111 protein-coding genes (1 of these 111 running past the window's edge) are annotated in these 111,949 nt (G+C 56.6%); 68 read left to right on the top strand and 43 right to left on the bottom strand.

Annotated elements, in window-relative coordinates; all coding sequences use genetic code 11:
• The 8 genes from mreB to tldD form a co-directional block, all read left to right on the top strand.
• Positions 1-1,035, top strand: a 1,035-nt coding sequence (gene mreB, locus ACIQYF_RS08825; RefSeq protein WP_402859630.1) for a rod shape-determining protein MreB, incomplete at its 5' end; no start/stop codon positions are given.
• Positions 1,036-1,226: 191 nt separating this feature from the next.
• Positions 1,227-2,249 (top strand): rod shape-determining protein MreC, encoded by a 1,023-nt coding sequence (gene mreC / locus ACIQYF_RS08830; RefSeq protein WP_402860129.1) that lies wholly within the window; start codon positions 1,227-1,229, stop codon positions 2,247-2,249.
• Positions 2,249-2,737 (top strand): rod shape-determining protein MreD, encoded by a 489-nt coding sequence (mreD, locus tag ACIQYF_RS08835; RefSeq protein WP_402859633.1) that lies wholly within the window; start codon positions 2,249-2,251, stop codon positions 2,735-2,737. Before mreC ends, mreD begins: the two co-directional genes overlap by 1 nt.
• A 52-nt stretch (positions 2,738-2,789) precedes the next feature.
• Complete coding sequence (locus ACIQYF_RS08840) at positions 2,790-3,395, top strand: Maf family protein (RefSeq protein WP_402859636.1); 606 nt, start codon at positions 2,790-2,792, stop codon at positions 3,393-3,395.
• Between the two features lie 57 nt (positions 3,396-3,452).
• Entirely contained in the window at positions 3,453-4,910 is a 1,458-nt protein-coding gene (gene rng, locus ACIQYF_RS08845) for a ribonuclease G (RefSeq protein WP_402859639.1), read from the top strand.
• A gap of 78 nt (positions 4,911-4,988) precedes the next feature.
• On the top strand, positions 4,989-8,801 hold the full coding sequence (locus tag ACIQYF_RS08850) for a YhdP family protein (protein ID WP_402859642.1): 3,813 nt from the start codon (positions 4,989-4,991) through the stop codon (positions 8,799-8,801).
• A 125-nt stretch (positions 8,802-8,926) separates the two neighbouring features.
• Positions 8,927-9,766: a carbon-nitrogen hydrolase family protein gene (locus ACIQYF_RS08855; protein WP_402859645.1), complete on the top strand. Its 840-nt coding sequence runs from the start codon at positions 8,927-8,929 to the stop codon at positions 9,764-9,766.
• A 180-nt stretch (positions 9,767-9,946) separates the two neighbouring features.
• Positions 9,947-11,389 carry a metalloprotease TldD gene (tldD, locus tag ACIQYF_RS08860; protein ID WP_402859648.1) on the top strand — a complete coding sequence of 481 codons (1,443 nt, stop codon included), beginning with the start codon at positions 9,947-9,949 and terminating at the stop codon, positions 11,387-11,389.
• Positions 11,390-11,434: 45 nt separating this feature from the next.
• On the opposite strand, the gene yjgA is transcribed toward tldD, so the two are convergent.
• Positions 11,435-11,956 carry a ribosome biogenesis factor YjgA gene (gene yjgA / locus ACIQYF_RS08865; RefSeq protein WP_019408849.1) on the bottom strand — a complete coding sequence of 174 codons (522 nt, stop codon included), beginning with the start codon at positions 11,954-11,956 and terminating at the stop codon, positions 11,435-11,437.
• Positions 11,957-12,063: 107 nt separating this feature from the next.
• Between yjgA and pmbA the strand changes: the two genes are divergently transcribed.
• The 6 genes from pmbA to ACIQYF_RS08895 all read left to right on the top strand — a co-directional run bounded on the left by pmbA (position 12,064) and on the right by ACIQYF_RS08895 (position 17,443).
• The gene (pmbA, locus tag ACIQYF_RS08870; protein WP_402859652.1) at positions 12,064-13,410 is read left to right on the top strand and encodes a metalloprotease PmbA; all 1,347 of its coding nucleotides are present in this window, start codon (positions 12,064-12,066) and stop codon (positions 13,408-13,410) included.
• 251 nt (positions 13,411-13,661) lie between these two features.
• The gene (locus ACIQYF_RS08875) at positions 13,662-14,057 is read left to right on the top strand and encodes a FagA protein (protein WP_402859655.1); all 396 of its coding nucleotides are present in this window, start codon (positions 13,662-13,664) and stop codon (positions 14,055-14,057) included.
• Positions 14,050-15,426 carry a class II fumarate hydratase gene (locus tag ACIQYF_RS08880; RefSeq protein ID WP_402859658.1) on the top strand — a complete coding sequence of 459 codons (1,377 nt, stop codon included), beginning with the start codon at positions 14,050-14,052 and terminating at the stop codon, positions 15,424-15,426. The genes ACIQYF_RS08875 and ACIQYF_RS08880 overlap by 8 nt, the downstream gene beginning before the upstream one ends.
• 33 nt (positions 15,427-15,459) lie before the next feature.
• Complete coding sequence (locus ACIQYF_RS08885; RefSeq protein WP_402859661.1) at positions 15,460-15,909, top strand: hypothetical protein; 450 nt, start codon at positions 15,460-15,462, stop codon at positions 15,907-15,909.
• A 1-nt stretch (position 15,910) separates the two neighbouring features.
• On the top strand, positions 15,911-16,522 hold the full coding sequence (locus ACIQYF_RS08890) for a superoxide dismutase (RefSeq protein ID WP_402859664.1): 612 nt from the start codon (positions 15,911-15,913) through the stop codon (positions 16,520-16,522).
• A 27-nt stretch (positions 16,523-16,549) separates the two neighbouring features.
• A complete protein-coding gene (locus ACIQYF_RS08895) occupies positions 16,550-17,443 on the top strand; it encodes a ZIP family metal transporter (protein WP_402859667.1) in 894 nt (297 codons plus the stop codon).
• Between the two features lie 122 nt (positions 17,444-17,565).
• Here ACIQYF_RS08895 and ACIQYF_RS08900 read toward each other — a convergent pair whose 3' ends face one another.
• The 10 genes from ACIQYF_RS08900 to ACIQYF_RS08945 form a co-directional block, all read right to left on the bottom strand.
• A complete protein-coding gene (locus ACIQYF_RS08900) occupies positions 17,566-17,838 on the bottom strand; it encodes an HPr family phosphocarrier protein (RefSeq protein ID WP_073509554.1) in 273 nt (90 codons plus the stop codon).
• Positions 17,839-17,854: 16 nt separating this feature from the next.
• Positions 17,855-18,712: an RNase adapter RapZ gene (rapZ, locus tag ACIQYF_RS08905; protein ID WP_402859672.1), complete on the bottom strand. Its 858-nt coding sequence runs from the start codon at positions 18,710-18,712 to the stop codon at positions 17,855-17,857.
• A 2-nt stretch (positions 18,713-18,714) separates the two neighbouring features.
• Positions 18,715-19,179, bottom strand: a complete 465-nt coding sequence (ptsN, locus tag ACIQYF_RS08910; protein WP_402859675.1) for a PTS IIA-like nitrogen regulatory protein PtsN — start codon at positions 19,177-19,179, stop codon at positions 18,715-18,717.
• A 12-nt stretch (positions 19,180-19,191) separates the two neighbouring features.
• Positions 19,192-19,500 (bottom strand): ribosome hibernation-promoting factor, HPF/YfiA family, encoded by a 309-nt coding sequence (gene hpf, locus ACIQYF_RS08915; protein WP_402859678.1) that lies wholly within the window; start codon positions 19,498-19,500, stop codon positions 19,192-19,194.
• 76 nt (positions 19,501-19,576) lie between these two features.
• Complete coding sequence (locus ACIQYF_RS08920; RefSeq protein WP_402859681.1) at positions 19,577-21,070, bottom strand: RNA polymerase factor sigma-54; 1,494 nt, start codon at positions 21,068-21,070, stop codon at positions 19,577-19,579.
• Positions 21,071-21,294: 224 nt separating this feature from the next.
• Entirely contained in the window at positions 21,295-22,020 is a 726-nt protein-coding gene (lptB, locus tag ACIQYF_RS08925; protein ID WP_402859684.1) for an LPS export ABC transporter ATP-binding protein, read from the bottom strand.
• Positions 22,020-22,565: a lipopolysaccharide transport periplasmic protein LptA gene (lptA, locus tag ACIQYF_RS08930; RefSeq protein WP_402859687.1), complete on the bottom strand. Its 546-nt coding sequence runs from the start codon at positions 22,563-22,565 to the stop codon at positions 22,020-22,022. The genes lptB and lptA overlap by 1 nt, the downstream gene beginning before the upstream one ends.
• Positions 22,552-23,124 carry an LPS export ABC transporter periplasmic protein LptC gene (gene lptC / locus ACIQYF_RS08935; protein ID WP_402859690.1) on the bottom strand — a complete coding sequence of 191 codons (573 nt, stop codon included), beginning with the start codon at positions 23,122-23,124 and terminating at the stop codon, positions 22,552-22,554. The genes lptA and lptC overlap by 14 nt, the downstream gene beginning before the upstream one ends.
• Before the next feature lie 8 nt (positions 23,125-23,132).
• On the bottom strand, positions 23,133-23,657 hold the full coding sequence (locus tag ACIQYF_RS08940; RefSeq protein WP_402859693.1) for a KdsC family phosphatase: 525 nt from the start codon (positions 23,655-23,657) through the stop codon (positions 23,133-23,135).
• Positions 23,657-24,631 (bottom strand): KpsF/GutQ family sugar-phosphate isomerase, encoded by a 975-nt coding sequence (locus tag ACIQYF_RS08945; RefSeq protein WP_402859696.1) that lies wholly within the window; start codon positions 24,629-24,631, stop codon positions 23,657-23,659. The genes ACIQYF_RS08940 and ACIQYF_RS08945 overlap by 1 nt, the downstream gene beginning before the upstream one ends.
• A gap of 293 nt (positions 24,632-24,924) precedes the next feature.
• Between ACIQYF_RS08945 and ACIQYF_RS08950 the strand changes: the two genes are divergently transcribed.
• The 10 genes from ACIQYF_RS08950 to hisC all read left to right on the top strand — a co-directional run bounded on the left by ACIQYF_RS08950 (position 24,925) and on the right by hisC (position 32,977).
• Positions 24,925-25,734, top strand: coding sequence for an ATP-binding cassette domain-containing protein (locus ACIQYF_RS08950; protein WP_402859699.1), 810 nt, complete (start codon positions 24,925-24,927; stop codon positions 25,732-25,734).
• Positions 25,734-26,531 carry a lipid asymmetry maintenance ABC transporter permease subunit MlaE gene (gene mlaE, locus ACIQYF_RS08955; RefSeq protein WP_402859702.1) on the top strand — a complete coding sequence of 266 codons (798 nt, stop codon included), beginning with the start codon at positions 25,734-25,736 and terminating at the stop codon, positions 26,529-26,531. The genes ACIQYF_RS08950 and mlaE overlap by 1 nt, the downstream gene beginning before the upstream one ends.
• The gene (gene mlaD / locus ACIQYF_RS08960; RefSeq protein WP_402859705.1) at positions 26,531-26,998 is read left to right on the top strand and encodes an outer membrane lipid asymmetry maintenance protein MlaD; all 468 of its coding nucleotides are present in this window, start codon (positions 26,531-26,533) and stop codon (positions 26,996-26,998) included. Before mlaE ends, mlaD begins: the two co-directional genes overlap by 1 nt.
• An 11-nt stretch (positions 26,999-27,009) precedes the next feature.
• The gene (locus ACIQYF_RS08965; RefSeq protein ID WP_402859708.1) at positions 27,010-27,660 is read left to right on the top strand and encodes a phospholipid-binding protein MlaC; all 651 of its coding nucleotides are present in this window, start codon (positions 27,010-27,012) and stop codon (positions 27,658-27,660) included.
• A complete protein-coding gene (locus ACIQYF_RS08970) occupies positions 27,657-27,962 on the top strand; it encodes a lipid asymmetry maintenance protein MlaB (protein WP_019408828.1) in 306 nt (101 codons plus the stop codon). Before ACIQYF_RS08965 ends, ACIQYF_RS08970 begins: the two co-directional genes overlap by 4 nt.
• 114 nt (positions 27,963-28,076) lie before the next feature.
• Positions 28,077-28,316 (top strand): BolA family protein, encoded by a 240-nt coding sequence (locus ACIQYF_RS08975; protein ID WP_402859711.1) that lies wholly within the window; start codon positions 28,077-28,079, stop codon positions 28,314-28,316.
• A 31-nt stretch (positions 28,317-28,347) separates the two neighbouring features.
• Complete coding sequence (gene murA / locus ACIQYF_RS08980) at positions 28,348-29,613, top strand: UDP-N-acetylglucosamine 1-carboxyvinyltransferase (RefSeq protein ID WP_402859714.1); 1,266 nt, start codon at positions 28,348-28,350, stop codon at positions 29,611-29,613.
• A 182-nt stretch (positions 29,614-29,795) separates the two neighbouring features.
• Positions 29,796-30,431, top strand: coding sequence for an ATP phosphoribosyltransferase (hisG, locus tag ACIQYF_RS08985; RefSeq protein WP_019408825.1), 636 nt, complete (start codon positions 29,796-29,798; stop codon positions 30,429-30,431).
• A 162-nt stretch (positions 30,432-30,593) separates the two neighbouring features.
• Positions 30,594-31,922, top strand: a complete 1,329-nt coding sequence (gene hisD / locus ACIQYF_RS08990) for a histidinol dehydrogenase (RefSeq protein ID WP_402859717.1) — start codon at positions 30,594-30,596, stop codon at positions 31,920-31,922.
• A 2-nt stretch (positions 31,923-31,924) separates the two neighbouring features.
• The gene (gene hisC, locus ACIQYF_RS08995; protein WP_402859720.1) at positions 31,925-32,977 is read left to right on the top strand and encodes a histidinol-phosphate transaminase; all 1,053 of its coding nucleotides are present in this window, start codon (positions 31,925-31,927) and stop codon (positions 32,975-32,977) included.
• A gap of 122 nt (positions 32,978-33,099) precedes the next feature.
• Here the strand turns inward: hisC and algW are convergent, their stop codons facing one another.
• Positions 33,100-34,257, bottom strand: coding sequence for a Do family serine endopeptidase AlgW (algW, locus tag ACIQYF_RS09000; RefSeq protein WP_402859723.1), 1,158 nt, complete (start codon positions 34,255-34,257; stop codon positions 33,100-33,102).
• A 102-nt stretch (positions 34,258-34,359) separates the two neighbouring features.
• Between algW and ACIQYF_RS09005 the strand changes: the two genes are divergently transcribed.
• The 3 genes from ACIQYF_RS09005 (at position 34,360) to cysN (ending at position 38,206) form a co-directional block, all read left to right on the top strand.
• Complete coding sequence (locus ACIQYF_RS09005; protein ID WP_402859726.1) at positions 34,360-35,118, top strand: Nif3-like dinuclear metal center hexameric protein; 759 nt, start codon at positions 34,360-34,362, stop codon at positions 35,116-35,118.
• Positions 35,119-35,380: 262 nt separating this feature from the next.
• Positions 35,381-36,298: a sulfate adenylyltransferase subunit CysD gene (gene cysD, locus ACIQYF_RS09010; protein WP_019408820.1), complete on the top strand. Its 918-nt coding sequence runs from the start codon at positions 35,381-35,383 to the stop codon at positions 36,296-36,298.
• Between the two features lie 9 nt (positions 36,299-36,307).
• On the top strand, positions 36,308-38,206 hold the full coding sequence (gene cysN, locus ACIQYF_RS09015) for a sulfate adenylyltransferase subunit CysN (RefSeq protein ID WP_402859731.1): 1,899 nt from the start codon (positions 36,308-36,310) through the stop codon (positions 38,204-38,206).
• A 92-nt stretch (positions 38,207-38,298) separates the two neighbouring features.
• On the opposite strand, the gene ACIQYF_RS09020 is transcribed toward cysN, so the two are convergent.
• Genes ACIQYF_RS09020 through ACIQYF_RS09030 form a run of 3 tightly spaced genes read right to left on the bottom strand, consistent with a single transcriptional unit; the run spans position 38,299 to position 41,700 of the window.
• Positions 38,299-39,201 carry an acyltransferase gene (locus ACIQYF_RS09020; RefSeq protein ID WP_402859734.1) on the bottom strand — a complete coding sequence of 301 codons (903 nt, stop codon included), beginning with the start codon at positions 39,199-39,201 and terminating at the stop codon, positions 38,299-38,301.
• A complete protein-coding gene (gene pta / locus ACIQYF_RS09025) occupies positions 39,202-41,301 on the bottom strand; it encodes a phosphate acetyltransferase (RefSeq protein ID WP_402859737.1) in 2,100 nt (699 codons plus the stop codon).
• Positions 41,302-41,361: 60 nt separating this feature from the next.
• Positions 41,362-41,700 carry a DUF3565 domain-containing protein gene (locus ACIQYF_RS09030; protein ID WP_402859740.1) on the bottom strand — a complete coding sequence of 113 codons (339 nt, stop codon included), beginning with the start codon at positions 41,698-41,700 and terminating at the stop codon, positions 41,362-41,364.
• On the opposite strand from ACIQYF_RS09030, the gene ACIQYF_RS09035 reads away from it, so the two are divergent.
• Together ACIQYF_RS09035 and ACIQYF_RS09040 are read left to right on the top strand one after the other, a co-directional pair.
• Positions 41,669-42,154, top strand: coding sequence for a peptidylprolyl isomerase (locus ACIQYF_RS09035; protein ID WP_402859743.1), 486 nt, complete (start codon positions 41,669-41,671; stop codon positions 42,152-42,154). The two genes, ACIQYF_RS09030 and ACIQYF_RS09035, sit on opposite strands and share 32 nt — an antisense overlap.
• A gap of 134 nt (positions 42,155-42,288) precedes the next feature.
• A complete protein-coding gene (locus ACIQYF_RS09040; RefSeq protein WP_402859746.1) occupies positions 42,289-42,771 on the top strand; it encodes a glutathione peroxidase in 483 nt (160 codons plus the stop codon).
• 91 nt (positions 42,772-42,862) lie between these two features.
• Here ACIQYF_RS09040 and ACIQYF_RS09045 read toward each other — a convergent pair whose 3' ends face one another.
• The 3 genes from ACIQYF_RS09045 to cysZ form a co-directional block, all read right to left on the bottom strand.
• Positions 42,863-44,044 carry a glycosyltransferase family 4 protein gene (locus tag ACIQYF_RS09045; RefSeq protein WP_402859749.1) on the bottom strand — a complete coding sequence of 394 codons (1,182 nt, stop codon included), beginning with the start codon at positions 44,042-44,044 and terminating at the stop codon, positions 42,863-42,865.
• A gap of 141 nt (positions 44,045-44,185) precedes the next feature.
• Entirely contained in the window at positions 44,186-44,518 is a 333-nt protein-coding gene (locus tag ACIQYF_RS09050) for a hypothetical protein (RefSeq protein ID WP_402859752.1), read from the bottom strand.
• Positions 44,519-44,680: 162 nt separating this feature from the next.
• On the bottom strand, positions 44,681-45,436 hold the full coding sequence (gene cysZ, locus ACIQYF_RS09055) for a sulfate transporter CysZ (RefSeq protein ID WP_402859755.1): 756 nt from the start codon (positions 45,434-45,436) through the stop codon (positions 44,681-44,683).
• A gap of 310 nt (positions 45,437-45,746) precedes the next feature.
• Between cysZ and trxB the strand changes: the two genes are divergently transcribed.
• Positions 45,747-46,712, top strand: a complete 966-nt coding sequence (gene trxB, locus ACIQYF_RS09060) for a thioredoxin-disulfide reductase (RefSeq protein WP_402859758.1) — start codon at positions 45,747-45,749, stop codon at positions 46,710-46,712.
• A 76-nt stretch (positions 46,713-46,788) separates the two neighbouring features.
• On the opposite strand, the gene ACIQYF_RS09065 is transcribed toward trxB, so the two are convergent.
• The 6 genes from ACIQYF_RS09065 to ACIQYF_RS09090 form a co-directional block, all read right to left on the bottom strand.
• Positions 46,789-47,130 carry a HopJ type III effector protein gene (locus ACIQYF_RS09065; protein ID WP_402859761.1) on the bottom strand — a complete coding sequence of 114 codons (342 nt, stop codon included), beginning with the start codon at positions 47,128-47,130 and terminating at the stop codon, positions 46,789-46,791.
• The gene (locus ACIQYF_RS09070; protein ID WP_402859764.1) at positions 47,123-47,419 is read right to left on the bottom strand and encodes a DUF1244 domain-containing protein; all 297 of its coding nucleotides are present in this window, start codon (positions 47,417-47,419) and stop codon (positions 47,123-47,125) included. Before ACIQYF_RS09070 ends, ACIQYF_RS09065 begins: the two co-directional genes overlap by 8 nt.
• A 113-nt stretch (positions 47,420-47,532) precedes the next feature.
• Entirely contained in the window at positions 47,533-47,904 is a 372-nt protein-coding gene (folX, locus tag ACIQYF_RS09075) for a dihydroneopterin triphosphate 2'-epimerase (RefSeq protein WP_402859767.1), read from the bottom strand.
• Positions 47,904-48,467, bottom strand: a complete 564-nt coding sequence (gene folE / locus ACIQYF_RS09080; RefSeq protein WP_402859770.1) for a GTP cyclohydrolase I FolE — start codon at positions 48,465-48,467, stop codon at positions 47,904-47,906. The genes folX and folE overlap by 1 nt, the downstream gene beginning before the upstream one ends.
• A gap of 23 nt (positions 48,468-48,490) precedes the next feature.
• A complete protein-coding gene (folM, locus tag ACIQYF_RS09085) occupies positions 48,491-49,201 on the bottom strand; it encodes a dihydromonapterin reductase (RefSeq protein WP_402859773.1) in 711 nt (236 codons plus the stop codon).
• Between the two features lie 95 nt (positions 49,202-49,296).
• Positions 49,297-49,866: an antibiotic biosynthesis monooxygenase gene (locus tag ACIQYF_RS09090; RefSeq protein WP_402859776.1), complete on the bottom strand. Its 570-nt coding sequence runs from the start codon at positions 49,864-49,866 to the stop codon at positions 49,297-49,299.
• Between the two features lie 277 nt (positions 49,867-50,143).
• On the opposite strand from ACIQYF_RS09090, the gene ACIQYF_RS09095 reads away from it, so the two are divergent.
• The gene (locus tag ACIQYF_RS09095) at positions 50,144-51,091 is read left to right on the top strand and encodes a MerR family transcriptional regulator (protein ID WP_402860132.1); all 948 of its coding nucleotides are present in this window, start codon (positions 50,144-50,146) and stop codon (positions 51,089-51,091) included.
• 6 nt (positions 51,092-51,097) lie between these two features.
• On the opposite strand, the gene ACIQYF_RS09100 is transcribed toward ACIQYF_RS09095, so the two are convergent.
• A complete protein-coding gene (locus tag ACIQYF_RS09100) occupies positions 51,098-51,703 on the bottom strand; it encodes a hypothetical protein (protein ID WP_402859779.1) in 606 nt (201 codons plus the stop codon).
• 163 nt (positions 51,704-51,866) lie between these two features.
• On the bottom strand, positions 51,867-52,340 hold the full coding sequence (locus ACIQYF_RS09105) for a PAS domain-containing protein (protein WP_402859782.1): 474 nt from the start codon (positions 52,338-52,340) through the stop codon (positions 51,867-51,869).
• 134 nt (positions 52,341-52,474) lie between these two features.
• On the opposite strand from ACIQYF_RS09105, the gene ACIQYF_RS09110 reads away from it, so the two are divergent.
• Entirely contained in the window at positions 52,475-52,936 is a 462-nt protein-coding gene (locus ACIQYF_RS09110) for a flavodoxin (protein ID WP_402859785.1), read from the top strand.
• Here the strand turns inward: ACIQYF_RS09110 and ACIQYF_RS09115 are convergent.
• On the bottom strand, positions 52,917-53,813 hold the full coding sequence (locus ACIQYF_RS09115; RefSeq protein WP_402859788.1) for a LysR family transcriptional regulator: 897 nt from the start codon (positions 53,811-53,813) through the stop codon (positions 52,917-52,919). The genes ACIQYF_RS09110 and ACIQYF_RS09115 overlap by 20 nt on opposite strands.
• A 99-nt stretch (positions 53,814-53,912) precedes the next feature.
• On the opposite strand from ACIQYF_RS09115, the gene ACIQYF_RS09120 reads away from it, so the two are divergent.
• Complete coding sequence (locus tag ACIQYF_RS09120; RefSeq protein WP_402859791.1) at positions 53,913-54,299, top strand: CidA/LrgA family protein; 387 nt, start codon at positions 53,913-53,915, stop codon at positions 54,297-54,299.
• Positions 54,289-54,975, top strand: coding sequence for an LrgB family protein (locus ACIQYF_RS09125; RefSeq protein WP_402859794.1), 687 nt, complete (start codon positions 54,289-54,291; stop codon positions 54,973-54,975). The genes ACIQYF_RS09120 and ACIQYF_RS09125 overlap by 11 nt, the downstream gene beginning before the upstream one ends.
• Positions 54,976-55,419: 444 nt before the next feature.
• Here ACIQYF_RS09125 and ACIQYF_RS09130 read toward each other — a convergent pair whose 3' ends face one another.
• Positions 55,420-56,214, bottom strand: coding sequence for an IclR family transcriptional regulator (locus tag ACIQYF_RS09130; protein WP_402859797.1), 795 nt, complete (start codon positions 56,212-56,214; stop codon positions 55,420-55,422).
• Positions 56,215-56,376: 162 nt separating this feature from the next.
• On the opposite strand from ACIQYF_RS09130, the gene hmgA reads away from it, so the two are divergent.
• The 4 genes from hmgA (at position 56,377) to ACIQYF_RS09150 (ending at position 60,866) form a co-directional block, all read left to right on the top strand.
• A complete protein-coding gene (gene hmgA, locus ACIQYF_RS09135) occupies positions 56,377-57,681 on the top strand; it encodes a homogentisate 1,2-dioxygenase (RefSeq protein WP_402859800.1) in 1,305 nt (434 codons plus the stop codon).
• Positions 57,682-57,684: 3 nt separating this feature from the next.
• Positions 57,685-58,989, top strand: coding sequence for a fumarylacetoacetase (gene fahA, locus ACIQYF_RS09140; protein WP_402859803.1), 1,305 nt, complete (start codon positions 57,685-57,687; stop codon positions 58,987-58,989).
• A gap of 12 nt (positions 58,990-59,001) precedes the next feature.
• Positions 59,002-59,631, top strand: coding sequence for a maleylacetoacetate isomerase (gene maiA / locus ACIQYF_RS09145; protein WP_402859806.1), 630 nt, complete (start codon positions 59,002-59,004; stop codon positions 59,629-59,631).
• Between the two features lie 209 nt (positions 59,632-59,840).
• Entirely contained in the window at positions 59,841-60,866 is a 1,026-nt protein-coding gene (locus ACIQYF_RS09150; RefSeq protein WP_402859809.1) for a Leu/Phe/Val dehydrogenase, read from the top strand.
• Between the two features lie 80 nt (positions 60,867-60,946).
• Here the strand turns inward: ACIQYF_RS09150 and ACIQYF_RS09155 are convergent, their stop codons facing one another.
• Positions 60,947-61,207 (bottom strand): YebG family protein, encoded by a 261-nt coding sequence (locus tag ACIQYF_RS09155; RefSeq protein WP_402859812.1) that lies wholly within the window; start codon positions 61,205-61,207, stop codon positions 60,947-60,949.
• A gap of 319 nt (positions 61,208-61,526) precedes the next feature.
• Here ACIQYF_RS09155 and ACIQYF_RS09160 point away from each other — a divergent pair, with 319 nt between their 5' ends.
• A complete protein-coding gene (locus tag ACIQYF_RS09160) occupies positions 61,527-62,027 on the top strand; it encodes a phosphate-starvation-inducible protein PsiE (RefSeq protein ID WP_019410844.1) in 501 nt (166 codons plus the stop codon).
• 80 nt (positions 62,028-62,107) lie between these two features.
• On the opposite strand, the gene ACIQYF_RS09165 is transcribed toward ACIQYF_RS09160, so the two are convergent.
• The gene (locus ACIQYF_RS09165) at positions 62,108-62,536 is read right to left on the bottom strand and encodes an HPF/RaiA family ribosome-associated protein (protein WP_402859817.1); all 429 of its coding nucleotides are present in this window, start codon (positions 62,534-62,536) and stop codon (positions 62,108-62,110) included.
• 371 nt (positions 62,537-62,907) lie between these two features.
• Between ACIQYF_RS09165 and ACIQYF_RS09170 the strand changes: the two genes are divergently transcribed.
• The 3 genes from ACIQYF_RS09170 to ACIQYF_RS09180 all read left to right on the top strand — a co-directional run bounded on the left by ACIQYF_RS09170 (position 62,908) and on the right by ACIQYF_RS09180 (position 67,023).
• Complete coding sequence (locus ACIQYF_RS09170) at positions 62,908-63,459, top strand: RNA polymerase sigma factor (protein WP_402859820.1); 552 nt, start codon at positions 62,908-62,910, stop codon at positions 63,457-63,459.
• Positions 63,460-63,500: 41 nt separating this feature from the next.
• Positions 63,501-64,445, top strand: coding sequence for a FecR family protein (locus tag ACIQYF_RS09175; protein ID WP_402860135.1), 945 nt, complete (start codon positions 63,501-63,503; stop codon positions 64,443-64,445).
• Positions 64,446-64,590: 145 nt separating this feature from the next.
• Positions 64,591-67,023, top strand: a complete 2,433-nt coding sequence (locus ACIQYF_RS09180; RefSeq protein WP_402859823.1) for a TonB-dependent siderophore receptor — start codon at positions 64,591-64,593, stop codon at positions 67,021-67,023.
• Positions 67,024-67,094: 71 nt separating this feature from the next.
• Here the strand turns inward: ACIQYF_RS09180 and ACIQYF_RS09185 are convergent, their stop codons facing one another.
• On the bottom strand, positions 67,095-67,973 hold the full coding sequence (locus ACIQYF_RS09185) for a helix-turn-helix transcriptional regulator (RefSeq protein WP_402859826.1): 879 nt from the start codon (positions 67,971-67,973) through the stop codon (positions 67,095-67,097).
• 134 nt (positions 67,974-68,107) lie between these two features.
• Here ACIQYF_RS09185 and ACIQYF_RS09190 point away from each other — a divergent pair, with 134 nt between their 5' ends.
• Together ACIQYF_RS09190 and ACIQYF_RS09195 are read left to right on the top strand one after the other, a co-directional pair.
• Positions 68,108-69,013 (top strand): DMT family transporter, encoded by a 906-nt coding sequence (locus ACIQYF_RS09190; RefSeq protein ID WP_402859829.1) that lies wholly within the window; start codon positions 68,108-68,110, stop codon positions 69,011-69,013.
• A 99-nt stretch (positions 69,014-69,112) separates the two neighbouring features.
• Positions 69,113-75,532: an NEL-type E3 ubiquitin ligase domain-containing protein gene (locus ACIQYF_RS09195; RefSeq protein ID WP_402859832.1), complete on the top strand. Its 6,420-nt coding sequence runs from the start codon at positions 69,113-69,115 to the stop codon at positions 75,530-75,532.
• Positions 75,533-75,570: 38 nt separating this feature from the next.
• Here ACIQYF_RS09195 and ACIQYF_RS09200 read toward each other — a convergent pair whose 3' ends face one another.
• Positions 75,571-76,560, bottom strand: coding sequence for a 2-hydroxyacid dehydrogenase (locus ACIQYF_RS09200; RefSeq protein WP_402859835.1), 990 nt, complete (start codon positions 76,558-76,560; stop codon positions 75,571-75,573).
• Between the two features lie 175 nt (positions 76,561-76,735).
• Positions 76,736-77,668 (bottom strand): LysR family transcriptional regulator, encoded by a 933-nt coding sequence (locus tag ACIQYF_RS09205; RefSeq protein ID WP_402859838.1) that lies wholly within the window; start codon positions 77,666-77,668, stop codon positions 76,736-76,738.
• 223 nt (positions 77,669-77,891) lie between these two features.
• On the opposite strand from ACIQYF_RS09205, the gene ACIQYF_RS09210 reads away from it, so the two are divergent.
• The 4 genes from ACIQYF_RS09210 to ACIQYF_RS09225 all read left to right on the top strand — a co-directional run bounded on the left by ACIQYF_RS09210 (position 77,892) and on the right by ACIQYF_RS09225 (position 82,741).
• A complete protein-coding gene (locus tag ACIQYF_RS09210) occupies positions 77,892-79,403 on the top strand; it encodes an efflux transporter outer membrane subunit (RefSeq protein ID WP_402859841.1) in 1,512 nt (503 codons plus the stop codon).
• A gap of 90 nt (positions 79,404-79,493) precedes the next feature.
• Positions 79,494-81,680 (top strand): FUSC family protein, encoded by a 2,187-nt coding sequence (locus ACIQYF_RS09215; protein WP_402859844.1) that lies wholly within the window; start codon positions 79,494-79,496, stop codon positions 81,678-81,680.
• Complete coding sequence (locus tag ACIQYF_RS09220; protein WP_016781859.1) at positions 81,670-81,870, top strand: DUF1656 domain-containing protein; 201 nt, start codon at positions 81,670-81,672, stop codon at positions 81,868-81,870. Before ACIQYF_RS09215 ends, ACIQYF_RS09220 begins: the two co-directional genes overlap by 11 nt.
• Before the next feature lie 10 nt (positions 81,871-81,880).
• Positions 81,881-82,741 (top strand): efflux RND transporter periplasmic adaptor subunit, encoded by an 861-nt coding sequence (locus ACIQYF_RS09225; RefSeq protein WP_402859849.1) that lies wholly within the window; start codon positions 81,881-81,883, stop codon positions 82,739-82,741.
• A gap of 364 nt (positions 82,742-83,105) precedes the next feature.
• Here the strand turns inward: ACIQYF_RS09225 and ACIQYF_RS09230 are convergent, their stop codons facing one another.
• Positions 83,106-83,495: a DUF4440 domain-containing protein gene (locus ACIQYF_RS09230; RefSeq protein ID WP_402859852.1), complete on the bottom strand. Its 390-nt coding sequence runs from the start codon at positions 83,493-83,495 to the stop codon at positions 83,106-83,108.
• A 13-nt stretch (positions 83,496-83,508) separates the two neighbouring features.
• Positions 83,509-83,844, bottom strand: a complete 336-nt coding sequence (locus ACIQYF_RS09235; RefSeq protein ID WP_402859855.1) for a hypothetical protein — start codon at positions 83,842-83,844, stop codon at positions 83,509-83,511.
• 65 nt (positions 83,845-83,909) lie between these two features.
• Between ACIQYF_RS09235 and ACIQYF_RS09240 the strand changes: the two genes are divergently transcribed.
• Complete coding sequence (locus ACIQYF_RS09240; protein ID WP_402859858.1) at positions 83,910-84,116, top strand: LysR substrate-binding domain-containing protein; 207 nt, start codon at positions 83,910-83,912, stop codon at positions 84,114-84,116.
• A gap of 71 nt (positions 84,117-84,187) precedes the next feature.
• Here the strand turns inward: ACIQYF_RS09240 and ACIQYF_RS09245 are convergent, their stop codons facing one another.
• Genes ACIQYF_RS09245 through yaaA form a run of 3 tightly spaced genes read right to left on the bottom strand, consistent with a single transcriptional unit; the run spans position 84,188 to position 86,277 of the window.
• A complete protein-coding gene (locus ACIQYF_RS09245) occupies positions 84,188-85,012 on the bottom strand; it encodes an SDR family oxidoreductase (RefSeq protein ID WP_402859861.1) in 825 nt (274 codons plus the stop codon).
• Positions 85,013-85,022: 10 nt separating this feature from the next.
• Positions 85,023-85,487 carry a multidrug transporter gene (locus tag ACIQYF_RS09250; protein WP_402859864.1) on the bottom strand — a complete coding sequence of 155 codons (465 nt, stop codon included), beginning with the start codon at positions 85,485-85,487 and terminating at the stop codon, positions 85,023-85,025.
• 10 nt (positions 85,488-85,497) lie between these two features.
• Positions 85,498-86,277, bottom strand: a complete 780-nt coding sequence (gene yaaA, locus ACIQYF_RS09255; protein ID WP_402859867.1) for a peroxide stress protein YaaA — start codon at positions 86,275-86,277, stop codon at positions 85,498-85,500.
• 197 nt (positions 86,278-86,474) lie between these two features.
• On the opposite strand from yaaA, the gene ACIQYF_RS09260 reads away from it, so the two are divergent.
• Complete coding sequence (locus tag ACIQYF_RS09260; protein WP_402859870.1) at positions 86,475-87,602, top strand: polysaccharide deacetylase family protein; 1,128 nt, start codon at positions 86,475-86,477, stop codon at positions 87,600-87,602.
• Positions 87,603-87,646: 44 nt separating this feature from the next.
• On the opposite strand, the gene ACIQYF_RS09265 is transcribed toward ACIQYF_RS09260, so the two are convergent.
• Complete coding sequence (locus ACIQYF_RS09265; protein WP_402859873.1) at positions 87,647-87,967, bottom strand: hypothetical protein; 321 nt, start codon at positions 87,965-87,967, stop codon at positions 87,647-87,649.
• 480 nt (positions 87,968-88,447) lie between these two features.
• On the opposite strand from ACIQYF_RS09265, the gene ACIQYF_RS09270 reads away from it, so the two are divergent.
• Entirely contained in the window at positions 88,448-89,842 is a 1,395-nt protein-coding gene (locus ACIQYF_RS09270) for a PhoH family protein (RefSeq protein ID WP_402859876.1), read from the top strand.
• A gap of 273 nt (positions 89,843-90,115) precedes the next feature.
• Positions 90,116-91,027 (top strand): LysR family transcriptional regulator, encoded by a 912-nt coding sequence (locus ACIQYF_RS09275; protein WP_402859879.1) that lies wholly within the window; start codon positions 90,116-90,118, stop codon positions 91,025-91,027.
• Positions 91,028-91,045: 18 nt separating this feature from the next.
• On the opposite strand, the gene ACIQYF_RS09280 is transcribed toward ACIQYF_RS09275, so the two are convergent.
• Positions 91,046-91,492 carry a DMT family transporter gene (locus ACIQYF_RS09280; protein WP_402859882.1) on the bottom strand — a complete coding sequence of 149 codons (447 nt, stop codon included), beginning with the start codon at positions 91,490-91,492 and terminating at the stop codon, positions 91,046-91,048.
• A 160-nt stretch (positions 91,493-91,652) separates the two neighbouring features.
• Between ACIQYF_RS09280 and moaC the strand changes: the two genes are divergently transcribed.
• From moaC to ACIQYF_RS09330, 10 genes are all read left to right on the top strand, one after another.
• Positions 91,653-92,126 carry a cyclic pyranopterin monophosphate synthase MoaC gene (gene moaC, locus ACIQYF_RS09285; RefSeq protein ID WP_402859885.1) on the top strand — a complete coding sequence of 158 codons (474 nt, stop codon included), beginning with the start codon at positions 91,653-91,655 and terminating at the stop codon, positions 92,124-92,126.
• Positions 92,123-92,368, top strand: a complete 246-nt coding sequence (locus ACIQYF_RS09290) for a MoaD/ThiS family protein (RefSeq protein ID WP_402859888.1) — start codon at positions 92,123-92,125, stop codon at positions 92,366-92,368. Before moaC ends, ACIQYF_RS09290 begins: the two co-directional genes overlap by 4 nt.
• Positions 92,369-92,371: 3 nt before the next feature.
• Complete coding sequence (moaE, locus tag ACIQYF_RS09295; protein WP_402859891.1) at positions 92,372-92,821, top strand: molybdopterin synthase catalytic subunit MoaE; 450 nt, start codon at positions 92,372-92,374, stop codon at positions 92,819-92,821.
• A 194-nt stretch (positions 92,822-93,015) separates the two neighbouring features.
• Complete coding sequence (locus ACIQYF_RS09300; protein WP_402859894.1) at positions 93,016-95,064, top strand: type VI secretion system tip protein VgrG; 2,049 nt, start codon at positions 93,016-93,018, stop codon at positions 95,062-95,064.
• On the top strand, positions 95,051-95,938 hold the full coding sequence (locus ACIQYF_RS09305; protein WP_402859897.1) for a DUF4123 domain-containing protein: 888 nt from the start codon (positions 95,051-95,053) through the stop codon (positions 95,936-95,938). The genes ACIQYF_RS09300 and ACIQYF_RS09305 overlap by 14 nt, the downstream gene beginning before the upstream one ends.
• Positions 95,935-99,339: a toxin VasX gene (locus ACIQYF_RS09310; protein WP_402859900.1), complete on the top strand. Its 3,405-nt coding sequence runs from the start codon at positions 95,935-95,937 to the stop codon at positions 99,337-99,339. The genes ACIQYF_RS09305 and ACIQYF_RS09310 overlap by 4 nt, the downstream gene beginning before the upstream one ends.
• Positions 99,332-100,405 (top strand): DUF6708 domain-containing protein, encoded by a 1,074-nt coding sequence (locus ACIQYF_RS09315; protein WP_402859903.1) that lies wholly within the window; start codon positions 99,332-99,334, stop codon positions 100,403-100,405. The genes ACIQYF_RS09310 and ACIQYF_RS09315 overlap by 8 nt, the downstream gene beginning before the upstream one ends.
• Positions 100,398-101,477: a DUF6708 domain-containing protein gene (locus ACIQYF_RS09320; RefSeq protein ID WP_402859906.1), complete on the top strand. Its 1,080-nt coding sequence runs from the start codon at positions 100,398-100,400 to the stop codon at positions 101,475-101,477. The genes ACIQYF_RS09315 and ACIQYF_RS09320 overlap by 8 nt, the downstream gene beginning before the upstream one ends.
• Positions 101,470-102,531: a DUF6708 domain-containing protein gene (locus ACIQYF_RS09325; RefSeq protein WP_402859909.1), complete on the top strand. Its 1,062-nt coding sequence runs from the start codon at positions 101,470-101,472 to the stop codon at positions 102,529-102,531. Before ACIQYF_RS09320 ends, ACIQYF_RS09325 begins: the two co-directional genes overlap by 8 nt.
• 589 nt (positions 102,532-103,120) lie before the next feature.
• Positions 103,121-103,699 (top strand): hypothetical protein, encoded by a 579-nt coding sequence (locus ACIQYF_RS09330; RefSeq protein ID WP_402859912.1) that lies wholly within the window; start codon positions 103,121-103,123, stop codon positions 103,697-103,699.
• 183 nt (positions 103,700-103,882) lie between these two features.
• On the opposite strand, the gene rhlB is transcribed toward ACIQYF_RS09330, so the two are convergent.
• Positions 103,883-105,373 carry an ATP-dependent RNA helicase RhlB gene (rhlB, locus tag ACIQYF_RS09335; protein WP_402859915.1) on the bottom strand — a complete coding sequence of 497 codons (1,491 nt, stop codon included), beginning with the start codon at positions 105,371-105,373 and terminating at the stop codon, positions 103,883-103,885.
• Positions 105,374-105,457: 84 nt separating this feature from the next.
• Positions 105,458-106,114, bottom strand: a complete 657-nt coding sequence (locus ACIQYF_RS09340; protein ID WP_402859918.1) for an alpha/beta hydrolase — start codon at positions 106,112-106,114, stop codon at positions 105,458-105,460.
• Between the two features lie 418 nt (positions 106,115-106,532).
• Between ACIQYF_RS09340 and ACIQYF_RS09345 the strand changes: the two genes are divergently transcribed.
• From ACIQYF_RS09345 to ACIQYF_RS09360, 4 genes are all read left to right on the top strand, one after another.
• Positions 106,533-107,561, top strand: coding sequence for an amino acid ABC transporter substrate-binding protein (locus tag ACIQYF_RS09345; protein ID WP_402859921.1), 1,029 nt, complete (start codon positions 106,533-106,535; stop codon positions 107,559-107,561).
• A gap of 65 nt (positions 107,562-107,626) precedes the next feature.
• On the top strand, positions 107,627-108,808 hold the full coding sequence (locus ACIQYF_RS09350; protein WP_402859924.1) for an amino acid ABC transporter permease: 1,182 nt from the start codon (positions 107,627-107,629) through the stop codon (positions 108,806-108,808).
• Positions 108,809-108,818: 10 nt separating this feature from the next.
• Positions 108,819-109,916 (top strand): amino acid ABC transporter permease, encoded by a 1,098-nt coding sequence (locus tag ACIQYF_RS09355; RefSeq protein WP_402859927.1) that lies wholly within the window; start codon positions 108,819-108,821, stop codon positions 109,914-109,916.
• Between the two features lie 12 nt (positions 109,917-109,928).
• Positions 109,929-110,693, top strand: coding sequence for an amino acid ABC transporter ATP-binding protein (locus tag ACIQYF_RS09360; protein WP_019412133.1), 765 nt, complete (start codon positions 109,929-109,931; stop codon positions 110,691-110,693).
• Between the two features lie 54 nt (positions 110,694-110,747).
• Here the strand turns inward: ACIQYF_RS09360 and ACIQYF_RS09365 are convergent, their stop codons facing one another.
• A complete protein-coding gene (locus tag ACIQYF_RS09365) occupies positions 110,748-110,918 on the bottom strand; it encodes a hypothetical protein (protein WP_402859930.1) in 171 nt (56 codons plus the stop codon).
• A gap of 304 nt (positions 110,919-111,222) precedes the next feature.
• Here ACIQYF_RS09365 and ACIQYF_RS09370 point away from each other — a divergent pair, with 304 nt between their 5' ends.
• Together ACIQYF_RS09370 and ACIQYF_RS09375 are read left to right on the top strand one after the other, a co-directional pair.
• A complete protein-coding gene (locus ACIQYF_RS09370) occupies positions 111,223-111,882 on the top strand; it encodes a FadR/GntR family transcriptional regulator (RefSeq protein ID WP_402859933.1) in 660 nt (219 codons plus the stop codon).
• Positions 111,872-111,949, top strand: the 5' portion of a protein-coding gene (locus ACIQYF_RS09375) for a CynX/NimT family MFS transporter (RefSeq protein ID WP_402859936.1). Its footprint extends 1,233 nt past the window's final position; 78 of the gene's 1,311 nt are visible here — the first part of the coding sequence; the start codon lies at positions 111,872-111,874; its stop codon lies beyond the right edge, outside the window. Before ACIQYF_RS09370 ends, ACIQYF_RS09375 begins: the two co-directional genes overlap by 11 nt.

The following is a 111,949-nucleotide window of genomic DNA, read 5'->3' on the forward strand; positions in this document are numbered from 1 at the left end:
TTCAAGAAACTGCGTGGCATGTTTTCCAGCGATCTTTCCATCGACCTGGGCACTGCCAACACCCTTATTTACGTGCGTGAGCGCGGTATCGTCCTGAATGAGCCATCAGTTGTGGCTATTCGGACGCACGGTAACCAGAAAAGTGTCGTTGCCGTCGGCACCGAGGCCAAGCGCATGCTCGGCCGTACACCGGGCAACATTGCAGCCATTCGTCCGATGAAGGATGGCGTGATTGCCGACTTCAGTGTCTGCGAAAAGATGTTGCAGTACTTCATCAATAAAGTGCACGAAAACAGCTTTCTGCAGCCAAGCCCTCGGGTTTTGATTTGCGTACCGTGCAAATCGACTCAGGTCGAGCGTCGCGCCATTCGTGAATCGGCACTCGGTGCCGGTGCCCGCGAAGTGTTCCTGATCGAAGAACCCATGGCTGCGGCCATCGGTGCAGGCCTGCCGGTTGAAGAAGCGCGCGGTTCGATGGTGGTCGATATCGGTGGTGGCACCACTGAAATCGCTCTGATCTCCCTGAACGGCGTGGTTTACGCTGAGTCCGTGCGGGTCGGCGGCGATCGTTTCGACGAAGCGATCATCACCTATGTGCGTCGTAACTACGGCAGCCTGATCGGTGAATCCACCGCTGAGCGCATCAAGCAGGAAATCGGCACCGCCTACCCAGGTGGTGAGGTGCGTGAAGTCGACGTACGTGGCCGTAACCTGGCTGAAGGTGTTCCACGTGCTTTCACCCTGAACTCCAATGAAGTGCTTGAGGCTCTGCAAGAGTCGCTGGCAACCATCGTTCAGGCCGTGAAAAGCGCACTGGAGCAGTCTCCACCTGAGCTGGCTTCGGACATCGCCGAGCGCGGTCTGGTACTGACAGGGGGGGGCGCCTTGCTGCGTGACCTCGACAAGTTGCTGTCCCAGGAAACTGGCCTGCCGGTGATTGTTGCCGAAGACCCGCTGACGTGCGTTGCTCGTGGTGGTGGCCGTGCGCTGGAAATGATGGATAAACACACGATGGACCTGCTTTCCAGCGAATAAGATCGTTGGTGCAGTCCTATGGTTATCACCAGAAGGTAGCACTTTGCAGTGCTGCCTTTTGGCGTTTATCTTCTGTCAATCTTCATCCAGGCCGCTTTGACGCCGTATGAATACATTGAACACTTGCCCCGGAGGAGCGGCCTATTAAACCGCTCTTCTCCAAAGGCCCCTCATTGGGCGTGCGCTTTCTAGTGCTGGTCGTGCTATCGGTCGCGCTGATGGTGGTTGATGCCCGCTTTACGTTGCTCAAGCCAGTGCGCAGTCAAATGTCGCTGGTGCTGATGCAGACTTATTGGATTACCGATTTGCCGCAACGCCTGTTTCAGGGGGTTGCCAGCCAATTCGGCAGTCGCACTGAGCTGGTGGCTGAGAACGAGAAACTCAAAACTGAAAACCTTCTGCTTCAAGGCCGTATGCAAAAGCTGGCCGCCTTGACCGAGCAGAACGTTCGCCTGCGCGAGTTGCTGAACTCCTCTGCCTTGGTCAACGAAAAGGTAGAAGTGGCCGAGTTGATCGGTATGGACCCCAATCCCTTTACCCACCGCATCATCATCAACAAGGGTGAGCGCGACGGTGTTGTGCTGGGGCAGCCGGTACTCGATGCCCGCGGGTTGATGGGGCAGGTGGTTGAGCTGATGCCGTACACCTCGCGTGTACTGTTGCTCACCGACACCACCCACAGCATCCCGGTGCAGGTGAACCGCAACGGTCTGCGCGCGATTGCCAGTGGCACGGGTAACCCCGAGCGCCTCGAACTGCGTCACGTGGCCGATACAGCCGACATCAAAGAAGGCGACCTGCTGGTCAGCTCTGGTTTGGGCCAGCGATTCCCGGCCGGTTACCCGGTAGCGACCGTTAAAGAAGTCATTCATGACTCTGGCCAGCCATTTGCCATCGTGCGCGCCGTTCCGACCGCCGCCTTGAACCGCAGCCGCTATCTGTTGCTGGTGTTCAGTGACAGTCGAACCCCGGAAGAGCGCGCCAATGACGCGGCTCAAGCCCAAGAGGCTGAGCAAAAGGGCGAAGCGCCACCGATTGTGCCTGCAACCGTGCCTAAACCAGTCACGCCAGTGCCTGCACCGGCAACTCCGGCTGCCGCCCCGGCGGCGGTGCCTGCCCCGGCTGCGGTTGATCACAAGGTGGTGAAAAAACCAGGTTCTGGCGCAGCCAAGCCGCCAGCCACTGCGCCGGCCACTACTCGGGAGGGGCAATAATGGCGGGTAATCATTCGCACAATGGCTGGATTGTCTGGCTGACATTTGCCATTGGCCTGTTGCTCAGCGTTTCTCCATTGCCGCAGTTCATGGAAGTCCTGCGTCCGTTGTGGCTGGCCTTGTTGCTGGCGTTCTGGGCGTTGGCCTTGCCGCACAAGGTAGGCATGGTCACCGCGTGGTGCCTGGGCCTGACAGAAGACGTGTTATATGGCACTTTGCTTGGTCAGAACGCCTTGATTTTGGCCCTCATCACCTTTTTGGTGTTGTCGCTTCAGCAGCGTTTGCGTACGTTCCCGATGTGGCAGCAAAGCTTGGTCATTCTGGTGATTTTTGGTTTGGCTCAATTGGCGCAGCTATGGCTCAGCGCCTTGACCGGTAATCGTCAGCCAACTCTGGCGCTGGTATTGCCTGCGTTGGTCAGTGCCTTGCTTTGGCCGTGGGTCAGTTACGGGCTGCGTGGGTTGCGCCGACGCTTCAAAATCAATTAATGCAATCGCGAGCCATTTCCTGGTTTGTGCACCTCGACAGGGAGATGTCTTGATGACTCCGCTTTTTCTGGCCTCTGGCTCACCGCGCCGACGCGAGTTACTGACTCAAATCGGCGTGCCGTTCAGTGTGGTCAGTGCCTCGATTGACGAAACCCCTCTCCCTGACGAATCCCCTGTGGCCTATGTTGAGCGCCTGGCGCAAGAAAAGGCCCGGGCCGGGCGTGAGCACCTGCTGACAACGAACCCTGACACCGCATTTTGCGTCTTGGGCGCCGACACGGCCGTGGTGCTGGACGAACAGATTCTCGGCAAGCCGGTCGACGAGGCAGATGCCTTGGCTATGCTCATGGCGTTATCTGGCCGGGAGCACGAAGTATGGACGGCCATTGCCATTATTGAGGCCGAGCGCTGCGAAACCCGAGTGGTGCGCAGCCGGGTCAGTTTTAGAAGCATCAGTCAGCAAGAAGCCGCCCTCTATTGGGCCAGCGGAGAACCGCAGGATAAAGCCGGTGGATACGCCATTCAGGGTTTGGCCGCGGTGTTTGTCGCCGGCCTCAATGGCAGCTATTCCGGCGTTGTGGGGTTGCCCGTCTGCGAAACTGCAGAGCTGCTCGGGCAATTTGGCATACCTTGCTGGCAAAACCTTACCGTGCGCTGAACACCGCGCCCTACGTGACTTGGCACTAATGTGATGACGCCTGAACGAGACCCAGCCATGAGTGAAGAGATCCTGATCAACATCACGCCGATGGAATCGCGCGTGGCGGTGGTAGAGAACGGTGTTCTGCAAGAGGTGCATGTCGAGCGTACCCAGCGCCGTGGCATTGTTGGCAACATTTACAAAGGCAAGGTGGTCAGGGTTTTGCCCGGCATGCAGGCCGCTTTTATCGATATTGGGCTGGACCGTGCAGCCTTTATTCACGCCTCCGAGATTTCCCTGCGTGAAGGTCAGGCCGTTGAGAGCATCAGTGCACTGGTGCACGAAGGTCAGAGTCTGGTGGTGCAAGTCACCAAAGACCCGATTGCCTCAAAGGGCGCGCGCCTGACGACCCAACTGTCGATTCCTTCGCGTTATCTGGTGTACATGCCGCGTACGGCGCATGTCGGCATTTCGCTGAAAATCGAAGACGAGGCCGAACGTGAGCGCCTGAAACAGGTGGTCAGTGACTGCGTGGCGCAAGAAGGCATCAAGGAAGCGGGCGGGTTTATCCTGCGCACGGCAGCCGAAGGGGCCGGGGCGGATGAGATCCTCATGGACATTCGCTACTTGCGCCGCCTGTGGGATCAGATCGGTTTGCAGATCAAAACCGCTGGCGCCCCGAGTGTGATCTACGAAGATTTGGGCCTCGCGCTGCGCACCTTGCGGGATCTGGTCAGCCCCAAGATTGAAAAAATTCGTATCGATTCACGCGAAACCTTCCAGAAGACCACTCAGTTTGTGGCTGAACTGATGCCGGAAATTGCAGACCGTCTCGAGCATTACCCGGGTGAGCGGCCTATTTTCGACCTGTACGGCGTGGAAGGTGAAATCCAGAAAGCGCTGGACCGCAAGGTTCCGCTCAAGTCGGGCGGCTATCTGGTGGTCGATCCGGCAGAAGCCATGACCACCATCGACGTCAATACTGGCGCGTTTGTCGGCCATCGCAACCTTGAAGAAACCATCTTCAAGACCAACCTCGAAGCAGCCACCGCCATTGCCCGGCAACTGCGCCTGCGCAATCTGGGCGGCATCATCATCATCGACTTCATCGACATGGAAGATGAAGAGCACCAGCGTCAGGTGCTTCGCACCCTCGAAAAACAGCTCGAACGCGATCATGCCAAGACCAACATCATCGGGATAACCGAGTTGGGTCTGGTGCAGATGACCCGCAAACGTACCCGTGAAAGCCTGGAGCAAGTGCTGTGCGAACCCTGCGTGTGCTGCCAGGGCCGTGGCAAATTGAAAACCCCTGAAACCATTTGCTACGAAATCTTCCGTGAAATTCTCCGAGAGGCCCGCGCCTATCAAGCCGTTGGCTATCGTGTATTAGCCAGCCAGAGAGTTGTTGATCGTTTGCTGGACGAAGAATCAGGCAACGTTGCAGAACTGGAAGGGTTTATTGGCCGTACGATTCGTTTTCAGGTCGAAACCATGTACTCGCAGGAACAATACGACGTGGTACTGCTCTGAAGTATCTGAAGTCATGCCTGTATGACCGGGGGCTGGATGTATCAGCCCCTCTGACCATCACTATAGGGGCCACCTGACATGGAGCGTCTACCGCGCTTTTTTGCCGCGCTGACCCGCTGGGGATTCGGTCTAGTTGCCTTGGTTCTGGTACTCATGGCGCTGTACGTCAGCCTGGGCCGCGAGCTGACGCCACTGATTGCTGAATACCGCGTAGAAATCCAGACCAAAGCCCGTGATGCCTTGGGCATGCCGTTGACCATCGGCAGCCTCGAAGGCCGATGGAAAGGCATGGCCCCAGTGCTGCTGGCGCATGACGTGATGGTTGGCGAGGGCAACAGTGCCCTGCGTCTGGATGAAGTGCAGGTGGTGCCTGATGTCTGGGCCAGCCTGCTGAATCGCGATATTCGTCTTGCCCATGTGCAACTGGATGGCCTGAACCTGAGCGTGCATCAGGGCCAGGACGGTCACTGGGCGCTTGAAGGCTTGCCCGTACAGGACGACCAGCCGCTTGACCCCGAACAACTGCTGAATCAATTGCAGCGGGTGGCGCGGGTTTCCGTGCTCGACAGTCAAGTCACCCTCGAACCTTACAAACAAGCGCCATTGACCCTGACTTATGTCGGGCTGACGCTGGACGTCGGCGCGTCGGATCAGCGCCTCGATGCACGTTTGACCTTGCCCGATGGGCAGCCTGTTGCGGTCAGCCTCAAGACCCAGGTACAAGCCAGCCGCTGGCGTGATGGCGCGGCCCAGGCTTATGTCAGCCTGCCGCAAAGTGATTGGGCGAAATGGCTGCCCGCCAGTCTGATTCAGCCCTGGAAAGTGTCTGAATTCAAAGCCGGTGGTGAATTTTGGTTCAACTGGGGCAAGGGCACCGTACAAAGCGCGGTTGCGCGCTTGAATGCGCCTAAGTTCAAGGGGGCCTTCGCAGATCGCAACCCCGAGGCGATTGAAAACCTGGCGCTGCATGCCTGGGTGCAGCGCGGCCAGCAGGGTTTCACTGTAGTGCTTGATTCATTGGCGATGAGCCTCGGCGATAAACGTTGGGAAACCCGGATGCAGTTGCAGCAGTTCGCCGCAACGGACGCCGAGCAGGAACGCTGGCACTTGCAGGCCGATCATCTGGACCTCACGCCGATCACGCCTTTGATGGACTCCCTGGCGCCGGTGCCGGAAGCGGTGGCCAAGGTTATTGATCAACTGAGTGTCACCGGCACGTTGCGCAATGTACTGGCTGACTATCGCCCCAATGCCACAGACGATCAAAAAATCAGCTTTGCCGCTAATTTGCAACAAGTCGGTTTCAATGCCACCCACGGTGCACCGGCTGCACGCAACGTCAGTGGTTTGATCAGCGGCGACTTGGGCAAGGGCGAACTGCGACTGGATAGCAAAGACTTTTCACTGCACCTGGACCCGATCTTCGCCAAGCCCTGGCAGTATCAGCAAGCCAACGCCTTGCTCAAATGGACGCTGGACCAGAACCGCTTCACCCTGATCGCGCCCTACATCAAAGTGCTGGGCGAAGAGGGCAAGATTGCCGCCGACTTCTTGATCCGTATCCATATGGATCATTCCGAAGAAGACTACATGGATCTGCGTGTCGGCCTGACCGATGGCGATGGCCGATTCACCCCCAAATACCTGCCCGAAGTGTTGAGCCCGGCGCTTACCCAATGGCTGAGCACTGCGATTATCAAGGGGGCTGTTGAAGAAGGCTTTTTTCAGTATCAGGGCTCGCTCAACCACGATGCCGTCGCCGCGGCGCGCAATATCAGCCTGTTCTTCAAGGTTCACGGCGCCGAACTGGCCTTTCAACCGGGTTGGCCGCATGTGCGCAATGTGTCCGGTGACGTATTTATCGAAGACAGCGGCGTTCGGATCATGGCCAGCAAAGGCCAGTTGCTCGATACCCAGGTGCGCAATGTCGCCGTCAATATTCCCCATGTCCTGAGCGGAAAAGTCAGCCATCTGTTTTTGGATGGGGATTTCGACGGCAGGCTGGGTGATGGTCTGAAAATTTTGCAGGAAGCGCCGATTGGGACCGAGTCGACGTTCGCCGGGTGGCAAGGCGAAGGTTCGCTAAAAGGTCGGGTTGACCTCGACATCCCGCTGGAGAAAAGCGTGGAGCCGAAAATCGTGGTGGACTTCGCCACGGACAAAGCCCGCTTGAAAATCAGCGAGCCCGAGCTGGAGTTGACGCAACTCAAGGGTGATTTTCGCTTTGACAGCGCCAAAGGGTTGAGCGGCAAAGGTATCAGCGCGCGGGCCTTCGATCAGCCGATCACGGCGCAGATTTTTGCTGACGGCAAGCCGGGCAAGATCAGTACCCGACTGGTGGCGAGCGGTCAGGTCGGGGTTAAAAAGCTGACTGACTGGCTCAAGTTCAACCAGCCGATTCCGGTGTCTGGCAATCTGCCTTATCAGTTGCAGCTCACACTGGACGGCGCAGACAGTCAGATGCGTGTCAGTTCCAACCTCAAGGGGGCGGTCATCGACTTGCCCGCACCGTTTGGCCTTGCCGCCAATGAGAGCCGCAACACCGTGTTCCGCATGACGTTGCAAGGGGCTGAGCGCCGTTACTGGTTTGATTACGGTGATCTGGCCAACCTGACCTTTGCTGCACCCAGCGGCAAGTTTGACGAGGGGCGTGGTGAGTTGTTTCTGGGCGATGGCGACCCTGTGCTGCCGACGACCAAAGGTTTGCGTATTCGCGGCGTGCTGTCTGAGCTGGATGTTGCCCCGTGGCAGGCGCTGGTCGAGCGCTATGCCGGCAAAGACCCGGGTGGCAGCGCCAAGCAACTGCTTAGCAGTGCTGATTTCAAGGTGGGCAAGCTCATCGCTTTTGGCACTCAGCTCGACCAGGTGCAACTGCAGATGAGGCGCAGTGCGGCATCTTGGGGGCTACAGATCGACAGCAAACAGGCCACAGGCTCCGTTACGCTGCCCGATGCGAAGAATGCGCCGATAAGAGTGACGATGCAGACCATTCGCCTGCCGGCGCCTGATCCCAAAACAGTCACGGATGTGAACGCTCCGGACCCTCTGGCCTCGGTCGATCCGCGTAAAATCCCGGCGCTGGACATCATCATTCGTCAGCTTTATCAGGGGGCTGATTTGTTGGGTGCCTGGTCGTTGAACATACGGCCGACCAGCCGCGGGATCAATCTCAATAACCTGAGCCTGGGCCTCAAGGGCTTATTGCTGGAAGGCTCGGGCGGTTGGGAAGGCAGCGCGGGTAACAGCAACAGTTGGTACAAAGGCCGTCTGGGCGGTGGCAATCTGGCTAATGTGCTAAAGGGCTGGGGCTTTGCGCCAAGCGTGACCAGTGAGAACTTCCATGTGGACGTCGACGGCAAATGGCCGGGCTCACCGGCCTGGATCGGCCTCAATCGGTTCTCCGGCACACTGGATGCAACGCTGAATAAAGGTCAGTTTGTCGAGGTAGATGGCAGCACCCAAGTCGTGCGTATTTTTGGTCTGCTGAACTTCAACGCCATCGGCCGGCGCCTGCGTCTGGACTTCTCGGATCTATTTGGCAAAGGCTTGAGCTACGACCGGGTCAAGGGATTCCTGAGTGCCAGCAAGGGTGTATACCGCACCACCACGCCGATCCTTATGACGGGGCCGTCGACTAACCTTGAACTCAAGGGCACGTTGAACATGGTCACCGACCAAGTTGACGCCAAGCTGCTGGTGACGCTACCGGTGACCAACAACCTGCCTCTGGCGGCACTGCTGGTGGGTGGGCCGGCGGCCGGTGGGGCCATGTTCTTGCTCAACAAGCTGATCGGTGACCAGGTGTCGCGCTTTGCCAGCGTGCAATACAGCATTCAAGGCCCGTGGAACGAGCCCAAAATCACCTTCGACAAGCCTTTCGAGAAGAACTAGGAGTAGCATGACGCTGGCATCAACCTCTGTAGGGGGGGGCGAAGGGGGCGATCTTTGAAGATCAACAGATTGCAGCCTTCGCCAGCTCCTACGGGGCATCGGTCTAATGTCTATTGGGAGTTCGCATGTCGCTTGCAGTGATTCAAATGGTTAGCCAGAGCGATGTGCTGGCCAATCTGGCTCAGGCCCGGCGCCTGCTGGAAGAGGCCGCCGAACGAGGCGCGCAGCTCGCCGTGTTGCCTGAAAACTTTGCCGCCATGGGGCGACGTGATATTGCCGATATTGGTCGTGCTGAGGCAGTGGGTGAAGGCCCGATTCTGCCATGGTTGAAACAGACCGCTCGCGACCTCAGGTTATGGATAGTGGCGGGCACATTGGCGCTGCCGCCTGCTGGGCAACCGGACGCCAAGGTTAATGCCTGTTCATTGTTGATCAATGCTGACGGCGAGCAGGCCGCCCGATACGACAAGCTGCACCTGTTTGATGTGGATGTCTCTGACAGCCGTGGCCGTTACCGTGAATCCGATGACTATGCGCCAGGATCGCGCGTGGTGGTGGCCGACACGCCGGTTGGCAAGTTGGGCCTGAGCGTTTGCTATGACCTGCGCTTCCCTGAGTTGTACAGCGAGTTGCGGGCAGCCGGGGCTGAGTTGATTACCGCACCGTCGGCCTTTACTGCCGTTACCGGGGCTGCACACTGGGACATTCTGATTCGCGCTCGGGCCATTGAAACTCAGTGTTATGTGCTGGCGGCCGCGCAGGGTGGCGTTCATCCTGGCCCGCGCGAAACTTACGGGCATGCTGCGATTGTCGATCCGTGGGGCCGAGTTTTGGCACAGCAGGCGCAAGGGGAGGGTGTAGTGTTGGCCGAGCGAGACAGTGTCGAACAAGCGGCCATCAGGGCACGCATGCCGGTGGTTGATCATCGGCGATTTTTTTCGCAGGGTGCACAGAAGCACGTTTAAAACCCTTGTTTAGGTTAGATGCATTTTTTGTGGGAGCTGGCATGCCAGCGATCGCTTCACTGCGGTGAAACAATCAGATCGAGTGGTCTGCATCGCCAGCAAGCCGGCTCCCACAGTAATTTTCAGGCCCGTGGGTTCAGCACTCAAAGATGCTGAGGCAGGGGTCAAGACGGAGTGAATATGAGCGAGTTGTTGACCTCAGTCAGCGAACACCTGTTGGCACCGGGCGGTGTCACCATCGAAAGCCTGCAAAGCGTGTTGGGCGACCTGGCCGGACCTGGGATTGATGCGGCAGATTTGTATTTTCAGGGCCAGATTTCCGAATCCTGGGCACTGGAAGATGGCATCGTCAAAGAAGGCAGCTTTAACCTCGACCAAGGGGTTGGCGTACGCGCCCAGTCGGGCGAGAAAACCGGTTTTGCCTACAGCAACGCCATCACGCTGGACGCCTTGGGGCTGGCGGCGCGGGCTGCCCGTTCCATTTCTCGCGCCGGGCAAAACGGCACCGTGCAAGCTTTTACCACGCAAGACGTGGCTCAGTTGTATGCCCCGGACAACCCGCTGGAAGTCATCAGCCGTGCCGAGAAGGTCGAGCTGCTCAAACGCGTCGATGCGGCCACCCGTGCCCTTGATCCGCGTATTCAGCAAGTGACTGTGAGCATGGCCGGGGTTTGGGAGCGCATTCTGGTGGCCTCCACCGACGGCGGCCTGGCTGCTGATGTACGGCCGCTGGTACGTTTCAACGTGAGTGTGATCGTTGAGCAGAATGGCCGTCGCGAGCGCGGCGGTCATGGCGGCGGCGGGCGTACCGACTACCGCTACTTCCTGGCGGACGATCGTGCCATGGGGTATGCCCGTGAGGCGTTGCGCCAGGCGCTGGTCAACCTCGAAGCCGTACCGGCACCTGCGGGCACCATGCCGGTGGTCTTGGGTTCGGGCTGGTCCGGCGTATTGCTGCATGAAGCGGTCGGGCATGGTCTGGAAGGCGACTTCAACCGCAAGGGCAGCTCAGCCTACAGCGGTCGCATGGGCGAAATGGTTGCGTCCAAGCTATGCACTATTGTCGATGACGGTACGTTGGCCGGTCGTCGTGGCTCGTTGAGCGTCGATGACGAAGGCACCCCGACTGAATGCACCACGCTGATTGAAAACGGCGTGCTCAAAGGCTACATGCAAGACAAGCTCAACGCGCGCTTGATGGGCGTTGCGCGTACCGGTAATGGCCGTCGCGAATCGTACGCGCACCTGCCGATGCCACGCATGACCAACACCTACATGCTGGGCGGCGAAAGCGATCCAGCCGAAATCATCGCTTCGGTGAAGAAAGGCATCTATTGCGCGAATCTGGGCGGTGGTCAGGTCGACATTACCAGCGGCAAGTTTGTGTTCTCCACCAGCGAGGCTTACTTGATCGAAGACGGCAAAATCACCCGCCCAGTCAAAGGCGCGACCCTGATTGGCAATGGGCCGGAAGCGATGAGCAAAGTGTCGATGGTCGGTAACGATCTGTCGCTGGACAGTGGCGTAGGCACGTGTGGCAAGGATGGGCAGTCGGTGCCGGTCGGCGTTGGTCAGCCAACCTTGAAGATTGACGCGATTACAGTAGGCGGTACGGGCGGTTGATGGGGGAGTGGGTGGGTTGCAGGGCAACCCACCCGCGTACGAGATTTAACGCAGACCGCGTTGTGTCTCGTCCAACCCACGAATGTACTTGAACAATTTGCGGCTTGAAGCCGGTGCCTTGTTATGAGCCAGTTCGTGTTTGGCCTGACGTATGATCGAGCGCATTTGCTGGCGATCAGCCTCAGGAAACTCGGCAACAAACTTTTCCAGTACCGCGTCGTCGCCTTCGATCAGGCGATCACGCCAGCGTTCGAGGTTGTGGAAACGTTCGTTGTATTGGCGAGAAGAGGCATCGACTTGATCGATCAACGCAAGAATTTCGTCAAGCGGTTGATCGCGCATCAGTTTGCCGATGAACATCATATGGCGCTTGCGCGCAATGTGAGCCGTGTGTTTTGGAGCATCTGCCAGAGCCTTGCGCATTGCGTCAGTCAAAGGCATTTTGTTCAGCAAATCAGGCTTGAGAGTCGTGAGACGCTCGCCCAGATCAACCAGAGCATGCAGCTCTTTTTTGACCTGTGTTTTGCTTTTTTCGCCGTCGAAGGCGTCGTCGTAAGAATCAACCATGGTGGCAGTCCGCAAAGAAACGCCGCCATGATAACCAGTCGGGGGCCGCTTGTCCGGCCCGGTCGCTCGGCGGCCCTACCGAAAACAGAATTTGAGTGGAGAAAACCATGAGTGCAGTACAAAGCGTCGGCCCGCAGGCCTTGCCAGCACTGCAGCAGCAGGTCGAGCAAATCATCGCCGAAGCCAAGCGCCAGGGGGCCAGCGCCTGTGAAGTTGCCGTGTCGCTGGAGCAGGGCCTGTCGACCTCTGTACGTCAGCGCGAAGTTGAAACCGTTGAGTTCAATCGTGACCAGGGTTTTGGCATCACGCTGTATGTGGGTCAGCGCAAAGGCTCGGCCAGCACCTCGGCCACCGGCCCAGACGCGATTCGCGAAACGGTTGCCGCAGCCTTGGCGATTGCCAGGCACACTTCCGAAGACGAAAGCTCGGGCCTGGCCGATGCCAGCCTGATGGCGCGCGATCTCAAGGATTTTGATGTGTTCCACACGTGGGACATCACCCCGGAACAGGCCATCGAAAAAGCACTGGCGTGTGAAGCAGCCGCTTTTGACGCTGACAGCCGAATCAAAAACGCAGATGGCACCACGCTTAGCACGCATCAAGGTTGCCGCGTGTACGGCAACAGCAACGGCTTTATCGGCGGTTCGGCGTCGACCCGCCACAGCCTGAGCTGCGTGATGATCGCTGAAGGCGACGGCCAAATGCAACGTGACTACTGGTATGACGTTAATTGCCAGGGTGAATTGCTGATGGACGCGGCCAGCATTGGCCAGCGTGCGGCTGAGCGTGCGGCTCGTCGTCTGGGCTCACGCCCGGTGCCAACCTGCGAAGTTCCGGTGTTGTTTTCTGCGGAACTGGCGGGTGGGTTGTTCGGCGGCCTTTTGGGCGCGATTTCGGGTGGCAACCTGTACCGCAAATCGTCCTTCTTGCTGGATGCATTGGGGCAACAGATTTTCCCTGAGTGGCTGACACTGGATGAGCGTCCGCACCTGATGCGCGCCATGGGCAGTTCGTCATTCGACAACGATGGTCTGGCCACCTATGCCAAACCGTTCATCAAAGACGGCGAACTGGTGTCCTACATTCTCAGTACTTACTCGGGTCGCAAACTGGGCCTGCCCAGCACCGCCAACGCGGGCGGCGTGCACAACCTGTTCGTGACCCATGGCGATGAAGACCAGGCCGCATTGATCCGTCGCATGGGGCGAGGCTTGTTCGTGACCGAGTTGATGGGGAGCGGCCTGAATATGGTGACGGGCGATTACTCCCGGGGGGCGGCGGGTTTCTGGGTCGAAAATGGCGAGATCCAGTTCCCGGTTCAAGAAGTCACCATCGCGGGCAACATGCGCGACATGTTCAAACAGATCGTTGCCGTGGGTAATGACCTGGAACTGCGCAGCAACATTCGCACCGGCTCCGTGCTGATCGAACGCATGATGGTGGCGGGCAGCTAAGCCTCTTCAGCGCGACACCAAGGCGTATCCCTGTTGAGGGATACGCCTTTTTTGTGCGCGGTCCAATTGCCGCGGGGACTTTGGTCCTGCACCTGTTTTAGCGTGCACTGACACTGAAACGGTAGGAGCAAGCTCGCGCCTGCAAGATCTTTGCTCGCTAATGGGCAAAACGGGCTCTGCACCTTAAGTAGGCTTGTTTTGATAATCAATATCGCTTAATAATGAATCTCATTATCGAGCGAGCCTAGATCATGAGTTCAGCCTTGCATGAAGGCCCCTATCTGGAAAGCTGGCGCTGGATGAGCCGTCAGATCCGTTGTGGGCTTGCGCCAGACGAGCCTCGTCTGATTGAGCATTACCTTACCGAAGGCCGCTATCTTGCCGGTTGCACGGCGACCTCCTCGTGGAAGATTGCTGTCACCTCGTTCCGCCTGTTGCTGGATACGGCGTCCGATACGGCCTTGCCCTGGCAGTGGCGCACCCTGTGCCTGGACCATGCGTGGCGGCCGCTGCGCGACATGGAAAATCAAGCCCTGTGCAAGTGCCGCCTCAAGCGCTGGCAAAGCTGTGCCTGGCAATTGGCGACCTGCGAACTTGAACCATCAATTTCTTTAACAGAACTGCTGCAAGGATTTCCTGATGAGTAATACGCGTATCGAACGTGACAGCATGGGTGAATTGCACGTCCCTGAGGCGGCGCTGTATGGCGCACAAACTCAACGTGCAGTCGATAACTTCCCGATCAGTCATCAACGTATGCCTGCGCAATTCATTCGCGCACTGATTCTGGCCAAGGCTGCTGCCGCCAAGGCCAACGTTGAGCTCAAACAAATCAGCGAAGCGCAGGGCAGTGCCATCGTCGAGGCCACGCAGATCCTGCTGGCGGGCGATTTCATGGAGCACTTTCCGGTGGATATTTTCCAGACGGGTTCGGGCACCAGTTCCAACATGAACGCCAACGAAGTGATCGCCACCCTGGCGACGCGGGTGCTGGGTGAAGTGGTCAACCCTAACGATCACGTCAACTGCGGGCAAAGCAGTAACGACATCATTCCCACCACGATCCATGTCAGCGCCGCCTTGGGGCTGCATGAGGAACTGCTGCCAGCGCTTACGCATCTGGTGCAGGTGATCGAACACAAGGCCGAGCAGGTTCACGTCTACGTTAAAACAGGCCGTACGCACTTGATGGACGCCATGCCGGTACGCATGAGCCAAGTGCTCAATGGCTGGGCGCAGCAACTCAAAGCCAATATCGAACACCTGCACAACCTGCAACCGGCACTGCAATCTCTGGCCCAGGGCGGTACCGCTGTCGGTACGGGGATCAACGCGCACCCACAGTTCGCCGGGCTGTTCAATCAACAGCTCAGTGCGATGACCCATGTCAAATTCACACCCGGCAAAGATCTGTTTGCCTTGATCGGCTCGCAGGACACGGCGGTTTCTGTGTCGGGCCAACTTAAAGCGACGGCCGTGTCGTTGATGAAAATCGCCAATGACCTGCGCTGGATGAACTCCGGCCCGCTTGCAGGCCTGGGCGAAATTGAACTGCAAGCCTTGCAGCCGGGCTCTTCGATCATGCCGGGCAAAGTCAATCCGGTGATCCCGGAAGCCACGGCGATGGTGGCCGCTCAGGTGATCGGCAATGACACGGTGATCACCATCGCTGGCCAGTCGGGCAACTTTGAGTTGAACGTGATGCTGCCGGTCATTGCGCAAAACCTGCTAAGCAGCATTGAACTGCTGGCCAATTCCAGCCGCCTGCTGGCCGACAAGGCCATTGCCAGCTTTAAGGTCAACGAGGCCAAACTCAAGGAAGCACTGTCGCGTAATCCGATTCTGGTGACGGCCCTGAACCCGATCATCGGCTACCAGAAAGCCGCCGAGATCGCTAAGACCGCCTACCGACAGGGGCGTCCGGTGATTGATGTCGCCCTTGAATACACCGACTTGCCGCGCAGCCAGCTTGAGGTCTTGCTCGACCCCGAGAAACTGACCGCTGGCGGCGTTTAACTTACCGACCTAAACACTGCTTTGGAGGTTCACATGGAGCACTGGAAACGCACGATCGAAAGAGCCAATCGCTGTTTCGCTGAGGGCGAGCTGGTCGATGCCCGAGAACACTACTTGCAGGCGCTGGCGCTCGCGCAAGTGCTGTTCGAGCGCTGGAGTGATGCCGACGAAGCAGTGGCGGCCTGCGTCATTTCACACCACAACCTGGCGGATCTGCATTTGTGCCTTAACCAGCCGGAGGAGAGCGTTGAGTACCTCTATGCGATTCACCAGCGTTTGCTGCAAACCATACACAACACTCGCCTGACGCCCGCACTGCGGGAAGCGGCATTGCGTCAGAGCAGTAAAACCTATGTGGAGCTTTTGAACTTCATCAGCGAGCACGGCGAATACCCGCGCTCCAACCTGTTGCTCAAAAGCACCGTGGCTCAATCGAGCCGCGAGTTCTCAACGGTCAGCGGCCATCACTCAGGAGTACATTGATATGACTTACACCTTGCCTGCTTTGCCTTATGCCTACGACGCGCTTGAGCCGCATATTGATGCGCAGACCATGGAAATTCACTACACCAAGCACCATCAGACCTACATCAATAACCTCAATGCCGCAGTCGATGGTACCGAGTGGGCGCAATGGCCGGTCGATAAACTGGTCGCCAGCGTCCATCAGTTACCTGAGCAACTGCGTGCCGCTGTGATCAACCAGGGCGGCGGGCATGCCAACCATTCGCTGTTTTGGGAAGTCATGAGCCCCCAAGGGGGTGGTCAGCCTGAAGGTGCATTGGCCAAGGCGATTGATGAGCAACTGGGTGGCCTGGATACCTTCAAGGAAAACTTCACCAAGGCAGCTTTAACCCGTTTTGGCAGCGGTTGGGCCTGGCTCAGTGTGACGCCGGACAAACAGTTGGTGGTTCAAAGCAGTGGTAACCAGGACAGCCCGCTGATGAGCGGCAATACTCCGATTTTGGGGTTGGACGTGTGGGAGCACGCCTATTACCTGCGTTATCAGAATCGCCGCCCGGAATACATTAATGCATTTTATAACGTGATTAATTGGCCGGAAGTAGCAAAACGCTATCATTCTGCGATTGCCTAAGCCTACCCACAAGGATTCAGGCAGATTATGGGCTCGCAAATTTTAGCGGTCGGTGGCGTGCGAATGTTTCGCTATGCGCTGGGCACGCTCTTGCTATTGGCAGGCACCGCCCTGCTAGTGGCTAAGGGCCTGGTCTGGCTGGACCTTGAGCCGAGACTGTTGCGGGCATTGCAAGGCGGTGCGCTATGCGCGTTGGGTACCGCCTTGGGTGCTGTGCCGGTGTTGGTTATCCGAAAAATGCCAATAGCGCTCAGCGACAGCTTGCTGGGTTTTGGGGCAGGCGTCATGTTGGCAGCCACGGCGTTCTCGCTGATTGTGCCGGGTATTGCGGCGGCTCAACATCTCGGTCTGTCGCCCTGGGCTTCAAGCTGTCTGGTCAGTACGGGCATTCTGCTGGGGGCTTTGAGCCTGTTTCTGGTCGATCGAAAGGTCTCTGGAGTCGGGCCGGAAATCTTTGTCAGCCGCCCTGGCGAGCCGGTGATTGCGCCTCGTATTTGGCTGTTTGTGTTCGCCATTGTGGCGCACAACATCCCGGAAGGGATGGCGGTCGGGGTTTCGGCGGGTGGTGGCATGCCAGACGCCGATAGCCTGGCGATGGGCATTGCATTGCAGGATGTGCCCGAAGGACTGGTGATTGCTTTGGTGCTGGCGGGTGCTGGCATGTCGCGGGTCAAGGCGTTCTTGATTGGCGCCGCATCGGGCTTGGTCGAACCAGTATTTGCGTTGCTCTGTGCCTGGCTGGTCAATTTGGCAGAAGTGCTATTGCCGTTGGGGCTGGCTTTGGCGGCAGGGGCGATGTTGCTGGTGGTGACACAAGAAGTCATTCCCGAGTCGCGGCGCAATGGCCACGAAAAGCTGGCTAGCCTGGGGTTGTGTCTCGGCTTCTGCTTGATGATGGTGATGGACACTGCATTGGGCTGAGCTGATCCCTTTAGTCGCTGGCGCAGGCTGTGATCGGACGCTAAGCGCTCGTGATCTTCGGAGCAGTGAAGGTGCTTCGGCCCTTATCGCAGCCTGCGGCAGCGACTACAGAGTTTGTTGGCTTACTCACCCTCATCGAAGTAGTTGTTGATGAGCTTGACCAGTGCATCCAGTGCTTCCTGCTCTTGCTCACCCTCGGTCTTCAAATGAATTTTAGTGCCCTTGCCAGCGGCGAGCATCATCATGGCCATGATGCTCTTGCCGTCGACCATTGACTCGGGTGTACGGCCTGCCCTTATCTGACAAGGAAATTGGCCTGCGATACCGACGAACTTTGCAGATGCCCGGGCGTGCAAACCCAGTTTGTTGATGATTTCGATTTCCAGAGCAGGCATCGCGGGGGTGATCCTTTCAAGTAAGGTCGCGGTGGCGAACCTGGACGTTCTTCAGAGTTTCTTGCAGGCATTTGCCGAGGCGTTCGGTCAGGTACACCGAACGGTGATGGCCGCCCGTGCACCCAATGCCGATGGTGACGTACGCGCGGTTGCTGGCAGCAAAGCGGGGTAGCCATTTAAGCAGGTAGCTGGAGATGTCCTGAAACATCTCTTCGACATCTGGCTGTGCGGCCAGATAGTCGGCGACCGGTTGATCCAGCCCGGATTGCTCACGCAACTCAGGCTTCCAATATGGATTGGGTAGGCAGCGCACATCAAACACCAGGTCGGCGTCCACCGGCATGCCGCGCTTGAAGCCAAACGACTCAACCAGAAAGGCAGTGCCAGGCTCAGGCTTGTTCAGCAGGCGCAATTTAATGGTGTCGCGCAACTGATACAGGTTCAGGTTGGTGGTGTTGATGGTCAGGTCGGCCAGGTCGGCAATCGATCCGAGCAACTGTGTTTCGTCGCGTATGGCTTCGGCCAATGATCGACTGGCACTGCTCAATGGGTGACGCCGACGGGTTTCCGAGAAGCGCTTGAGCAGGGTTTCTTCGTCTGCATCCAGATACAGGACATCGCACTGGATGTGGCGATTGCGCACTTCTTCAAGCAATTGCGGAAAGCGTGACAAATGACTGGGCAGGTTACGTGCATCGATCGAGACAGCCACCAGCGGTTGCGCCAATTCGGTATGAATCAGCGCGCGTTCTGCCAGTTCTGGCAGCAATCCGGCAGGCAGGTTATCGATGCAGTAAAAACCGTTGTCTTCGAGGACGGCCAGGGCAGTGCTTTTACCGGAGCCGGAGCGTCCGCTGACAATGACTAAGCGCATGATTAATGACCGTTCTGTACGTCCAGAACAACCTGATACAACGCTTGGTTGCTAGATGCTTCGCGCAGTCTTTCGCGCACTTCTTTACGATCGAGCATGCTGGCAATCTGCCGGAGCAGTTCCAGGTGTGCGTCGGTTGCCGCTTCTGGCACCAGCAAAACGAAGAGCAGGTCGACCGGCGCGCCATCGATGGCGTCGAAATCTATGGGAGCATCCAGGTGCAGCAAGGCGCTAACGGGCGACTTGCAACCCTTGAGGCGGCAATGAGGGATGGCGATGCCGTTACCAAAACCGGTGGAACCCAGTTTTTCACGGGCGATCAGGGCTTCAAAAACATCTTGCTGTTCCAGATCAGGTACTTCGCGGCTGATCAGGTTGGCAATTTGCTCGAGCGCTTTCTTTTTACTGCCGCCCGGCGCGTTCACCAGGGAACGGCCGGGGGTCAGGATATTTTCAAGTTGAATCATGGGTAGGGAGTATTAACGACCCGTAGCGCCCTGAAGCAGGCTTTGGGTCTTTTCCTTATGCTTTTTCAGTTGGCGATCAAGCTTCTCGTAGAGGTTGTCGATGGCGGTGTACATGTTTTCATGAACAGCATTACCGACAACCTCTCCACCGTGAATATTGAGAGTAGCCTCGATTTTCTGCTGAAGTTTTTCAACAGAAAGAATCACCTGCACGTTGGTGATTTTGTCGAAGTGGCGCTCCAGTCGTGCGAATTTGTCATTGATCGAGTCGCGCAGCGCTTGGGTGACTTCCAGATGTTGTCCACTGATGTTGACTTGCATACAGTTTCTCCTTCTGTTGCCATTGCATAAAGTGACAGGCTGAGCAGCCTGCCACTGAAACGCTGTGGCCCGTGGCTTACATCAAACGCTTCCGCTCGCTTGAAGGCGCGATCCCGAGGGATTCGCGGTACTTGGCTACGGTGCGACGGGCCACCTGAATACCTTGTGCCTCCAGTAAACCAGCGATCTTGCTGTCACTCAACGGCTTTTTCTGATTTTCAGCCGCGACCAGTTTTTTGATGATGGCGCGGATCGCTGTGGACGAGCATTCCCCCCCTTCAGAGGTGCTGACGTGACTCGAAAAAAAGTACTTCAATTCATAAATACCGCGCGGGGTATGCATGAACTTCTGGGTGGTCACCCGTGAAATGGTCGATTCGTGCATGCCGACGGCTTCTGCAATGTCATGCAGGACCAGCGGTTTCATCGCCTCGTCACCATATTCCAGAAAACCACGCTGATGCTCGACGATTTGGGTCGCCACTTTCATCAGTGTCTCATTGCGGCTCTGCAGGCTTTTGATGAACCAGCGAGCTTCTTGCAACTGGTTGCGCATGAAGGTGTTGTCGGCGCTGGTATCAGCTCGGCGTACGAAACCTGCGTATTGCGGGTTGACCCGCAGGCGCGGCACCGACTCCTGGTTCAATTCCACCAGCCAGCGCTCGTTGTCCTTGCGCACGATGACGTCAGGAACGACGTACTCGGCTTCGCTGGACTCGATTTGCGAGCCAGGACGCGGGTTCAGGCTTTGTACCAGCTCGATGACCTGGCGCAGCTCGTCTTCCTTGAGCTTCATGCGGCGCATCAACTGGCTGTAGTCGCGGGCGCCCAGCAGATCGATGTAATCGGTCACCAAGCGCTTAGCTTCGTTAAGCCAAGGTGTTTTCGCGGGCAGTTGGCGCAATTGCAGCAGCAGGCACTCGCCCAGATTGCGCGCACCAATGCCGGCCGGTTCGAATTGCTGAATGCGGTGCAGAACGGCTTCGATCTCGTCGAGTTCGATGTCCAGTTCTGGATCAAAGGCTTCCAGGATCTCTTCGAGCGTTTCGTCGAGGTAGCCCTGATTGTTGATGCAGTCGATGAGTGTTACGCCGATCAGTCGATCGGTGTCTGACATTGGCGCGAGGTTCAATTGCCACAGCAGATGGCTTTGCAGGCTTTCACCAGCAGAGGTGCGGGTAGTGAAGTCCCACTCGTCATCATCGCTGCTTGGCAAGCTGCTGGCGCTGGTCTGGTAGATGTCTTCCCAGGCAGTGTCGACAGGTAGATCGTTAGGGATGCGCTCGTTCCAATCGCCTTCTTCCAGGTTATCCACAGTCGGCGCGGATTCTTGGTAAGAAGGTTCCGGAATGTCGTTACTGGGTTTTTGCTCAATGTTGTCTGCCAGGGGATCAGCATTATCGAAGTCGTCGCCATCTTCCTGGCGTTCGAGCATCGGATTGGATTCCAGGGCCTCCTGGATTTCCTGTTGCAGGTCCAGGGTCGACAATTGGAGCAGACGGATGGCTTGTTGCAGCTGAGGTGTCATTGTCAGCTGCTGGCCCATTCTCAGGACTAGCGATGGTTTCATGGCAGGGGCTTAACACCTTATTCGCCGGCGCACATGGCGCCATCCACTACAAGGGCGCGTGAGCGCCAAACATAAGCAAATTATATGCCTGTAACCGGTGCGTTTGCCTAGGGGGCATTTTTAATAAGTTTGTGTTATGGCCGATAACGGCGTGAGTGCGGACCCTGAAAGACGCGGCAATGCATGCGATTGCTCAATGCTTCAGGGCCCGCTCTCCCGTGGGTTTAGAGGCGGAACTCGTGACCCAGGTACACTTCTCTCACCAACTCGTTGGCAAGAATCGTTTCAGCATCGCCTTCAGCGATCAGTTGACCGTCGTTGACGATATAAGCCGTTTCGCAGATGTCGAGGGTTTCACGGACGTTGTGATCTGTGATCAGCACGCCAATGCCCTTGGCTTTGAGGTGATGAATAATTTGCTTGATGTCGCCCACGGAGATGGGGTCAACGCCTGCAAACGGTTCATCGAGCAAGATGAACTTGGGGTTGGTGGCCAATGCGCGGGCAATTTCTACCCGGCGACGCTCACCACCGGACAAGCTCATGCCGAGGCTGTCGCGGATGTGGTTGATATGGAACTCCTGCAGCAGGCTTTCCAGTTCTTTGCGACGACCGGCCTTGTCGAGTTCGTGGCGCGTTTCGAGAATCGCCATGATGTTATCGGCCACCGACAGCTTGCGAAAAATCGAGGCTTCTTGTGGCAGGTAGCCGATGCCGGCTCGCGCGCGGCCATGCATAGGTTGGTGGCTGACGTCCAGATCGTCGATCAGCACTCGACCTTGATCAGCCTGAACCAGGCCCACGATCATGTAGAAACAGGTGGTTTTACCCGCACCGTTTGGGCCGAGCAAGCCAACGATTTGCCCGCTGTCGATCGACAGGCTCACGTCACGTACCACTTGGCGACTCTTGTAGCTTTTAGCTAAATGCTGGGCTTTAAGAGTTGCCATTACTGGGCCTTCTGCTGGTCGGTTTTCTTCTTCGGCTGAATCACCATGTCAATGCGTGGACGAGGTGCGGTGACACTTGTGCCATTGGCTCGGCCGGCATTGGCAACTTGTTTGACGGTGTCGTAGACGATCTTCTCGCCCTCGGTCGTGTTGCCGTCATTGATGACTTTGGCCTTGTCGATCAGCACGATGCGGTTTTGCGGCGCATGGTATTGAATCGTCACGGCATACGCCTGAACCGGTTTAGGGTCAGTCGCTTTTTGCAGTTGCTCGAAGTAAGCCAGATTACCTACCGATGTCACCACGTCGATTTCGCCCGCAGCATTGCGGGTAATGGTGACGGTGTTGCCGGTAATTTTCATTGACCCCTGGGTGATGATGACATCGCCCTTGTAGGTGGCGACGCCTTGTTTGTCATCCAGTTGGGCTTCGTTGGCCTGAATACGGATAGGCTGTTCATTATCATTTGGCAGAGCCCAGGCGCTCACGCTTCCCAGTGCTGCGCTCAAGCTGAGCAATAAAGGGAGGGTTTTAACGAGACTCATACTGTCCTCTTACGTTGGACAGCAGGTCCATCCTGCCGTCTTTCAAATATGCTTTCATGCCCTTGCCAGTCGTCACACCACCAGCGCCGTCGATTCTAACGTCTCGATCAGTCTGCGCATATTGCTTCTGCGGGAATACAGTCATACGGGTACTGGTAATAATCGTAGTGCGGTTTTTTTCGTCTGTACGGGCAACGCGCACAGAGTCGATCAATTCGACCTGGCTGCCGTCTGGATTGACTTCGCCGCGTTCGCTCTGCACGTGCCAAGGGTAGGTCGTGCCGCGATACATTTGCAGGTCAGGCTTGGTCAGCAATGTGACTTCAGATGCCTTCAAATGTTCGACCTTGTCTGATGTCATTTCATATTGCAGCTTGCCGTCCGGCAAATACTGCAGGCTATGCGCATTGATTGCGTAATAGTCGATAGCGGTTTCGTCGACGGCCGTTGCGGGCTGGTCGAGAAAACGTTCCGGGCTGATATTCCAGTAGCCAACTGCCGCAAAAAGCGCGGCAATGACTGTGAATAACAGAATTTTACGAATTTTTTTACTCAGCATGGAAAGCTCTATAGGTAGGCGGCGTGGGCTGCATCCAGGTGGCCTTGGGCGCGCAGGATAAGCTCGCAAAACTCGCGGGCAGCACCTTCGCCGCCGCGTGCCTGGGTAACTCCATGGGCGTGTTCACGAACAAAGCTGGCAGCATTGGCTACCGCCATGCCCAGACCGACACGGCGAATAACCGGCAAGTCGGGCAGGTCATCGCCCAAATAGGCGACCTGCTCATAGCTTAGGCCGAGTTGGCCGAGAAGCTCGTCCAATACCACCAATTTATCTTCACGGCCCTGATAAAGATGCGGGATGCCCAGATTTTGCGCGCGGCGTTCGACCACAGGGGTCTTGCGACCGCTGATGATTGCTGTTTGCACGCCAGCGGCCATCAGCATCTTGATACCTTGGCCGTCTAGGGTATTAAAGGTCTTGAATTCGCTGCCGTCTTCGAGGAAGTACAGGCGGCCGTCGGTCAGAACACCGTCGACGTCGAAAATCGCCAGTTTAATGTCTTTGCCGCGTTTAAGCAGTTCATGGGTCATTACATGACTCCTGCGCGCAATAAGTCGTGCATGTTCAAGGCGCCAACCGGGCGGTCTTCCTCGTCGACAACGACCAGCGCGCTGATTTTGTGGTCTTCCATGATTTTCAAGGCCTGGGCCGCAAGCATCTCGGCCCTGGCCGTTTTGCCATGCGGTGTCATGACTGAATCAATGGTTGCATTGCGGATGTCAATTTCACGATCCAGGGTGCGGCGCAGGTCGCCGTCGGTAAAGATCCCGGCCAGTCGACCGTCTTCTTCTACGATGACCGTCATGCCCAGACTTTTGTGGGTCATTTCCATCAAGGCTTCTTTAAGCGAGGTGCCGCGTACCACTTTCGGCAATTCATCGCCCGAATGCATGACGTTCTCGACCTTCAGCAACAGGCGGCGGCCCAGGGCGCCACCTGGGTGCGAGAAGGCAAAGTCTTCAGCGGTAAAGCCGCGAGCGTTAAGCAGTGCCACGGCCAGGGCATCGCCCATGACCAGAGCTGCGGTGGTGGAGGAGGTCGGCGCCAGGTTTAGCGGACAGGCCTCGTGGTCGACATGAACATTGAGGTTCACTTCGGCGGCTTTTGCCAGTGTCGAGTTCGGGTTGCCGGTCACGCTGATCAGTTTAATACCCAGGCGCTTGATCAATGGCAAAAGGGTTACGATTTCAGCCGTTGTTCCGGAGTTGGACAGGGCAAGGATGATGTCATCGCGAGTGATCATGCCCATGTCACCATGGCTGGCTTCAGCAGGATGAACAAAAAAGGCCGTTGTGCCGGTGCTGGCCAGGGTGGCGGCAATTTTGTTGCCTACATGGCCCGATTTGCCCATGCCGACCACGACTACTCGGCCCTTGCTTGCCAGAATCATCTCGCAAGCGCGCACAAAATCAGCGTCGATACGAGTCAGCAAACCTTCTACGGCTTCCAGTTCGAGGCGGATGGTGCGTTGACCAGATTGAATCAAGTCGCTGGATTGGCTCATGTTTAAGGTCGGGTAGCCTGAGAAAAGGCAGAGATTATAGCGGTTATGCGCAATTCCCTCACGCTTGATCGTCGTCCTTTGTTGCCTCAAGTAACAAGGTGCTATTGGGCTTGTGGATAAATCGACTTTATTTAACTGTCAGTAACCTGCGAGGGCACTCCTTCGGCCTTGGGCGGTCTGTATCAGCAGTGGTATAGTTCGCCGCCAGTTCGGCCCGCTCAGGAAACGCGTGCTTCCCAATCAGAAGCTTGGTGTCCGGGTGAGAGGCAGAAGCTGCATCGCAAGGAGTTTAGATGAGCGCCGATAACGCCTACGCGGTCGAGCTGAAGGGGGTTTCCTTCAAGCGCGGTACGCGCAGCATCTTCAATAATGTCGATATTCGAATTCCGCGTGGCAAAGTCACGGGAATCATGGGCCCGTCCGGCTGCGGCAAGACTACCCTTTTACGTTTGATGGGAATGCAACTGCGTCCCAGCAACGGCGAAGTGTGGGTCAACGGCCAGAATCTGCCGACCTTGTCGCGCAGTGATCTGTTCGATGCTCGCAAGCACATGGGGGTGTTGTTTCAGAGCGGAGCCTTGTTCACCGACCTGGATGTGTTCGAAAACGTAGCGTTCCCGCTGCGCGTTCACACTCAACTGCCCGAAGAGATGATTCGTGACATCGTTCTGCTTAAGTTGCAGGCGGTGGGGTTGCGTGGGGCAATCAACCTGATGCCTGACGAGCTGTCGGGGGGCATGAAGCGTCGTGTGGCGTTGGCGCGAGCGATTGCCCTTGACCCGCAAATCCTGATGTATGACGAGCCCTTTGTGGGACAAGACCCCATTGCCATGGGAGTGCTGGTGCGGCTGATCCGCCTGCTCAACGACGCGTTGGGCATCACCAGTATCGTGGTTTCCCACGATTTGGCTGAAACAGCGAGTATTTCCGACTATTTATATGTCGTCGGTGATGGTCAGGTGTTGGGGCAGGGCACGCCAGAAGAGCTGATGAATGCCGATAACCCGCGCATACGCCAGTTCATGACCGGCGATCCGGATGGCCCGGTTCCGTTCCATTTCCCGGCGTCAGACTACCGAACCGATCTTCTGGGGAAGCGTTGATGCCCAAAAAATCAATTATTGATCGTGTCGGATTGTTCGGCCGAGCCGGGATCGACATGGTCTCGGTGCTGGGGCGTTCGACGATCTTCCTGTTTCACGCATTGCTGGGGCGTGGTGGCATTGGCGGTGGGTTTGGGCTGCTGATCAAGCAACTGCACTCTGTCGGTGTCATGTCGCTGGTGATTATTGTGGTGTCCGGGGTGTTCATCGGCATGGTGCTGGCGCTGCAAGGCTTCAGTATCTTGTCCAGTTATGGCTCCGAACAGGCCGTTGGACAAATGGTTGCCCTGACCCTGTTGCGGGAACTGGGGCCGGTTGTGACGGCTCTATTGTTCGCGGGGCGCGCCGGGTCTGCATTGACCGCTGAAATCGGCAACATGAAATCGACCGAACAATTGTCCAGCCTGGAAATGATCGGCGTCGATCCGCTCAAGTACATCATTGCGCCGCGCTTATGGGCCGGATTCATTTCCCTTCCGCTGCTGGCGATGATTTTCAGTGTGGTCGGGATCTGGGGCGGTTCGTGGGTGGCGGTAGATTGGCTGGGCGTCTACGACGGTTCTTATTGGGCCAATATGCAAAACAGCGTGACCTTCAGTGGTGACGTCATTAACGGGATCATCAAAAGCATCGTCTTTGCCTTTGTGGTGACCTGGATTGCTGTGTTTCAAGGCTATGACTGCGAGCCCACATCAGAGGGGATCAGCCGTGCCACTACCAAGACCGTGGTGTATGCCTCACTGGCAGTCCTCGGGCTGGACTTTATTTTGACCGCCTTGATGTTTGGAGATTTCTGATGCAAAACCGCACCATGGAAATCGGTGTCGGCCTGTTCCTGCTGGCTGGCATCCTGGCTTTACTGTTACTTGCCCTGCGAGTCAGTGGACTGTCGCCGACGGCCAGTACAGACACCTACAAACTGTATGCCTACTTTGACAATATTGCCGGTCTGACCGTGCGCGCCAAAGTCACAATGGCGGGCGTAACCATCGGCAAGGTCACGGCAATTGATCTGGACCGTGACAACTTCACGGCCCGTGTCACCCTGCAGTTGGAAAAGAAAGTGGATAACCTGCCGACCGATTCGACAGCGTCTATCCTCACAGCTGGCCTGTTGGGCGAGAAGTACATCGGTATAAGCGTGGGCGGGGAAGACACTGTGCTCAAGGATGGCGGCACCATTCACGACACTCAGTCGTCGCTGGTCCTTGAAGACCTGATCGGAAAATTCCTGATGAATACCGTTAGCAAAGAAGCCAAATAAGGAGCTTTTAGATGATTTCTCTCTTGCGCCGTGGCCTGCTGATAATGTTGGCGGCAGCTATGCCCCTGATGGCGAGCGCTGCACCGGGGCCGTCTCCCCATGACATCGTGACTGACACTACCACGCGACTGCTGGCGGATCTGGACGCCAACAAAGAAAAGTACAAAGCAAGCCCGACCGAGTTTTACGACGCCCTGAACAACATTGTCGGGCCGGTGGTGGACGTTGATGGTGTGTCGCGCAGCATCATGACCGTCAAGTATTCGCGCAAGGCCACGCCTGCGCAGATGCAGCGCTTCCAAGACAACTTCAAGCGCAGCCTGATCCAGTTTTACGGCAACGCCTTGCTTGAGTTCAAGAACGAGGGCATTACCGTCGGTGACGCCAAGCAGCAGTCAAATGGCGACAACGTCTCTGTGCCTATGACTGTGCGGGGCGCCAATGGCGCGATTTACCCAGTGTCCTACACACTGACCAACGTCAATGGCGAATGGAAAGTGCGTAACGTCATCATCAACGGTATCAACATCGGCAAGTTGTTCCGTGACCAGTTCGCCGATGCCATGCAGCGCAATGGCAACGATCTGGACAAGACCATTGATGGCTGGGCAGGCGAAGTCGCCAAGGCCAAGCAAAAAACCGACGAGAAATTGAGCAAATGACTGACGCCGCCGTAACCCTGGCTGGCGAAAGCGAGTTGCGCCTCAGCGGCGTGCTCGATTATCAGACTGGCCCTCGCTTGCGCAAGGAAGGCCAGGCCCTGATCAAAAAGGCCTTGGCCAAAGCCTTGGTGGTGGATTGCTCGGCAGTCACCAAATCCAGCAGCGTCGGTTTGTCATTGTTGCTGTGTTACATCCGTGACGCACAAGCCCTGAACAAGCCAATGAGCATTACCGGTTTGCCCGACGACATGCGCGAAATCGCTCAGGTTTCGGGTCTGACCGAGTTGCTGGCACATCATTAATAGCCACTTATAGAGAGGCCCCCCGTCAGAGTCCTGTTATGCGGGGTTCGCAGGCGCGGGGCTTTTTTGTATGATGGCCGACCAGCGCGCGTTAGGCGCCGATTGAGGTTGAGCATGCAGGCCGTAGAAGTGAAGAGCTTTCTTGAAGAAAAGCTGCCTGGAACCCAGGTGGAAGTTGAAGGCGAAGGCTGCAACTTTCAACTGAACGTGATTAGCGACGAACTGGCGGCCCTGAGCCCGGTTAAGCGTCAGCAACAGATCTATGCCCATTTGAACCCGTGGATCACAGATGGCAGCATCCATGCGGTCACTATGAAATTCTTCAGCAGCGCGGCCTGGGCCGAGCGCGCCTGAGCACCCTGAGCCAATAGGCGTCGAGATTGTTATGGATAAATTGATTATTACCGGCGGCGTTCGTCTTGATGGCGAAATCCGTATTTCCGGGGCGAAGAACTCCGCGCTGCCGATTCTGGCAGCTACCTTGCTGTGCGATGGCGCGGTGACTGTGGCTAACCTGCCACACCTGCATGACATCACCACCATGATCGAGCTGTTCGGTCGCATGGGCATTGAGCCGGTGATTGATGAAAAGCTCAGCGTTGAAATCGATCCGCGCACCATCAAAACCCTGATCGCTCCGTACGAATTGGTTAAAACCATGCGTGCCTCGATCCTGGTGTTGGGCCCGATGGTTGCTCGTTTTGGTTACGCCGAAGTGGCGTTGCCAGGCGGTTGCGCCATTGGTTCGCGTCCAGTCGACCTGCACATCCGTGGTCTTGAAGCCATGGGCGCAGTGATTGACGTTGAAGGTGGTTACATCAAGGCCAAGGCGCCAGAAGGCGGCTTGCGCGGTGCGAACTTCTTCTTTGACACCGTCAGCGTAACGGGCACTGAAAACATCATGATGGCCGCTGCACTGGCCAAAGGCCGCAGCGTGCTGCAAAACGCCGCCCGCGAGCCTGAAGTCGTCGACCTGGCCAACTTCCTGAACGCCATGGGTGCCAAAGTCAGCGGCGCGGGCAGCGATACCATCACCATCGATGGTGTAGAACGCCTGCATCCTGCGGTCTACCGAGTGATGCCGGACCGTATCGAAACTGGCACCTACCTGGTTGCCGCCGCAGTGACTGGCGGCCGTGTGAAGGTCAAGGACACCGATCCGACCATTCTTGAAGCTGTGCTTGAGAAGCTCAAGGAAGCTGGCGCCGAGATCACCACCGGTGAAGACTGGATCGAGCTGAACATGCACGGCAAGCGTCCTAAAGCGGTGAACGTGCGTACGGCTCCGTACCCGGCGTTCCCGACGGACATGCAAGCCCAGTTCATTTCGCTCAATGCCATTGCTGAAGGCACGGGTGCGGTCATCGAGACCATCTTCGAAAACCGCTTCATGCACGTGTATGAACTGCACCGCATGGGCGCCAAGATCCAGGTCGAAGGCAACACTGCCATCGTCACCGGTACCGAAACGCTGAAAGGCGCGCCAGTCATGGCTACCGACCTGCGTGCTTCGGCCAGCCTGGTTATCTCGGCACTGGTTGCTGAAGGCGACACCCTGATCGACCGCATCTACCACATCGACCGTGGTTACGAGTGCATCGAAGAAAAACTGCAAATGCTGGGTGCCAAAATCCGCCGCGTTCCGGGCTAGTTTTTGCTGTCTGGCATCATGGGCACACGGATAGTGTCCAGCCGCCAGGTGACGTAAGCGCTCGCAAGCGTTACCTTACCTGGCCTCGAATCGTTCAAGTCGAGCCTGACTATCAGGCTCGATGCATGTCCGGCGCCGATTGTGTCCGGGCATAAGTACCCTGATAAGGACTTACGTTTCCCATGTTGACCATTGCACTGTCCAAGGGCCGTATCCTTGACGACACCCTGCCGCTTCTGGCTGAAGCGGGCATTGTGCCGACCGAGAATCCGGACAAAAGCCGCAAGCTGATCATCCCGACCTCACAACCCGACGTGCGTCTGTTGATCGTACGCGCCACCGACGTGCCGACTTATGTTGAGCATGGCGCGGCCGACCTCGGTGTTGCGGGTAAAGACGTGCTGATGGAATACGGCGGCCAGGGCCTTTATGAGCCTCTGGATCTTCAGATTGCCCAGTGCAAGCTGATGACTGCCGGTGCCATTGGTGCCGTTGAACCCAAAGGCCGCCTGCGTGTTGCCACCAAATTTGTCAATATCGCCAAGCGTTACTACGCCGAGCAGGGCCGCCAGGTCGACATCATCAAGCTGTACGGCTCGATGGAGCTGGCTCCGCTGATTGGCCTGGCCGACAAGATCATCGACGTGGTCGATACGGGCAACACCTTGCGTGCCAATGGCCTGGAACCTCAGGACTTCATTGCCGCCGTCAGCTCCCGTCTGGTGGTTAACAAAGCTTCGATGAAAATGCAGCACGCCCGCATTCAAGCCCTGATCGACACCCTGCGCAAAGCAGTGGAATCTCGACACCGCGGCTGACACACCTGCGCGATAAGGGGTTGATCCCTGACGTCGCGCCCATCCATCCGTGTAATCGCCAGAAATCTCAGGTACCCACGCGGATGGCTTGGTAGTCTTGTGGTGCCTGAGATCTGCAACCTCATAAATTCCAAGCATTCGCCCATTACCGAGGCCCTCGCTATGACCGCTCCCACCGCAATTCGCCGACTCAACGCTGCTGATCCGGACTTCGCGCAGCATCTGGATCATTTGCTGAGCTGGGAAAGTGTGTCTGATGACTCGGTTAACCAGCGCGTGCTCGACATCATCAAGGCAGTGCGCGAGCGCGGCGATGCGGCACTGGTTGAGTTCACTCAGCGCTTTGACGGGCTGAGCGTTAACTCGATGGCGGATCTGATCCTGCCACGCGAGCGTCTGGAACTGGCCTTGACCCGTATCACCGCGCCGCAACGTGAAGCGCTGGAAAAAGCCGCCCAACGAGTGCGCAGCTACCACGAAAAACAGAAACAGGAATCCTGGAGCTACACCGAAGCTGATGGCACGGTGCTGGGCCAAAAGGTGACGCCGCTGGATCGCGCGGGCTTGTACGTGCCAGGCGGTAAAGCTTCTTACCCGTCTTCGGTACTCATGAACGCGATTCCGGCCAAAGTGGCAGGCGTGGCCGAAGTGGTCATGGTCGTGCCAACCCCGCGTGGCGAGATCAATGAGTTGGTGCTGGCTGCGGCCTGTATCGCCGGTGTTGACCGCGTGTTCACCATCGGTGGTGCACAAGCCGTTGCCGCGTTGGCCTACGGCACCGAAAGCGTGCCGAAAGTCGACAAAGTGGTGGGGCCTGGCAACATTTACGTGGCAACCGCCAAGCGTCACGTATTCGGCCAAGTCGGGATCGACATGATCGCCGGACCTTCGGAAATCCTCGTGGTGTGCGATGGCCAGACCGATCCGGACTGGATCGCCATGGACCTGTTCTCTCAGGCCGAGCACGACGAAGACGCGCAAGCCATTCTGGTCAGCCCAGACGCCGAGTTCCTCGACAGCGTTGCCGCCAGCATCGCTAAGTTGCTGCCGACCATGGAACGCGCTGACATCATCAACACTTCGATCAATGGTCGCGGTGCGTTGATTCTGGTGAATGACATGCAGCAGGCCATCGATGTGGCCAACCGCATTGCCCCGGAACACTTGGAACTGTCGGTGGCCGACCCACAGGCCTGGTTGCCGCAGATCCGTCACGCGGGTGCGATCTTCATGGGGCGTCATACATCCGAAGCCTTGGGTGATTACTGCGCAGGCCCTAACCACGTATTGCCGACGTCTGGCACGGCGCGTTTCTCCTCGCCTCTGGGCGTATATGACTTCCAGAAGCGTTCATCGATCATCTTTTGCTCGGAGCAGGGCGCGTCTGACCTGGGCAAAACTGCCTCGATTCTGGCCCGCGGTGAATCACTGACCGGCCACGCTCGCAGTGCTGAATACCGGATCATCGCCGACACCGAACAGGGGCAATAAGCATGAGTAAATTCTGGAGTTCGTTCGTTAAAGAGCTGGTGCCTTACGTGCCGGGCGAGCAGCCAAAACTGACCAGACTGGTCAAGCTCAACACCAACGAAAACCCGTACGGTCCCTCGCCAAAGGCGCTGGACGCGATGCGGGCAGAGATTAACGACAACCTGCGTTTATACCCGGACCCCAACAGCGACCTGCTCAAGCAGGCGGTGGCCGAGTATTACGGTGTCCAGACGCGTCAGGTGTTCCTCGGCAACGGCTCTGACGAAGTGCTGGCCCACATCTTTAACGGCTTGTTGCAGCACGACAAACCGCTGCTGTTCCCTGACATCAGCTACAGCTTTTATCCTGTGTATTGCGGGTTGTACGGCATCGAGTTTGACGCCGTGCCGCTGGATGAGCAGTTTCAGATCCAGCCAGCGGATTATGCCAAGCCCAACGGCGGCATCATTTTCCCGAACCCCAATGCGCCGACCGGCTGTTTGTTGGCGCTGGAAGCGGTTGAGCAGATCCTCAAAGCCAGTCCGGATTCGGTGGTTGTGGTGGATGAAGCCTACATCGACTTTGGCGGCGAGACGGCCATCAGCCTGGTGGATCGCTATCCCAACTTGCTGGTGACTCAGACCCTTTCCAAATCGCGCTCGCTGGCCGGTTTGCGCGTGGGCCTGGCGGTGGGTCATCCTGATCTGATCGAAGCGCTGGAGCGGATCAAAAACAGCTTCAACTCCTACCCGCTGGACCGTGTGGCGATTGCAGGGGCTGCAGCAGCGTTTGCAGACCGCGAGCACTTCGAGCACACCCGTAAGGCCGTGATCGACAGTCGCGAGCAAGTGGTGGGTCAATTGCACGCGTTGGGTTTTGAAGTGTTGCCGTCGGCAGCGAACTTTATCTTCGCGCGTCACCCAGAACACGATGCGGCGGCACTGGCGGCCAAGTTGCGCGAGCAGGGCGTGATCGTGCGTCACTTCAAGCAACTGCGGATTGCGCAGTTCCTGCGGATCAGCATCGGTACGCCAGCGCAGAACGCGGCGCTGATTGAAGGGTTGGCGGATATTTAATCAACATCTGTAGCCGCCGCAGGCTGGGATCGAGCGCGCAGCGCTCGCTCTCCTTAGGCCACAGGAAGGTCCTGCGGCCCTTGTCGCAGCCTGCGGCAGCGGCTACCGCTAGCGGCTTGTGTTTATTTCTCTGGGTGCGCGGGCTGTTCCTGCTGTGGACGCAGGCCCACTTCGGCGGTGAGCTTAAGCTCTTTGCCGTTGCGCAATACTTGAATCTCTACCTTGTCCGAAGGCTTGATCCGGGCCACTTGGTTCATGGAGCGACGGCCATCGTTGGCGGGTTCGCCATCAATGCTCAGGATCACATCACCTAACTGCAGGCCGGCTTTTTGCGCAGGGCCGTCACGGAAAATTCCCGCGACCACGATCCCCGGGCGTCCATTCATGCCAAAAGACTCCGCCAAATCAGGTGTCAGCGACTGAACCTCAATCCCCAGCCAGCCACGAATAACCTGGCCATGCTCGATAATCGACTTCATGACTTCCATCGCCAGATTGATCGGGATGGCAAAGCCGATCCCTTGCGAGCCACCCGACTCGGAAAAGATCGCGGTATTGATACCGGTCAGGTTGCCATTGGCATCCACCAGCGCGCCGCCCGAGTTGCCAGGGTTGATCGCGGCATCGGTCTGAATAAAGTCTTCGTAGTTGTTCAAGCCCAACTGGTTGCGCCCAGTGGCACTGATGATGCCCATGGTCGTTGTTTGACCGACGCCAAACGGGTTGCCAATGGCCAGGGCAATATCGCCGATGCGCAATGTGTCAGAGCGCCCAATGGTGATGGCGGGCAAGTTTTTCAGGTCAATCTTGAGTACGGCCAAATCCGTTTCAGGGTCGCTGCCGATCACCCGTGCCAGTGTTTCACGACCATCCTTGAGGGCCACGACAATCTGGTCGGCGCCGCTCACCACATGGTTATTGGTCAACAAGTACCCTTCCGGGCTCATGATCACGGCCGAACCCAGGCTTGATTCCATACGCTTTTGCTTAGGCGCGTTGTTGCCGAAAAAGCGTCTGAACTGTGGGTCATCAAACAGCGGGCTGGCATTTTTGTTGACCACCTTGGTGGTGTACAGGTTGGCGACCGCGGGCGCCGCCCGCGTCACGGCGTCGGCATACGTGACCGGGCCTTGTTGCACGTAACTGGTTCGAGGGGCTTGTTGCAGATTAACGTCCAGCGTCGGCAAGCCGACCCACTGCGGATAACGTTGAATAATCAGCAAGGCGATAAGCACGCCAGCCAGCAATGGCCAGCCAAAAAAACGCAAAGCCTTAAACATTGAACTCAGTCCTGAAGGTTGCAGAGCCATCTCGACGGCCCATAATGGCGGCCATTATACGAGGGCACGAGCACCTCTGAACGCTATATTTAGGAGTCTTTTATGGCTGTCGCCCTGAGCACGCTGGTAGAGGAAGCAAATCGGTACTTGAACTGCGCTGCCATCAGCGATTACTGCCCCAACGGATTGCAAGTCGAAGGCCGACCGCAAGTGCTGCGTATCGTCAGTGGCGTGACCGCTAGCCAGGCGCTGCTCGATGCTGCGGTTGAGGCTCAGGCCGATTTGGTGCTGGTGCACCATGGTTATTTCTGGAAGGGCGAAGACCCTTGCGTCACTGGCATGAAGCAGCGCCGTCTGAAAACCTTGCTCAAGCACGACATCAGCTTGCTGGCGTATCACTTGCCACTTGACCTGCACCCTGACGTGGGCAACAACGTGCAGTTGGCGCGGCAATTGGACATTACCGTTGAGGGCCCGCTGGATCCGACCAACAGCAAAGTAGTGGGATTGGTGGGTTCATTGGCTGAACCGGTGACCGCGCGTGATTTTGCCCGGCGGGTTCAAGAAGCCCTGGGACGTGAGCCATTGTTGATTGAAGGCAGCGAAATGATTCGTCGCGTGGGCTGGTGCACTGGCGGTGGCCAGGGTTACATCGACCAGGCCGTATTGGCGGGTGTTGATCTGTACCTGAGTGGCGAAGCTTCTGAGCAAACGTTCCACAGCGCACGCGAGAACGACATCAGCTTTATCGCGGCCGGGCACCACGCTACCGAGCGCTACGGCGTACAAGCACTGGGTGATTACCTGGCGCGACGCTTTGCGCTGGAGCATCTGTTTATCGATTGCCCGAATCCGATTTAATGTTTTGCACAAATAGGTAGCCGCTGCCGCAGGCTGCGGTGGGGCACGCAGCGGCCCTGCTTTCAGGTTAAGAGTGAAGGTCCTGCAGCCCTTATCGCAGCCTGCGGCAGCGGCTACAGATACGGGAATGGCCAAACCCGGCGATCTATTCTTAGATCGTTTCGATCTAGTTGGCGCCCTCAATATAAGAGGGCGCTGTGCTAGCATTCTCCGCTCGAACACGGCCCGCAGGCCGTTCATAAGATAGTTTTCGTGAGTAGCCATGGTCGACAAACTGACGCACCTGAAACAGCTGGAGGCGGAAAGCATCCACATCATCCGCGAGGTGGCCGCCGAGTTCGATAACCCGGTAATGCTGTACTCGATCGGTAAAGATTCCGCCGTGATGCTTCACCTTGCTCGCAAGGCATTTTTCCCTGGCAAGCTGCCGTTTCCGGTGATGCATGTCGACACTCAGTGGAAATTCCAGGAGATGTACAGCTTTCGCGACAAGATGGTCGCCGAGCTGGGCCTGGATCTGATCACTCACGTCAACCCGGATGGCGTGGCGCAAGGGATCAACCCCTTTACTCATGGCAGCGCCAAGCACACTGACATCATGAAAACCGAGGGCCTCAAACAGGCTCTGGACAAGTACGGTTTTGATGCAGCCTTTGGTGGCGCGCGCCGCGACGAAGAGAAGTCCCGCGCCAAAGAGCGTGTGTACTCCTTCCGCGACAGCAAGCACCGCTGGGACCCGAAAAATCAGCGTCCCGAGTTGTGGAATGTCTACAACGGCAACGTCAACAAGGGCGAATCGATCCGCGTATTCCCGTTGTCGAACTGGACCGAGCTCGACATCTGGCAGTACATCTACCTCGAAGGTATCCCGATTGTGCCGCTGTACTTCGCCGCTGAGCGTGAAGTCATCGAGAAAAACGGCACATTGATCATGATCGACGACGATCGGATCCTTGAGCACCTGTCTGACGAAGATAAAGCCCGTATCGTCAAGAAAAAGGTCCGTTTCCGTACTCTTGGCTGCTACCCGCTGACCGGCGCGGTGGAGTCCGAGGCTGAGACCCTGACAGACATCATCCAGGAAATGCTCCTGACGCGAACTTCCGAGCGCCAGGGCCGAGTCATCGATCACGATGGCGCAGGCTCGATGGAAGATAAAAAACGTCAAGGTTATTTCTAAGGGGTTGTCATGTCGCACGTATCTGATTTGATCAGCGAGGATATCCTCGCCTACCTGGGCCAGCACGAGCGCAAAGAGATGTTGCGCTTTCTGACCTGCGGCAACGTCGATGACGGCAAGAGCACCCTGATCGGGCGCCTGCTGCACGACTCCAAGATGATCTACGAAGACCATCTGGAAGCCATTACCCGTGACTCGAAAAAGAGCGGCACCACGGGCGATGATATCGACCTGGCATTGCTGGTTGACGGCCTCCAGGCCGAGCGCGAGCAGGGCATTACCATTGATGTGGCCTACCGTTACTTCTCGACCGCCAAGCGCAAGTTCATCATTGCCGATACACCGGGCCACGAGCAGTACACCCGCAACATGGCCACCGGTGCATCCACCTGTGACCTGGCGATTATTTTGGTGGATGCCCGCTACGGCGTACAGACCCAAACCCGTCGCCACAGCTTTATCGCCTCGTTGCTGGGCATCAAGCACATCGTTGTGGCCATCAACAAGATGGACCTCAAGAACTTTGACCAAGGTGTATTCGAGTCGATCAAGGCCGATTACCTGAAGTTCGCCGAAGGCTTGAAAATGAAGCCTTCGAGCATGCATTTCGTGCCGATGTCAGCCCTTAAAGGCGACAACGTGGTGAACAAATCCGAGCGCTCGCCGTGGTACACCGGTCAGTCGCTGATGGAGATTCTGGAAACTGTTGAGGTTGCGGCTGACCGTAACCTCACCGACCTGCGCTTCCCTGTGCAATACGTGAACCGTCCGAACCTGAACTTCCGTGGCTTCGCCGGTACGCTGGCCAGCGGCGTGGTGCACAAGGGTGACGATATTGTTGTCCTGCCGTCGGGCAAAAGCAGCCGCGTTAAATCCATCGTCACTTTTGAAGGTGAACTGGAGCACGCAGGTCCGGGGCAGGCGGTAACACTGACCATGGAAGACGAGATCGACATCTCCCGTGGCGACTTGTTGGTGCATGCCGATAACGTGCCGCAGGTGACAGACAATTTCGAAGCCATGCTGGTATGGATGGCCGAAGAGCCGATGCTGCCGGGCAAGAAGTACGACATCAAGCGTGCCACCAGCTATGTACCGGGCTCGATTGCCAGCATCGTCAACAAAGTCGATGTGAACACGCTGGAAGAAGGCCCGGCGAGCGCGTTGCAGTTGAACGAGATCGGCAAGGTCAAAATCAGCCTCGACGCTCCGATTGCGCTGGATGGTTATGAAAGCAACCGCACCACGGGTTCGTTCATCATCATCGATCGCCTGACCAACGGGACTGTGGGGGCGGGCATGATCATTGCGCCGCCGTTGAGCCATGGCAGCGCGACGCATCACGGTGAGTTGGCACACGTCACCACTGAAGAACGTGCCCAGCGTTTTGGCCAGCAACCGGCGACGGTGTTGTTCAGTGGTTTGTCGGGGGCAGGTAAGAGCACCCTGGCTTATGCGGTTGAGCGCAAGTTGTTCGACATGGGCCGTGCGGTGTTCGTACTGGATGGTCAGAACCTGCGCCATGACCTGAACAAAGGTCTGCCACAGGATCGTGCTGGGCGTACCGAGAACTGGCGTCGTGCCGCTCACGTGGCGCGTCAGTTCAACGAAGCGGGCCTGCTGACACTGGCCGCCTTCGTTGCCCCGGATGCTGAAGGCCGCGAACAGGCCAAGGCGCTGATCGGTGATGATCGTTTGATCACGGTGTATGTACAGGCATCGCCAGCCGTGTGCGCCGAGCGTGACCCGCAAGGGCTGTACGCGGCGGGCGGCGATAACATTCCGGGCGAGTCCTTCCCGTATGACGTGCCCTTGAATGCAGACCTGGTGGTCGACACTCAGGCCTTGTCGCTGGAAGAAGGCGTCAAGTTGGTGCTGGACCTGTTGCGTCAACGCGGCGCTATCTAAACCGCGACTAAAAAGCCCGCCACCGAGAGATCGGTGGCGGGCTTTTTGTTGGGTGACGAACTGAGGCAGGGCGTCTACAAGGGCTGTTTACCTCAGACCTTGGGGTATTCCCGATGCAATTCCCCCAGCAACCGGTCCTTGTCTTCCCACAGCTGGTTGATCCAGGTCTGAAATGCCAACTTGTACTCGGCGTCCTGATCGTAGTTTCGACCGATGAATTGAGCCGGAATCTTCAGCTCTTCAAACACCACCACCACGTCATGCACGTTCCCGCACAGCAAGTCCCAATACCCCGGACGTCCGCCCGGGTAATGAATCGTCACGTTGACGAGGGACTGCAACTGTTCGCCCATCGCATCCAGCACAAAGGCAATGCCCCCGGCTTTGGGTTTGAGCAGGTAGCGAAACGGTGAGTGCTGTGCGGCGTGTTTGGCTTCGGTAAAGCGCGTGCCTTCGACGAAGTTGAAAATACCCACCGATTGATCTTTGAACTTGGCGCAGGTTTTACGCGTGGTCGCCAGGTCAGCGCCTTTCTTTTCCGGGTGTTTGGCCAGGTAGGCCTTGGAGTAGCGCTTCATGAACGGAAAGCCCAGCGCCCACCACGCCAACCCAATCACCGGCACCCAGATCAGTTCTTGTTTAAGGAAGAACTTCAGCGGGCGGATACGTTTGTTGAGCGCGTATTGCAGCACCATGATGTCGACCCAGCTCTGGTGGTTACTGGTCACCAGGTACGAGTGCTCATAGTCCAGCCCTTCAAGGCCCTTGATATGCCAGCGGGTTTTGCGCAGTAAATTCATCCAGCGATTGTTGTTACCCACCCAGGCTTCGTGGATGTGTCGCATCAATTCGTCAGTCACCCGTTGCGCGGCTCCAAACGGCAGGCACAGCTTGAAAATGGCGACGATAAACAGCGGCGTGCAGCACACAACGGTGTTGATCGCCAATAACAATGAAGCAATGACGCCGCGTAACGGCGCAGGCAGAGAGTCCATTTATACATCCATAGGTCGGTTGGCGGCTTGAATCGCTGTCAGGGCGATGGTGTAGACGATGTCGTCCACTTGGGCGCCACGGGGCAGATCGTTTACCGGTTTGCGCAGGCCTTGCAGCATCGGCCCCAAGCTGACGCAATCGGCGCTGCGTTGCACGGCTTTGTGCGTCGTGTTACCGGTGTTCAGGTCGGGGAACACAAACACGGTCGCGCGGCCTGCAACCTGGCTATTAGGGGCAAGCTGGCGAGCCACCGCTTCGTTAGCGGCGGCGTCGTATTGCAGCGGGCCGTCGATCAGCAGCGCGTGCTGGGCTTCGTGCGCCAACAAGGTGGCTTCACGGACTTTTTCGACTTCTTCACCGCTGGCTGATTCGCCACTGGAATAACTGATCATGGCCACACGCGGGGTAATCCCGAACGCAGCCGCCGAGTCGGCGCTTTGCAGAGCGATTTCTGCCAGTTCAGTTGCGCTCGGGTGCGGGTTCATCACGCAGTCGCCGTAAACCAGTACCTGCTCCGGGAACAACATAAAGAACACCGAAGACACCAACGTACAGCCCGGCGCGGTTTTGATCAGTTGCAGGGCAGGGCGGATGGTGTTGGCGGTGGAGTGGATAACCCCGGAAACCAGGCCGTCGACTTCGTCCAGTGCCAGCATCATGGTACCGATCACAACCGTGTCTTCCAGTTGTTGTTCGGCCATCGGCGCGTTGATGCTTTTGGTTTTGCGCAGCGCCACCATGGGCTCGACATAACGGCCTCGAATCAGGTCCGGATCGAGAATTTCCAGACCCGGCGGCAGCTCAAAGCCATGGGCCTTGGCCACGGCGTGGACTTCTTCAGGTTTGGCCAGCAGCACGCAGCGGGCGATGCCTCGGGCCTGACAGATCGCAGCTGCCTGCACGGTCAAAGGCTCGCTGCCTTCGGGCAAGACGATCCGCTTGTTGGCCTGCTGGGCACGCTGGATCAATTGGTAACGGAACACCGCGGGCGTCAGGCGCATTTCCCGTGGGGTGCCGCAACGCTGATGCAACCAGTGGGCGTCGAGATACCCGGCGACAAAATCAGTGATGATTTCCGCGCGCTCGCGGTCATCTATCGGAATCTCTTTGTTCAGTTGATTGAGCTGATTGGCGGTGTCATACGAGCCGGTGCTCACCGACAACACCGGCAGCCCGGCTTGCAACGCGCCTCGGCACAGCTCCATAAGGCGCGGGTCGGGTTTGGTGTCGCTGGTCAGCAGCAAGCCCGCCAAGGGCACACCGTTCATCGCGGCCAGGCTGACCGCGAGGATGATGTCATCGCGATCGCCAGGGGTTACCACCAATACGCCGGGCTTGAGCAGTTGCAGGGTATTGAGCACGGTGCGGGCGCACAGGATGATCTTGGACATGCGCCGGGTTTCGTAGTCGCCCGCGTTCAGCACCTGCGCCCCGAGCAACTCTGCTACGTCGCGGGTGCGCGGGGCATTGAGCTCGGGTTGGTACGGAATGCAGCCGAGCAGCTTGAAGTCACCACTGCGCAGCAACGGCGAATGCTCTTTAAGGCGTGCCGAAAACACTTCCATGCTTTCGTCGGTGCGCACTTTATTGAGGATCACGCCGAGCACTTTCGGGTCTTTCGGGCCGCCAAACAGCTGCGCCTGCAACTCAACCCGGCCTGAAAGCTCGGTCAGCACTTCGTTTTCCGGCGCCGACACCAGAATCACTTCAGCATCCAGACTCTTGGCCAGGTGCAGATTGACCCGTGCCGCGTAACTGGCGGTGCGAGTGGGCACCATGCCTTCAACGATCAGCACATCTTTGCCAATGGCCGCTTCTTGATAGAGGCGGATGATTTCTTCAAGCAGTTCATCCAGTTGGCCGTCCCCGAGCATCCGCTCGACATGTGCCAGGCCCAAAGGTTTTGGCGGTTTGAGGCCGTGAGTGCGGGCCACCAGTTCAGTAGAGCGTTCAGGGCCGGTGTCGCCCGGGTGCGGCTGGGCAATCGGCTTGAAGAAGCCGACTTTCAGACCTGCACGCTCCAGGGTCCGGACCAGACCGAGGCTGATAGATGTCAGGCCCACACCAAAGTCAGTGGGGGCGATAAAGAAAGTTTGCATGCGAGCTTCCTGACGTGGCAGTGCAAGAGCAACACTCGATAAACGAGACGTGTGCCTGAATCAATTGCCAAGGTTAACGCTATCGGCCTCTTGAGCACACCAGCCACAGCGAAAGGGTTGGCCAATTTTTTTTGACCTTTGTTCTGCATCAAGTACCCAGGGGCGTGATTGCCATGGCGGCAAATGACGTTGGTGCTGGGTATGGCCGCAGGAGAGCACAGCAACCCAGTGCTGCTCCTCATCTTGGCGCCAGCCAATGATTGTTGAAGTTTTCAAAGTTATCCGTTGGTCTTGGTTGTGTTCGCTTTCGTGCGATTGCTTGGTTAAACTTGCGCACTCTTTATTATTTTGCAAAAGGTCTCGCCCCATGACGATCGCCACCAACAAGGCAGTCTCCATCGAATATACCCTGACCAACGACGCTGGTGAGGTCATCGACAGCTCTGCCGGCGGCGCTCCGCTGGTTTACCTGCAAGGCGCAGGTAACATCATTCCAGGTCTGGAAAAGGCGCTTGATGGCAAGGCTGTTGGCGACGAGCTGGACGTTACCGTTGAGCCAGAAGACGCATACGGCGAATACTCTGCCGAGCTGGTCAGCACGCTGAGCAGCAGCATGTTCGAAGGTGTTGATCAACTGGAAGTGGGCATGCAGTTCCACGCTTCCGCGCCAGACGGCCAAATGCAAATCGTGACCATCCGTGATCTGGACGGCGACGACGTGACGGTTGATGGCAACCACCCATTGGCTGGCCAGCGTCTGAACTTCAAGGTCAAGGTTGTCGCTGTACGTGACGCAAGCCCTGAAGAACTGGCTCACGGCCACGTTCACGGTGAAGGCGGTCATCAGCACTGATAAGTGGTGCTACGCTCAGGTGTGAGCTAGTCAAAAAAAGGCGCCTTCGGGCGCTTTTTTTGTAGTTTTGAGAGTGTGGCAATCGGCATCTTGAGCGGTTGTCTAAATCTAGCCCGGGAATTTTGGAGTCCGTCATGAGTGCTTTTCACGACCTTACCTTAGATGCACTGGACGGCAAACCGTTGTCACTCAAGACCCTGAAGGGGCAGGTGGTATTGGTAGTAAACGTTGCCTCCAAATGTGGTTTGACCCCGCAGTACGCTGCTTTGGAAAACCTGTATCAACAGTACAAAGAGAGAGGCTTTAGCGTACTGGGAGTGCCTTGCAATCAGTTCGCAGGGCAAGAACCGGGTACTGAAGACGAAATTCAGGCGTTTTGCAGCCTCAACTACGGTGTGTCTTTCCCGTTGAGCAGCAAAGTTGAGGTCAATGGCCCTGACCGTCACCAGCTCTACCGCTTGCTGGCGGGTGAAGGGGCCGAGTTCCCAGGCGAGATTACCTGGAATTTCGAGAAGTTTCTGGTCGGCCCGGACGGTCGAGTCCTGGCGCGCTTCTCACCACGCACGGCGCCGGATGATGCCACTGTCATTCAGGCGATCGAAAAAGCGTTGGCATAAGCGAGCGCGCCAATGTAGGCGCACGCTTGTGTAGACGCGAGCTTGCTCGTGATCTTTTGATCGTTAGAAAGATCGCGCGACAAGCTCGTTTTTACTCTTCTGAGGGGCGTAGCAGCGCAAGTGAGTCGGCATTGTCCTGGCAGGCACGCTGCAACTGACCTTCAAACTGTTCGATAATCCCTGGCCAGCCTTGGCGGCACGCATGGTGACGGGCATTAAGACGTACCGTGCGCAACGTTTCCGGATCTTCGAGTAGCCAGGCTGCCGCATCGATAAATGCGTACTCATCGCCTGGCATGGCCAGTACACCATTGTAGCCGTGTCGAATGTGCTGACCGGCGGCTGCAGCGTCATAGGCTACAACCCCCAACCCGGATGCCAGCGCTTCGAGCACGACATTGCCAAAGGTCTCGGTCATGCTGGGAAACAAGAACACATCGCCGCAGGCATAGTGGCGTGCGAGGTCTTCGTCTGATTGAGCCCCACAAAAGATGGCTTCGGGCAGTGAGGCTTCGAGTGTGGCGCGATTTGGGCCATCGCCGACGACAATCAGCCTGAACCTGCGCCCTGGATAGCGCTCTTGTAGAGCATCCAGACAGCGCTTGAGCGCCCCCAGATTCTTTTCAGGCGCCAGGCGGCCCACATGCAGCAGCGCAATGTCGTTCTCGCGCAGGCCCCAGCGTTGGCGCAGGGCATTCTGGCGTTTTGCCGGGCTAAACAGCCGACTGTCGACTCCGCGCTCAAGTAACTCCAGTCGATCAAAGTGCCGGCGCTTCAGCTCAAGCTGCTGGCTGGTACTGGGAACCAGGGTTAACGCTGAGCGGTTGTGAAACCAGCGCAAATACTGAGTCAGCAACCGTGTGAATACGCCCAGGCCATACACATTGGAGTATTGCTGGAAATTGGTATGAAAACCGCTGACTACGGCAATGCCCAACCGGCGGGCGACGCGAAGTGCGCACAGCCCTAAAGGACCTTCGGTAGCGATATACACCACATCCGGGCGTTGTAATTGCCAGCGCTTCATCAGTCGACGGGTGGAGGCCATGCCCCATTGCAAGCCTGGGTAGCCAGGCATAGACCAGCCACGGCAGAGCATCAACTGATCATTGCTGCGTTGATTGCCGTCGCATGTCTGGCGTGGACGCACCAGTTCGACATGGTGGTCGCGAGCGCGCAACCCCTCAAACAAACGACCGAGGGTATTCGCCACGCCGTTGATTTCAGGTGGGAAAGTTTCTGTGATCAGAGAAATATGCAGTGCAGTCGTCATAGCTCCAGTCTCAACGTGATCTATGTCGACTACGTGTCAGCTTAATGATGAATTTATGGCGATTGAGCCGTAGACAGCCAGCGACAATTTAAGCGCCGTACGGCTCTCATCGCTTGAATCGCAGCGATGAGAGCCTTGGTTTTATGCGTCTATTTTTAAGCAGGCATTAACGCAGGCAGATAGGTTGTCGAGCGTGAGCGAGGTCACACGATGCTCATCTTCGAACGAGTACGCTTTGGAGAAAATACCGGCGTGAGTCAGCCCGCTGTAGTCGACGCCATTAGGGTATTCGTCCCGGTGCAGGCGTTTATCCAGGGCTTCTTCGGTCAGAGAAAGGGAGTGAGTGACCAGGCGTTCTTCAAGGTTGTTCACCCCATTGAAATAAACACTGTCCGGGTCCAGGCTCAGGGAGGCCAAAGCAGTTTTGAGCTGTGTACGGATGCGATCGCGCAGAATATCGGTTGCTGTAGTCATGTTTTTAACGTCCTTTCTTTACTTCAAGCAACGAGAGCGTCCTGCTCTGCAATGGGTTTGCTTGAAGGCTTGGTGAGGATTTAAAAACATGTCGCGGCCGTGATGTCGGTATATATGTAGTGCTGTCGGGCGCAAATACGTTTTTGCGCCCAGACGAGTGTTTCAAGATTTTTTGACAGCCAATGCCTCTTCACCTCGCTCACGCACCCAGAACAACGTCGCCCCGGCCACTGCTGCTGGCATCATCAGGATGTTGACCACCGGAATCAGTAACACCAAATACACCACCCCGCCAAAGCTCAGGCTCTGCCAGCGCTTCTGGCGCAGCCAGGCGAGCATTTCGTTCCAGCCCAATTTGTGGTTATCCGCCGGGTAGTCGATGTACTGGATGGCCATCATCCAGATCCCGAAAATCAGCCACAAGGGCGCTGCGATCAGGTTGACCACCGGTACAAGCGAGAGAATCAGCAACGCAATGGCCCGAGGCAGGAAATACCCCAGCTTGCGCATTTCACGCGCCAGTGTGCGTGGCACCATTGCGATGAGCTCACTCCAACTGAAAGGCGGGGAGTTATCGACTCCGCGCACCACGGCCTCGACTTTTTCCGCGAGAAAACCGTTAAAAGGCGCGGCAATAATATTGGCCAGCAGGGTGAAGGTAAAAAACACCATCAGTGCAACCAGCACTACAAACAGCGGCCATAACACGTAGCTGAGAAAGCTGAGCCAACTGGGAAGCGACGGCATCAGTGCATCGACCCAAAGGCTGAACTGATGCCCGGCGAAGTAAATTAGCCCGACGAACAGCACCAGGTTGATCAGCAGCGGCAGTAAGACGAATAAACGCAGGCCTGGGCTAAGGACCAGCTTTAGGCCTTCACGCAGGTACTGCGGGCCAGATAGAACGGGGGCAGGCATAGTGGGCTCCGAGCAATTGAAAACCGGCCGACCTTAGCGGCTTTATCTTTACGACGAAAGCCCAGTCTCAAGATCGACAATAACTGTAACAAAGACGTCCAATGATGAATTTGACTACATAGAGACCTGCTATGAGCTGGATTGTTAATGCGTATTTCCTTACTCTCAGCGGCCTCTATACGCTGCACCTACATTTTCAGGACCTGCGGGTTTCAGGCTTGGCCTGAGCGGGTGTGCGGTTTCTTTTTATTCCAGCCGGTAAAGCGGCGTTCCGACCCGGTTTTGACACGGGCGGTCATAGGAGTGAGTCATGTCTGAAGTACGTCATTCGCGTGTGATTATTCTGGGTTCCGGCCCTGCCGGTTACAGCGCTGCGGTTTATGCTGCCCGGGCTAACCTCAAACCACTGCTGATCACAGGCATGCAGGCGGGCGGTCAACTGACTACCACCACTGAAGTCGATAACTGGCCAGGTGATGTGCACGGTCTGACCGGTCCAGCGTTGATGGAGCGTATGCGCGAGCACGCCGAGCGTTTTGAAACCGAGATCGTGTTTGATCACATCAACGCCGTTGATCTGAAAAACAAACCGTTCACCCTGACTGGCGACAGTGGTACGTTCACCTGCGACGCGCTGATCATCGCGACTGGCGCCAGCGCACGTTATCTGGGCCTGCCGTCTGAAGAAGCGTTCATGGGCAAAGGTGTTTCGGCCTGTGCGACCTGTGACGGTTTCTTCTACCGCAACAAGCCTGTTGCCGTAGTGGGAGGGGGGAACACGGCGGTTGAAGAGGCACTGTACCTGGCCAATATCGCCAGCAAAGTGACGCTGGTTCACCGCCGTGAGACGTTCCGTGCCGAGAAAATCCTGATCGACAAACTGAATGCCCGTGTGGCTGAAGGCAAAATCGAATTCAAATTGAACTCGACGCTGGACGAAGTCTTGGGCGACAACATGGGCGTGACTGGCGCTCGCCTGAAAAACAACGACGGCAGTTTTGAGGACGTGAAAGTCGACGGTGTTTTCATTGCCATCGGCCACACACCGAACACTTCGTTGTTTGAAGGCCAGCTGGAACTTAAAGACGGCTACATGGTGGTTAAGGGTGGCCGTGAAGGCAACGCGACTGCAACCAGCATCGAGGGCGTATTCGCTGCTGGCGACGTAGCTGACCACGTCTACCGCCAAGCCATCACCTCGGCTGGTGCTGGCTGTATGGCTGCTCTGGACGCTGAACGCTACCTGGATGACCTGCAGAACGCAGAGTTCAAGTAATCCGTAGTGCATAAAAAAAACCGGCTTCGGCCGGTTTTTTTGTGTGCGACATAAATCCCTTGTAGGGGCGGCGTTCTTACGCCTTGCGGGTCAGCGGCTGGGCGTTGAGTTTGACCCCGGCCAGGCCGTGCTCGATCAAGGCGCGGATATTGCTGTGGTCAGTGCCTTCTGGCGTGGCCAGAACCGAACGGTAATGCTCGCCGAATGCCAACAGGGCTTCTTGATCGCTCAGGCCTTCGAGCAGTGCCAGGCCTAAGGTTTTGCACGAGCCTTCGTTTTGCCCGGCTGCGTTTTCGACACCACCGTTGTTAAAAGCCTGCGGCTGATAATCGTAGTGCGCGGCGATAAACGCCAGCGTGTCTGCGAATACGTGTTCGCCGCTGTTGAGGCTGGCGCGCAGGGTGTTCAAATCAGTCATGCTGTTTTCCTTTGGCAAACGCCGCCGTTTGTTCGGCGCTGGCTTCTTTCTGGTATTGGGATTTCCATTCGGTGTAAGGCATGCCGTACACCACTTCACGAGCGTCATCGAGGCTGATGTCGATCTGACGTTCATCCGCCGCGGCCTTGTACCACTTGGACAGGCAATTGCGGCAAAAACCCGAGAGGTTCATCAGGTCAATGTTCTGCACGTCTTTGCGGCTGTCCAGATGCGCGACAAGGCGGCGAAAGGCAGCGGCTTCAAGCTCAAGGCGTTCTTGGGGCGTCATTTTAGTTCTCGTTGGAAGGAGTGCAGCTGCAAGTTTCAAGCGACAAGCTGCAAGTTAAAGCCAAAGCCGATCTGCTTTTCTCTTGCCGCTTGAAGCTTGCGGCTCGAAGCTGTTTAGCGGCTCGCCGCTAGCGTAATCGACACCGATTCAGCAAAACGCAGGGCGTGCGGCTTGTCGACTTCGACTTCGGCGTACAGCACGGCGGTGTTGCTCATCACCAGATCCAGCAGTTCCTGGGTCAGGCGCTCCAGCAGGGCGAAGCGGTTTTCTTCGACGTGTTGAATCACCGCTTTGGTAATGGTTCGGTAGTTCAGGGCGTGGTCGATATCGTTATCACGCACGGCCTCTTGCGCGGCATACAGGATGGTGAGGTTGATCAACACATCCTGCTTGTTGAGGATTTCGTCCTCATTGATGCCGATAAATGTGCGCAGGCACAAGTCTTTTACGCGGATACGGGCCATTCCCGGCTGAAGTTGTGGCATTACGATTTGCTCCGTCCAATCAATTGCAGGAACTCCATGCGGGTGCTGCTTGACTCGCGAAACGCGCCCAGCATGACCGATGTGTTCATGGTTGAATTTTGTTTTTCTACGCCGCGCATCATCATGCACATGTGCTTGGCCTCGATCACCACCGCCACACCAGCCGCCTGGGTGACGCTCTGAATCGCGTCGGCGATTTCCCGGGTGAGGTTTTCCTGGATTTGCAGGCGACGGGCAAACATGTCGACGATGCGGGCCACTTTCGACAGCCCCAGTACTTTGCCAGTCGGGATGTAAGCCACGTGTGCCTTGCCAATGAATGGCAGCAGGTGGTGCTCGCACAGGGAGTAAAGCTCGATGTCGGCGACGATCACCATTTCGTCACTGTCTGAGGCAAACAAAGCACCGTTGACGATTTCTTCCACGCTCTGGCTATAGCCATGACACAGATACTGCATGGCTTTGGCTGCGCGTTTAGGGGTGTCGAGCAGGCCTTCGCGTTCAGGGTTTTCACCCAGGCCGACCAGGATCTCGCGGTAATGCTCAGGCAATGATGTGCTCATGAAAATACTTCCTCGCGGACGACTTACTTAAGGTGCCGTCCGCCGTTGACGGTCAGGGTGGTGCCGGTCACGTACGGGTTATCCAGCAGGTAGCGCAGGCTTTGGTAGATCACCTCGGCGCCGGGTTCGATGCCCAGTGCTGACTTGGCCAGGGTTTTGGCGCGATATGCCGCGTCGTCGTCGGGATTAAACATCAGCAAGGCCGGGGCGATGCCGTTAACTTTGATATGGGGCGCCAGTTTAGCTGCGAATGACAATGTCAGGCTGTCGAGTCCGGCTTTGGTGGCGCAATACGCGATGTGTTTGCTGCTGCCTTTGCGCGTGACATCGTCGCTGATGTGAATGATGTCTGCCGGGCTTGAGCGCGCCAGTAATTGGCTGCAATGCAGGTTGATCAGGTACGGAGCGAGCATGTGTACGCTGAACATTTGGCTAAACGCGCTGGTTTCGGTCTCTGGCGTTTCAGCCAGCCACGCCGACGCGTTGTGGACGATCGCCCGCAAACTGTCAGTGTGGCTTTTGAGACGCTCAATGAAATCGAGAATACCGCTCTCGCTCGAAAAGTCGGCAAACAAGGTGATCGCGCCTAACTCGCGTAAAGCCTGCACGCCGGGTTTTTCGCTGCGATAACTGATGATCACGGCAAAGCCGTCAGCCAGCAGTTGCTTGGCGCAATGCAGGCCAATGCGCTGGGCTGCGCCAGTGATCAGGATTGGGGCAGAAGAAGTCGGCATGTCGGGCTCGTTACAGAAAAGCCGGAAACGGTCGCGGCGTAATGGCAAAACTATACCAGCGTCCGCGACGTAACGGCCAAGCTCCTGACGATCCTTTAACTGCGATGAGGCACGATTGTGCTACGCAAGGGTTTTGCGGGCGCACTGTGTAGCCAGCCAGCCAGTAAATGGGTCGAAAGTGGAATAAACAGGTAAACCATCAGGGGCGTCAGGGCCAGGGTGCTGACAAAAACGCGCGGCAATACACTCAATTCGCCCAACAATGGGCCTAAAACAAAGTTGAACAACAGCGACACCGGAAAGAATGCCAGCCAGATCGCGACGGCTTGTTTCCAGCGTGGCGGCCGTTGCCCGACGGCACCAAACCAGCCATCAATGCCACGGACCCGATGTTCAGAAGGGTTGGCGAATAAGTGTGCGCCGCGTTGCAGCCACGACTTGCGGGAAACAGAGTGTTCCCAGGCGTACAGGGTGGATTCATCGGCGAAGCGGAAAATAATCTGAAATTCGTCATCGCCGGGAGGCGGGGCCAGGACGCCGGAGCCCAGATAACCGGGGAAGTCGGTGGCTAACTGTTCGCCTTCGTGCAGCCAGGCAATCAATTCCTGATAACGGCCTTTGGCGACGCGGCGCGCGACCATCAATGTGACAGGGGAGGCAGACATTATGTATCTCCATGAGGCGGGTGCTGCCCGGGTAGGGCAATCACAAAACACAGCGCCGGGGTGGTGGGCTGTGTACTGAAAAACAAGCAAGGATTGTTCCCGTATTCCCTTGTAGCCGCTGCCGCAGGCTGCGATAAGGGCCGTAGAACCTTCGTTTGCGTTGAAAAGCCGGGGCCGCTGCGCGCGCCATCGCAGCCTGCGGCAGCGGCTACAGGTTTACGATTGTGGGAGCATGAGGCGTACAATCGCTGTTTAACCCATGACCTTGGCCATCCTGATGCCTGTGATTACTGATATTGAGCCCGTCGCCCAGATTGCCGATCACTCTGAGTCGCAAGGTCTGTATCCGATCAGAGAAGTCGCCCGGCTCACGGGGATCAATCCGATTACCCTGCGGGCCTGGGAGCGGCGCTATGGCCTGATACAACCAACACGCACTGAAAGTGGGCATCGCTTGTACACCATGAGCGATATTGGGGCGGTGCGTCAGGTCATGGGATGGCTTGAGCGCGGGGTGGCGGTCAGCAAGGTTGCCGAGTTGCTTGCCCGCGCAACCCCTTCTGACAGTGCGCTGCAAGACAGTACTTCAAACGAATATGCGCAGTTGCAAGCACGTATCCAGAGCGCGCTCAGTGCATTTGATGAGTCAGAGCTGGGGCGTTTGTACGCTCAGATTTTCTCCAGCTACCCGCCTGAAGTCGTGTTTCAAGACATTTTCTTGCCACTCTGGCAGCGGCTCTTGAAGGGGCAAGATGAGTTTGGCCGCACCAGCGAGTGGTTGTTGCTTGATGGCTTCTTGCGCGGGCGCGTGCAGCATCGCCTGCAAATGCAGCTGGCAGATGCGCGCCATTGTGTGTTGCTGGTCGCGCTGCCTGAAACATGCCGTGAGCTGGAGCTGCTGGTCGCGGGCTTGTTGTTGAGCCGCAGTGATCGACTGGTCCAGGTTTTGGCGGTGGAGCAGCCTCTGGATGAGCTGTTGTTGATTTGCGAGAAGGTTCAGCCGCAGGCAGTTGTGCTGTTTGCTCAGCATGTGTTGGGCGCGGCGCAGCATCGGCGATTGACGCGATTGGCCCAGAGTTTGAACTGCTCGATTGCGTTGGCGGGTGAAGCGGCGGAGGTCGCGCAAGAGGCATTGGCCCGTTCAACGATTGCGTGTCTTGGCAGCGACGCCCGTTTGATGAATCAGCGTCTGGACACAGTGCTCAAGGGCGCGACAGGGCGCTGATGGGTGTCAGGCGTGCAGGGCCGGATGGGCCAGGCGATGCTGTTGCAGGATGAATTGGCGCAAGCGTTCAGTTTCTTCCGTGTCCCTTTGGCTGAGGCTGTAAGCATAAAGCCCTGAATGGGTTTGCTGTTCCAGCGTGCCGCGCACGGCAATTCGCTCATACCCTGTGGGGCTGAACCATTGGGCAAATTGGCGTGGCGGACGTCTGTTGTTGCGCACCTCAATCAGCAACCCCTTGAACGACACCTCAGTGACCCACAGGTGTCCAGGGCGTGCCCGAATATTTTCCAGTGCCACCGGCTCTTCAAGCGTCAATCGCCAGGGCCGTACCTTTGGCCCTTCTTCGAAAATGCTCGGTGCGCCCACTTGCAGATGCGGGGTGTGGAATTCGTCTTCAATCAGGCGCAGCGGAAAGGTCATTTTCTGGTTGGCAAATTGCGCCTGGAGGGTGACTTGTTCGTGACCGGCCAAACGTGTCAGCAGGTCGCGGATTTGCGACACGCCACTCATGGTCAGGCTCGACGACACTTCCCGCTGATTGAGCAGCGGGTTTTGGTGCATTAACTGGATGAAGTCCAACTCGTCCTGAGTCAGAAGGCCGTCATGCGACATAATCTGGCTCGATGATTGTGCTTAAAAAAGCAGGGGGTCTGCTCCCGTTTCATTGCAGCCGCGTCGCTGGCTAAATTTGACACGAGGCCCCTACGGACGAAAGCCCACGTGTGCTTTCGTCGTGGCTGCAATGAAACGGGAGCAGACTCTAGAGACTAGACCTTCAATCTGGCTTTTTGTTAAAGCCATTCGTCGCTTTCAACGCCTCCAGTTCCGCTTTCACTGCGGCCAGTTCAGCCTCTAACTGCGCGACCTTCTCCTGTGCTTTTACTTGCAGGCTGACGTCTTTTTGTACGCCAATGAAGTAGGTCAGCTTATCGCTTTCGTTGAAGACCGGCGTGATAGACAGCTCGTTCCAGAAATGTGAGCCGTCCTTGCGGTAATTGCGCAGTACCTGACGTGTTGGTTTTCCAATGGCAATCGCCTCACGGATCAATTGCAGCCCGATTTGATCGCGGTCTCCCGCCTGCAAAAAGCGGCAGTCCTGATACAGAATGTCGTCGCTGCTGTACCCCGTCAGCGCTTCGAATGCCGGGTTCACGTAGATCAGAATGTTGTCGTCACCTTCCTGTTCAGCGACCACGATGCCGTCTTGGGACGCGTTTACCATGCGTTGCAGCAAGCGGGCATTGATCATCGAGTCACGCTCCATAAGTCAGTCTGAGTCGCAGCATTTTAAGACATCGCAACAAGCTGTCTACGTGCTATCACCGAAAGCGACGTCTCACCTGTTAATATCCCGGCCTTTTAGTCAGTTACAGGATCAGATTGATGAAAGTCGCCATCCTTTCCGGCTCGGTGTACGGCAGCGCTGAAGAAGTCGCTCTCCATGTCAAACAACTGCTGATCGATGCCGGTTTTGAGGTGTTGCTCAATTCACGCAACAACCCCACGCTAGCGCAAGTTCAGGCTTTTGCGCCAGAGGCCTTTTTGGCCGTCACATCCACCACCGGCATGGGCGAATTGCCTGACAACTTGCTGGCGCTGTACAGCGCAATCAAAGACTCTCTTCCTGGCGCATGGCGCGGTCTTCCTGGCGGCATCATCGCTTTGGGCGATGCGAGCTATGGCGATACCTTCTGTGGTGGCGGTGAGCAAATACGCGAACTGTTCGGTGAGCTGGGCGTGCACGAAGTACAGCCGATGTTGCGTCTGGATGCCAGTGAAACCGTCAGCCCGGAAACTGATTGCGAGCCGTGGGTTGAAGACTTTATCAAAGCACTGAGGCAGTAACCGGCCGCTCACGCAGCAGCTCCAGCCAGGCTTGGGCTGCGCGTGATAAATACGCACCTTCGCGCCATATGAATGCAATATCCCAACGCAAGTAGTCCGGTGCGATGAGCTTCAAGCGTACGACCCCGGGGCGTATCAGCCCGCGAGCGACCACGCTGGGCAGCAATACCACGCCTTGCCCGGCAGCCACCAGAGCCACCAAAAAGTCCGATTGGCCGCTGCGCCCGCCTTCTTTGGGAGTGAACCCCATTTGTTGGCAGGCCTGAATGACGCGATCGTTAAGCACAAAGCTGCGTTGATAGAGCAAAAAAGGCGTTTGTGCCAGTTGCTCCAAACGTACACTGCCGCCCTCAGCCAGCGGGTGATCAGCCGGCAGCAAGGCATCCAGCGGCTCATCGCAAAAGGGCTGATAGGCAAATGTGTTGTTCTTCGGCGTCAGGCTGCCACCCAACTCCAGTTCGCCACTCATGACCGCCTGTTCAATATTCAAACTGCCGCCTTCGAGCAATTGCACCTGAATGTTTGGATAACGGCGCCGGTACTCGGCAAACAGGCTGGCAAACAGAGCATCACTGCCCAGCAGCGGCAGGCCCAATTTTAATTCGCCACGGGCTAAATGGCTCAGGTCGTCGAGTTCACTCAACAACTCATTGTGCAGCCGCAGCATGCCTTCAGCGCGCTGTAAGACGACGTTGCCAGCTGCCGTCAGGCGGACATGCGAGCCCAGGCGGTCGAACAGGGGCGTGCCGAGGCTGTGCTCCAGTTGCGCGACCTGTTTGCTCACCGCCGACTGGCTGATGTGCAGGTGGTGCGCGGCTTGGGTGAATCCACCGTGGCGAGCCACTTCAACGAAAGTACGCAGTTGTTTGAATTCCATGAGCGAGATTCCAGTTTGGAATGGTGCTTAGTCTAACAATTCGTTTTCGGTATGGAAGGGGGCTCTTTAAACTGAAGCCCTGTCTGGAGTGGAAACAACATGAAACGCTTTGATGTAAAACGCGCGGGACGGCTGGTCAGTGAAGTCGCCGTATTGCTGGCCCTTTATTTTTTGGGGTGTCAGATCGCGACAGGCTGGCATTTACCGATACCGGGCGGGGTGATCGGCATGGTGCTGTTGCTGCTGGCGTTCGCCCTGGGTTGGGTCAAGCCTGCGACCTTGCAACGGGGGGCCGGTGTATTGATGGCCGAGATGCTGTTGTTCTTTATCCCCGCGTTGATGAGCCTGCTCGATTACGGGGGGCTGGTGCGCGATGACGGCTGGCGCATCCTGCTGGTCATCGGCATCAGCACGTTGTTGGTGATGGTGGTTACCGCGTTTACCGTCGAAGCCGTCTGCCGCTGGAGGTTGCGCCATGACGTTTGAATGCATGCCCGTGTTCTGGCTGGTGCTCACGTTGGCGGCTTATGGCTTGAGCCGCTGGTTATATCGGCGTACCGGGCGCTACCTACTGTCGCCACTGATTTTAGTGCCAGCCTTGTTGTTGGCGGTGGCCGTGCCGCTGAATACGGCTTACGCCGAATACTCCAGAGATACCCATTGGTTGATGCGGGTGCTGGGCCCGGTGACCGTGGCCTTCGCCGTGCCTATCTGGCAGCAACGCACACTGCTCGCGCAGCATTGGATGGCCTTGTTATTGGGCATGCTGGCAGGCAGCGTGGTGTCGATTGGCAGTTCGTTTTGGCTGGCCAGGGCGCTGGCGCTCGACACCTCACTGACCTTGTCATTGGTGCCACGCTCAATCACCACGCCGTTTGCCATGCCGCTGGCGCAAAGCCTGGGCGCAGTGCCGGATCTCACGGCCGTATTCGTGATGTTTACCGGGGTTTTTGGGGCGCTGATGGGCGGCATCCTGCTCAAGTGGTTGCCCTTGCGCAGCAGCCTGGCGCGCGGTGCGCTGTTTGCTGTCGGCGCCCACGGTGCGGGTGTCAGCCGTGCACGTGAGGTTGGTCATGAAGAAGGTTCGGTGGCCGGTTTGGTCATGGTGTTGACCGGCGTTCTTAACCTGTTTGCCGCCCCTTTGCTGACGTGGGTGCTTTAACGTTTTTCGTCGCCGCTGCCGCAGGCTGCAATCGAGCCCGAAGGGGGCGCGCTTTTGAAAAACCGGTGTGAAACACCTTGTCTCTCGTCAGCGGCGACAGGGCCTGTCGGTTCAAATCCCGGGCATAAAAAAGGCCGCTGTAAGACAGCGGCCAAAGAAGACGTTCATCAAGGAGCTACAAATCAACGTCAGGGTAAATCGGGGGGAGAGCAGAGTCGCTGGACTCAATGCTCTGGGCTTGTCCAAGGCCTGTGTGCCTGGCAAGTGCGGCAAGAATAATGTCTTGCCCGTCAGGGAGTAAGCCCGGTTTACGACAATCTCTTTTACAGCTTGGGCAACAGTCGTCCAAGGCTTGTAGCGCTCTAGGTCGAGGCTTGTGGCGGCCTGCTGTCAAAAAATAATGATCGTGCCTTATACCGCGGGGAAAGTTGATTGCGCACACGTTTAAGCTGGCTGATAACCCATCCGCCAACTGATGGCGTGAGCCGCAGCCAACAAGCGTTGTGCTGCCGGCCCATGTTCATCGGCATGAAACAGCGACGTGGGCCCCACGACTGTCAGCACCCCAGCCACTTTGCCGGTGGCTTCAAACACCGGGGCTGACAGGGCATCGACGCCCGGCATCAACAAACCATGCACAAAATGCAAACCTCGGGTGCGGATCTGCTCGCTGATGGCCGCATAGGCTTCAGCCGTTTGCAGCGGGTGCAGTTGATCGGTTTTCAGCTCTTGCTCGCGTAATTCGGCAGTTTCGCGGTCAGGCAAAAAGGCATTGAACACCAATCCGGTCGACGAACTTAATAGCGGCAGCACTGAGCCCAGCTTAGTGACCACCGTGACCGCACGAACGGCGGCCTCAATATGGACTACGGTCGCCCCCTGATTGCCCCACACGGCCAAAAAGCAGGTTTCGTTCAAGTCATCACGCAACTCAGCCAAGGGCAGAGCGGCGACTTTGAGCACATCCATGCTATTGAGCGCGGCCAAGCCCACGCGCAATGCCTCGCGGCCTAGAGCGTAATGATTGGTGGCGGCATTCTGTTCGGCAAACCCACTGGCAATCAGCGCCTGCAAGTAACGATGAACTTTGCTGGCGGGCATTTGCACGTGCTCGGCCAGGCGCGACAAAGAAGTCGATGGCGACAGCTCGGCCAAGGCCTTGAGGATGTCAGTGCCGACTTCTGCGGAGCGCACTTTCTGTTTGCCTGTGCTGTCAGTGTTGCTGCGGGGCTTTTCCATGGAGGCGCTGGTTCTCGGGACGAATGGGCGTCTTTATAGCTTGACGCTTAATACCAATCAAATTACGTTATGCGTAATCCGATTACGATAAAAATAACGCAGTGAGACATCGGTGCTTTCAACGCCGAGTGAATCCACTGTTTTCTCCACGCTGGAGGCTCCATGAACCTCGACTCGTCTTTGTCTGACCTCACGTATCAATCCGGGTTTGGCAATGAATTCAGCAGTGAAGCGCTACCCGGCGCTTTGCCGGTTGGGCAAAACTCCCCGCAAAAAGTCCCTTATGGCCTGTACGCCGAATTGTTATCCGGCACGGCATTCACCATGGCGCGCAGCGAGTCTCGGCGCACCTGGATGTACCGCATCAAGCCGTCAGCCAATCACCCGGCGTTTATCAAGCTTGAACGTCAATTGGCCGGAGGGCCGCTGGGGCCGGTGACGCCCAATCGTTTACGCTGGAACCCGCTGCCGATTCCTGACGAGCCCACCGACTTCATCGACGGTCTGGTGGGCATGGCTGCCAATCATGGTGCGCAAGAACCAGCGGGTATCCGCATTTATAGCTACCGCGCCAACACCTCGATGCAACGTGTATTTTTCAATGCTGATGGCGAGTTGTTGCTGGTACCGGAACAGGGACGCTTGCGCATTGCCACCGAATTGGGGCGTTTGGACCTTGAGCCTCTGGAAATTGCGGTTATCCCGCGTGGGCTCAAGTTTCGTGTTCAATTGCTCGACGCGCAGGCGCGTGGCTACATCGCTGAAAACCATGGCGCGCCGCTGCGCCTGCCGGACCTGGGGCCGATTGGCAGCAATGGCCTGGCCAATCCACGTGACTTTTTGACCCCGACTGCGCACTACGAAGACTCGCAGCAGCCGGTCACGCTGGTGCAAAAGTTTCTCGGCGAACTGTGGGGCTGCGAGCTGGATCACTCGCCCCTGAACGTGGTCGCGTGGCACGGCAACAATGTGCCGTACAAATATGATTTGCGCCGTTTCAACACCATTGGCACGGTCAGCTTTGACCATCCCGATCCCTCTATTTTCACCGTTCTGACTTCGCCCACCAGCGTGCCGGGTTTGGCCAATCTCGATTTCGTGATCTTCCCGCCGCGCTGGATGGTGGCTGAAAATACCTTCCGTCCGCCGTGGTTCCATCGCAATTTGATGAACGAGTTCATGGGCCTGATCCAGGGCAGCTATGACGCCAAAGCCGAGGGTTTTTTACCTGGCGGAGCGTCGCTGCACAGCTGCATGAGCGCCCATGGCCCGGATGCCGAAACCTGTACTAAAGCCATCGCCGCCGATCTGCAACCGAGCAAAATCGATAACACCATGGCCTTTATGTTTGAGACCAGCCAAGTGCTGCGTCCGAGCCAGTTCGCCCTCGAATGCCCGCAACTGCAGCCTAATTACGACGCGTGCTGGGCTTCGCTGCCCTCCACCTTTACCCCGAATCGGAGATAACCCATGACCCAGTCCGCATTAACCCTGAGTTGGATCGGCTCCGCTAACGGACACCGCGATTTCCCGCTGCAAAACCTGCCGCTGGGCATCTTCAGCCTCAAGGGCTCGGCCCCGCGCAGCGGCGTTGCGATTGGCGAGCATATCTTTGATCTGGAAGCCGCGCTGGCGGCCGGCTTGTTTGAAGGGCAAGCCAAAGTCGCGGTCGAAGCCTCGTTGGGCGGTTCGTTGAACGCTTTTTTTGCGCTGGGCAAAACAGCCCGCGTCGCGTTGCGTGAGCGCTTGCTGGAACTGCTGAGCGAAGGCAGTACCCTGCGCGGAAAAATCGAAGCTCAAGGCGCAACATTGCTGCCATTGGCGGCCGATTGCGAACTGCATCTGCCGGCCAAAATCGGTGACTACACCGACTTTTATGTCGGCATCGAACACGCGAAAAATGTCGGTAAATTATTCCGTCCCGATAATCCGTTGCTGGCGAACTACAAGTACGTGCCAATTGGTTACCACGGCCGTGCGTCGACGATTCGCCCGTCGGGTGTCGACGTGCGCCGTCCCAAAGGTCAAACCTTGCCGGCAGGCCAGACGGAGCCGAGCTTCGGCCCTTGTACCCGTTTGGACTATGAGCTGGAGCTGGGTATCTGGGTGGGGCAGGGCAACGAGATGAGCGAAGCCATCCCCGTGAGCGAAGCGGGCGAACACATTGCCGGTTTTTGCCTGCTCAATGACTGGTCGGCGCGGGATATTCAAGCGTGGGAATACCAGCCACTGGGGCCTTTTCTATCCAAAAGCTTTATTACCAGCATTTCGCCATGGGTGGTGACGGCCGAAGCGCTGGAGCCGTTCCGCCGCGCGCAACCGGCTCGCCCCGAGGGTGACCCACAGCCGTTGGCCTACCTGTTGGATCCCCAGGACCAAGCCAGTGGCGCACTGGACATCGAGCTGGAAGTGCTGCTGTTGACCGAGTCCATGCGCGAGCAAAACCTGCCTGCGCACCGTTTGGGCCTGAGCAACAGCCTGAATATGTACTGGACCGCCGCGCAGTTGGTGGCTCATCACAGCGTTAACGGTTGCCAGTTGCAGTCGGGCGATCTGTTCGGCTCGGGCACCTTGTCGGGGCCTGATCGCTCACAACTGGGCAGCCTGCTGGAAATCACCGAAGGCGGCAAACACCCGATTGAGCTGGCGTCGGGTGAGGTGCGTAGATTCCTCGAAGACGGTGACGAAATCATCCTGCGCGCCCGCTGCACGCGTGAAGGCTATGCCTCTATCGGTTTCGGCGAATGCCGGGGCAAGGTCATCGCTGCACGCTAACGGGAGCGAGCTATGGAACTCTTTGCCTACTACCGTTCAACGTCGTCGTACCGGGTGCGAATTGCGCTGGCGCTCAAAGGCCTGGATGCCCTGGTCGTGCCGATCAATCTGCTCTCGGGTGAGCATCGTCAGCCGGCGTATCGAGCGATCAACCCGCAAGGCCGTGTACCGGCCTTGCGCACTGACGAAGGCAGCGTGTTGATCCAATCCCCGGCGATCATCGAGTACCTCGAAGAGTGCTATCCGGCGGTGCCGTTGTTGTCCCAATCGCTGGTGACCCGAGCTCACGAGCGAGCGGTTGCGGCCCTGGTGGCGTGTGATATTCACCCGCTGCACAATGTCAGCGTGCTTAATCAACTGCGCCAATTGGGCCAGGACGAAGAGCAGGTGGCACAGTGGATCGGTCACTGGATCACTCAAGGTCTGGCAGCCATTGAGCAACTGATAGGCGATAGCGATTATTGCTTTGGCTCTGAGCCAGGGCTGGCGGACGTGTACTTGATCCCGCAGTTGTATGCCGCAGAGCGGTTCAACGTGTCGCTGGCAGCGTATCCGCGAATTGCGCGGGTAGCAGCATTGGCAGAACAGCACCCGGCATTTATCAAGGCGCATCCTGCGAATCAGCCAGATACACCGACGTAATCATGCAGGCGCTGGCGCAGGCTGTGATCTTTAGGTCTTAAAAATCAAAAGATCGCAGCCTGCTGTAGCTCCACGGAGGTGGCTTCTAAATTCTTACCTGCATATGTCTATAAGCTCGTAAATCTATGTAACTTATTCCCGCGCTCTTCAGCGACTTTTCTGTCACGGCCTATACTGGCGATTACCTTTCTCCGATCGAGGGCTGGTTCATGTTTGCTCTCATGCAAAGCGCTCATGTGGAGTCGCTGCACCTCAGCGTTGACCCTGTCACAGGACTCAAGGCTGTGATCGCTATTCATAGCAGTCGCCTGGGCCCAGCGTTGGGCGGCTGTCGTTACCTGGCTTATCCCAACGACGAAAGTGCGGTGAATGATGCCATCCGTTTAGCTCAAGACATGAGCTATAAAGCTGCGCTGGCCGGTTTGTCGGTAGGCGGGGCGAAGGCGGTGATCATGCGTGCGCCGCATGTTGAAAGTCGCGCCGCGTTGTTTGAAGCGTTCGGTCGTTGTGTCGAACAACTCGACGGTCGCTATATCACGGCAATCGATAGCGGGACTTCGACTGCCGACATGGACTGCATCGCCCAATACACCCAGCACGTCACCAGCACCACTGCGGCTGGCGACCCCTCGGCGCATACCGCCATGGGCGTGTTCGCCGGTATTCGCAGCACAGCGTCATCGCGCCTGGGCAGCGACAACCTCGAAGGCCTGCGGGTCGCGATCCAGGGGTTGGGCAAGGTAGGGTATGCGCTGGCGGAGCAACTGCACGCTGCCGGTGCTGAATTGCTGGTGTGCGATACAGACCCCGGCAAGGTGCGTCTGGCCATGGAACAGTTGGGGGCTCATCCAGTGGCGTGCGAAGCCTTGCTCAGTACCCCGTGTGACATCTTGGCGCCGTGCGGACTAGGCGGCGTGCTGAACTGGCACAGCGTCGCGCAACTGCGCTGTTCAGCCGTGGCCGGATGCGCCAATAACCAGCTGACCAACCTGCAGGTCGCCGACCAACTTGAGCGTAGGGGCATCTTGTATGCGCCCGATTACGTCATCAATTCGGGTGGTTTGATCTTTATGGCCCTTACCCATCAAGGGGCACAGCCAGAAGCGATCAATCAACTCTTACTGCGCATCAGCGAACGTCTGACCGGCATCTACGCCCATGCCCAAGCGGAAAAGCGCTCACCGGCCCGAGTCTCGGATGAATTGGCGAAGCGGTTGTTGTATCCCGAGGATTAAAACTCTGGCCTACCCTCTGTAGCCCCCCCTGTAGCAAGCTCGCGCTTGCTGGTGTGAGGTGCGCACGCACGTTTTGCCAGTTACTCGTCTGCCTCATTGCTCAGCTCGGCCAACGCCGCGGCATTGTTTTTAAAGGCTGCTGCGAATACCGCGCGGTTTTTGGCCATGTAGATACCGGCATCCTCTGCCTGTTTCTCGGTCAAGTCGGGGACATTTTTTAGCAGCACCACAGTGAGCGACTCAGCCAGCTCAAGCATTTGGTCATGCGCATCGGCGAGTTTTCGGTCCACGAAGGTAGTCTCCAAGTCGCGGGTACTGCGATACAGGGTTTCAACAGCCATAGTTGGCCTCGTCATCAGGTGCAGTGTTGGAGGGGAAATTCCCCCTGATCGGGTTGAAGCTAAACCACAAGGACTGCGCATTTAACAAATAACAAACGTTTTCACGGTCACTCATTCGGCAATCACTGTGTTTTTATACAGCTAAAAGCATAGGCCAATCGCCACGTTTTTAATAGTGACTTTTTTACTCTAGTGCAAGTGACGTGTCTAATCGCTGCTGACCATCATCTCACTGGCGGTGGGTGGCCTTTTTTCTGCATGCAGAAACCGTCACGTTCATTGCGGATGATCCGTTCTAATCGAATCAAGGAGCTGCATCGTGAGAGTAAACAAGGCTGAGAAGCTACGTCGCCGGGTACATGAACTGGCCGAATCGATGGGCAATCTGTTCGTTGAAACCTTCCACTACCTGGCGTTGTTTGCCATAGGTGCCGTCACGGCCTGGGCGGCGGTGATGGAATTTCTGCAGATGGTGGAGAAGGGCAACATTTCCATCGATGACATTTTGCTGCTGTTTATCTACCTCGAACTGGGCGCCATGGTCGGGATTTATTTCAAGACCAACCACATGCCCGTGCGGTTCCTGATTTACGTGGCGATCACGGCATTGACCCGCTTGCTGATTTCCAATGTGTCGCACCACAACCCGCCGGACATGGGCGTGGTGTATCTGACGGGGGCGATTCTGCTGCTGGCGTTTGCGATTCTGGTGGTGCGCTATGCGTCGTCGCAGTTCCCGTCCGTGAAGATCGAGAACCCGCACCGCAAGACGGGCGCCGGTTCTGGCGAACACCCGGAAGTGGAGAAGGGCGAGTTGTAATCCTGTATTGCGTGCAACCACAAAAAAGGGCGGGCTTACCAAAGTAAGCCCGCCCTTTTTAGTGCGCCTTGGGCGCTGAATCAGCTATTGATGGCGAGTTCCTGCTCTTTTTCCAAAAACTCTTCTTCAAGCAAAGCGTCAGGGCTTTGTTTTTGCTCTTTCTCTTCAAACCCTTCAACGGCAAGTTTAGGGGTGTGTTTGCCACGCAGTTTGCCGAACAAATGCTCCAGAGCGTGCTCCAGTTTGGTCGCAGCGCCTTCAACGGCGAGTGTCAGTTCATTCGCCTTGTGGGACACAAGGATGGGTTGATGACCTTTTGGACGAGCCTCCATTTTGCAGAGTTTGTCTTTTGGACCGGATTTGCCACCGTTCTCGTCGGTTACATGCACGATCACTCGAGTCAGGTCTAACAAATGACGTTCGAGCGTAACTTCAACTGTAGCTGTCACCCAATTTTGGGTACGTACGTCAACAGCGATGTTCTTATCGGAAAAGACTTCAGTTTGCATAATTCTTCCCTTCTCTAGCGTGCTCGTGTGAGTTCTGACGGCCTCACGACTCAAAGGTTCATCGTCAGCGCTCAGTTACAGTGTTTGAGCCGATGAGCAAATATTTCAAGCACTATTTTCAATAAAAAACATTCGCCTTGATCGGTGTCAGTCTTTGGCAGGGACAAAAGCCCGCGTGTGCGGGCCATGGCTGATGTATATCAAAATGCGACAGAGCTTTGGACATACAGCTGTGCCAGCAAAAAGGCCCGCTTGACCCGGGAGGGCAGGCCGGCGAGCAATTGATCCTGCACAGCCCGTCATCTCGTTTTGCATATGAGAATATTTATCATTAATATCTGGTTACTTTTCTGACTTCCGCATCGACGCCCATGATCCCTCCCGAACACAAGGATGGTCCTGGCAGTGAATCGCGCCATGGACGTGCGCATTTTCTGCAGGTGTTTTTATCCCAGCGCCCGCAAATGGAAGCGCTGGTGAGTCGTCGCGTGGGCTGTCGGGCTACCGCTGCCGATCTGGTTCAGGATTTATTTCTGCGGTTCTGGCGACGGCCCCTGGTGCAGGTCGAGGAACTGGGCACTTACTTATTGCGTTGTGCGGGCAATATTGCGATCGACCACTTGCGCAGCGAAGGCACCCGAGATCGGGTCAACCAGCACTGGCAGTCCGATCCTGATGCTCTAGGCAGCGAACCTCAGGCGGCACTGGAGGCGGGTAATGATTTGCGTCAGGTAGAAGCGGCCTTGCGTAGCCTGCCTGAGCGCACGCGACATATCTTTTTGCTCAATCGCATTCACGGTCGCACCTATGCCGACATTGCCAAGGTCATGGGCGTGTCCCAAAGCGCTGTCGAAAAACATATGATGCGCGCCTTAGAGGCCTGCAAGGCCAGCTTGCGTGAGCCGCCAGGGGCAGCTTCGTGACCTCTCATCCGCCTATCCAGGTGACACCCGAGCAGGAGCGCATGGCGCTGCAATGGCTGAGCGTGCTGCACGATCAGCCGGACAGTGGTGATCAGGCCACCTTCAGCCGCTGGCTGCAAGCCGACCCTGCCCATGCGCAGGCTTACGCCCAGGCGCAAGTGGTGTGGGAATTGAGCGAAGTGGCCGGTAGTACCTTGGCTAACGAAGATGCGCGGGTGTTGCAGCGCTACCTCTCCCAGATGAATGGGAGCCGTCGCAGTCGCATCGCGCGCTGGTCCGGGGGGCTGGCAGTGGCGGCCTGCCTGTTGTTGATGGCGGGCGTTTTGGCGGGCTGGCAACCGATGCGCTGGGTGAATGACTTGGGCGCCGATTACGTCAGTGCGCCGGGACAAGTGCGCACGCTGACCCTGGCCGATAAATCCGAAGTCACGCTGGGCGCCGACAGCGCCATCGCGGTCAACTTCAACGCCCGTGAACGCCATGTCGAGTTGCGCCGTGGCGTGGCGTTTTTCCATGTAACCCATACTGGCCTGCCGTTTGTGGTAGACGCCGACGGCGGTGAAGCGCGGGTACTGGGCACCGAATTTGAAGTCCGGTTGCAGTTGCGCGGGGCACAGGTCACGGTGTTGTCCGGGCGGGTCGGGGTCAAGGCTGACAAAGATGCGCCGCAGCAGATTCTCACCGCCGATCAACAAGTGGCCTACGGCTCTGGCGTGGCAGAGGCTGTGCAACGCGTCGACAGCCTCGCGCAATTGGGTTGGCGCACAGGCTGGCTGACGTATTACAAGACGCCCATGGTAGACGTTGTGGCCGACCTCAAGCGTTATTACCCAGGCCAGATTGTGCTGCTGAACGCTCAATTGGGAGAGCGGCGCATCAGCGCCAGCTTCCCCAGCCAGGACCCGCAAGCGGTGATCAACTCACTGCAAGGCGTGCTGGGGTTTGAACAGCACAATGTGTTGGGGCGGGTGATTGTTCTGCGTTGAGTGTGATCGCAGGTACTTTTTTCGCTGGGAGCCGTATCAACATTATTTTTCAATCTCAGGTGAGGTATACCCCGCGCCCATCCGTGTAGTGCTTGAAAATGCGAAAAATTCGCATTCCGTAACAGGTCACACACAGGTCATGAGCATGAAGTCCAGGGCAAAGTCGGCGGCAGGCGGTTCGGTAAAGCGGTGGTTGGGCGCGGCGGCGCTGATGATGGTGGGCCTGGCGCTGAGCCCGCTGAGCGTGGCGCTGGCGCAGGGTGCTGCCCAGCAGCAATCCGTGGCCCTGTTTGATTTCAATCTGCCCGCTAAGCCCTTGCCTCAAGCGCTCAACGATTTCAGCCGGGTCACCGGCCTCAGTGTGGTCTACACCGACGACGCTCCATTTGGCCTGCAAGCCCCTGCCGTCAAGGGCCGTATGAGTGCTGACCACGCCTTGCAGCAATTATTGGCGCAGTCGAGCTTTAACCTCCGCCGTATCGACGGTAAAACCTATGCCCTCGAACCCCAGCCGACCGAGGGGGCCTTGAACCTGGGTGCCACCAGCATTACGTCGCAGCTGCAAAACGACGCCACGTATCAGCCACCGGCCACCACCTCGGTGATGCGCGGCACAGGCTCGTCGATGGAAGTCCCGCAAACCATCAACGTGGTACCCGCTCAGGTCATTCGCGATCAGGCGCCGCGCAATCTGGATGACGCCCTGAACAACATCAGCGGCATTACGCAGGGCAACACGCTGGGCAGCACCCAGGACTCGGTCATGAAGCGCGGTTTTGGTGACAACCGCGATGGTTCGATCATGCGTGATGGCATGCCGATTGTGCAGGGGAGGGCGCTCAATGCCACTGCTGAGCGAGTCGAAGTGCTCAAAGGCCCGGCCTCGTTGTTGTACGGCATTCAAGACCCGGGTGGCGTGGTCAACGTGGTCAGCAAAAAGCCCCAATTGCAGGCGTATAACGCGCTCACGGTTCGAGGCTCGAGTTATGGCTCAGGTAAGAATGGCAGCGGCGCCAGCCTGGACAGCACCGGCCCGATGGGGGATTCGGGGCTGGCTTACCGGATGATCGTCGACCACGAAGACGAAGATTACTGGCGCAACTTTGGCGTGCATCGCGAGACGCTGGTAGCGCCCTCGCTGGCCTGGTATGGCGACAACACCCAAGTGCTGCTGGCGTACGAACACCGTGAATTCCTGTCACCGTTTGACCGCGGCACCGCGATCAATCCCGCGACCAATCATCCGTTGGACATCCCGGCCACGCGCCGTCTGGATGAGCCGTTCAACAACATGGAAGGGCGTTCGGACCTGTACCGCTTTGAAGTCGATCATGACCTCAATGACGACTGGAAAGCCCACTTCGGTTACAGCTGGAACCGCGAAACCTACGACGCCAGCCAAGTGCGCGTGACCAAGGTCAACTCCGACGGCACCCTGACCCGTAGCATGGACGGCACTCAAGGCGCCCTCACCACCGACCGCTTTTCCACGTTCAGCCTGCAAGGCAGCGTCCAGGCGGCAGGTATGCAACATGATCTGGTGTTTGGCTTCGATGATGAATACCGCAAAATCTATCGCGCTGAATTGATCCGTCAAAACAGTAAGTCCACCTTCAGCTACCTCGATCCGGTGTACGGCAATGAAGTGGCCGGTACCACGGTCAGCGCCAAAGACAGCAACCAGACGGACTTGCTGCGCAGTGACTCGTTGTTTGCTCAGGACTCCATTCACCTCACCGATCAATGGATTCTGGTGGCCGGTGCGCGCTTGCAGAAGTATGACCAATTGGCCGGTAAAGGCATTCCGTTCAAGGCCAATACTGATACCAACGGGGTTAAATGGATTCCGCGTGCCGGTCTGGTGTACCGCTACACCGATGAGTTGTCCTTCTACGGCAGTTACACCGAATCGTTCAAGCCCAACTCCAGCATCGCCCCGCTGGATGGCGGTGTGGTGCTGGATTCGGCCATTGCACCCGAGCAGTCCAAAGCCTGGGAGTTGGGCGCCAAGCTGGATATTCCAGGGCGTATCACCGGTACGGTGGCGTTGTATGACATTAAAAAACGCAACGTACTGGTGTCGACAACCGTGGGCGCAGACACCGTTTACTCAACGGCGGGCCAGGTGCGCTCACGTGGCCTTGAGCTGGATGTCAGCGGCCAGTTGAGCGAGAACTGGAGCCTGATCGGCAGCTACGCCTACACCGATGCCGAAGTGACCAAAGACCTCACCTACCAAGGCATGCGCTTGCAGAACGTGGCCAAAAACAGCGGCTCGGTGTCGGCGGTGTATGACTTCGGGACCCTCATCGGCGGTGACAAGCTGCGGGTCGGTGCGGGCGCACGCTATGTGGGCGAACGGGCAGGTGATGCCCTGAATGACTTTGACCTGCCGGCCTACACCGTTGCCGATGCCTTCGCCACCTACGGCACCCACATCGAAGGGCAGAAGGTCAAATTCCAGTTCAACGTAAAAAACCTGTTTGACCGCACCTACTACACCTCGGCGGCCAGCCGAACCTTCGTCTCGATAGGTGATTCGCGTCAGTTCACGCTCTCCAGCACTCTGGAGTTTTAAACCCGATCTGTCACTCACGCAGGCTGCGATCTTTTGATGTTTAAGATCAAAAGATCGCCAGACACGTGCTCTTACAGGGGCCTAAAAGCGGCCCGGTATTCCCCCGGCGTGGCGCCCATGGCTTGCTTGAACCGATTGGTGAAATGGCTGGCGCTGGCGAAACCACACGCCAGGGCAATGTCCCCCAGAGCCAGTGAACCGTTGCGCAGCCATTCACGGGCGCGTGTCATGCGCCGGGCCAACACGTATTGGTGAGGCGGTACGCCGAAGCTTTCACGAAACATCCGCGCAAAGTGATAGGGCGACAGTGCGCATTGCGCGGCCAGTTGCCCGATGCTGATCGGTTCGGCCAGCGAGTGCTCAATATGCTCGACCAAGTGGCGCCGTTGCCAGGCGGCCAACCCGCCTTTGAGTTGTAGCCCGTCGCGCATTCCCACCTGACTCAACAACGCATGGTCGAGCACGGCGCTGGCCAGGCTGCTGGTTAGCAAACGCTCGCCCGGTTCGCTCCAGTTCATGTTGATCAACTGATGAAAGCGCTGGCTTTGCTGCTCATCGTCCTGAAACGTGATCTCGCGCAGTTGCAGGGTGCGGGGTTCACGGTCGAGCAACGTGATGCAACCCAGTGCGAATTGCTCTTGACTGACATACACGTGGGCCAGCCGGATTTCACCGTTAATGATCCACGAGGACTGATGCTCGGCGGGCAGCACGCAGAGTTTGCCGGGTGCGCCCCTGGCGCCCGGTTTTTCGCGGCGAAAGGTACCGGTACCGCCCGAGATGTAGCACGACAACGTGTGGTGAGTCGGCGCCTCGTAGCAACGCGCGTCATGATGGTTGCTCCACAACGCCGTAGCCATGCCGTCACCCAATTCGGCGCTGTGCTCCAGCCGGGCATTGGGCGAGCTGCCCATGGCTTGAAAGACTTGCAGGTTGTGCAGTGTGTGCATGATCAGATCTCCAACGTGTTGCATCCTACTCTGTCGCCCAAGGCCTGCCAGCCCCGTTCAAACAAAAGCGCAAGAATCTGCAAGTGCAGCCATGCGCCAGGCCACACACTGAAAGTCATTGACTGGAGTGCGCCATGAACCTGTTTTTATATGCTTTAACGGTACTGATCTGGGGCACCACGTGGATTGCACTCAAACTGCAACTGGGCGTTGTTGCGATTCCTGTGTCGATTGTTTATCGCTTCGGCCTGGCTGCGCTGGTGCTGTTCGCACTGCTGCTGCTCAGTGGTCGACTGCAAGTCATGAACCGGCGCGGCCACCTGATTTGCCTGGCTCAGGGCCTGTGCCTGTTCTGCGTGAACTTCATGTGCTTTTTAACCGCCAGCCAATGGGTGCCCACGGGGCTGATCGCGGTGGTGTTTTCCACCGCCACGCTATGGAACGCCCTGAATGCGCGGGTGTTCTTCAAACAGAAAATCGCCCGTAACGTGATCGCCGGGGGAGCCTTGGGCCTGCTTGGGTTGGCATTGTTGTTCTGGCCAGAATTGAGCGGGCACACCGCAACGCCTGAAACCCTGCTGGGGTTGGTGTTGGCCCTGATCGGCACGATGTGCTTCTCGGCGGGGAACATGTTGTCTAGCCTGCAACAAAAAGCCGGGCTCAAACCCCTGACCACCAATGCCTGGGGCATGATGTATGGCGCGAGCATGCTGGCGTTGTACTGCGGGATCAGTGGCATTGCGTTCAACATGGAGTGGAACGCGCGCTACATGGGTTCGTTGCTGTACCTGGTGATTCCGGGGTCGGTGATTGGCTTTACCGCGTACCTGACCCTGGTCGGGCGCATGGGCCCCGAGCGGGCGGCGTATTGCACGGTGTTGTTCCCGCTGGTGGCGCTCAACGTGTCTGCTTTTGTTGAGGGGTACCAGTGGACGGCACCAGCCTTGGCCGGGTTGGTGCTGGTGATGCTGGGCAATGTATTGGTGTTCCGTAAGCCAAAACCGATAGTTCTGCCTGAAAACAGCAAACGTTTGGCCTGATTGCGTGGCTATGGCTCAAAGGGGCGCAGGTGGTACATATCTAACGATATACGTGGGGGCAGGTCATTAGTCTCAGGGTTTAACTCCTGAGTAGCCCCCATGGCCCTTTTAGACAATAACCGACTGACTTCGCCTTTTTTATCCGCAACACACTGGGCCGAACAAGAGGTGTTCGATCATTTGCGTCAATCGCTCAAAAGCCAGTTCGCGTCACTGACCGACGCCGAGCAACGTCGTTACCGTCAGTTAGCGCATCAATATTCAACGGCTACCAAAAACGTAGAGCGTGAAGACAAAAGACTAAAAGAGGCGTTTCAAACGGAGGGTGTTGCCCGGATTCGGGCGAAGTTACTGGCGTTGACGGGCAAGGATCTGGACCCGCTCAAGGTCTATATACATACCCGGTACTTGCATACCCCGCAGAGGCCGCAGCAATTTCCCCAACGGCTCAGGCGCTCGCTCGATGCGACTGAGGATGAGCCGCTCCCGGAGCCACTCCCGCTGCTCGATGAAGGCACACCGATTGCGTATGTGCTGAGCATGACCCTGTGGGAGGCGGCCTGTTCGAACTATGGTTTTCTTGCCTATTTTGCGAGCTACAGAAGTGACAGCCTGGTCAATGCCAGCTTTATCAATGAATCGCCCGGCATCGACTTCAGAACGGCACAATTGCCTGACAACATCGATACAACGTCCATTATCCCCGCCAACACATTTATCGATGTGGCACGCAGTCTTAATCTGGGGGAAGCACTTCAAGTACGGATAGTGGAGGCTCTACTGCCCGACGCAAGCCTTCATGGGGTGTTAGGCACCCAGACAAAGGCGCATCTGCAGTTTAGTTTGATGGAGTTTTATAGAACCTGTGGTCCAAACCCGCAAAAGCGGGCCGCAGTCAAAGCACTCAGTGATGCAATGGACAGTGAATCCAGTGCCTTGAAGGTCACTCAAATAGTCCTGACGATCAAGTTCACGGCTGCGGAACTGTTGAGTGGCCAGGGATTTCATCCTCAAAGAGGATTTTCTATTTCAAGCCGGCTTGTACCCACTGATCGAACGGATGCCCATCAGTTCATCATCCCGTTTTATCAGATAGAGCTGCCGGGCACGGAGGGGATGTTCAGTTTTTTCCCTGGCCGCCCAGCGGGTGAACTGCGCTGGCACAGCTCTCAAACGCACCTGATCACGGATATGCGCAACCAGTTACTCAGGGATCGTGCCGAAAAGAATCTGGACTGGTTCAGGGCGCAGTTGTCCGAGGAAATCCTGGGCAAGTTGATGACGGTTGTTCCAGAGCCCGCAGGCGCGGGCAACTTTGGCTTTAACATCCAGGGTCAGTTGCCCCGTATCAGACGTGACTGGGTAGTCTTTGACGATTTGGGCTTCAAGGCTGTCCGTCATCAAACATCTCTGGAGGCACCGCTCTTTTATTTTCATTGCGGGCTCTATGCCAACCGAGCCCTGCAAATGGCGCAGGAGCGGTCAATCAAAGACTGGGAGGACCTGGTATCGGCGGTCAGCACCTTATTTGACGAGTTATCAAGTCTTTTATTGATCCCGGTACCCGGTGCTACCAAGGGGCTCTCCAAGGTCATTCTCTTACTGTTTTTGGGCAGCACGGTAAAGGATGTGTTCAGTGCGTTGGAGCAATCGTTCCAGGGTGATCACAGTGGGGGCGCACAACTGCTGCTGGACGCCCTGGATATGTTGGTCACCCCACTGCTGCACAGGAAGGCGGGCGCACTGGCTCAACGTCGTCACGCACAGTTGTTGCAACAGATGGGGCAACCCAGAACCTTTATCCGGGCAGATGGGCGTACTGATCTATGGCAAAGCGACCCGGCACGTTTCGCTGGGGTTCCCGCGTCAGTCACAGACAACATGGCGCTGGATGAGCAGGGTATTTATCGACATTCAGGGCGTGACTATGTCTTTCTGGAAAAAGACGGTCAGCGCTATGTCGTCGAAGTTGTGCGTAATCCTGACGGCACATGGCGGGCCATCGCCAAGGTCGAGCCGGGCGCCTACAGGCCGCCAGTTGTTTGGGATGAGGCTCAACGGCGCTGGCAATTGGCGTTGGATGACAGCCCTGGGCTAAGCGATAGCCAGTTACTGTGCCGGATGGTCAGCGGCATGACTGCCCAGGCGGCGCAAAGGGCGCTGGCTGTCAGTGCTGTGAGCCGGGCAGATTTACAGGTGCTATGGGCTGGAGGTCATGCACCGGCAGCGCTGACGGATGCGGTCACTCGGTTCCAGGCCGATCTTCAGCTCCAGCGTTGTGCCGATGGCTTGAACCGTTATGAGCATTCCCCCTCGGTGATCGAGCGCCCCGTATTGGCGTTAATACCCCGACTTGATTGCTGGCCAAAAGACAGCAGCCTCATAGTGCTTGATAGCGATAGCCCCATGATCGAAATGTATGGACAGACAACTCAAGTCATCAAATCGCTCAATGGGGTGTGGTTAAAGCGTCTGGATGATGGCGAGCTTGTTTCAACAACGTCTTCACTGCTCAAAGCGTTTCCTGACGATCTGTTAAGTGCGCTCATCAAGCAGTTATCACTGCCAACCGATGCGTTGCAGATGAGTCAGTTGCTGATCTCACAGCTTAATGAGCACAAAGAGGCTTTATTCACCGCCTTGACCGTGAACAAGGATGCTCTTCCTGTGGACGGCCTGCCAACCAGTCGCGATCTCACTTATCTACCGCTTGATTCCCCCAGAAAAGCCACGATTCCCCCAGCGATTTTCGACCTGCGCAAGGTACATCCCAGCCTCACAATGGCGCGCTGCTATGAGTTGCTGCGTCTTTATCCGGACCTGGCCAATCATGGCCAGCACCTTCATGAAACGCTTGAGCGGCGTGCATTGCTGGGCTCAAAGCGTTTGCCCGAGTCTGTGCATGAGGCCGTCCGCAAGGCCGAATTTTCGAGCAGGGTTGAATGCTTGCTGGATGCTGTTTACCACCCTCGCGGGTTTAATCCAGTCGTCGATCAATGCTTGCAGGAGCTGTGCACCTCGAAGCTCAAGCAATGGTTTGACGTTGATTTGATCATTTATCCCCCGGGCGAGAACGTCGTTGCGGGCGCCGGTTTTGAAAAATACCGCAAGAATGAACTGGGGTTCGTTGACCACGGAGCCGGGCGCTATTGGGCTTATGACATGCAGCTTCACACCCCTATACCCGCCGTGGCTGGGCCGGACAGTTTTTTTGCGGCATTGATTGCAGGTCTGGTGACTTCACCACGAATCAAAAGCCAGCTCAGTGCTGCACAGGTGACAGTGGGGGGATGGCGCCAGGCCATGGGCGATGAACTGGTTGCCCAACGTACCCCAGACGGATTCATTGATACGGCACATCCGCAAGTAGAACGCTATGCACTGGCTGACGTGGACGCCTCAAGCCAACTGGAACAGGATGCCCAAGGTATTTACACCCACAATGGTCGCCCCTGCGTTGGGCTGGATTTTCATTGTTATGAGGTTCAATCCCCGACGGATGGCTGGGTGAATGCGATCATCGACTCGAGCCGTTTTGCCCGTGCGCCGATTCCGGTTTATGGCAATGGTGAGGGGGCCTGGCGCCACCACTATGAGCAGCCGATGGAGTGGGACGGGCAGTATCTGTTGCAGCGTCTTGGGTACCGCGCGTCAGGTTTTAACAGCGATCAAATAACCGGCATTTTGCACGTCAGCAACACGACCGAGGACATGCTCAGGCGAGTGCATGTAAACCGTGAGCCAGTCCCGCCCCTGTTGGTTGATACGCTGCAACGATTCAGGCACGTTCAGCGCCTTGAAACCCTGGTGGTCAAGCGCGATGAACAGGTTGAGCGCTCATTGTTCGATGATATAGCCGATGCGTTTGACGGGGCGCATCCTGGCCTTTTGGCAAAGTTGACGTCTGCGCAGTTGGGAGCGCTCAGGCAGTCAATGCGCCCAGGCGATACTTATTTTGACCTGCTCACGGACACCCCTGACGAGTTGAGGTATGTACACGCGCTTTATCATTATTTGATCCGCTCAACAGGCGGCGTCACGCCTGCTTTGTTTGATGCGGTTGCGCAGGTCTCCGAGAACCAGCCTGGCCGACGAGTAGCCTTGTTAAAACGGGTCTTTCCCGGTTTGCCTGCGTGCATCGCCAGCGATCTGGTGCGCAGCGCCAATCGAACCGAAACCCGGCAGTTGAGAGAGCAGGGCCGTGTGCCGTTGCGGCTAGCAGAAGAAGCACGCGTTTATTTGCGGGAGTTAAGAGTCAACCGTGCCATCGAAGGCTTTTACCTGCCTGCCCTGCAAAATAACGACAGTGTGAGGTTAATGCTGGACGCGTTCGGCAAACAGCCCGGCTGGTCTGCGACGCTCAAGGTTGAGGTTCGTGAGGGTTCTGTTAACGGCACGTTGCTCAGTCAGTTGGGGCCCGACATTGGCGCTGTCCAGTTAACGCTTGTAAGAACTGGTCAAGGCTGGCAAGCCTTCTCGGTGCCCGCGCGCGACTTAAGCGTCAGCCCTCAGGATTTTTTCACGACGTTACTGGCAGCATTGCCGGACGCTGAGCGTACGGCTTTGGGCGACAACTATGCCGGTGGCAGCGAGTTGCTGAAGGAGAAACTGACCTTAACGGTTATCCAGAACCGCGAGCAGATCAACAGTACCTTAGGCATGGTGGCCAAGCGCCCATGGTTTGCCCCGCCCCAACGCTTGGCAGACGGGCGAATCGGTTACTCATTGAGTGGCCGGGGGGATGCGACAGACCGTTTTTTTGCAGATCTGGAGTTACGCAAACGCTACGAAAAAATATTTCCTGCCAGTGGCGCCAATTATGATTCAGTGAGGGCGCTAGAACAGATGCGTTCGCGTGGTTTGGACGTAGAGCAAGAGCTGACCCGACTTGAAGGCCAAGCCAGGGCGCTTCAGCAGCAGCTCACTACCTGGATCGAGCAAAAAGCCGACTTTGAAACGTATGACTATGCGGCTCAATTCCATAAACATGATCTGGCCAACGCTTTGATCAAGGCCTGGCGAAAGGAAGCGTCTGTTATCACGGGCTTATCGGGAAATGAGTCAGGTTATAGGTTGGAGCTGAAGGACTGGCGCGTCAGCACACTGCCCGTGCTCAGCGCTGATTTTTCACATATCCGTGAATTGACCCTCACGGGGCTGAGGGTGGGGGCCGGAATGGCGTTGGGAGTAGAAAGTAACATCAATCAGTTTCTGCGCCTGTTTGGCTCATTGAGGTCCTTGAAAGTGGAAGACTGCAGATTTGCGCGCCTCCCGCAGGCCCTAGGTCAGCTCTCCAGCCTGGTTGAGTTGTCGTTTGCTGGCAATAGAGTCCCTTTGCAACCCACAGATCAGCAGGCGCTGGCCGGGCTGGTCAATTTGCAGTATTTGAATCTGCACGGTTGTGTGTTGAGTGGGCGCCTTGATGTGACGCAACTGACTGAGTTGCGAGAATTAAACCTGTCGCAGACTCAATCATCCACTTGGCCGATGGGGGTGATGCAATTGCCCCATCTTACCCATCTGGATTTAAGCCATAACCAGATCAGTACAGTGCCGCCAGAGGTCTTGAATGGCCCGCAAGCCATCAATCGAGTCACCTCATTGCGAGATAACCCTCTGACAGCGGCTGCTATCGAGCAATTACAGGTTTATCAGGCCCGTACAGGCATCAACTTTGGCCTGCACCTTGAGGCCGATCACCCTGGGCGACTGGCGTTCGACCATGGGGTATGGCTTGACGGACTTGATGCTGATGAACGGCAAATGAGGCTTGAACAATGCCAAATGCTTCGAGAGGAACCCCGTGCATTACGCTTTTTTCAGGTGATTGATGACCTCAAAACCACCGCCGATTTTGACGCAGAAAAGCATGATTTAGTACGCCGGGTACAACGTGTGCTTGAAGCGGCAACCGAGAGTGAGCGCATACGTAAGGTCTTGTTTGACAGGGCATCGAAACCTACGGAGTGCTGCGACTCAGTCTCGCTTCTGTTCAGTCGCCTGGAAACTCAGGTATTGGTGTTCAAAGCATTGGCTGACGATGATCCGGTCCGAGCCGAAACGAGCTTGGCCCGGCTCATTCGGGGGCAGTTTCGCCTTAAAGTGCTGGATGCTTTTGCCGTTGAGGATGCAAGCCAAAGGAGCGATGCCCCTGATGTACTCGAAATAGGCTTCACTTACCGGCTAAGGCTGGCAGAGGCTTTAGAACTGCCTGCCCAGCCTCACCACATGAGGTTCCCATCTCTAGGCATTGTTGAGCCGCAGGCCATTGAGAGGGTCAGGGTTGCTATCTTGGCGATGGATAACAGCGTGCCCATGCTGGATCACATGATTAATGATCCCTTTTGGGACGAATTCCTGAGAGCACGTTATGCGCAACAGTTCGATGCCTTGTATAACGCCCACCTTACCGTCGTAGACGATCAAGATGTTTTCGACACACAGAGTTACGACAATGCGCTGCTGCCGTTACGCAACAGGCTCACCCTCCAAGCATTGGCCAACCTGAACATCCATTAAAATCAGGCGCCCGCGCCATGCGGGCGCCTGTTTACGTATCAGCCTTGCCAAACCTGCGGGTTAACCAAATCCTGCGGGCGCTCACCCAGCAGGGCGTTGCGCAGGTTGTCCAACGCACGATTGGCCATGGCTTCGCGGGTTTCGTGTGTGGCCGAACCAATGTGCGGCAACGTCACGGCGTTTTTCAATGCGAACAATGGCGACTCAGACAGCGGCTCCTTTTCGTACACATCCAAACCTGCGCCGCGAATCGTGTTGTTTTGCAGCGCTTCAATCAGCGCCGCTTCGTCCACCACCGGACCGCGCGAGATGTTGACCAGAATCGCGCTTTTCTTCATCAGGTTCAGTTCGCGATGGCTGATCAAGTGTTTGGTTTTCTCGCTCAACGGCACGACCAGGCACACGAAGTCCGCCTCGGCCAGCAACTGATCCAGCGTGCGGAACTGCGCGCCCAGTTCTTGCTCAAGCTCGGTCTTGCGGCTGTTGCCGCTGTATAGAATTGGCATGTTGAAGCCCAGACGGCCACGACGGGCGACGGCGGCACCAATGTTGCCCATGCCGACAATGCCCAGGGTTTTGCCATGCACATCGCTGCCAAACAACGCAGGTCCCACGCTGGCCTTCCATTCTCCGGCCTTGGTCCAGGCATCGAGCTCAGCGACGCGGCGGGCACTGCTCATGATCAGCGTAAAGCCCAGGTCGGCGGTACTTTCAGTCAGTACGTCGGGGGTGTTGGTGAGCATGATGCCGCGCTCGTTGAAGTAGTCGACGTCGTAGTTGTCGTAACCCACCGACACGCTGGACACCACTTCGAGGTGTTTGGCGTTTTCCAGCTGCTGTCGACCCAATTTGCGGCCTACGCCGATCAAGCCATGGGCGTGGGGCAATGCCTCATCGAACTGAGCGCTGATGTCGCCCAGCTTGGGATCCGGCACGATGACGTTAAAGTCCTGTTGCAGGCGCTTGACCATTTCTGGCGTGACGCGGCTAAAGGCTAGTACGGTTTTCTTTGCAGTGGAAAGGCTCATCGGAACAAGGCTCGTCGGCTGTCGGGAATGTAAGCACGCTAACATTCCCGCCGAAAATGTGCAGCCCTGATTGGCGTTTGCGGGAGCGGGCTTGCTCGCGACAGGGCGCTGAGGGTATTCAAAAAGACTGCGTTGCTTGTATCGCGAGCACGCCCGCCCCCACCGACACTTCCTCTCAGCTGTACGTGGCCAGTTCGGCCTGATGCGCCGCCAACAGTTCTGGCAGGGAGCTGCGCAAGTACTCGACCCAGGTTTTGATCTTGGCATCCAGGTACTGGCGCGACGGGTAGATGGCGTACAGGTTCAGTTCCTGCGAACGGTAGGTGGGCAACATGCGCACCAATGTGCCATTGCGCAGGCCGTCGATGGCGGCATACAGCGGCAGCACGCCGACACCCATGCCGCTGGTGATCGCGGTGCGCATTGCATCGGCCGAGTTAACCAAAAACGGCGAGGAATTGATCAAGACCATTTCCTGGCCCTCAGGCCCTTCAAATACCCATTTGTCCAGTGCAATCACCGGGCTTACCAGGCGCAGACAGGCATGGTTGAGCAGGTCGCTGGGCTTTAGCGCGCGGCCGTGTGTTTTTACGTAGTCGGGCGAGGCGCAGACGATGCTGTAGGTGATGCCCAAACGCTGTGACACAAACCCCGAGTCCGGCAGTTCGGAGGCCAGCACGATAGAGACGTCGTAGCCCTCGTTAAGCAAATCCGGCACGCGGTTGGCCAAGGTCAGGTCGAAGGTGACGTCCGGGTGGGTCTTGCGATAACAGGCAATGGCGTCGATCACAAAGTGATGTCCGATGCCGGTCATGGTGTGGACTTTGAGCTGGCCTGCCGGGCGCGAATGCGCATCGCTGGCTTCGGCCTCGGCTTCTTCAACATAAGCCAGAATTTGCTCACAACGCTGCAAGTAACGTTTGCCGGCTTCAGTCAGGGCAATGCGTCGAGTGGTGCGGTTGAGCAACCGGGTTTGCAGGTGCGCCTCAAGGTTGGAGACCGCGCGCGAGACGTTAGCGGTGGTGGTGTCCAGCATGGCAGCTGCGGCCGTGAAACTTCCGGCTTCGGCTACGCAACTGAAGGCGCGCATGTTTTGCAAAGTGTCCATGGAGTGCTCTCAAGGGGCGGTATAGGGGACAACAACAAAGGGGCAGTAGTAAATTGTGACACGAAGTTTCGAAGTTTATAGGCCGGTTTGCATTCGACCAACGGATTATCCCAAGAACGGTAATAAAGATTCACAGTAATGCCAGCTTATCGTTGCGCTTGCCAAGTCATAGACTTCTCTATCTCAAGTCTTCCCCCCCCCCCTATGTCAGGAATTTGCAGCAGTGCAGCGTCGCATCAGCAGAGAGCTTAAAGCCCTCAGTGTTCTGGCTTTATCGTTGGCATTAAACGGTTGTATCGGTTTCGGTGGCATTGCACCCAAAGGTGAAATGCTCGATGCCAATGCCTTGGCCACTGACGAGGCGATTAAAAGCGCCGCGCAAGACGCAAACTGGCCAAAGACCCAATGGTGGCACGCTTATGGCGATCCGCAATTGGACAGTTGGATCAGTCTGGCTGTTCAGGGTAGCCCAACTATGGCCATTGCCGCCGCTCGTGTACGTCAGGCCAAGGCAATGGCAGGTGTGGCTGAGTCTGCTGAATCGCTGCAAGTGAATGGCGAGTCGACGCTTAAACGCCATCGCTGGCCATCGGACCAATTCTATGGTCCCGGCGATCTGGACAGCGCTAACACTTGGGACAACAACGCTCAGTTGGGTTTCAGCTTCGCCCTTGACCTGTGGGGTCGCGAAAGCAACACCACCGAGCAGGCGGTGGACATGGCGCACATGAGTGTTGCCCAAGCGCGTCAAGCGCAACTTGAATTGCAGAACAACGTGATTCGCACCTACATCCAGTTGTCGCTGCATTACGCGCAACTCGACATCATCGAATCGACCCTGCACCAGCAAGAGCAAATTCTCGACCTGGCGCAAAAGCGTCTGGACGGTGGCATCGGGACTCATTTTGAAGTCAGCCAGGCGCAAGCCCCGCTACCCGAAACCCATCGCCAGATCGACGCACTGGAAGAAGAAATTGCTCTGACGCGTAACCAGTTGGCTGCGCTGGCGGGTAAAGGCCCGGGGGAGGGCGCACGCCTCAAGCGTCCAACGCTGGCGCTGAACACTGCACTCAAGTTGCCTTCCACCCTGCCAGCCCAACTGCTCGGCCAGCGCCCTGACGTGGTTGCCAGTCGCTGGGAAGTGGCTGCTCAAGCGCGTGGCATAGACGTCGCTCATGCGGGTTTTTACCCGAATGTCGACTTGGTCGGCAGTATCGGCTTCATGGCCACCGGCGGCACAGCGCTGGGCTTTTTGACGGCTCAAAAAATGAGCTACAACGTAGGGCCGGCGATTTCATTGCCGATCTTTGATGGCGGCCGCTTGCGTTCAGAGTTAGGCGCGGCGTCGGGTGGCTATGACCTGGCAGTGGCCAAGTACAACCAGACGCTGGTGAATGCGCTCAAAAGCATCTCTGACCAGTTGATCAAGCGTGAGTCGATGGACAAGCAGCAAGCGTTCGCTGCCGAGTCGGTGGCGGCTGCGCAGAAGACCTACGACATCGCCATGATTGCTTACCAGCGCGGGCTGACCGACTACCTCAACGTGCTCAACGCGCAAACCTTGCTGTTGCGTCAGCAGCAAGTGCAGCAACAGGTAGAGGCGGCGCGACTGAGTGCCCACGCAGAACTGGTCACCGCGCTGGGTGGCGGGTTGGGCGCAGGCAGCGACGTGCCTAAAGATGACCGCTATGTGCCGAACAAACCGCCAGCGGTCATGGCCCTTTTCGATCACTGATACAGCGGTCCAGCCCTTTAGAAGCCAGCTTGCTCCTTTCAAGTTCGCGAGCTCGCTCCTACAGGTCACATGCGATTTCTGGAGATGTAAATGAACCATTTGCCCGCCCCGGTACGCTGGTTGTATTCGCTGGAATGGCGCCGAGGCTTTTTTGACTGGGCGCGCAGCGATGGCGTGACCTGGGTGCATATTTTCAAAGTATTGATTGCCGCGTTCCTGACCTTATGGCTCGCCATGCGCCTGGAACTGCCGCAACCGCGCACGGCGATGATCACCGTGTTCATCGTGATGCAGCCACAAAGCGGCCAGGTATTCGCCAAAAGCTTTTATCGGTTTTTGGGCACCCTGACGGGCTCGGCAGTGATGGTGGCGCTGATTGCGCTGTTTGCCCAAAACACGGTGCTGTTTCTGGGTGCCCTGGCGATTTGGGTCGGCATCTGCTCGGCCGGTGCCGCGCGTTGCCGTAACTTTCGCGCTTACGGCTTCGTTCTGGCCGGTTACACCGCCGCCATGGTCGGCCTGCCTGCACTGGCACACCCGGACGGCGCGTTTATGGCCGCCGTGTGGCGGGTGCTGGAAATCTCGCTGGGCATCTTGTGTTCTACCGTTGTCAGTGCCGCTATCTTGCCGAAAACGGCGGGGGCAGCGATGCACGATGCGCTCTACAAACGCTTTGGCGTGTTTGCAGGTTTTGTTGCCGAGGGCCTGCGTGGGCAGTCGACACAAGAAGCCTATGAAGCCAGCAACGTGCGCTTTATTGGCGAAAGCGTGGGCCTGGAAGGCATGCGCAGCGTGACCGTCTTCGAAGACCCGCACATGCGTCGTCGCAGTGGCCGTCTGAGCCGCCTGAACAGCGAGTTCATGGCCGTGACCACTCGATTCAACGCCTTGCATCAACTGCTGGCGCGGTTGCGCACGCGGGGTGTGGAGGCTGTTATCTCGGTCGTTGAGCCTGAGATGGAATTGCTTGCGCAACTGCTCGACCCGTACAGAGGCCGTTCACTGACCGATAAAGACGCCGTGGTATTGGCCGAGCAACTGGCCGCTTTCAAGGAGCGTCTACCGGGGCATGTGCGTGCGCTGCGCGTCAGCTTTCTCGAAACCCAACCCAGCGATACGGACTTCCTGGACTTCAACACCGCCTTTGAACTGCTGTTCCGCTTTGTTGACGATTTGCACAACTACGCGCTGACCCATGCGTCGCTGGCCGACCACACACACGAACGTGAGCGTTGGGATCAACCTTTTATCTCGCAGACCAACTGGTGGTCAGCGGCGGCCTCAGGGATTCGGGCGGCGTTTATCCTGGTGGTGCTGGGCACCTACTGGGTGATGACGGCCTGGCCCAGTGGCGCCACCATGACCCTGATCGCGGCCGCCACGGTCGGCCTGTCGGCGGCAACGCCCAACCCCAAGCGCATGGCTTTTCAAATGGCCTGCGGCACGTTCATCGGGGCGATAGTGGGCTTTGTCGAAATGTTCTTCGTGCTTCCGCATATCGATGGCTTCCCGTTGCTGTGCCTGGTATTGACCCCCGTTATCGTCTTCGGCTCGTTCCTGACCTCGCGGGCCAACTACGCAGGGGTTGGCCTGGGTTTGCTGATCTTTTTCAGCACCGGCTCGGTGCCCGACAACCTGACGCTCTACAACCCGTACCAGTTCATCAATGACTACATCGCTATGGTGCTGGGCATGTTGGTGTGCGCGGCGGCGGGGGCAATCATCCTGCCACCCAACAGCCGCTGGCTGTGGAGCCGCCTGGAACAAGACTTGCGTGAGCAAGTGGTATACGCCATCAGCGGCAAGTTGCGCGGTTTGAGCTCTAGCCTCGAAAGCCGTACCCGTGACCTGATGCACCAGGCCTATGGCTTGGCTGCTGGCCAGCCCAAAGTGCAGCGTGAACTGCTGCGCTGGATGTTCGTGGTGCTGGAGGTGGGGCACGCGATCATCGAACTGCGCAAAGAACAGGCGATTTTGCCGGTACATCCGGCGTATGCCGAATCTCAGCCGTGGCGTCAGGCCATTCGGGTGATGGGCCGCTCACTGGTGCGTTTGTTTATCGCCCCCAGCGAAAACAACCTCGAGCGTGCGTTAATCGCCGTCGATCACGCCATCAGCCGGGTCCAGTCTACCGACGAGCCGTTTGCCCGGAACTTTGACACCTCGGCGTTGGTGCGGGTGCAAAGCTACCTGCACTTTATTCGTTCTTCACTGCTCGACCCGCAATCGCCGCTGGCGGCTTACGCCCAGCCGCAAGGACTTGAAAATGCCTCGTGAAATCGCCTTCCACGGCGTCTACATGCCCACTATGACCCTGATGTTTTTTATTGCGGCGGGGTTGGCGTGGGGCTTTGACCGACTGTTTTCCGGCTACGACCTGTACCGCTTCTTCTGGCACCCGGCGCTGCTGCGCCTGAGCCTGTTTGCATGTCTTTTTGGCGCCATGGCGCTCACTGTTTACCGTTGAGACTGATCCGATGAAAAAGTTCTTTAGTCTGCTCGCCACCCTGCTGGTTTTGGCCCTTGCGATATGGATCGGCCGCACCCTCTGGGAGCATTACATGAACACCCCGTGGACCCGAGATGGTCGGGTACGGGCTGACATCATCAACGTTGCTGCTGACGTGAACGGCTACGTGGTCAACGTGCCGGTCAAAGACAACCAATTGGTGAAAAAGGGCGATGTGCTACTCGAAATCGACCCTGAGCACTACGTCATTGCCGTAAAACAAGCCGAATCGCTGGTGGCTTCACGCAAGGCCACCTGGGAAATGCGCAAAGTGAACGCCCGTCGCCGGGCCGACATGGACAACCTGGTGATCTCGCGTGAAAACCGTGATGACGCGAGCAACATTGCCGACTCGGCACTGGCTGATTACCAGCACGCACAGGCCCAACTGGACGCTGCAAAACTCAACCTCAAACGCACCAAAGTGCTGGCCACGGTCGACGGCTATGTGACCAACCTCAACGTGCATCCGGGGGACTATGCGCGGGTCGGTGATCCCAAAATGGCGGTGATCGACATGAACTCGTTCTGGGTCTACGGCTTCTTTGAAGAAACCAAACTGCCGCACGTTCGCGTGGGTGACAAAGCCGAGCTGCAAATGATGAGCGGCGAAGTCTTGAAAGGCCACGTAGAAAGCATCTCGCGTGGTATCTACGACCGCGACAACCCCGAGAGCCGCGAACTGGTGGCTGACGTCAACCCGACATTCAACTGGGTGCGTTTGGCCCAGCGGGTGCCGGTGCGTATCCATATCGACGAAATCCCTGATGGCTACTTGTTGGCGGCAGGCACCACCTGCACCGTGATCGTGGAGCAGGACGACAAATAACCTCGCAGGCGCTGTCGCGAAGCAACCGTGTCTTTATCGATGGTTGGTGTGCATCTGCGTTTTATGTATCGCGGCTTTTTACGGGGTTCGTTTTTACAGCGAATCCCGAGCCTTGTAGCCGCCAGGGTCCTCCGCGGCTACAAACGTTGTGTTCACCGCGGACCGGGCTTGTGATCTTGATCTATCCCGCGACTTCGGGAGGCCGTACGTAGGCGTCAGGCCTTTTTGCTTACTTTGTGGCTGTTTGACAAAAGTGAGCCGCCGTAAGGGCGCAACCTGTAAAAAAGCCGTCATACATCAAAAGCATGTGCACAACAAACGCCGTCGCTACGCATCCCCGCTAAACCGCTCAACCGGTTTAACTTCAGCAAAACGTCTCATGCAAATGACGCCACACCACCTTTCCATGGCCATCACGCTCAAACACCACCGTAGCCCGGCGATCATTGCTCACAGCATTGGGCCATTCTTGCAACTCGCGGTAACTGATCACCGCACCTTGCTCATACAGCGCAAGCCCCTTGAACTCGCTGAGCGTAATTCTCAACCCTGGGCGCATGCCCCGCAGTGGCTCAAACAATCCCTCCAAACCCTCCAGATCCAACACTGAACCACTGGGCGTAATCATCGAAAACTGCGCTGAAAAACGCGCCAGCAACGTGGGCAAAACGCCAGGATCTTCCCCGCTAAACCAATCCTCAATCTCGGCAAGCGTTTCAGTCACCAGGTCAAAGTAGCTCGAATATTCGGTCATCACTATTTCCATATCAGGGCGCCAGCAAGGCCAGCACGCGTGGGGTGTCTAGGCGTAATACGGGGACAAGCGGCACCAGGGTCAATGCACTACCGATGGCAAAGCATAGGGCAAAGGCGTGTGGCGTCGAGGTGATTGTGCTCAAGGCAGCGAACAACGCCATCATCCGCGCCGGGCCGAGCAAAAAACTCAACTGACGGTTGATATTCCACAGCGCGCTGACGTGGCCCTGCGTCTCGGTAAAGTGTTCGACTCCAGTCACCGGGCCGTGCAGTTGAGCACTTTTGAGATTCTGCCCGTGGCTTCGCCCGCATTCATCGCCAGCCTGGCGTCGATCAACCGTGTGCAAGCCCTAAAACATGGCCCTATCAGCCTAACCCGGCCAAAGCCTGGATCAGGGCTGACAACTCCTCCGTGTTGCAAGCCTTTGCGCTGACCGGGCAGGGCGTGGCGATCTTGCCGGACTGGCTGATTGAGGGCGACTTGCACGCAGGCAGACTGGTGCACCTGTTACCCGGCTGGCAACTCACTCGCCAAGGGGTTTATGCCTTGTATCCGGATACCCGGCACCTGCCACTGAAAGTTCGAGTGTTTATTGATTTTATGAAAGCGCATGGATAAGTAACGACTCGATACTGAAGTTACAACTGGAGTGTTTTTATTGGCATTTTAAAAAATCAGTGGCCTGTTATTTAGGTCAGTCGATTCAGGCCAAACTTCTTCATCAGAATCTTTTGCAGCAGCCCGCTCGGTACCAGCGCAGCCAGCAGCGGCAGGGCGCGGCTGCCATTGCCGTGTCTCAACAGGCGAGGAGGGTGTTTGGCTTGTACCGCGTTGAGCACCGCCTGGGCGAATTCTGTAGCGGGTGTAGGGTTGTCTTGGGAGGCTCGGGCGCGGGCGCGAATGCCTTCACGCATGGGCCACCAGGCAGAGCCTTCGGTGATTAACTGCTCGGCTTGTTCAGTGGCATTTTTGGCGAAGTGAGTGTCGATAGCGCCGGGCTGTACTTCGAGCACGCGAATGCCCAAGGGCGCCAGTTCCATGCGCAATGCATCGCTCAGTGCGTGCACAGCGGCTTTCGAGGCGCAGTAAGCACCGGCAAACGGGGTGACCAAGACCCCCGATACGCTGCCGATATTGACCACCAGACCTTTGTTGCGACGCAGCAGGTCAAACAGGGCGCGAGTCACGCCGACCACTGAAAAAACATTCGTCTCAAATTGTTGTTGCATGCCTGCAACGCCGCCATCGAGCAAAGGGCCCATGGCGCCATACCCGGCATTGTTGATCAGCACATCCAGCCCACCGCCGTTATGGGCCAGCCGCTCGGCCAGTTGCGCCAATTGCGTCTGATCATTGACGTCCAACTGGATCGCGTTAAACCCCAAGGCTGAGAGTTGAGCTACGTCTTCGGGCTTGCGGGCGCTGGCCCACACCTCGTGGCCTGCTGCCTTGAAAGCATGGGCCATGGCACGGCCAATCCCGCTGGAGCAACCGGTGATCAAAACACGGGGCATCAAAATATCCTTAATTGGAGAAGCTGCCTTGCAGGCGCTCAGCGCGAAATTCCAGGGTTTGCGGGCGATAACCGGCACGCAGTGGCGGCATCGGCAAGCAGTCTTGCCAGGATGCGCCAGCTTGTAGCTCGCCGGGCCCACGATAGCGGGGAGCGCTGTACGGGTTATCGGCCAGGTTAACCGTGTCGCCAGGTGCATAGGCCGCGATCCGCCAACCGAGTTCGGTCAATGGCACTTTATTGCTGTTTGTCAGGGTCAGTTGCAGCGGACGGTCTGCGGGGCAGTGTGCGGGGTCATAGACGATCCGCAACTCCAGACGCGCCAACTGCTCAGCCTCGCGATTGTCCAGCCAGGCTACTGAAGCGGCCACTATCGCCAGCCCGATCACGGCTGCCAACGACACTGGAAACGCCTTGCCCGGATAGCGCAGCAACAGCACGAGCCACGCGATGATCAGTAAAACGCCGATAAACATGGACACGCCTCTACTCGGGAGTCTCATCGCGCAAGAAAACCAGCAAATCGGGCTTTGACTGTTCGGCGCTGTAGCGGTAGCCCTGTGCGTCAAACTGCTTGAGGTCTGCGGGGTTGTTGATGCGTTCCTTGATCACAAAACGGCTCATCATGCCGCGTGCTTTTTTGGCGTAGAAGCTGATGATTTTGTGTTGACCGTTTTTCATGTCCTTGAATTCAGTATTGATGATGCGCGCGTTCAGGGCTGACTTTTTTACGGCCGAAAAGTATTCGTTGGACGCCAGATTCAGCAACACGTCATCGCCTTGTTCGGCCAGGGCTTCATTCAGCCATTCGCTGATACGTGTGCCCCAGAATGCGTACAAATCCTTGCCACGGGCGTTGGCCAGTTTGGTGCCCATTTCCAGACGATACGGTTGCATCAGGTCCAGTGGGCGCAGCAAGCCGTAAAGCCCGGAGAGCATGCGCAGATGCGTTTGAGCGTAGTCGAAGTCTGCCTCGCTGAAGTCCACTGCGTTAAGGCCGGTGTACACATCGCCTTTGAACGCCAGCAGTGCCTGCTTGGCATTGTCGGGGGTGAAAGCCGGTGTCCAACTGCCGAAACGGGCGGCATTGAGGCCCGAGAGCTTATCGGACAGGTGCATCAGCTCGCCAATCTGTTGCGGGCTTAACTCGCGCAATTGTTCGATCAGCACCTGGGAGTGGTCCAGGTATTGCGGCAGTGTGAAACGCGCAGTGGCCGGCGGCGTCTCGTAGTCGAGGGTTTTAGCGGGTGAAATCACCATCAGCATGAGGTTGTCTCCTTTAAGCGTCTGGGGATTCTAGGGGGTTGAGCGGTTTGACTCCACCTATCAGCGCTATAGTGCTGCGTATCGGCAGGAGCGAGTTTGGCTCGAGAAATTTGATCTTTTTTAAAAGATCGCGAGGCAAGCTCGCTCCTCCGAGGGCCGGGTTATAGTGCCGTCAGTTATTACAAGGAGAAGGATCTGTGCGCATTGCGCTTTTTCTGGCGGCCTGGCTGGTGTGTCTGGGCGTCGTGGCGGCACCCAACGACCCGGCGACGCTGGACCGCAGCACCTGGCCTGAGCAATTGATCAGCCCGGCCCTTTTCGATGTCGCCTCGCGCGCCGAAATCCTTACGTTTGCCCATGCTTTGCTGGCCACTGAGGGGCTGGATGAATACGCCTTCAAGCAGCGCCTTGGTCTCAAGATCATCAATAGGGACGCCATCGAAGCCGTTCGTCAGCGTATGTGGCAGCGTCTGTTGCTCAACTACAACCTTGCCCAGCAAAGCTGTGATCAAGATGCCTCGTTCTGTTACTACGTCGATGACATGAGCAGCTTGCGTGAACAAGCGGGCAAGTTCGAGATCGCGGACGATTCATTCTATGTGAAATGGGCTGCGCCGAGCGCTGCGTTTCATCGTCGTTACCTGGATGAACAATTGCGTCTGGCAGCACTTTCGCCGCAAATCAGCAGTGAAATCGAGCTGCTGGGCGATCAGGAAATCAACGGCGATGACATGAAAGACCGGGTGTTTATGCTGACCTTTGACAGCGGCCCGACGGCAATCGGCTCCACCACCGATTGGCTCACCGACTACTTGCGCAAGCAGTCGATGAGCGCGACTTTTTTTGTCTTGGGTAACAGCCTGCAAGCGCGGCTCGATAAAAGCTCCGAACAGGCGGTGAAGGCCTTGTACAAGGGGCAATGTGTGGGCGTGCAGGGTTGGGAATACCGCGCACACAGCCATTGGCAAAACTGGCAGGACTCGGTGCTGCGCAGCAACGCCTTGGTCAAACAGGTATTGCCGGACAGCCACGTGCCTTTGTTCCGACCGCCCTATGGGCAGCGTCGGGCAGACAGCGGGGCATTTTTCAAGTCTCAGGGTTTGCAGGTGGCATTGTGGAACATTGATTCGCAAGACCTGGCCTCCAGCCTGAGCGCCGAGCAGTCGGCGCACCGGGTATTAAGCCTGATGCTGTTGTGGCGTCATGGGGTGATTGCTTTTCATGACACTCAGGACAAAGTTCGCAATGCAGTGCCCTGGTTATTGAGGCAGACCGCGCAGAGTGGGCTGGGGTGGGGAGATTGTGAAGTGTTGGGTGCGCAGTAACCAAAGCGCCCGCCCGATGACGGGCGGACGCTTTTAGCGTGGCGCTACAGCAGCCGCAAGGCTAGCTCGGAGCCTGCGCGCAGGTATTCAACTTGAGACACGACAGCATCTTTGACGATGGCTTCACCGGTATCGGTCAGCTTGGCTTTTTTCGCATCTATAACGGATAGCTGGAGAAGCTGCATGGCGACATCCATTGCCTTTTGAAACGCGGTGATGTTGTTGTGTTGGCCAAACTCTCGAATCACCGCCTCCATACGTTCATCGGCGTTATCGCGAAGCTGCCGGTATTCAGTGACAGAGACACTGCCATCCTTGTAAATCTCGAGCAGCATCTGTTCCAGGGTTTTGGAGATAGGGGTCATACGGCTTCCTTTGGCGTAAGCATTAAGTGGACGCAGGTGGTTTTGGCCAGTGCGTATCGAAGCTTAGTGCTGCCAAAAAGAATGCAGGGTAGGGACCGTCCTTGCTGAATGTAAGACGGCTCCGGCGTTTATGGGGATGGTTTCGAGGCGGTTATGTTGCGCCGACACCTTTGACTGGGGGGCATCAAAAGGCACGGCGTTGTGTCAGGTAACTCATGAGCCTAGTAGTAATTGGGCGTGTCACCAAGGCTATTCGTCAGACAGAAAAATAAATCAGCCAAACTGCAAAAATGCTTTTTTTTGTCACACGTTTTGGAGTATTACGAAGACAGACCGCCGAAACCTGCGACACAGGTGGCGTCTTCCAAGACCCATCGGGCAGGGCATTCATCTGACAGAAGAAGATGAGTTCGGCAGTCACTTCGAGGCGCAGCACTGTTGCGGTATTGCGTCGAATGGCTCCCACAAAGGTGACCGAGTATGGATGATCACGGACGCACTCCTTCTTCCAACCAGCCAATCCTTTATGTACTCGATACCAATGTTCTGATTCACGATCCAAACGCTTTGCTTAACTTTGAAGAGCACCACGTCACCATCCCGATGACGGTGCTGGAAGAGCTCGACAAGCTTAAAACCGGCAAGCTACTGGTGGCAGCGGAGTGCCGCCAGGCGATTCGTTTAATTGATCAGACCTTGGGCGCGGCATCGCCAGAAGACGTTGAAAAGGGTGTGCCGATCCAGCGCGGGAAAAGTGGGCCGAAGGGCTTTCTCTCAATCCTGATGAACAAGCGCAGAGAGCCTAATGCGCTGCTGCCTGAAAACCTCAACGACAACATCATCATCAATCAACTGATTGACCTGCACGCCCGGGACCCGAGCCTGCACGTGGTGCTGGTGACCAAAGACATCAACATGCGGCTCAAGGCACGAGCCTGCGGCGTTGAGTCCGAGGACTACAGCACTGACCAGTTGGTTGACGACGTGTCGATGCTGTCGCGCGGCTATCACACCATGACCGGTTCGTTCTGGGACCGCGTCAGCAAGGTCGAAACCCGGCAGGGGCATGGTCGCACCTGGCATCAGGTGCAAATGAACGAAAACCTGCCGACTGCGCACATCAACGAATTCATCATTGATGAGCAGGGATTTGTCGGCTGGGTCAAAGAGGTGCGCAAGGACCACCTGCTGATTCTCGACATGCACCAGGAGCCTTTACTGCATCAGGAAGCCTGGGGGTTAAAACCACGGGACATTTATCAAGGGCTGGCGCTGTTCGCCTTGCTCGATCCGGATATTCATTTGGTCAACCTGTCGGGTGCGGCGGGTTCGGGTAAAACCATTCTGGCGCTGGCAGCGGCCATCGAACAAACCATGGTCAGCAAGCGTTACCGGCGAATCATCTGTACCCGCAGCGTGCAAGGGCTGGACCAGGAAATCGGCTTCTTGCCCGGCACCGAAGCCGAGAAGATGGAGCCTTGGCTGGGGGCCATCACTGATAACCTCGAAGCCCTGCACATGGAGGACGAAAACACCCACGGAAGCGTTGATTACATCCTTAGCAAAGTGCCCTTGCAGTTCAAGTCGCTGAACTACATCCGGGGGCGTAGCTTCCAGCAAAGCCTGATCTTGATTGACGAGTGCCAGAACCTCACTCCGCACCAGATGAAAACCATCATCACCCGTGCGGGCGCAGGCTCTAAAGTGGTGTGCCTGGGCAACCTGGCACAAATTGATACGCCCTACCTGTCGGCCACCAGTTCGGGGCTGACCTACCTGACGGAGCGCTTCAAAGACTTCCCCAACGGCGTGCACATCGCCTTGCAAGGCGTACCTCGTTCGATCCTGGCCGAGTACGCGGAATCGCATCTCTAGCCAGACCCGGGCGGCCCTTGAGCCGCCCGGTTTTCGTATCAGCTCACTCTCTCCTACCGTTTTATGGCGTGCGCAAAAGCCTCCCGCCAATCGCCTCCAGACAGCGGATGAACGGTTGATTGCTGACCGTGATCACGGCCAGCTTGATCGGCGCGGCGTGAGGTAAGCTTGCCGGTGTTACGCGCTGTTTGAGTTGAGTGTTTGGGGTTAAGCATGCATGCAGCGCTCCCTTAGGGACAGTCGTCCACGGTTGGCTATGACAGGAGAGTCGGGGTGTTACTGCGCAATATCGATTTGAATCTGTTGGTGGTGCTCGATGCGTTGCTCACGGAAAAACACGTGACCCGCACCGGTATCCGTTTGCACTTGAGTCAGCCGGCCATTAGCCATTCGCTGAACAAACTTCGGGTGTTACTCGACGACCCGTTGCTGATTCGCCAGGGCAACGAGGTGGTGCTGAGTACGCTGGCGCAAAACCTTCAGGCGCCGCTCAAGGCCATCCTCGGTCAGGTCGAAACCTTGCTTGGCCAGTCCATCGACTTTGTACCCGCTGATTCGCAGCGCACCTTTCGCGTGGCGATGTCCGATTACGGGGGCGCTATCGTGCTGCCCAAATTAGTGGCCCAACTGCGAGAGCAGGCGCCGGATATTTCGTTGGTGGTCATCCAGGACAGTCGCCTGGGCATGATCGAGCAAATCGAGCAGGGCAAGATCGATCTGGCTGTAGGCGTGTTCCCCATGCTGCCCGCAGATGTCTCCAGCGATGTGCTGTTTGTAGAAACCTTCACGTGTCTGCTGAATCGCAACGCCCTGCCTGAAAGTGGCGTGCTGGACCTGGACATCTACTTGCAGCGCCCGCATCTGCTGGTGTCGATGGATGGCAACACCCAGGGCGAGGTCGACAATGTGTTGCGCAGCCAAGGGTTACAGCGTCGAGTAGCCGTCAATGTGCCGCACTGGGGCGCGGCGCCGGGCATGATTGGCGACACAGACCTGATCCTGACTGTGGCCACTCGCACTCTGGACAACCTGGCGTTGGGCGATTCATTGATCACACTCGCACCCCCGTTGAGCGTTGCACCGTTTAACTATGTGCAGGTCTGGCATCAACGCTTTAACGACGATCCGGCGCATCGCTGGTTGCGTGAGTTGGTCAAACAGGTCAGCGCCCCCGTATCGTCATAACTCCCATAGAGGGATCTGTCAGCCTCGCGAGGCAATTAAAAATCCGGCCAGCACCACGCTTACCCCCAACAGTTTTTGCAGGCTCGGGGTGTTTTTGGGCAACCCGAGCAGGCCGAAGTAATCAATTGCCAGTGAAATAACCAACTGGCCCACCACAACCGCCATGATGAAGTTCAGCGCGCCCAGACGCGGTACGGTGATCAGCGCCACGGTGATGTAAAACACCCCGGCCAGGCCGCCGAGCCACATCCACCAAGGGCCTGTCAGCAGCGCCGCGAGGTTGGGGCGTGGCACTTTGATGACCAGCATCACCAGCGCAATCGCCAGGCCGCTGACCAGTAATGAGATGACAGTGGCCCAAAAAGGGTGACCGAGCACCACGCCCAGTCGGGCGTTACTTCCCGCTTGCATGGGCACCGCGACACCGGCTAACAGACTCAAGGCAATAGCAATAAAAAGTGGCATGAGAACAGTCTCCTAAGTTGCTGACGTTGTACGTCTAATGCGGGTGTGCGGCCAATTCGATGTTCTGATGCGCGGTATTCGCGGTGTCGATGACCTTCGCGCTCTTGGGCAAAATCGAGCCTCGGGCTTACACTGGCGGCTCTTGTCTGGAGAACTCCCTGTGCTGACTCATTTAGATTCCCAAGGCCGCGCCAACATGGTCGATGTCACCGATAAAGCGGTCACATCCCGTGAGGCGGTGGCGCAAGCCGTAGTGCGCATGCGCGCAGAAACCCTGGACATGATCGTCAATGGCGGCCACCCCAAGGGCGACGTGTTCGCCGTGGCGCGGATCGCCGGGATTCAGGCCGCAAAAAAAACCTCGGACTTAATCCCGCTGTGCCATCCGCTGATGCTCACCAGCGTCAAACTGGAACTCAGCGCCCAAGGCAGCGACGCGGTCTTGATCGTCGCGCGCTGCAAACTGTCCGGCCAGACCGGGGTCGAGATGGAAGCCCTGACCGCTGCCAGCGTTGCGGCCCTGACCCTTTACGACATGTGCAAGGCGGTCGACCGCGGCATGACCATCGAAAGCGTGCGTGTGCTGGAAAAACTCGGGGGCAAGAGCGGGCACTTTCAGGCAGATGCGTCATGACGCTCACCGTGCACTTTTACGCTCGCTATCGCGAAACGCTGGGGCTCGACAGCGAAAAGATAGAAGGGGTGTTCAGCTCCGTCGATCAACTGCGTGTGCATTTGCTGCAACGCGGTGGTGACTGGAGCGTGCTGGCCGAACTCAACCTGATGTGCGCGCGCAATCAAGAACTGTGCAAACTCAACGAGCCGCTGAGTGACGGCGACGAGGTGGCGTTTTTCCCACCGGTGACCGGAGGCTGAACCATGGCGATTCGGGTGCAAGCGGCAGCCTTTGATCCAGGCGCTGAAGTCAATGCGCTGCACGCGGCCAATTTGGGCGTGGGCGCGGTGGTGAGTTTTGTGGGTTACGTGCGCGACTTTAATGACGGTCGCGAAGTGGCGGGCATGTTTCTGGAGCACGCTGCGGGCATGACCGAAAAAGCCTTGGCAAAAATCGGGGTCGAAGCGCAGCAGCGCTGGCCATTACTGAACCTTGAAGTGCTGCACCGGGTCGGTGCGCTGGAGCCGGGCGAACCGATCGTGTTTGTCGGCGTGGCCAGCGCCCATCGTCAGGCGGCATTCGACGCCTGTGCCTTTGTGATGGACTACTTGAAAACCCGCGCCCCGTTCTGGAAGAAAGAACAGACCGCAGACGGCCCGCGTTGGGTGGAAGGGCGGGCCAGTGACGAGGCGGCCGCGGATCGTTGGGTGTGACTAATGTGTGCTGCACACAAAACCCGTAGTCGCTGTCCAGGCACGAGGCTGCGATGGGGGGGCGCAGCGACCCTGCTTTTAAACGACAAAGCACAAACCGATACATTTCCCTGATCTCTTTCAGAAGCCTCCTACAGCGTCGATTCCTGTTCATCCGTTAGCGTTCCTTCCTTTACTTCAGGGAGGATTCACGGATGTCCACATTGGCCCGTCACAACCACTTTAGCCTCTCCATCAACGGTGCCAATCAAGACCTTCGGGTGCTGGCGTTTACCGGCAATGAAGCCATCAGCAGGCCCTTTACCTTTGACCTTGAACTGGTCAGCAAGCGCTCTGATCTCGACCTGGAAGCGCTGCTGCACCAGCCCGCTTTCCTGGCATTCGATACGCAGGGCAATGGCGTCCACGGGCAGATCTCCAGCATTGGCCTCAGCAGCCCCGGCGCGCGTCTGACTCATTACCGTCTGACGCTGGAGCCGCAGTTGGCCTATTTGGCCCATCGCACCAACCACCGCATTTTCCAGCGCCTGACGGTGCAACAAATCATCGAAGAAATACTGCAAGAGCACGGCATCCTCAGCAATGCCTACACCTTCAACTCGTTCTCGTCTTACACGCCACGCGAATATTGCGTGCAGTACGGCGAGTCTGATTTGCGCTTTATCCAGCGCCTGTGTTTTGAAGAGGGTTTCCACTACTACTTTCGGCATTCGCCTGACGGCCACCACTTGGTGTTCGGCGATAAGCAGCAAGCGTTTACCTCGCTCAAGCGCCCGACACCCTACGTGCAAGGTGCAGGCATGGTGGCCGGAGAGCCGTCGATCAACCGCTTTGAACTGCGTCTGCAAGCGCGGACCAATCGCACGGCTCGCCGCGATTATGACTTTCAAAAAGCCAGCCGCACGCTGGAAGCCGAGAGCCGCTCAGACCTCAATGAGCGCGCACTCGAAAGCTACACCTACCCCGGCCTCTTTACCGAAACCGCTCATGGTCAGCAGCAAAGCCAGCGCGCGCTGGAGCACCACCAAGCCGGCTACCGCCAGGCCAAGGGTTACAGCGATCAGCCGACCCTGAGCAGTGGGCACTTTTTGCCAATGACCGAGCATGCCAACGCGGCATTCAACACGGGCTGGTTACTGACAGAAGTCACCCACGAAGGCAAACAGCCCCAAGTGCTCGAAGAGCAGGGCCAGAGCGCGCAAACGCCCGATGGAGGTGGTTTTAGCCAAGGCTATCGCAACACTTTTCATGCAATTCCTGAAGACGTGACCTACCGCCCGCAAGAGGTCTTCGCCAAACCGCGCGTCCTCGGCAGCCAAACTGCCCGCGTCACCGGGCCCGCAGGTGAAGAAATCCATTGCGATGAGTACGGCCGGGTCCGGGTTAAATTTCATTGGGACCGCAGCGCCTTTAATGACGACCAGAGCAGTTGCTGGCTACGCGTTTCATCGAGTTGGGCGGGCGACAGCCATGGAGGCGTGACCATCCCCCGTGTGGGCATGGAAGTGCTGGTGGCCTACCTCAATGGCGACCCGGACCAACCCGTCATCTGCGGTTGCCTGGCCAACAGCCTTAACCCGACCCCCCTCAAACTGCCGGCCAACAAAACCCAGAGCGTATTGCGCAGCCGCAGCACGCCCGGCGCCAGCGGCTACAACGAACTGCGCATCGAAGACCGCAAAGGCCAGGAGCAGATCTACCTCCACGCCCAGCGCGACCTGGCGCAACACATCAAAAACGACAGCCGCTTGCAAGTCGATGGCAAACGCGAAGAAACCATCACCGGTAACAGCGTCTCAGTGCTCAAAGCTCAAGAACAACGCACCGTCAGCCTGGACCGCAAAGTCCAACTCAACGCCAACGACCACCTGGCCGTGGCCGTCAGCAGCCACACCCTGGTTGGCGGCGCGCTAATAGCCGAAGCGGGAATGCAAGTCCACCTCAAAGCGGGCGCGCGGGTGGTGGTGCAAGCCGGGGCCAACATCACCCTGATGGCGGGCGGGCAACACCTGCTCATTGGCGCGGCCGGGATCTACGCCAGTTGCCCGATCCTGCTCGGCGGCGTGCCGTTGCCGGGGATGCCAGCGGTGCCGTTGTTGCCGGGGGAAGTGGCGTCAATGCAGAGCTTACCGATGCAGCCTTCAACCCAAATGCTGGCTTTGATCGAGGGCAAGCCCTCGTGCCCGCAGTGCGAAGCGCTCGTACAAACAGGCCATCAGGAAGGTGCACATGCTGACGTTTGAAACGCTGCCCAATGACCTGCCCTGGCAGCGTCAGGCTTATTTACTGCTCGACGGTGTGAGCGTGAAAAATCTGCTGGCTCAAGCCTATGAGTGGTTTGGCACGCCCGATCTACAACTGCTCTATGCCAACACACCGCTGGCATCTTGCAGCGAAGTATCGCCTTGCCTGATCACGCTTAATGGGCGCAATACCCCAGGCCTTAGCCATTACTTCGCCCATGCCGCTAAGGAATGGGGCTATTTGATTTTCAGTGAGGCGAGTTCTTTCGAGGTCATGGCTCACTTGCGCGCGTTACTCAACGCGCAATACCAGCCACAAGGGCAGAAAGTATGGTTGCGAGTGGCCGACCCCGCAGTGATGCATGCCGTTTTGAGCCATGCCAGGGGCACGCAAAAGCCTGAGGTATTTGGCCCAATGGACCACGTGGTACTGCCCGATGTGATCAACAACATCTGGCAACACCACACCCGCCCTAGCGACGTGCTGCATCCATTGCCCAACCAGCCGTATGCCGTGTGCGAAGCACAGCAAGTCATGCTCGACGCAGTGAGTTTTCGCAGCACCCTCAAGGTGCTGGAAAGTCATGTGCGAGAGAAATTCCCAGTTTATGGAGCGCAATGCTCAATCGAGGCCCGCTGGCAGTGGATGCGAGAGCGCGCCGATAAGGCTTACGCCTGCGGTTTCACCAGCAATCAGGACATTTGTCTCTACACCAATGTGTTCCTGTTATTAGGCGACGACGTGCTGCTGCAGCACGCCGACATCGCCGCCTTGATCAATCAGCCCTCAACGCTCACGCCTTCACAGCGCATCGAAAAAGCTGCCGAACTGGCGTACTCGCGCAGTGCCGGGTTCAAGGGGAATCGAGTATGAGCAATCCAAACCACATTGATCTGAGCCGTAGCGACGCCAAGTCAGCCTTGGGCGTTTGTCCGCTACGCAAAACCAAGGTGCAACTGCTACCGCTGCGTTATGGGTTGGTCGAACGGCTTGATCCATCGGCCGCGTTCGCCATGCCTTATCAACCCACCTCGCGCCCACTGGGCATTCGTCAGCTGCGGGACGGCTGGTTGTATGTGATCGACAACACCAGTGGCTATTTGCATGAATACCGCGTCCAGAACGGCGAAGTTTCTCAGTATGTATGGGAGGGCAACGAGGCCAGTCAGGATCAGCGTCAAGGCATGGGCACACAAAAGGCCTTGCTGTTCTCGCGTTTGACTACCTTGCACATTGCCTACAGCGAAGTGCAATGGACGGCTGTCAAATGCTCACAAATGCTGGGCAGCCGCGCTGAACGTGATCACTTTATGCAAGTCGTCGACCTGAGCAAGGCTGATTGCATCAAAGGCGCAGCGCATCTGCTCACCGAAGCTCAAGCCAAACAGTGGTTGGCCGAAGTCGCCGAGCCCTCTACAAGCGAAGTATCAATCGAGGGCATGCACCCGCAAGAAAGCCAGGACTACGCGTGGGAAGACCAGCCGCAGTTCCAAAAGACCCACATGGCGGCGGTAAAACGCCAAATGCTGGCCGCCTATGAACACGACCATTTGTATCTGGTGTTTAACGACACGTTAGGTGTGATGCGCGATCTAGCCCAGGAACAAGACACGGTCGTGGGCTGGATCGATGAGTGGGTCGCCAAGGAAAAGCAGGAACTCAAATACCTGGTGGGCAGCTACATCGAAACCCTGATGGTGCTTAACGACCAAAGTGCGCCGAGTGCGGGGGTTAGCCCCAAGCTGTTTGAAAAAACCACAGAGCAGCAGCGTGAGGCAATCTACGACTACTTGAATGCGCGTAATACGCTTAAAGGCATGCCAAGCAGTGCTAGTCCGGAAAAAGCCTCCTACCCAGGTCAAGGCTTCGACGCCAAGAACCGGTTTGCCCGACAGTCGATGAACGATAAAAAGCAAGCGATGCACCAAGCGCTCGGCGAGCCGCTGTATGACGAATTGGAAGACGACATCGAAGTTTTGCAAGACCAAGGTGATGCAGCCCTGCAAGGCCGAGGCTTAGGTTCGCGCGGTATTCATGATTTGGTGCGGCATCAGGAAATGACCGCCTACCTAGAAGCTGAGCGCGTGCATATCAAACGCTGGACTGCGCGTTTGGATCGCATCACAACGGATCGCACACAGTTGTTTACCACAGGCGAACTCCATCGCAGCCTGTGGTACTTCGATCCCCAGCGTGAAGACCAACTTCAGGCCGCACTGGTCGCTGAACACAACTGCGTACGCGACCTGTGTCGCACCGATGAAAGTCTGGAAGCAGTGGGTGAGTACTTTCACGCGCACCCGTATTACATCTTGCCGGCGTTTGGCAGTCGGCTGGACTGGACGTTTATCAATAGCAAAGCACCTGATGTCATCAAGTGGCTGGATGAAAGGCACAGCGCGCAGGAAAATATTGCCACTGCGCAAGGGCGCTTGATCGAGGTGCAAAAACTGCTGGGGCGGCATTGGGCAAACAGCCTTGCGCTGAGCCCACAGGGGATGATTAACAGTCAATTGGTGCAAGCCGCTTACTCCCCAGCGGCAGCCCTGCGCACAGAGCAATGGCTGGTAAAACTGCAAGCGTCTCTCAATAACCCCACTCTCAAAAATCAGTTGAATGAACTCAACACCTACAGCAATCGGGCGCATCGTTTGGCGGGGTTGATTGCGCTCGAGCAGGAAGGTGCACTCTTGCGAGTGGCCAGTGCACAGGACATACAGCGATTCAGCACCCGCATCGCGAATCTGAATGTGCTGCTGAAGAACGAAGACACTTACAAGCACAACGCCAAAGTGTCACTTAAGGATAGTAAGCGCCGCATGCTCAGTGACGAGCAGCGGCAGATGGCCAGGTATGACGCTGATCGCTTTCACCAGTTGCAGATGAATACCCAAAAAGAGCGTTGGGAATTGGTCAAGAAGATTCAAAGCAGTATCACAGTTACGAATAGTGAGTCGGCTGGGTTTATTGGGGTAGAACTTAAGCTTGATCCGCAGCAACACGCTTATTTGAATGAAGAGATAGACCGTTTACGTTCTGGCGTTAGGGGTGGATATGGAGAGGGGCGTGCGGGTTTTACCGCATTTAAGGGAGGGTTGCTGCCGTTAGCGTTAATGTTGTGGCAGGCGCAGACTTTGGGGGAGGCTTGGAGGGAGTGGGACCGACTTACGGCAGAAGGTACAGTTGGATTTAAAGAACGAGTTATTTTTTTTGGTGCTATAGGAGGTGCTGCTTCGTCTGTATTATCTGTTTATCAGAGCGTGCATATTTCTCTCGTGGATAAAGCTTTTAAGGTTGTTCAACTGAGTAGTGAGAATGCCAATGGAATGCTGCTGGCTGTAAAACTTGGGAAATTAGGGCTGGGGCTTGGGGTGCTTATTGCTCCTTTGGCTTTTGTCGGGGCGGTAGGTACGTCGTTAAGTAATATCAATAAGTGGGTGACAGCCATCCGTACTGGGAATACGGGAGAAAAGGCTGGTGCATTTATAGCTCTGGCGGGTGATACAAGTAATACCGCAGTCGTAGGCGTGGCTTGGATTAATATGGTTGCGGAGTTGCGTTTTGTTTTTGAGTCACTTGATAAAGGTGCGCGGGCGTTAAATACAGCCTGGGCTGTGCGGGGGGCTCGTTTTTTGAGTTACTCCGCAATGCTGACACCGTGGGGCTTGGGTTTTATGGCCTTGAGCCTAGGTGGGGAGGCCATTTATAACTACTACAAACTTGAAGGTCATCAGCGTTGGTTAATTAATTGTTGCTGGGGGAATGATGAGCAAGGATGGGATTGGCCGCTACATGCTCAATATTTGGCAGAGGCAACGCTGCGTCCTGTAATCACTGATGAAGGCATCACTCAACCTTCTGATAGTTTGGATAGGTTCCGGTCTTTTGTGTTGAGTGTTCCAGGTATGAATATGCAGCGTTTGGCTGAACATCCGATTAGATTTACAGCACAGCTTAAGCGTGATAGCGCCGCCGCTATTATCGATGTTGGCGAGAAGTTACTTAATAGCTTGCGTCTTGTTGGGAGTACCCCTCTTACCTTGCAGCTAGATTTACCCTATGACTGGTGTGGTACACAGGCATTAATGTTGATGCGTATCTCGGTACAGCCCGAGCTGGCAGTTCGCCCACTTAAATCTGAGGAGTTGTTTCTGCACTACCGTATTCCTTTGGATGTGGGAAGTATTAATTTACCGATCAAAGGTGTGGAGGGTGTTGCACATATTGGCAGTATGGATGGGTATGAGTTGAGGTCGGAAAATTTAAATGAATGATCTCAAGTACAACCGATTACCTCATGCTGGAGATTTTGAGATAGAAAGTGGCACGGAGGCATTCTATTTTTCACCCCGACCTTTACCGACTGGGGTTGCCGCGTTTAGTGGACAACGTATGCATCGTGAGGTAAATGATGTGTTCTTGGATTTTGCCCATGGTGTTAGCGGTTTGGAATTCGCTGTACGAGCCTCGGTAGGGTCTATTGTGTTCATGGCTATTTTCTTTGCCTTACTTAATTTATTTGCGGCAGGTACATCTTTTTATTATGGTTGGCCATTTTGGAGTAACTTTTTTGAGAATATGCAGAACCCCATTTTGTGGGGTTTTACTGCCGTGCACATACTTATTGCTGGAATACCCCTATATAAAAGCATCCATCAAATAACTTCCGTCCCTCCCGTACGTTTTAACCGCCAACGCCGCGAAGTGGCCTATGTTCGCAAAAAAGGTGAGCCTGCGTTAATAGTCCCTTGGGAGGAAGTCATTGCTTGTGTCACGGCTGGCACTGTAATTAACCCATACGCCGTTATGAACAACTATTCGCTGATGATAGGGCTGCGCGACAATCGCAGTGGTGACGTTGTGTGGTTGACCCTCAACGTGGGCCATTTAAGTTTGGCGGTCAGCGAGTGGGAGGCGTTGCGGGTGTATATGGAGGAAGGGCCACTGGCCTTGCCAACCCCTTTATTGATCGACGAAGAGTTTCAGGAAGGCACCGTGGCGTACTTTCATATGTGCCGGGGTGTCTACCGGGAAATGCATTCCTGGCCGGTGTATGCGTTTGGCTTTTTAACCATTCAGTTTTGCAGCGGCTGGACCTTGCCCTGCCGGTTTTCTGAATGGGTTTATACCCGCCCGAAAGCCGCTTTTCCAGACGCTATCCGTGAATGGTCAAAACCCTTGCCCGCTGAACAGCACGCCAAACCCAGTGCCGAACTGCTGCAACAAAGCGCTGAACTGCGTCAGGCTTTGAGTAAAGGTCAAAGTTTGTTTGATTATTACAAGGTCAAATTTTCTGAGCCTGAATCCTCAGATGATCAAGCGGATGATTTAAATGAATGATCCCAAGTACAACCGCTTACCTCATGCCGGCGATGTTGAGATTGAAAACGGCACAGAGGCATTTTATCTTGCCCCCAGACCTTTACCTACAGGAACGTTCGCTTTTAGCGGGCAACAGATGCATCGGGAGGTTAATGATGTTTTTTTGGATTTTGCACATGGTGTTAGCGGCTTAGAATTTGCGGTTAGGGCATCTGTTGGATCTGTATTGGGAATGATTATTTTTTTTCTATTGGTAGGGTTTGGCTTAGGGGTTCATGATTATATTGAACATGGCTCGCCAGTTTTTGAGATTTTACTGACTCTTGTGATTCCTAATTATTATTTGTGGGTTTTTACTGTCGTGCACATACTTGTTGCAGGAATACCCCTATATAAAAGCATCCATCAAATAACTTCCGTCCCTCCCGTACGTTTTAACCGCCAGCGCCGCGAAGTGGCCTATGTTCGCAAAAAAGGTGAACCTGCGTTAATAGTCCCTTGGGAGGAAGTCATTGCTTGTGTCACGGCAGGCACTGTAGTTAACCCATACGCCGTTATGAACAGCTATTCGCTGATGATAGGGCTGCGCGACAGTCGCAGTGGTGACGTTGTGTGGTTGACCCTTAACGTGGGCCATTTAAGTTTGGCGGTCAGCGAGTGGGAGGCGTTGCGGGTGTATATGGAGGAAGGGCCACTGGCCTTGCCAACCCCATTATTGATCGACGAAGAGTTTCAGGAAGGCACTGTGGCGTACTTTCATATGTGCCGGGGTGTCTACCGGGAAATGCATTCCTGGCCGGTGTATGCGTTTGGCTTTTTAACCATTCAGTTTTGCAGCGGCTGGACCTTGCCCTGCCGGTTTTCGGAATGGGTTTATACCCGCCCGAAAGCCGCTTTTCCAGACGCTATCCGTGAATGGTCAAAACCCTTGCCCGCCGAGCAGCACGCCAAACCCAGTGCCGAACTGCTGCAACAAAGCGCTGAACTGCGTCAGGCTTTGAGTAAAGGTCAAAGTTTGTTTGATTATTACAAGGTCAAATTTTCTGAGCCTGAATCCTCAGATGATCAAGCGGATGATTTAAATGAATGATCCCAAGTACAACCGCTTACCTCATGCCGGCGATGTTGAGATTGAAAACGGCACAGAGGCTTTTTATCTTTCACCTAAACCGTTACCGACGGGGGTAGCCGCTTTTACAGGTCAGCGAATGCATCGTGAGGTAAATGATGTGTTCTTGGATTTTGCTCATGGTGTCAGCGGTTTGGAGTTTGCTGTAAGGGCGTCTATTGGATCGAATGCGTTCTTAATAATTCTCTTTTTTCTGGTCTCAGGAGTCGCTGCGTGGGGACGCCGTCATAAAGAATATTTTCTTGAGGGATGGTGGGTTTTTTTTACTACATGGCCAATCTGGATGGTTATTGGTTGTTTCATATTAATAAGTTTGTATTTTTTATACCAAGGCATCCATCAAATAACTTCCATCCCTCCCGTACGTTTTAACCGCCAACGTCGCGAAGTGGCCTATGTTCGCAAAAAAGGTGAACCTGCATTAATAGTTCCTTGGGAGGAAGTCATTGCTTGTGTCACGGCAGGCACTGTAGTTAATCAATACGCTGTTATGAACAACTATTCGCTGATGATAGGGCTGCGCGACAGTCGCAGTGGTGACGTTGTGTGGTTGACCCTCAACGTGGGCCACTTAAGTTTGGCGGTCAGCGAGTGGGAGGCGTTGCGGGTGTATATGGAGGAAGGGCCGCTGGCCTTGCCAACCCCTTTATTGATCGACGAAGAGTTTCAGGAAGGCACCGTGGCGTACTTTCATATGTGCCGGGGTGTCTACCGGGAAATGCATTCCTGGCCGGTGTATGCGTTTGGCTTTTTAACCATTCAGTTTTGCAGCGGCTGGACCTTGCCCTGCCGGTTTTCGGAATGGGTTTATACCCGCCCGAAAGCCGCTTTTCCAGACGCTATCCGTGAATGGTCAAAACCCTTGCCCGCCGAGCAGCACGCCAAACCCAGTGCCGAACTGCTGCAACAAAGCGCTGAACTGCGTCAGGCTTTGAGTAAAGGTCAAAGTTTGTTTGATTATTACAAGGTCAAATTTTCTGAGCCAGAAATCGCCGCGGGCACTGAGTCTCCTTAGTGCTGCCCGCCTACCTAAATAAAATGTAAGTATTTAATAAATAAGAGGTCGTTATGGATGAAAGTTCGTCGGAGTTGATTGAGGGCGCTTGCAAATTTATAGATTTTACTTGTGGGTGCTGCGGGCTTATTTGGTCATCCACGTTTATAGAGGTTTATAAGGTATTGGATGGTGAGTATTTGTCGTGTGCTAAGTGTAAGAGCAGCCTGCGTTCCACGGTTGGCGAGAGTAGAAAGATAAAGTATGCACTTGCCAGGCACGCATTAATTTGGACTTTTTTGGTGGTGTGCGGATTGGCTGGGTTGTTAGTGATTGGTGCCATATTTGAATGGGTTAACTATTTGGCAGGATGGGTTGTTCTATTAGTCAGTGTTTTTTTGATTGGGTGTGTAAAGGTGAGCTACGAAGGAGGAAAAGTTTTTGAGGTCAGGTTGGACAGTGTTTGAAAGTGTAGGACGCTTTGGGTCAGAGGCTGGAGAGTATTCGGTGTGTTTATAGAATCGTCCTACGTTTCGTCAGGACGGAGACTGCATTTTTACTTGTTTGGTTCGTATTTACTCGCTGGCTTAAATTAGGACGTGGGAATTGTATGGAACCTGTAAGCGAGAATGGAAAATATCAATTGGACAAAGGCGCGTCATCGGCTGGAGGTGAAGAGCTGTATGGGGTCTCGATCACCAAATTTTTACTGCTGTATGTGATGACCCTTGGTGGGTATATGATGTATTGGTCGTATCGGAACTGGAAGTTTTATAGTTGTATGTCTCAAACAGGTATTATGCCGGTCATGCGTGGGATATTTTGGCCGTTTTTTATTTTTTCACTGCTTGCGCGAATTAAGGCTGCGTCGCGTGTTAAAGGGGATCAATGTCATTGGTCTTCTGAAATTAGAGGGCTGTTGATTTTTTCGCTTGTGTTGGTGTCGTGGGCGTTAGGTTTTATTCTAAATGAGCCAGCCGATAGTATGGTTGCATTAGTGGCGGGTGTGATCGTTATTGCCGTAGGTGCCTATTTGTTTGTGGATGTTCAGCGTGTGGTTAATCAATTAACCAATGATCCGCAAGGGCGTGGCAATAGTGAAATGACAGCGGCGAACATGATCTGGGTAATTCTCGGCGGTCTCTATTGGGTCTTTGTTACTTTAGGTACATTTGCTGTACAAGTCTGAGTGGCTCACTGTATTTCGGACAGTAACACGATCTGTTTCTAATATTGGCTATCCGGATCTTTCAGTTAGATCCGGCTTTCTGATTGCTTTGCAATCGGACTTAGTCTCGCGGAACTCGGCAACGCTACAGGTTTTTGTAGTCGCTGCCGAAGGCTGCGATAAGGGCCGCAGGGCCCTTCAACATTAAACAGTCTCAGTCGAATCAAACGGCTTGCGCACCGCCCTTACTACAGGGCGCAGCAGTTCAGTCGGCGGTGTTTCGCAGCTGATTTTACGGCCCAGCATTGCTTCAATTGACGGCAACTGGTACGAGTCGTCTTCACCGGCAAAGCTGATGGACACGCCACTTGCGCCCGCGCGGCCTGTACGGCCAATGCGGTGCACATAGTCATCCGGCACTTCGGGCAAGGTGAAGTTGATCACATGGCTGATGCCGTCGATGTGGATGCCGCGCCCTGCAACGTCGGTGGCGACCAGGACCCGGATCTTGCCTTCGCGGAAGCCTTCGAGGGTTTTGATGCGCTTGTGCTGCGGTACGTCGCCTGACAGTTGGGCGGCGTTGATGCCGTCTCGTACCAGGCGCTCTTCGATGCGGCGTACTTCATCTTTGCGGTTGGCGAACACGATGACGCGTTCCCAGCCGTTGTCGTTCACCAGGTTGAACAGCAATTTGTATTTGTCAGCACCGGCGACCGCATACACGTGTTGCTCCACCAGTTCGTTGGCGACGTTCTGGGCTTCGATTTCAACGATGGCCGGGTCGGTGGTCCATTGTTTGGCCAGGTTCATCACGTCTTCAGTGAAGGTCGCGGAGAACAGCAGCGTTTGACGCTCGGCTTTTGGCGGGGTCTGACGAATGATCTGACGCACTTGCGGGATGAAGCCCATGTCGAGCATGCGGTCAGCTTCGTCGAGCACCATCACTTCGACCATGTCCAGGTGCACGTCGCCACGTTGGTTGAAGTCCAGCAGACGGCCCGGGGTGGCCACCAGAATGTCGCAATGACGCGCTTCCAGGTGTTTGAGCTGTTTGTCGAAGTCCATGCCGCCCACAAACGTCATGACGTTGAGGTCGGTGTACTTGGTCAGGTCGGCGGCGTCTTTGGCGATCTGCACCACCAGTTCGCGGGTTGGCGCGATGATCAGTGCCCGCGGCTCGCCCATGTAGCGTTCTTTGGGCGGCGGGGTTTGGGTCAGTTGGCTGATGATCGAGATCAGGAACGCAGCGGTTTTGCCAGTGCCGGTTTGGGCACGGCCAATGGCGTCGCGTCCGCTCAGGGTGTAGCCCAGCACTTGTGCCTGAATCGGCGTGCAATACGGGAAACCCAGGTCCTGGATGGCGTGCATCAGTTCAGGGGTGAGCTTGAAATCGTGAAAGCGGGTTTTGCCTTCTTGTGGCTCAACAACAAAATCTTCGAGTTTCCAGGGAATGACTGGCGGTTTGGGGGCCGCTTCACGCCGTGGTTTTGCAGCTTTTGGTTTTTCGATACGCGCAGGTTCTGGGGCGGGCGAGGCTGCGGGAGTGGTCACCGCGGCTTGCGCAGGAGCAGAAGGGCCAGGCTGTTGCGCGTCGGTTCGCGGGCTGGGGCTGCTGGGAGGTGTCATGGACGCTGGCGCGAGCGGCTCAGCCTCGCTTTTACCGAATATTTTTTTGAGTGCTTTAAGCACGGTCATCTCATCAGTTGGTTAAGGAGTGTACGCCGGGCAGTGTAATGCAAGTCGCGTGCTCGGCGTAGTTAACGGGGGGATGTTTCGTTTTTAGCTCAGGTGTTTGGCCAGCCAAGTACCGATGTCACGGATTTCTTCGGGTAACACTTGGTGCCCCATTGGGTATTCCTGCCATGTAACGTCCACACCCAAACGCTTCAAGTGCTCATACGCCGTGCGCCCCATCGAGTTTTGAACGACATCGTCGTGTTGGCCATGCAGGCAGTACGCGGGCGTGCGTTGTTGGCTGGCGGACAATTGCAGCTCATTACTGAAGGTTGGGGCGTAGGTGGAGAGGGCAAGTACGCCACCCAATGCGCCCTGCCATTTTAGATAGGCGGTATGAAACACCACGGCGCCGCCTTGGGAAAAACCGGCGAGAAAAATTCGACTCGCGTCTATTCCGGCCCTCTTCTGATCTTCGATCAACTCAATGACCGTGTCTGCCGATTGGTTCAGCTCCTCCTCACTGATTGAACGAGCAGGGCTCATGGCCCGGATGTCGTACCAGCTCGGCATGGCATATCCGCCATTAATAGTCACTGGCCGGGTCGGTGCCTGGGGCAAAACAAAGCGCGTGGTCTCTAAGGACTCTTGCAGCGCTTCAGCCACCGGCAAGAAGTCATAACGATCGGCGCCCAAGCCGTGAAGCCAGATAACACAAGCGTCTGCGGTCTTTGGGGGGTGAATGATCAGAGGTTCGGTCATGGATGCTCCATCGTTGGGCGTTCGCGCTAAGAGTGAGCGCGATAAAGGTGCGCGCTTGTTTAAAAGTTACAGAAGATGTCGCCTGCTTGAACGTTTCTGCCTAAAAACCAGGCTGAATCGCTTAACGCGTCACAGTGGTACGGGCTTTGCTATGGGGACAGGGACGTTAGCAGGTTCTCCGTCGGCGGTAACACTAACAGGCAACGGCCAGATGGGGGACAGCAAAATCAGACAGATGAAGTTAGACAAGGAATTCAACAGCTCAGGTGAGCGCTTCGGTTTGAAGAGTCGTGCGATACACCTATCGCTCAAGGCTTATGCCGCTTGACCCAACAAAAAGCCAACACGGGTCAACAGTGCCTCACAAGGGGGCGGCGGGTCTTGTTCAAACACAAAAAAAGCAGCACTGGAGGTTTGAATGAAGCAGTTGAAATCCACCCTGGCCCTGGCCACCGCAGCCGTCGTTTTGAGCGTTGCAGGTTTTGCTCATGCCGGCGCGACATTGGATGGCGTAAAAAAGAAGGGTTTTGTGCAGTGTGGCGTCAGTGATGGCTTACCGGGTTTCTCGGTTCCTGACAAAGACGGCAAAATTCTGGGGATCGATGCTGACATTTGCCGCGCCGTAGCCGCTGCTGTGTTTGGCGATGCGACCAAGGTCAAGTTCAGCCAGTTGAACGCCAAAGAGCGTTTTACCGCGCTGCAATCGGGCGAAGTTGACGTGTTGTCGCGCAACACCACCTGGACCAGCTCTCGCGATGCGGGCATGGGCCTGGTGTTTGCTGGCGTGACGTATTACGACGGCGTTGGCTTTTTGGTCAACAACAAGCTGGGCGTAAAAAGCGCCAAGGAACTGGACGGTGCGACCATCTGCATCCAGGCCGGGACGACCACCGAGCTCAACGTCTCGGACTACTTCCGCGCGAATAATCTGAAATACACACCAATCACTTTCGATACCTCTGATGAAAGCGCCAAGTCGCTGGAAAGCGGCCGTTGCGATGTGTTGACCTCCGACAAATCGCAGCTTTATGCACAGCGCAGCAAGTTGGCCAACCCGAACGACTACGTGGTGTTGCCGGAAACCATCTCTAAAGAACCGCTGGGTCCAGTGGTGCGCAAGGGCGATGAAGACTGGTTCAGCATCGTTAAGTGGACGCTGTTCGCCATGCTCAACGCGGAAGAAGCGGGCATTACCTCTAAAAACGTAGTGGCCGAAGCCAAATCGAGCAAAAACCCTGACGTTGCCCGTTTGCTGGGCGCTGACGGTGAATACGGTAAAGATCTGAAATTGCCTAAGGACTGGGTCGTTCAGATCGTTAGCCAAGTCGGTAACTACGGCGAAGTCTTCGAGAAAAACCTCGGCAAGAGCACCCCGCTGGCCATCGACCGTGGTCTGAACGCCCTGTGGAACAACGGCGGCATTCAATACGCACCCCCTGTGCGCTGATAGCCCTGTCACCCGGTGGGCCAACCACCGGGTGAAGTTTTGATTCCTTTTTTCAGGGGCACTTCATGCAGACTAAAGTCGGCGCACCCAAGCAGAGGCTGAGCCTCAGCGATCCACGTGTGCGTGCGTGGTTATTTCAGATCATCACCGTCGGGTTGGTGGTCTTTATGGGTTGGTATCTGTTCAACAATACTCAGACCAACCTGCAACACCGAGGCATTACGTCCGGTTTTGACTTTCTTGAACGCAGTGCAGGGTTTGGTATTGCGCAGCACTTGATTGATTACACCGAATCCGACAGCTATGCGCGGGTCTTTGTGATCGGATTACTGAACACTTTGCTGGTGTCGGTCATCGGTATCGTGCTGGCAACCATTCTGGGTTTCATCATCGGTGTCGCACGGCTTTCATCGAACTGGATGATCAACAAGCTGGCGACGGTTTATGTCGAGATTTTTCGCAATATCCCTCCACTGCTGCAAATCCTGTTCTGGTACTTCGCGGTCTTTCTGACCATGCCGGGGCCGCGTAACAGTCACAACTTCGCCAACACCTTTTATATGAGCAGCCGCGGCCTGAACATGCCGGCCGCCATTGGCACCGATGCATTCTGGCCGTTTGTGATCAGTGTGGTGCTGGCGATTGTGGCGGTGGTGGTGATGGCGCGGTGGGCCAATAAACGCTTTGAGGCGACCGGTGTACCGTTTCATAAGTTCTGGGCCGGGTTGGGCTTGCTGCTGGTGATTCCTGGAGCATGCGTGCTGATTTTTGGCGCGCCGGTGCATTGGGAAATGCCTGAGCTCAAGGGCTTCAACTTTGTCGGTGGCTGGGTGCTGATCCCGGAACTGCTGGCGTTGACCATTGCACTGACGGTGTACACGGCGGCTTTTATTTCCGAAATCGTGCGCTCGGGCATCAAGTCGGTCAGCCACGGCCAGACCGAAGCGGCCCGCTCCCTGGGGCTGCGCCCTGGGCCGACGCTGCGCAAGGTCATCATCCCGCAAGCACTGCGGGTGATTATTCCGCCGCTGACCAGCCAATACCTCAACCTGGTGAAAAACTCGTCGCTGGCGGCGGGCATCGGGTATCCGGAAATGGTTTCACTGTTTGCCGGCACGGTACTGAACCAGACCGGGCAAGCGATTGAAGTCATCGCCATCACCATGAGCGTTTACCTGGCTATCAGCATCAGCATTTCGCTGCTGATGAACTGGTACAACACGCGCATTGCGCTGATCGAGCGATGAGGACGCGACTATGACGACTCATGTTTTCAAACCCGACATGCCGCCGCCGGGTAACCGCATCGGCATCGTCGCCTGGGCGCGGGCCAATCTGTTTTCCAGTTGGCTCAATACCCTGCTGACGCTGTTTGCCTTTTACCTGGTTTGGCTGATTGTGCCGCCACTCCTCAGTTGGGCGATTTTTGACGCCAACTGGGTGGGCAGTACCCGGGCCGACTGCACCAAGGACGGCGCTTGCTGGGTGTTCATCCAACAACGTTTCGGTCAGTTCATGTACGGCTATTACCCGCGTGAACTGCGCTGGCGTGTCGACCTGACCGTGTGGTTGGCAGTCATTGGCATTGCGCCGTTGTTTATCGCGCGCTTCAAGCACAAGGCGATTTACGGCCTGAGCTTTTTGGTGGTGTACCCGATCCTGGCGTACAGCCTGTTGCACGGCGGCTACTGGGGGCTGAGCAACGTGGCGACCAGCCAATGGGGCGGCTTGATGCTGACGCTGGTGATTGCCACCGTGGGCATCGCGGGTGCATTGCCGCTGGGCATTTTGCTGGCCCTGGGGCGACGTTCGGACATGCCGGCGATTCGCGTGGTGTGCGTAACCTTCATTGAGTTCTGGCGCGGCGTACCGTTGATCACGGTGCTGTTTATGTCGTCGGTGATGCTGCCGCTGTTTCTGCCCGAGGGCATGAACTTCGACAAGCTGCTGCGGGCCTTGATCGGGGTGATTCTGTTCCAGTCGGCGTATGTGGCCGAAGTGGTGCGCGGCGGTTTGCAGGCCATTCCCAAAGGCCAGTACGAAGCGGCTGCCGCGATGGGCCTGGGCTACTGGCGCAGCATGGGCCTGGTGATCTTGCCGCAAGCCTTGAAGCTGGTGATCCCCGGCATCGTGAACACCTTTATTGCCCTGTTCAAGGACACCAGCCTTGTGATCATCATCGGCCTGTTCGACCTGCTCAACAGCGTCAAGCAAGCCGCTGCCGACCCGACCTGGCTTGGCATGGCGACCGAAGGTTATGTGTTCGCGGCCTTGGTGTTCTGGATTTTCTGTTTTGGTATGTCCCGCTACTCCATACATCTGGAGCGCAAGCTGGACACTGGCCACAAGCGTTAGTAGGAGTTGGACATGAGTGAAGCAATCAAAAAGCCAGCTAGCCCTGAAGGCATTATTCAGATGCAGGGTGTTAACAAGTGGTATGGCCAGTTCCACGTGCTCAAGGACATCAACCTGAACGTGCAGCCAGGCGAGCGGATTGTGTTGTGCGGGCCTTCGGGCTCGGGTAAATCGACCACTATTCGCTGCCTTAATCGCCTCGAAGAACACCAGCAGGGGCGCATTGTGGTTGATGGTGTGGAGTTGACCAACGACATCAAGCAGATCGAAACCGTGCGCCGCGAAGTCGGCATGGTGTTTCAGCACTTCAACCTGTTTCCGCATCTGACCATTCTGCAAAACTGCACGTTGGCACCGATGTGGGTGCGCAAGATGCCCAAGCGCCAGGCCGAAGAAATTGCCATGCACTATCTGGAGCGCGTGCGCATTCCGGAGCAGGCACACAAGTTTCCGGGGCAGTTGTCCGGTGGTCAGCAACAGCGTGTGGCGATTGCCCGGGCGCTGTGCATGAAACCCAAAATCATGCTGTTTGACGAACCGACCTCAGCGCTTGATCCGGAAATGGTCAAAGAAGTGCTCGACACCATGATCGGTTTGGCAGAAGACGGCATGACCATGCTCTGCGTGACGCACGAAATGGGCTTTGCCCGGACCGTGGCTAACCGCGTGATCTTTATGGACAAGGGTGAAATCGTCGAGCAAGCCGCACCGAATGACTTCTTCGACAATCCGCAAAATGACCGGACCAAACTGTTCCTCAATCAGATTTTGCATTGATGTCATAGGCTGCATTTTTGTGTAGGAACGTGCTGTTTCGCGATCTTTTAAAGATCAAAAGTTCGCGAGGCGAGCTCGCTCAGGGGGTAAGCGTGCATTTTCGCGCTGTTGTTGCTTTAGAAACAGCAGCGCGTTGATGTCTGCGCATTCGTTGATTGCCTGTAACGGCGCAACCAGTTCCGAGTGCCGGCCCAGCAGACGCATCAGTACATTCGCTGCATTCATGGCCCGCCAGGTTAGGCACGCTGCGGGTTAATGGTTTGAAACTCCCACTCACATCGCGCCCTTGAACGGGTGCATCGCGCTGGGCGCGCCGCAGGTGTAGCAATCTTGTTTGCTCATCGGTCTTTTCCTTGAAGCCAATGACGGGCTGGCCCCTGCGCATCAAATTACCCTTTAAGGGTTTTTTGTTCAGCGTTTAGTCAGTCGCTTGAGTTGGCCCTTTAATCTGTAGTTGATTGCTCTTGCGCAAGGCGCTGACTAACATGTCGGAAAATTCATCCTATGATTGGATGAAAAGGTGAACTCCATGACAGACGTTTCTCCGCTGATAAAACGCTCGCTGGTCGATCAGGCCCTTGAGCAACTGCGCGCCCGCATCAACAGTGGTACGTGGGAGGTGGGGCAGCGTCTGCCGACCGAGCCAGAGCTGGCCACGCAACTGAACATCAGCCGTAACACGGTGCGTGAAGCCATGCGGGTGCTGGCGTTTGCCGGTCTGATTGATATTCGCCAAGGCGATGGCAGTTATTTGCGCGGGCGTATCGATCCGATGGACACGCTGCGTGCATTGTCATCCTGTTCGCTGGAGCAGGGTCGTGAGATGCGCCATATCCTGGAAGTCGAAGCCGTTGGCCTGGCAGCCTTGCGCCGCACCGATGAAGACTTGCGGCTCCTGCATCAGGCGCTCGAGGTCAGCGGCCAGCATTATCATGGCGAACTCGATACCTATATTTGCTGTGACTTGCTGTTTCATCAGCGGTTGATTGATGCCGCGCACAACCCGGCCTTGAGCGAGTTGTACCGCTACAGCGCCAGTGTTTTTACTCATCATTTGCGCAACACCATGGACGTTCAGCCACGGCGCCAGAAAGTGTTTGATCTGCACGTCCAATTGCTGGAAGCCGTCGAACAACAAGACCCGCAGCGGGCTATGGCGCTTTGCCGGACGTTGATCAATGAACCTTGAACCGGAGAAGGCCATGAACCCTCCCTCGACCGAAGCTGTTCGCCATTTGGATGAACTGGAAGAACTG

Source organism: Pseudomonas sp. NPDC096917 (genome assembly GCF_044762555.1).
Taxonomy (GTDB): Bacteria; Pseudomonadota; Gammaproteobacteria; order Pseudomonadales; family Pseudomonadaceae; genus Aquipseudomonas.

Excerpts from the sequence above, each read along its gene's own strand:
- mreD (WP_402859633.1), top strand. The coding sequence starts at position 2,249 with ATGGCGGGTAATCATTCGCACAATGGCTGGATTGTCTGGCTGACATTT.
- ACIQYF_RS08840 (WP_402859636.1), top strand. The coding sequence starts at position 2,790 with ATGACTCCGCTTTTTCTGGCCTCTGGCTCACCGCGCCGACGCGAGTTA.
- rng (WP_402859639.1), top strand. The coding sequence starts at position 3,453 with ATGAGTGAAGAGATCCTGATCAACATCACGCCGATGGAATCGCGCGTG.
- ACIQYF_RS08850 (WP_402859642.1), top strand. The coding sequence starts at position 4,989 with ATGGAGCGTCTACCGCGCTTTTTTGCCGCGCTGACCCGCTGGGGATTC.
- ACIQYF_RS08855 (WP_402859645.1), top strand. The coding sequence starts at position 8,927 with ATGTCGCTTGCAGTGATTCAAATGGTTAGCCAGAGCGATGTGCTGGCC.
- tldD (WP_402859648.1), top strand. The coding sequence starts at position 9,947 with ATGAGCGAGTTGTTGACCTCAGTCAGCGAACACCTGTTGGCACCGGGC.
- yjgA (WP_019408849.1), bottom strand. The coding sequence starts at position 11,956 with ATGGTTGATTCTTACGACGACGCCTTCGACGGCGAAAAAAGCAAAACA.
- pmbA (WP_402859652.1), top strand. The coding sequence starts at position 12,064 with ATGAGTGCAGTACAAAGCGTCGGCCCGCAGGCCTTGCCAGCACTGCAG.
- ACIQYF_RS08875 (WP_402859655.1), top strand. The coding sequence starts at position 13,662 with ATGAGTTCAGCCTTGCATGAAGGCCCCTATCTGGAAAGCTGGCGCTGG.
- ACIQYF_RS08880 (WP_402859658.1), top strand. The coding sequence starts at position 14,050 with ATGAGTAATACGCGTATCGAACGTGACAGCATGGGTGAATTGCACGTC.
- ACIQYF_RS08885 (WP_402859661.1), top strand. The coding sequence starts at position 15,460 with ATGGAGCACTGGAAACGCACGATCGAAAGAGCCAATCGCTGTTTCGCT.
- ACIQYF_RS08890 (WP_402859664.1), top strand. The coding sequence starts at position 15,911 with ATGACTTACACCTTGCCTGCTTTGCCTTATGCCTACGACGCGCTTGAG.
- ACIQYF_RS08895 (WP_402859667.1), top strand. The coding sequence starts at position 16,550 with ATGGGCTCGCAAATTTTAGCGGTCGGTGGCGTGCGAATGTTTCGCTAT.
- ACIQYF_RS08900 (WP_073509554.1), bottom strand. The coding sequence starts at position 17,838 with ATGCCTGCTCTGGAAATCGAAATCATCAACAAACTGGGTTTGCACGCC.
- rapZ (WP_402859672.1), bottom strand. The coding sequence starts at position 18,712 with ATGCGCTTAGTCATTGTCAGCGGACGCTCCGGCTCCGGTAAAAGCACT.
- ptsN (WP_402859675.1), bottom strand. The coding sequence starts at position 19,179 with ATGATTCAACTTGAAAATATCCTGACCCCCGGCCGTTCCCTGGTGAAC.
- hpf (WP_402859678.1), bottom strand. The coding sequence starts at position 19,500 with ATGCAAGTCAACATCAGTGGACAACATCTGGAAGTCACCCAAGCGCTG.
- ACIQYF_RS08920 (WP_402859681.1), bottom strand. The coding sequence starts at position 21,070 with ATGAAACCATCGCTAGTCCTGAGAATGGGCCAGCAGCTGACAATGACA.
- lptB (WP_402859684.1), bottom strand. The coding sequence starts at position 22,020 with ATGGCAACTCTTAAAGCCCAGCATTTAGCTAAAAGCTACAAGAGTCGC.
- lptA (WP_402859687.1), bottom strand. The coding sequence starts at position 22,565 with ATGAGTCTCGTTAAAACCCTCCCTTTATTGCTCAGCTTGAGCGCAGCA.
- lptC (WP_402859690.1), bottom strand. The coding sequence starts at position 23,124 with ATGCTGAGTAAAAAAATTCGTAAAATTCTGTTATTCACAGTCATTGCC.
- ACIQYF_RS08940 (WP_402859693.1), bottom strand. The coding sequence starts at position 23,657 with ATGACCCATGAACTGCTTAAACGCGGCAAAGACATTAAACTGGCGATT.
- ACIQYF_RS08945 (WP_402859696.1), bottom strand. The coding sequence starts at position 24,631 with ATGAGCCAATCCAGCGACTTGATTCAATCTGGTCAACGCACCATCCGC.
- ACIQYF_RS08950 (WP_402859699.1), top strand. The coding sequence starts at position 24,925 with ATGAGCGCCGATAACGCCTACGCGGTCGAGCTGAAGGGGGTTTCCTTC.
- mlaE (WP_402859702.1), top strand. The coding sequence starts at position 25,734 with ATGCCCAAAAAATCAATTATTGATCGTGTCGGATTGTTCGGCCGAGCC.
- mlaD (WP_402859705.1), top strand. The coding sequence starts at position 26,531 with ATGCAAAACCGCACCATGGAAATCGGTGTCGGCCTGTTCCTGCTGGCT.
- ACIQYF_RS08965 (WP_402859708.1), top strand. The coding sequence starts at position 27,010 with ATGATTTCTCTCTTGCGCCGTGGCCTGCTGATAATGTTGGCGGCAGCT.
- ACIQYF_RS08970 (WP_019408828.1), top strand. The coding sequence starts at position 27,657 with ATGACTGACGCCGCCGTAACCCTGGCTGGCGAAAGCGAGTTGCGCCTC.
- ACIQYF_RS08975 (WP_402859711.1), top strand. The coding sequence starts at position 28,077 with ATGCAGGCCGTAGAAGTGAAGAGCTTTCTTGAAGAAAAGCTGCCTGGA.
- murA (WP_402859714.1), top strand. The coding sequence starts at position 28,348 with ATGGATAAATTGATTATTACCGGCGGCGTTCGTCTTGATGGCGAAATC.
- hisG (WP_019408825.1), top strand. The coding sequence starts at position 29,796 with ATGTTGACCATTGCACTGTCCAAGGGCCGTATCCTTGACGACACCCTG.
- hisD (WP_402859717.1), top strand. The coding sequence starts at position 30,594 with ATGACCGCTCCCACCGCAATTCGCCGACTCAACGCTGCTGATCCGGAC.
- hisC (WP_402859720.1), top strand. The coding sequence starts at position 31,925 with ATGAGTAAATTCTGGAGTTCGTTCGTTAAAGAGCTGGTGCCTTACGTG.
- algW (WP_402859723.1), bottom strand. The coding sequence starts at position 34,257 with ATGTTTAAGGCTTTGCGTTTTTTTGGCTGGCCATTGCTGGCTGGCGTG.
- ACIQYF_RS09005 (WP_402859726.1), top strand. The coding sequence starts at position 34,360 with ATGGCTGTCGCCCTGAGCACGCTGGTAGAGGAAGCAAATCGGTACTTG.
- cysD (WP_019408820.1), top strand. The coding sequence starts at position 35,381 with ATGGTCGACAAACTGACGCACCTGAAACAGCTGGAGGCGGAAAGCATC.
- cysN (WP_402859731.1), top strand. The coding sequence starts at position 36,308 with ATGTCGCACGTATCTGATTTGATCAGCGAGGATATCCTCGCCTACCTG.
- ACIQYF_RS09020 (WP_402859734.1), bottom strand. The coding sequence starts at position 39,201 with ATGGACTCTCTGCCTGCGCCGTTACGCGGCGTCATTGCTTCATTGTTA.
- pta (WP_402859737.1), bottom strand. The coding sequence starts at position 41,301 with ATGCAAACTTTCTTTATCGCCCCCACTGACTTTGGTGTGGGCCTGACA.
- ACIQYF_RS09035 (WP_402859743.1), top strand. The coding sequence starts at position 41,669 with ATGACGATCGCCACCAACAAGGCAGTCTCCATCGAATATACCCTGACC.
- ACIQYF_RS09030 (WP_402859740.1), bottom strand. The coding sequence starts at position 41,700 with ATGGAGACTGCCTTGTTGGTGGCGATCGTCATGGGGCGAGACCTTTTG.
- ACIQYF_RS09040 (WP_402859746.1), top strand. The coding sequence starts at position 42,289 with ATGAGTGCTTTTCACGACCTTACCTTAGATGCACTGGACGGCAAACCG.
- ACIQYF_RS09045 (WP_402859749.1), bottom strand. The coding sequence starts at position 44,044 with ATGACGACTGCACTGCATATTTCTCTGATCACAGAAACTTTCCCACCT.
- ACIQYF_RS09050 (WP_402859752.1), bottom strand. The coding sequence starts at position 44,518 with ATGACTACAGCAACCGATATTCTGCGCGATCGCATCCGTACACAGCTC.
- cysZ (WP_402859755.1), bottom strand. The coding sequence starts at position 45,436 with ATGCCTGCCCCCGTTCTATCTGGCCCGCAGTACCTGCGTGAAGGCCTA.
- trxB (WP_402859758.1), top strand. The coding sequence starts at position 45,747 with ATGTCTGAAGTACGTCATTCGCGTGTGATTATTCTGGGTTCCGGCCCT.
- ACIQYF_RS09065 (WP_402859761.1), bottom strand. The coding sequence starts at position 47,130 with ATGACTGATTTGAACACCCTGCGCGCCAGCCTCAACAGCGGCGAACAC.
- ACIQYF_RS09070 (WP_402859764.1), bottom strand. The coding sequence starts at position 47,419 with ATGACGCCCCAAGAACGCCTTGAGCTTGAAGCCGCTGCCTTTCGCCGC.
- folX (WP_402859767.1), bottom strand. The coding sequence starts at position 47,904 with ATGCCACAACTTCAGCCGGGAATGGCCCGTATCCGCGTAAAAGACTTG.
- folE (WP_402859770.1), bottom strand. The coding sequence starts at position 48,467 with ATGAGCACATCATTGCCTGAGCATTACCGCGAGATCCTGGTCGGCCTG.
- folM (WP_402859773.1), bottom strand. The coding sequence starts at position 49,201 with ATGCCGACTTCTTCTGCCCCAATCCTGATCACTGGCGCAGCCCAGCGC.
- ACIQYF_RS09090 (WP_402859776.1), bottom strand. The coding sequence starts at position 49,866 with ATGTCTGCCTCCCCTGTCACATTGATGGTCGCGCGCCGCGTCGCCAAA.
- ACIQYF_RS09095 (WP_402860132.1), top strand. The coding sequence starts at position 50,144 with ATGCCTGTGATTACTGATATTGAGCCCGTCGCCCAGATTGCCGATCAC.
- ACIQYF_RS09100 (WP_402859779.1), bottom strand. The coding sequence starts at position 51,703 with ATGTCGCATGACGGCCTTCTGACTCAGGACGAGTTGGACTTCATCCAG.
- ACIQYF_RS09105 (WP_402859782.1), bottom strand. The coding sequence starts at position 52,340 with ATGATCAATGCCCGCTTGCTGCAACGCATGGTAAACGCGTCCCAAGAC.
- ACIQYF_RS09110 (WP_402859785.1), top strand. The coding sequence starts at position 52,475 with ATGAAAGTCGCCATCCTTTCCGGCTCGGTGTACGGCAGCGCTGAAGAA.
- ACIQYF_RS09115 (WP_402859788.1), bottom strand. The coding sequence starts at position 53,813 with ATGGAATTCAAACAACTGCGTACTTTCGTTGAAGTGGCTCGCCACGGT.
- ACIQYF_RS09120 (WP_402859791.1), top strand. The coding sequence starts at position 53,913 with ATGAAACGCTTTGATGTAAAACGCGCGGGACGGCTGGTCAGTGAAGTC.
- ACIQYF_RS09125 (WP_402859794.1), top strand. The coding sequence starts at position 54,289 with ATGACGTTTGAATGCATGCCCGTGTTCTGGCTGGTGCTCACGTTGGCG.
- ACIQYF_RS09130 (WP_402859797.1), bottom strand. The coding sequence starts at position 56,214 with ATGGAAAAGCCCCGCAGCAACACTGACAGCACAGGCAAACAGAAAGTG.
- hmgA (WP_402859800.1), top strand. The coding sequence starts at position 56,377 with ATGAACCTCGACTCGTCTTTGTCTGACCTCACGTATCAATCCGGGTTT.
- fahA (WP_402859803.1), top strand. The coding sequence starts at position 57,685 with ATGACCCAGTCCGCATTAACCCTGAGTTGGATCGGCTCCGCTAACGGA.
- maiA (WP_402859806.1), top strand. The coding sequence starts at position 59,002 with ATGGAACTCTTTGCCTACTACCGTTCAACGTCGTCGTACCGGGTGCGA.
- ACIQYF_RS09150 (WP_402859809.1), top strand. The coding sequence starts at position 59,841 with ATGTTTGCTCTCATGCAAAGCGCTCATGTGGAGTCGCTGCACCTCAGC.
- ACIQYF_RS09155 (WP_402859812.1), bottom strand. The coding sequence starts at position 61,207 with ATGGCTGTTGAAACCCTGTATCGCAGTACCCGCGACTTGGAGACTACC.
- ACIQYF_RS09165 (WP_402859817.1), bottom strand. The coding sequence starts at position 62,536 with ATGCAAACTGAAGTCTTTTCCGATAAGAACATCGCTGTTGACGTACGT.
- ACIQYF_RS09170 (WP_402859820.1), top strand. The coding sequence starts at position 62,908 with ATGATCCCTCCCGAACACAAGGATGGTCCTGGCAGTGAATCGCGCCAT.
- ACIQYF_RS09175 (WP_402860135.1), top strand. The coding sequence starts at position 63,501 with ATGGCGCTGCAATGGCTGAGCGTGCTGCACGATCAGCCGGACAGTGGT.
- ACIQYF_RS09180 (WP_402859823.1), top strand. The coding sequence starts at position 64,591 with ATGAAGTCCAGGGCAAAGTCGGCGGCAGGCGGTTCGGTAAAGCGGTGG.
- ACIQYF_RS09185 (WP_402859826.1), bottom strand. The coding sequence starts at position 67,973 with ATGCACACACTGCACAACCTGCAAGTCTTTCAAGCCATGGGCAGCTCG.
- ACIQYF_RS09190 (WP_402859829.1), top strand. The coding sequence starts at position 68,108 with ATGAACCTGTTTTTATATGCTTTAACGGTACTGATCTGGGGCACCACG.
- ACIQYF_RS09195 (WP_402859832.1), top strand. The coding sequence starts at position 69,113 with ATGGCCCTTTTAGACAATAACCGACTGACTTCGCCTTTTTTATCCGCA.
- ACIQYF_RS09200 (WP_402859835.1), bottom strand. The coding sequence starts at position 76,560 with ATGAGCCTTTCCACTGCAAAGAAAACCGTACTAGCCTTTAGCCGCGTC.
- ACIQYF_RS09205 (WP_402859838.1), bottom strand. The coding sequence starts at position 77,668 with ATGGACACTTTGCAAAACATGCGCGCCTTCAGTTGCGTAGCCGAAGCC.
- ACIQYF_RS09215 (WP_402859844.1), top strand. The coding sequence starts at position 79,494 with ATGAACCATTTGCCCGCCCCGGTACGCTGGTTGTATTCGCTGGAATGG.
- ACIQYF_RS09220 (WP_016781859.1), top strand. The coding sequence starts at position 81,670 with ATGCCTCGTGAAATCGCCTTCCACGGCGTCTACATGCCCACTATGACC.
- ACIQYF_RS09225 (WP_402859849.1), top strand. The coding sequence starts at position 81,881 with ATGAAAAAGTTCTTTAGTCTGCTCGCCACCCTGCTGGTTTTGGCCCTT.
- ACIQYF_RS09230 (WP_402859852.1), bottom strand. The coding sequence starts at position 83,495 with ATGACCGAATATTCGAGCTACTTTGACCTGGTGACTGAAACGCTTGCC.
- ACIQYF_RS09245 (WP_402859861.1), bottom strand. The coding sequence starts at position 85,012 with ATGCCCCGTGTTTTGATCACCGGTTGCTCCAGCGGGATTGGCCGTGCC.
- ACIQYF_RS09250 (WP_402859864.1), bottom strand. The coding sequence starts at position 85,487 with ATGTTTATCGGCGTTTTACTGATCATCGCGTGGCTCGTGCTGTTGCTG.
- yaaA (WP_402859867.1), bottom strand. The coding sequence starts at position 86,277 with ATGCTGATGGTGATTTCACCCGCTAAAACCCTCGACTACGAGACGCCG.
- ACIQYF_RS09265 (WP_402859873.1), bottom strand. The coding sequence starts at position 87,967 with ATGACCCCTATCTCCAAAACCCTGGAACAGATGCTGCTCGAGATTTAC.
- ACIQYF_RS09270 (WP_402859876.1), top strand. The coding sequence starts at position 88,448 with ATGGATGATCACGGACGCACTCCTTCTTCCAACCAGCCAATCCTTTAT.
- ACIQYF_RS09280 (WP_402859882.1), bottom strand. The coding sequence starts at position 91,492 with ATGCCACTTTTTATTGCTATTGCCTTGAGTCTGTTAGCCGGTGTCGCG.
- ACIQYF_RS09290 (WP_402859888.1), top strand. The coding sequence starts at position 92,123 with ATGACGCTCACCGTGCACTTTTACGCTCGCTATCGCGAAACGCTGGGG.
- moaE (WP_402859891.1), top strand. The coding sequence starts at position 92,372 with ATGGCGATTCGGGTGCAAGCGGCAGCCTTTGATCCAGGCGCTGAAGTC.
- ACIQYF_RS09300 (WP_402859894.1), top strand. The coding sequence starts at position 93,016 with ATGTCCACATTGGCCCGTCACAACCACTTTAGCCTCTCCATCAACGGT.
- ACIQYF_RS09305 (WP_402859897.1), top strand. The coding sequence starts at position 95,051 with ATGCTGACGTTTGAAACGCTGCCCAATGACCTGCCCTGGCAGCGTCAG.
- ACIQYF_RS09310 (WP_402859900.1), top strand. The coding sequence starts at position 95,935 with ATGAGCAATCCAAACCACATTGATCTGAGCCGTAGCGACGCCAAGTCA.
- ACIQYF_RS09315 (WP_402859903.1), top strand. The coding sequence starts at position 99,332 with ATGAATGATCTCAAGTACAACCGATTACCTCATGCTGGAGATTTTGAG.
- ACIQYF_RS09320 (WP_402859906.1), top strand. The coding sequence starts at position 100,398 with ATGAATGATCCCAAGTACAACCGCTTACCTCATGCCGGCGATGTTGAG.
- ACIQYF_RS09325 (WP_402859909.1), top strand. The coding sequence starts at position 101,470 with ATGAATGATCCCAAGTACAACCGCTTACCTCATGCCGGCGATGTTGAG.
- ACIQYF_RS09330 (WP_402859912.1), top strand. The coding sequence starts at position 103,121 with ATGGAACCTGTAAGCGAGAATGGAAAATATCAATTGGACAAAGGCGCG.
- rhlB (WP_402859915.1), bottom strand. The coding sequence starts at position 105,373 with ATGACCGTGCTTAAAGCACTCAAAAAAATATTCGGTAAAAGCGAGGCT.
- ACIQYF_RS09340 (WP_402859918.1), bottom strand. The coding sequence starts at position 106,114 with ATGACCGAACCTCTGATCATTCACCCCCCAAAGACCGCAGACGCTTGT.
- ACIQYF_RS09345 (WP_402859921.1), top strand. The coding sequence starts at position 106,533 with ATGAAGCAGTTGAAATCCACCCTGGCCCTGGCCACCGCAGCCGTCGTT.
- ACIQYF_RS09350 (WP_402859924.1), top strand. The coding sequence starts at position 107,627 with ATGCAGACTAAAGTCGGCGCACCCAAGCAGAGGCTGAGCCTCAGCGAT.
- ACIQYF_RS09355 (WP_402859927.1), top strand. The coding sequence starts at position 108,819 with ATGACGACTCATGTTTTCAAACCCGACATGCCGCCGCCGGGTAACCGC.
- ACIQYF_RS09360 (WP_019412133.1), top strand. The coding sequence starts at position 109,929 with ATGAGTGAAGCAATCAAAAAGCCAGCTAGCCCTGAAGGCATTATTCAG.
- ACIQYF_RS09365 (WP_402859930.1), bottom strand. The coding sequence starts at position 110,918 with ATGAATGCAGCGAATGTACTGATGCGTCTGCTGGGCCGGCACTCGGAA.
- ACIQYF_RS09370 (WP_402859933.1), top strand. The coding sequence starts at position 111,223 with ATGACAGACGTTTCTCCGCTGATAAAACGCTCGCTGGTCGATCAGGCC.